This is a genomic window from Rhizobium sp. LEGMi-198b (assembly GCF_054114205.1).
The window spans coordinates 1-115,343 of the sequence record NZ_JBSYVH010000007.1; the positions used below are offsets into that span (position 1 = coordinate 1).

Genomic DNA, 115,343 nt, shown 5'->3' on the forward strand with positions numbered 1-115,343 from the left:
GTCGAGTTTTTGCTTGCCTCAATGCAACGATGATGGAATCTATCATATTCCATCAACCGCCCATCTCATTCATGATGGAATACCTCAGGACCATCCATGCGCAGACCAACCATCGCTGATCTCGCTAGAGCGTGATGGAGAGCGGCTGCGCCCAATGAGCAGCGGATCAGACATTTTTCCTTTTGAGGCCTCCTACTTGGGAAATATTCGAATGATAGAATTCTATCATTCAGACCGAAAATTCTTCCACGAAGAAGAACCAAAGCGCTCCTTCGCCCAAAAATCACCTGACCCCAAAAAGTCCGCGATTTTTTTGGGAACCTTTTTCTCTCAACTCTATCCAATGGCTAGTTCCGACACCGGACCAACGGACGAAGGACGCGTGACATTCAATGTTCGCTCGGGATTAACAACGAACGGGAGAGAAATCATGTTCAAGCACATTCTGACCGCGACATTCCTGGTCGGCTTCGCCAGCACCGCGGCAATCGCCGCGGATACGAAAATCTCCGATCCACAAATCGCCCATATCGCCTACACCGCCGGACAGATCGACGTCACGGCTGCCGAGCAGGCGGTGAAAAAAAGCAAGAATCCGGAGGTGGTCGAATTCGCCAAGACTATGGAGCGCGACCACAAATCCGTTAACGAGCAGGCGCTGGCGCTGGTCAAGAAACTCAAGGTCACGCCTGAGGACAATGACGTCAGCAAGTCGCTGAGTGCCCAAGCCAGCAAGGAACTGGCCAAGCTCGGCAAGTTGGACGGCAAGGCCTTCGACAAGGCCTATATCGACAATGAAGTGGCCTATCACAAGGCGGTCAACGACGCGCTTTCCAAGCAACTGATCCCATCGGCAAAGAATGCCGAACTCAAGTCACTGTTGGAGACCGGCCTTACACTCTTCCAGGAACATCAAACGCATGCGGAACATCTTGCCGCGGCGATGAAATGAACCGGCGATGGGCGCGATGAATACAAAGCGTCTATCGGTGATTGTCGTGGGGTTGCTGCTCATGACGGTCAGCACGGTGACGAAGTCGGCCGAATATCAAATCGCCATCGCGAATATGAAATTCGGCCTGCCGCCGGCCACGTTGCACGTCGGCGACGTGATCGTCTGGCGTAACGATGATATATTCCGCCACACGGCCACCGCGCGCGATGCCAGCTTCGACATCGACCTGCCGGCCAAGTCGCAAAAGAAAATGACCATCGAACGCACCGGCGACGTGAAATTTTACTGCCGCTTTCATCCGATGATGATCGGGGAACTGAATGTACAGCCGTAGGGAGAGAGAGGAGCCACGATGACTGCCGTCTCCGCCGCAGCCAAGCGACAACGGCCGGATCCTTCCACCTATTCGGAAGCCGAACTCATCGCTCGCGCCAAGGCTGGCGATGAGGATGCCATCCGGATCATTGTCCAGCGCAACAACCAGCGCTTGTTTCGAACGGCGCGCGCCATCGTCGGCAACGACGCTGAGGCGGAGGACGTTGTGCAAGCAACCTATGTGCAAGCGTTTATCAACCTCGCCGCCTTCCGCGGCAGTTCAAGCTTATCGACCTGGCTGACGAGGATTGCGCTCAACGAAGCGTTTGCCCGCATGCAGCGACGACGCGACTTTACCGGGCTTGAGGAGATCGACATGCAGAACAAGGCGTCAGGCGGCGGTTTGTTGCACTTCCCCTCCTCGCTCGCGCCAGCCGATCCCGAGGCTGAATTGGCGCGAAATCAGACGAGGCGTCTGCTGGAACATGCAGTGGATGCCCTGCCCTCAGAGTTCCGCACGGTCTTCATTCTGCGCGACGTGGAGGGCTTCAGCACGGAGGAGACGGCATCCCTCCTCAACATCAAGCCGGAGACCACCAAGACCCGGCTGCACCGTGCCCGCAAGATGATGCGGCTTTCGATAGAAAAGCAGTTTTCCGGGGCATTTTCCGCCCTCTTTCCCTTCGATGGTGCCCGCTGCGCCAATATGGCTGACCGGGTGATTACAGCGCTGCGCACAATACACGCGGGGAAAAGGGATTCCTCGATACCATCGCAGTAGAAGGGGTCGTATCAGGATTTGGGTGTCGCATGCTGCCTGCCGAGAAATGTCATTTCCTCGTGCTTCACCCTGTTCTCGTCATCGAGAATCGCGCGCCACATGCGGTTGCCTAGTCGCAAGGAAAGGCGTTTCGTTCCCGCGTGATCTTCCGTGCCCACCTCCACGGAAGAGGTGACGGAGCCGCGCTGCATGTAGCGGCGAAATTCTGCAAGCGAGAGACCAAACCGATCGGCGATTTCCGAAGAATCGACAATAAAATCCCCATTTTGCGCGCGCTCAACGAACATTGCTTCACCCCTTCCGCAGATATACACGCTCATATATCAAACCGAAATGAAGAACGACCACCGGCGGGAGAATCGTTCCCGCCTCCGATCAAACGCTTTGGCGTCTACGGCGTTCGCACCTTTGCGGAAAACGCAAATCTCGGCACGGTGGAGACAAGCTGGGCCGACAAAAGCGATATCACCGAAATCAGCACCAAAAAGCCTCCGATGTAGAGCCACGGCGACATGTGATCGCTGTGGACGAAGTGCTCATATATTTCGGTAAAGCCCCTGTGACACATATAGATCGGATAGGAGAGGTAGCCGAGAAATATGCCAATCGGCTGAATCTTCTCCGGAATTTCCAGATATGTGCCGGCAAGAACGATAAGCGGCGAGATGATGATGCAGAAGAGCAGGGCGAATTTCAGCGAATAGGTCGGCAGAAACAGCAGAGCGAAAATCAAGGAGATCGGCAGGAGCGCAAAATAGGTGGTGACGGGCCGCCTGTCTTTCTGAAGCCTGAATATGATCATGCCGACGACAAACGAGAAAAACACGCGAGCCAGTCCACCGTCGACCGATCGCCATTCCCAGCCAAGGTCGAGGGAGCGGTGCAAGGCGACGGATGCGAGCAGACAGCCAAGTGATGCCGCCGCGACAATAGCTAGATATTTCGTTCTCATCCTGAAAAGCATCAGGGCGAATACCAGATTGACGAGCAGCTCCCAGAACAGCGACCACGCAGGCCCGTTCAAAGGGTATAACGGCCACAAATCCGTTGCGGATCTCGTCAGAAAGCTCGGAGACGGCAGCATGAATGCGGTCGAAATCAAGCTTGCGAGCAAATCGCCGACACTGTCGGTCGACCAATTCCAATGGGCCAGCAATTGCACCAGTCCATAGAAGGTTCCGAGTATGAACAACGGATAGAGGCGCGCGTAGCGGGCTTTCATAAAGGCCGCCAGCGGCATGCCGCTGGCGAGCTTTTCGCTATATGCCCTTGCAATGACGAAGCCGCTCAGAACGAAAAAGAAGTCGACCGCGACATAGGCCAAATGCGCATAAGGTCGTTGAAGGTGATAGACAACGACCGCAAATGCCGCGAGCCCCCGCATCGCGTCGAGCGATGCATATCGATGGCTTGTCCGACCCGCCTGAAGCGAGCGTCGCTGCGGTGGAACAGGGATCGACCTAAGGTCTTCTCCCGTCGCTGAACTATCGGATGCTTTCACAACTGATCACCATTTCACGTTGTTGGCGCTGGCAGCACCGAAAAATTCGTTGCGCAGGCCGCGATCGAGCGGACGAACCCGCGTGAGATTGCGAAGAAGTTGGCGAGGGCGCCGAAGGGCGCGGGTATTGAAAAAATAGGTCGACAGCAGACTGGCGGACTTGCTGTGCGCACCGCTATGCCCAACCCGGTAAATGGCGCCGCGAAACGGCAGCGCCTCGAGGGGCGTGCCGCGCTCGGCCAATATGTTTGCGATACGCACATGACTGCCCAGCATCGACTTCACATAGTCGACATCGGCAACCGCAAGTGTCGCCGGAAGGTCGTAGAGACGCGATTGTACGATCAATGATGTGCCGCAGTAATTCGCGAAATCATCGTAATGCATGATCAACCGGCCGCCTTCGTTCCAGAGGTAGCCCTTGTCGATCTTCCAGCCGTTCGTGTCCGGATGCTGCGCAACGTAGCTGACGATATTGGCGCTGACGAAGTCATCATCGTCTACGATCATAAAAAACCGCGAATCCCGGGCTGAAAGCATACCGCTCATCACGCGGCGGCCCTTGTCCAGGCGGAACGCGTCGTAGACCTTTTCTCTGTCCGCGCTATCCAAATCGTGGAGCTGGTTCGGGGGAAACGTAACGCGTTCGACTGAAAATTGCGGCGGCAGATCGGGGAGATCCGCCCCCTCATTCGCAACGATGACGGCGCTCCAGTCGGGGTTCGATTGACCGGCAATCGACGCCACGGTTTGGGACAACCGTTCTTTCAGCGCCGGCCAATCCTTGGCATTGTCCTGGTGTCGAACCGGAATGATGAACGTAACGAGTGACATAATTCCCTCTTTTGCGATCGCATCGGCCCTGCATCCGACAGGGACATTGGAATAAACAATCGATTTCGATGCTCGGCCGCTGAGCCGAACGAAAGTTAGCGCCGCCGGAGCATTGTCTTTGCCAGGAAAAGAGCTCTCTCCCGGCAAAGGATGAAGATCAGGCTCGTATAGACGATCGCGCCGACGGATATTTCGATCGCCAGGCGCGAGGCCGGGCTCCAGTCCTGCAGCAATGCCGAAGCGCCGAGCACGGCGGCAAGCATTCCGACATAGGCAGCTATCGGCCTAAGGAACTGGGCGAAATAAGCTCCGACGCTGAGTGCAATCAAGCGCGAAACCATCCAGAGCGTTACCGGCCAAAGAAGCAGCACTTCGAGCATCAGCGCGAAGACGATGGTGGTCACGCCATATGGGTAAAGCAGCAGCACGGTGATGATCGTGACGATGTTTCGCACGAGCTGGTAGTAGAACCACCAGTCCGACTTGCCCTGGCTGGTAATCAAGGATGCCTGGACAACGCCGATGCCGCTCATCAATCCGATGACGCAGAAAAACCGCACCGGCCAGATCGCAGCCGCCCAGTGTTGCCCGAAGATCAACGGAATGGCGTCGTCTGCTACGGCGGCAAGACCCATGAAGGCCGGAAACGACACCAGCGAGCAGCCAAACGTTGCCATGAGGAATGCCTCACGGACCTTATTCTGATCATGCTGCAGCGACGACAGGAGAACGTGCGTGACCGAGGTCAGCCCCCCGGCAACAACGTTGTTGATCATTTCGAAAAGCCGCCGGGCGAAATTATAGATGCCGAGCGCGGCCGGGCTGACGAGCGTGCCTATGATGAGCTGATCGAGGCTCATGGACTGGAGGAAGCGATTGCCGGACGCGAAGACGCCGTAATGCAGGAGCTCGCGAAGACTGCTCCACTTGATCCGCACACCCGGAAGCCATCCCGCGCCCCAGAAGGCGGCTATGCATCCGGCGGCAGGTGCGGCGATCTGCGCGATCGCCAGTGCCCAGAGGCCGAAGCCGGCGAAAATCAAGGCCAGGCATACGAGGCCCGATACGACCGTGGCGATCGCCGTGCGGACGGCGGCGAGATGAAAGGACATCGTGCGGCCGATAAGGGCATTGGGAACGATGATCATCATGTCGAAGAAAATCTTCAAGCCGATAATCATCAGCAAGCCGACGATTTCGTCATGGCCCAGGGCATGCGCAATGTAGGAGGATCCCGCGAAAAGCACGAGGTAAAGGATCGCCGCCGACGCGAACGACAGCCAGAACACGGTATCGAGGTGGCTTTGGCGAATGGTCTTCTGCTGGATCAACGCTTCGCCGAACGCGGTCGGCCCAAGGCCGGCGGCAAAGCTCACGATACTGAAGGCCAGCGCCACAAGGCCAAAGTCCTGCGGCAGCAGATATCTCGACGTGACAATGAAAACGAGGCTGTTCAGCGCCGTCGGTATCAGCGTATCCAACGCCGACCAGACCGCCCCTTTCAGCGCCGCGCCGGACCGGTTCTCGCTCAAGTGTTCGAAGACGATCTCGTCCGACTCGAGAATCGCGCTTCCCGTTTCCCAGGAAGGCGGCGACCTCAAGCTTTCATCCGATTCATTAGCGATGTTACAACTCCATCTGGTTCCCGCCGAAGCAGCCGTGCAAGGTCACGAAATCGAAGGCTGGGGCTCAAATGGCGCCGAAATCGAAATGGTCAAGCGCCCGTCTTGCGCAGCGCAATGCATTTCATATCTTTTTTGCTGCAGCGCACAGTTAGTGGCGACGCTGAGCAATGATATTGCCCTCACGTTTCGTTATTGGCTGATCGCTTGGACATAAATGTGACGGCTATACCCAGAGGCATTGGCAGCCATGACGTGCCTCAAGCGTCGGCCAGCGCCGCCGCGTTGTTGTTTGACAAAAGCCGCGCCATGGCACCCAGAAGATCCGTCTGCGATATCAGGCCAAGGACACGGCGGTCGGTGTCCACGATAATCACCGCATGCGTGCGCCCGTCGGTCAGAACAGGCAACAGCGATAGTGCAGGATCGGCTGCGTCCGCCACGGCCGGCTTCGATATCGCGCCCGCGATGCTATCGATGCTGTCAGACAATTCACGCAGGCCAATCGTACCGATCAAGCGGCCTTCCCGATCCTTTACCGGCAGTGTGCGGATGTTGTGCTTCAACAGAAGATGCCGGGCATGATCCGGCTCGGTGCCCTCGCCGATGGCGACGACATCGCGTGACATGATGTCGGCGCAGCTTATGTTGCCGTGCGAACGGACCGCTGCCTGCAATTCGACTTGCCGCAGCAGGCGGCTGAGATCTGCCCGATCGATATCGAAGGTCTCATCGAGCGCGGCCAGAGCGGCATCGACGTCTTCTTCGCGGAAGCCTACACGCAGGACCGACGGCAGGTCACGCGTCTGATGGGTGTTCTCCGCCGGCTTTGCGACAACATGCGGATAGTTGCGCTTGGAAAACCTGTGAAACAGCAGGCCGAGGCCGACCAGTATGCAGGAATTCAGGGCCACGGGGATGAACGGAAAGAAGAAACCCCAACTTGCAACGACCGGGCCGCCGAGAACGGCGGTCAGAGCTGCCGCGCCGCCGGGTGGATGGAGGCATCGGGTGAAAGACATCGCGCCGATCGCAAGTGAGACGCCGACCCCGATTGCGATAATCGGATCATGAATGAAATAGCCTGCAATGATGCCCATCATGGCGGAAATGGTGTTGCCGCCGATAATCGACCAGGGCTGGGCAAGCGGACTGGACGGGACCGCGAAAAGAAGCACCGCCGATGCGCCCATCGGTGCGACGATGAGCGGTAGATGGGGTCCTTGCCCGAAGAGATAGCCGCTGATGACGCCGGTAAGGCCGATACCGATCAAGGCCCCAAGGCAAGCCATCAATCGTTCATGCAGGGTTGCCCCAGCGAGGATTGGCGAAAACAAGCGGAAACGGCTCGGCCCCACCTTAGGGGAGTCTGGGTGCTGCATGATGAAACCAGTTTAGGAAAGATTGTTTGTGAGTGGGCGGAGGCGCCGTTTAGTTCGTCACCAGGCGCGGATCCCGGCTCTTGGCCGCGCTGAGGACTTCGTGAAACGCTTTGAAGGCGGTTGGCCGATCATTCCTGCGATAGATGAGGATCGTGTCGATGGCTCCCAGTTGATGAGTTGGGGAACTCGTCGGCCAGTGCATGAGATCGAGAACCGATTTCGGCATGACACCTGCCGCGCTCCCGGTTGCCACGCTTGCCAGGATCGCGTGGTAGGAGCCAAGCTCTCTCGTCTGCAAGCCACTCGATTTTCGCGCCCAGCTTTCGGCAATCCTTCGATAGGTGCATCCGGGTTCCAGTGCGGCGAGCGATCCGACCCGCAAGTCGGCGGCGGATTGAATGGGCGGATGCCCGGACGGCAATACGAGCAATAAATCCTCGACAAAGATAGGTTCTACTTCAAGGCTCTCAAGCTCGGCATCAAAATCCGCATCTTCGTCAAGCATCGTTTTCGGCGGGCGGGCGATCAGCGCACAGTCCAATACGTCATCAAGAACGTCCCGGGTGAGATCGCGCGATGCACCCAATGTCAGATGAAGCGACACATCGGGCCACATCCGGTTGAATTGGGTGAGCGCTGCCGGCAATCGGCTTGCCGCCGTGCTCTCCATCGTCCCGACACGCAATGTCCCGGAAGGTTGCAGGGGCCTGACGGCCTGTCTCGCTTCCAGCGCCAAGGCGGCGAGGCGATTGGCATAGACCAGAAATGTCTCGCCTTCTCGCGTCAAAGTCATCTTTTTGCCGTCGCGGCTGAAGAGCAGGACGCCGAGATCATCTTCCAACTGCTGAATTCGGGTCGTCACATTCGACGGCGCGCGGCCGACGGCTTTGGCCGCCTTGGTCACGCTGCGGTCGCAAGCGACGGCGAGGAATATCTCGATCGATGAAAGGTCCAAAAAGATCTCGATTCAGGAATTAAATTACCATATCGTTCCCTATATAAAAATCATTGCCGCTGCTCAAGCGGGTTTTCGCCTCGAACCGTCAAGCGGGAGAGATCAAAGAGCGGATGACAAAATCAGATCGATCGGAGATGGACGAAGAAGCGCATGAATACGCGTCGCCCGCGTGCATGCTGCACGAAGTCGATCCCGCCTATAGCGGCATTTCGCCCGCCTTTGCCACGGACTCAGAGGTCTTTGCCTGGCGAAAGCCGGAACGGCAGAAGCTGATCGATGAACGCAGGGCCTTACCGGTAGCGCAGCGCAAGGACTATACGCGCGCCATCGCGAGCCATCTTGACCAGATTGTCACCAAGGTCTCCGGTAAACACATAAGCCTGTTTTGGCCGTTCCTCGGAGAACCCGATCTCCGAGGATGGATGGCCGCCTTGACTGCCCGTGGCGCCATTTGCCTGCTGCCCGTGGTCGTCGCCAAAGCCGAACCATTGATATTCCGGTCGTGGAAAATGGGTGACCGGCTTGAACGTGGCGTTTGGAATATCCCAGTGCCAGCGGAAGGTGTGCAAGCCGTTCCGGACATCGTCATAGCGCCCCTCGTCGGCTTCGATGCTGAATGCTTCCGGCTTGGTTATGGGGGCGGCTTTTTCGACAGAACACTGGCTAGTTTCGACCGCAAGCCCTTTACCATCGGCGTCGGCTTCGAGTCCCAGAAGATCGCCACCATTCATCCCCTTGCTGACGACATTCCCATGGATGTGGTCGTCACGCAAACCGAGTTGCGATACCGCTGAGCTCTCAGGCCTTAGCCGTAATGTCCAACTTGAATGCCGAAGAGAACGGCAAATCGACTTCCAAACAGGCAGCCAACCTTGTCGGCGTCCCGACTTGCCCTTGCGAAATCGCAGTTTCTCACCTTTGGCACATGGATTGCTTCTCTATGATCGACATCAGAAGAGACGATATTTCATGTGGCATGTTCTCCCCTCCTTGCTTCTAAGCATTTCTCTCGGGCTGAGCTGGAACAGGTTCCTGCTCACCTTCACAAGCCGAAGCGAGCCTCTTCAAAACCAGATGCCGGTGACGATGGTCGCCGCGGCCGTCTGCCTGTCCGCCCTCGCGCTCTCCGTTGCCGACAAAGGATTGTTACTGGGAGGAATGATCGTTCTGCTCGGCCTGGCACTTGCGACCATCAGCAAGGGCCTCGCCCATCCCGTCATCATTGTGGGACTTTCGGCCGCCAGCCTTGCCGCCTATCTGCAGTTCACGGTTCACGCTCTTTAGCGGCCGCCAGTACTTTCGCGCTGAATGAACAAAGAGCATGAGGTCGCGTTAATGGCGTAAGAGAGTCCGGTACGGAAGCAAAGCGCCGTGGGAAAAACATTCAAGGTTGGCGATCGCGTGAGCTGGAATTCCGAGGCGGGCCATGTCAGCGGCACGATCACAAAAATTCACACCCGCGATTTCGATTATAAAGGCCATACGCATCGCGCTTCGGCCGACGATCCGCAGTACGAAATCAAGAGCGACAAGACCGACCATATTGCAGCGCATAAGGGGAGCGCGCTTCAGAAGATCCAATGAGCCAGCGGAGCTCGCGCCAGCATGGCTTCCTCCTCAGCCTAGAGACCGTGCTGACGTCCCGCTGCCATAAGGCTGAGGACCGTCTTCCGATGAGGTGCCCCGACTTGCGAGGCGCCTGACGTTATCTGCTGAAGCAATCACCAGAATTTCACGCCGATACCGACGACAACGGCGTTCTGCTTCAGATCGACGTTCACGCCGTTGATATCCTTATCGCCGAAGTCGGTGTAGCGGTATTCCAAGCGTCCGAAGACCCGATTGGTGAAGGCATAATCAACGCCGGCGCCAACCGTCCAGCCGTTGAAGGTTTTGGTGTCTTTGCTGCCCGTGTCGACAAACCCACGCGTCGCTTCCCAGCCGCCTGTCGCATAGATCAGAGCGCGATCGAAAGCATAGCCGAGGCGGGCGCGGACCGAACCATCAATGTCCGTCCAAACATCGATGCCGGGTGCGATAGTATCTTTGTTCCAGTTATAATTGAGGTCGCCTTCGAGGCCGAGCACAACATTATTCTCAAATTGCCAATTGTAGCCGATGAAGCCACCGACGAGGCCGCCGCTCAAATCTTCAGACGCGCTTGCGCCGGGAATACTGAAATCTCCATTGACCCAATTGCCGCCGCCACGAATACCGGCATAGGCACCCGCCCAAGTGAAACCTGCCGGAGTTACAACGACAGGCGCTTCCGGCGCCTGGGTTACAACATCCGCGGCCGACGCCGCACTGAATCCAACGATACTGGCAATCGCGGTGGAGATGAGCAGCTTATGCATCGGTGTATCCTCGGTTGTTGTTATGGGTCGGGATATAGGTCGGCACCGTTCAAAGGCTGTCGTAAAACTATCACGTTTTGACCTGGAAGCCTATTTTCGCTTCAGGATTTGACGGATCGCGTCCATTAGGAGCGCTCCTCCGCACTGTCCTTTCAGCTCTGCCGCGCCTAGAGAAGCCAAGCTCCCGTTGCAGACCAGTCGCCAATCCGTTATACAGCCGACGTCGGAAAAGGCGGACTTGGTCTGGTAAGCCCAAGTCCTTTCGGTAACGAAAGCTCTGGTCTTTGGCTTCGTGCACGAGATCCCCACGACGAACATCGGACGCCGCCCGGGCGCCCAATCGTTCGTCCGTGTGGTACTCAAAATCGAGGAACGCTCCGGTCGAACATCGACACAGGAGTACTTCATGCCCAGCCACCACCCGATCCCCTATGATGTTGTGATTGCCGGAGCCGGCCCTGTCGGCTTGTTTCTCGCCTGCGAGCTGCAGCTCTTCGATCTTTCAGTGCTGGTGCTGGAGCAGGCCGAGGATCCACGCTCCCCCTTGAAGCGCCTGCCGTTCGGCATGCGCGGCCTTTCGTCTCCCACCATCGAAGCCTTCCACCGTCGCGGCCTTTTGGACGCCGTCGTCGCGGCGCAGCGCGAGAACGATATCTTGGGCGCAACGCGATCAGCCGCCCACTGGATGCAACAGCCGCGCCGGCCGGCCGGTCATTTCGCCGGCATCCAGTTCTACTATGACAACATCGACACATCGCAGTGGCCATATCGTCTGCCGAGCCCTGCCGGGACCAGCATGATGGTGGACATGGAGTCGCTCGAAAATGCCCTCGCCGCTCGGGCAGGCGCGATGGGTGTCGAGATCCGGCGCGGCTTCGGCGTCGAGACGTTCGATCAAGCGGACGAAGACGTGACCGTCCGCGCCGGCGGCGAGACCATCCTCGGACGCTGGCTTGTTGGATGTGATGGCGGCCGCAGCACTGTGCGCAAGGCTGGCGGCTTCGACTTTGTCGGTACGGATCCCGAGTTCACCGGCTATTCGGCCGAAGTCGAGTTGGCTGATCCGGACAAGCTCCGACCGGGCCGTACCTACACGCCAACGGGCATGTATAACTACGCGCCGCCAGGAACGATCGCGATGGTCGATTTCGACGGTGGCGCTTTCCATCGAACCCAGCCGATCACGCTTGACCATGTGCAGGCGGTATTGCGCCGTGTCTCCGGCGCCGAGGTCACAGTGACGGCCCTCGGGCTCGCTACGACCTGGACGGACCGCGCCTATCAAGCGACCACCTATCGAAAAGGACGAGTGCTGCTCGCCGGCGACGCCGCGCACATCCACTCGCCATTGGGTGGCCAAGGGCTCAATCTCGGGCTTGGCGACGCGATGAACCTTGGCTGGAAACTTGCTGCCATCATCCGCGGCGATGCCCCGACCGATCTGCTTGACAGCTACTGGCGTGAACGGCATCCAGTCGGAGCTCAGGTCCTCGACTGGTCGCGCGCCCAGGTCGCGCTCATGCGGCCGACCCAGAGTTCGCGCGCGCTCGAAGCCATCATCCGCGACCTCATCGACACGCACGACGGCGCGACATACTTCGCCGAGCGGGTGTGGGGCGTTTCACTCCGCTACGACCTTGCAAGCCTCCACCCGCTGATCGGCCGCAGCGTACCCGATTTCGAGTTGACCGACGGGACAACGCTCGGAGAACTTCTCAGGAAGGGGCAAGGCATCCTGCTGGACTTTGACCTGCGCTCTCCCCTGCGCGCGCTTGCAAGCCGCTGGCGTGGGCGGATAACTTATATCGCAAGTGATGTCAGGGATCGGCTGGGGTTAAGCGCTGTGCTCGTGCGCCCGGACGGCGTCGTCGCCTGGGCGGCTGACGCTGCCCCTAACCTTGAGCAGGCTGCTGAGGCCGCGTCGCGGTGGTTCAGCGAAGTCTCCTCATAGGTACCGCATTAAGTCCGTGATCGTATCAATCAAACGGAGCGGGCGCTCAAAACCGCCGCGCGATGTTGCGACGGCGTCTGCCCAAATGTGCGCTTGAATGTCCTCGTGAACTGCGACGTGTTTTCAAATCCGACATCCAGCGCGATCTCGATGAGAGGCGCCTTCGACCGGGCAAGAATCGACTTCGCCCGCTCCATGCGAACCCGGTTGTATGCCTTGGCAGGAGACATTCCCGTCTTTTCGATGAAAATTCTCTCCAGTTGCCGCCGTGACAGTCCAACCTTGGCAGCCAACTTGGGAATCGGCAGGCTGCCATCGACGAACTGTTCCATTGCGATCATTGCCGCCTTCACGCGGGCATCGTCATAGTCTTCGTACAGCGGACGACGGGGCTGGATGTCCGCGGTGGTTCGGGCCTTCTCGATCTGCAGGACCTCCAGCGCATTTCGCTCCGCGTCACGGCTGATGTATTTCCTGACCAGCAATGCCGCCAAGTCGGCGGCGCTGCTGCCGCCTGCGCACGATCCTCGCTGGCGATCGAGATTGAACAGTCGGTCGGAGCGGACCTTGAGCTCGGGGAAGCGCTCTCGAAACTTCTCGTAATGCAGCCAGCTTACACAGGATTCGTGCCGTTTCATGAGGCCCGCCGCAGCAAGAATGAATGACCCGGTGCACACGCCGATCAGTGGCACCTTCTTGGCGTCCGCCTGCTTGAGATATGCAATTGTCTCCTGGTCGACGGGGTTTTCGACGGTCAGAAGGCCGCCGACGACCGCGATGTAGTCGAACCGCGAGGGATCAACGAGATCCGACGTCGGAGCGACCTGGACGCCACAGCTCGAGGCTATGAGGTGCCTCGTGCTTCCAATCACCTGCCAGTCCGCAAGAACCCTTCCGGAACGATCCTGTTTGTCGCTTGCAAGCCGCAACGTATCCACGAAGAGCGCGAAGGCGGACAAAGTGAACGACCGCGCCAAGATGAACCCCACCTTGAGACGGCTGGCGGACGTGACGACGTCATCTTCCGGCCGATATTTCTCAAGCATCTCTTTATCTCCCTGCCGCTTCCAAAGACCGCAAAGACCTATTTTATCGGATCTGGAAGCCGTGCGCGAGTGGATCGCGTTCATCGACAAAAATCGTGTTGTGGCCGATGACGCGTGCCCAGCCTCCGATGCTCGGAAGGATGCCTTTATAAGCTCCGATACTAACCTCGGCTTCGAGCCGGCCTTCGAAGATGGTTCCGATCAAGCTTTCATGACGGTATGTCGATCCGACAGCCAGACGTCCCTTTGCATGCAATTGCGCCATCCGCGCTGATGTGCCGGTGCCGCCCGGCGACCGATCGATGGCCTTTTCACCATAAAACACCGCGCAACGGCCATCGGAGGCATCGTTGACCGGACGATCGCACCATATCGCATGGTGAACGCCACGAATGCGGGCATCATCCGGATGGATCGGATCACATATGCCGGCGAAAGCGGTCCTGAGCTTCTGACTGCAACCGACGATATCGGCCGCAGTCATGCCGTCGAGACCGCTCCAGTTTTCTTGCGGCTCCACCACCGCGTAGTAGTTGCCGCCATAGGCAATATCGACACGCAGACGTCCCATGCCAGGCACATTCACCTCAACATCCGCTGCGTGGAGATAACTCGGCACATTGAAGAGCCGGACGGAATCGACATGATCTCCGCTCGTCTCGAACGTGACATCCACCCTTCCAGCGGGGGTTTCTATCGAGAGCTTCCCGGGCTCGCGCGGCTGAACCAGACCTTCCTCGATCGCAGCGGTAACAAGCCCGATGGTGCCTGCCCCGCACATCGGCAGGCAACCGCTGACCTCGATGAACAGGACCGCTATGTCGCAATCATCGCGGTAGGCCGGATATATGATCGCGCCGGACATGATGTCGTGCCCCCTCGGCTCGAACATCAGCGCCTTGCGGACCCAATCATGATCCCGAAGAAATATCTCTCGCCGCTCGCCCATCGGTGCGTGCGGCAGAAGCGGACCGCCGCCTGCGACCAGCCGCACGGGATTTCCGCAGGTGTGCGCATCGATGCAGAAAAAGCTGTTTCTCATCGTGGGTGTCCTTGATGTCATTTCGACACTGGAAGCTTGTCACGGTCCAGCAGACCGCGGGACAGCCTGTCGAGGAGCAGCGCGACCGCCACGATTGCCAAACCAGCCCTGAGACCCAGACCCATCTCCATGCGTGTCAGACCGCGCGTGACCTCCGCGCCGAGGCCACCTGCGCCGACCAGACCGGCCAAGACCACCATCGCCAGAGAGAGAAGAATGCACTGATTGAGGCCGACCAGAAGGGTCCGCTTTGCCAAAGGAATTTCAATCTTCCAAAGGATGGCACGGGGATGCGCACCGATGGCACTGCCGAGCTCCTTGAACTCCCTCGGCACCTGGTTGAATGCGAGCGTGGTCAACCGGAGCATCGGCGGAATGCCATAGACAATGGTGGCTATGATTGCCGGCACCCGCCCAAGGCTGAAGATCATCACGGCCGGAATGAGGTAGACCCACGGCGGAACGGTCTGCATCACGTCCAGTATCGGCCGCACCGTCGCTTGCAGGGCCTTATAGCGGGAGCAGAGAACACCGATCGGAAACGCGATGAGAACGGATATCAGGACGGCGACTGTCACCAAGGCAACGGTCTGCATGGACGCCGTCCAGAGTCCGACGAGAAGGCAAAACCCAAGGCAAAGGCCCGACAGGATCGCGGCGCGGAGCCCCACGGCCACAAATGCCAGAACGACAACGATCGCGATCAGCGCATAGGACGGCACGAAGAGCAGAGCCGCCTCGATCCCTGAAAGGACTGCCTCGATGATAGTGCTGATCGCCGCGAACAGCGGATGAAGGTTGGTGTTCAGCCAGTCGACCGCCGGGGCAAGGAAGGCGCCTGGTGAAAACTGCAGGATCGAAGGGCTCATGGCTTCCTCCCCGTACCGAAGCTTGCGGCGCTCTGGGTGATCCGGTCAATCACCATCGTCAGAACCACGATGGCGATCGCACCGTTGATGGATGTTGCGATATCGAGCGTGCGGATCGCACCGTAGATCGTCTCTCCCAGCCCGCCGGAGCCGACGATACCCGCGATGACGACCATCCCGAATGCCATCATAAGGCTCTGGTTGATACCGGCCATGATGCTCGGAAGAGCAAACGGCAAGCGGATCTTGAAGAACATCTGGCTCGGCCTGATGCCGCTCGCCTCGCCGAGTTCGATGAACTCCTTCGGCGTCATCCGGATACCCAGCGACGTCAGTCTGATGGCCGGCGGCATCGCAACGACGATCGTGGCGATCAGCGCCGTCGCCGGCCCGTAGCCGAGCAGCGCGATCGCCGGCAGCAGGTAGATATATGGCGGAAGCGTCTGGATCAAATCGAGGCCGGGCTCCATGAAGCGATCCAGCGCGGTGAAGAACCCGGCGGCGATGCCGATCGGAATTCCAAGCGCTAGCGCGAGTACGGTCGCGGTGAGCACCAGAGCCAGAGTGCTCATCGTTTCCGGCCAAAGCCCCATGGAAAAGCAGAGGGCAAGCGCAACGCCGCTGAGCACGGCAAACCAGATATTGACCAGCCGCCAGCCGATAAGGGCGACGACAAGAGCAACCACATAGAATGGTGGGAGCTCGAGAAGCCATAGGATTGCACCGTAGAGCCCTTCGAGAACCCATCGAACATTGTCGAAAAGGGACTCGCCATTGTCGCTCACCCAGCCGAGGGCGGAGTCCGTCCATTCGTCAAAAACATCGGTAAAGCCTGAACTTTCCATGTCGCTGAACTCCAGTTAGGTGTCACGCCGCGGCGAGATTGCTGGTGGACGTTCCCTTGACGCCCATCAACAAGCTTCGCGGTGTGACGACGCCGATCACCTGACCATTGTCCACGACAGCAATGGCGTCGCGGTTCGACTGCATCGTCAATGTGATGAGCTCGTCGATATCTGCGTCCGGTGTCGTGCGTGCCAACGAAGAAATGTCGGAATTCGGCTGACTCTGCTGGAACTCGGCGACGCTGCGCATGACGGAATGCGCCTTGATCAGATGAAGGCGCGATATCCCGGCAACGAATTCTGCGACGTAGTCGTCAGCGGGATTGAGGATGATCTCCTCGGCGGTGCCGGTCTGGATGATCACGCCATCCTTCATGATTGCGATGCGGTCGCCGATCCGGATGGCCTCGTCGAGATCGTGGGTAATGAAGACAGCGGACTTCCCGAGAGCTTTGGTAAGCTGCCGGAATTCGTCCTGAAGCTGCCGCCGGATCAGAGGATCCAGCGCGCTGAACGGCTCGTCCATGAGAATGATTTCCGGATCGGCAGCTAGCGCGCGAGCAAGGCCGACGCGTTGCTGCATGCCGCCGGAAAGTTCCTGAGGATAGCGGTTCGTCCAATCAGCAAGGCCGACCTTCTCCAAGGCCGCGCGTGCCGTCTCGTTTCGCTCGGACTTTGGAATTCCCTGCACCTCGAGGCCGAAGGCCGCATTCTCCAGGACCGTCTTGTGCGGCAAGAGTGCGACGCTCTGAAAGACCATTCCGATATGCCGGGCGCGCATCTGCCGCAGATCGACGGGAGATAAGGCGGCCAGGTCCCGTCCCTTGACCAGAACCTTTCCGGCGCTGGGCGTAATCAGCTTGTTGAGGAGACGGATCAGCGTCGACTTACCGCTGCCCGACAGGCCCATGATGCAGAAGATTTCGCCGCGCCGAACCTCGATGCTCGCATCGGACACGCCGACGACACAGTTGAACTCCTGCAGGACCTGCTTTTTCCCGAGACCGCGCTCTCCGATGGACTTCATCGCGGCGGCGGACTTGTCTCCGAAGACTTTCCAGACGGATTGGCAGTCAATCAGAACTTCATTGGTATCGACATTTGTTTTCATAGCGATCCCCTTTGAGCCAATTGGTGCTGGCTTCTCTCGTTGGGCTTCAGGATGGCCGCCCGGCGAGCCGGACGGCCAGGATACGATTAGTTTTTCTTGATGTTTTCCCAGCGCTTGATCAGGTCGGCATGGGCTCCGATCCAATCCTGGACGGCCTGATCCATGGTCTTGCCATCGCTGACGGCGCCGTTCATCGCCGTGATATCAGCAAGCGGAACATAGACGCTGGCGATGACTTCGCGAGCATGTGGATTGTCAGCCGAAAAACCCTTCTTGCCGATCCAGTAGTAGCTCTGCGGAGGCGGGAACACGCCCTTCGGATCCTTGAGGAACTTGACCGGATACTTCTGCATCATCCAAGACGGTTCCCAGATCGTAACGGCAATCCATTCCTTGCGATCAATGGCCGATTTCAGAGCAGCGGTCATAGCTGCCGTGCTGCCTTCCACGAGTTGCAGCTTAAGACCGTATTCTTTGACGGCATTGGCCGCGTCACGCATCAGGCCCGAGCCCGGCTCGATGCCGACGATCTTGCCGCCGAACTTGTCGGCATTGTCGTTCAGCTGGTCCGTAGAGTCGATCGGAACGTAGTTGGGGACGGCGATGGCTTGGTAAAGGCCGTGGGAAACCGGCGAGATTTTCTCCAGACGGTTCTTGTTCTTGTCCCAATAGTCCTGAGCAACATAATCGGTCTGAGATGCAAGGATCTGAATGTCACCCTTGCTCAAGGCAGCGTAGGCGATACCCCATTCCGAAAAGGGCAGAACCTTGACCGTATAGCCCGAATCTTCGAGGACCTTTTTGGTGATGCCCGTGATAGGGGTCAGATCCTCCCAGGACATGGTGCCGATGGTGATGGTCTTTTCTTCAGCATGAGCAGGAAACATGCTCATTCCGATCATCGCAGCGGCGCAAAGCGCCTTCCACAAAGCCTTCATTGTTTTTACTCCTAGTTCTCGTTCCCATTCTTCTGAAGATCTGCGCTTGGCTCGATCCTCATTATTGCGCGGCGAGGGATCATCCCTCGCGGCCTGCACGCAACTCCTGCAGCCGGATGACCGAGTTCACGCCGAGCCACGCGATCGGCTCGGGCGGCAACTTGCTCGGCTCCGGTTGATTTCTGTATTGTTCGAGTTCAGGGCTACCCGCCCCTGTCGCCAGATCGGCAGCCATCATCCCCGCGAGTGTGCTCTTGACGGTGCCGAGGCCATTTTCGCAGCAGGCAGAAAAGAGCCCTTCTTCGACCTCACCAAATGCTGGCACATGGTTCCGGCTGAGGCACAGCGCACCGGCCCAGCTATATTCCAGGGGCAGGCCTTTCAGTCCGGGGAAACGGGCATCGAATGACCGGCGCTGCTCGGCAGCTATGCCGGCGACACGCCTATCCGACACCTGGAGGCTTGGATCGTATGTGAACCTCGTCCTTATGACGATACGGGACAGGCCGTTTGTGGTGATCTTGCGTACGGTCGCGCCCATGGGATCTGCGGGCAGAAGCGCCCAGCGGTCCGCTCCGGTAACACCGCCATATTCGTTCTGTGAGAAGGCGGTTGTCATCGATGCGTAGGTAAAGATGTGCATCAAGCGGCGGCGAAAGTGGCCGAAGCTTTCGATGTGGCCGTTCACACCCAGAATGACCTTCGGCGCAGACACGGATCCGCGGTTTGACTTGGCCTTCCAGAACCTGCCTTCGCGCGAAAGCTCCAGCACCGGTGAATGCTCGTAAAGATCGATTTTTGATCGCAATCCGCGCGCCAAGCCCCGGATATATTCCGCCGGCTGGATCAGCACGGCCCCTGGGGTATAGAGCCCTCCTCGATAATAGTGCGAGCCGGTCATTTCCCGCATCTGATCGGCATCGAGAACGCGATAATCTTCGCCGATCTTCTCGAGGGACTTTCTGTAATTCTCGTTGAGCCCCAGGCCCCTGTCCGACGCAGCGGCGTTCGTCTTGCCCGATGGATCGAATGTTTCCTTGGACAGGCCATACTCGGCCGCAACATCCGCGGCGAACGCGATTGCCAGGCGGTTCTGTCTGATCTCGTCCTTGGTGGACTGCTCGTCGGCAACCGAGTACTCGCCGGACGAGAGATTGTGCGGCACGTCGATCATGAAGCCGGAATTTCGTCCGGCCGGTCCTTTTGCGAGTTCACGAGCCTCAAGAATGACGATCTTGTCCTGCGGCCGCGATTGCGAGAGGCGCCGGGCCGCAGATAGCCCGGCAAATCCTGCGCCGATGATCAGCCAGTCCGCAGTAATGTCGTGGTCAAGCGCCGTCACGGGATAGGCGCGTTCGCTGATCGCCTCCCATCCCGAAACGCCGGTATCAATCGGTAGGCGCTTGATCACATGCCGGGTCATCGGATGGTCTCGTCGACGGAGCGATCGGAGATGTCGATCCAGATGGTCTTGAGTTCGCAATAGTTGTCGTGTGCGAAGATCGACTTGTCGCGACCGCCGAAGCCGGATTCCTTGTAGCCGCCGAACGGGGTCGTCGCGTCGCCTTCGCCGAAGCAGTTAACGGTGACGAGGCCGGCTCGGATGTCGCGCGACAGGCGGATCGCATGCTTCAGGCTGCCGGTATAGACCGATGCCGTCAGGCCATAATTGGTGTCGTTGGCAAGGGCGACGGCCTCGGCCAGCGTGTTGAACGTCGTCACCGACAGGATCGGCCCGAAGATTTCTTCCTTGAACAGCCGGCTGGAGGAGGTGACGCCGTCGACAACCGTCGGCTCGACGAAGATGCCGCCATGTGTTTCGCCGCCATGGGCGATCGTCAGCTTCTCGCTTTTGACGTCGTCGAGGAAGGAGGTGACCTTCTCATAGTGGTTCTTGCTGACGAGAGCACCGACGCGGTTTTCCGGATCGAGCGGATCGCCCGTCTTCCACTCGCGCATATAGGCACCGATGCGCTTCAAAAGCTCGTCCTTGATCTTGGCATGGACGATGAGGCGGGAACTGGCGCTGCAGTTTTCGCCCATGTTCCAGAAGGCGCCATTCACCACCTGCTCGGCGACGAGATCGAGATCCTCTGCATCCTCCAGCACCACGGCCGGGTTCTTGCCGCCGCATTCGAGCACGACCTTCTTCAGGTTGGAATCGGCGGAATAATGCAGGAAGCGCCGGCCGGTCGGCGTCGAGCCGGTGAAGGCCACCATGTCGACATCCATGTGCAGGCCGAGCGGCTCGCCGACCTCCCGGCCGCTGCCGGTGACGACATTGAAGACACCGGCCGGGATGCCGGCTTCATGCGCAAGTTCGGCAACCCGCAGCGTCGTCAGCGTCGTCTCCTGCGCCGGCTTGACGACGACCGAGCAACCGGCAGCCAATGCCGGGCCGATCTTCCAGGCGAGCATCAAAAGCGGGAAGTTCCAGGGCAGGACGCAGCCGACGACACCGATCGGCTCGCGCACCACCATCGCCAGCGCATTCGGGCCGACCGGATTGGTGTTGTCATAGAGCTTGTCGATTGCCTCGGCGTGCCAGCGAAGGGTGTGGATGGTATCGGGCACGTCGACGGTCTGGCATTCGCGAACCGGCTTGCCGCTGTCGAGGCTTTCCATCACCGCCAGTTCATGGCGGTTGTCTTCCAGGAGCTTGGCGAACTTGATCAGCGTCGCCTTGCGCTCGCCGGGCGACAGCTGACGCCAGCGGCCATCCTCGAACGCCTCTCTTGCCTTGAGGACGGCGTAATCGACATCGCTTTCATCACAGGCGGCAACGTCCGCCAGAAGTTCGCCGGTGGCCGGGTTCGTCGTCTTGAACGTCTTGCCGGAATTGGCCGGACGGAAGCTGCCATCGATGAAGGCATTGGTCGGGAACTGAAGGCCGGCGGCGATTGCCTTGTATTCGGCTGCGGTCAAGGGTTCATGCATGATTGGCTCCCGAGGTGATCTGGGCGACCGTGCGCTTCAAGGTGGACACAACGGTCTCAAGGGTTCTTTTCTCTTCGGAGTTCAGTCCGCGCAGCGGCGCGCGGACCGGACCGGCTTTCAGGCCGATGATCTCGCAGCCGTGCTTGATCGACTGCACGAATTTGCCGCATTCGAGGAAATCCATCAGCGGCAGCATCGCCGCCATGATCGCCCGGCCCTTGTCGAAGTTCTTCTCGATGACACAGGCCTCGTAGAGCGCCACGTGTTCGCGCGGTAGGAAGTTGGAGCCGGCGCAGACCCAGCTCCTGGCGCCCCAGGCGAAGAATTCGAGCGCCTGGTCATCCCAGCCGCAGGACAGCGCGATGTGCGGAAACTTGCGGGCGAGCCGATGCAGGTTGCCCATGTCGCCGGAGCTTTCCTTGATCGCCACCACGTTCTTGGATTTGCCGACGCGGGAGAAATACTCCTCGCCCATCATCACACCCATGCGGGCGGGATAGTTGTAGAGCATGATCGGCAGGTTGGCGGCGCGGTCGACGGTCAGCGCATGAACGGCGTTTTCGCGCTCGGTCGGCAGGGCATAAGGAGGCGACGACACCAGGATCGCATCGGCGCCGATGTCCTTCGCCGCCTTGGCATATTCGACCGAATCTTCGGTCCGCGTCGCGCCGGTGCCGATGATCAGCGGCAACCGGTTGCCGATCACCTCCTTGGCATAGGCGCCGAGCTCGAAACGCTCCTGGCTGCTCTGGGCATAATATTCGCCCGTCGATCCGCCGACGATGATGCCATGCACGCCGGCATCGATCAGGGATTCCAGGACCGCAGCAAACCCGGCCCGGTCGATCTGCCCGTCCGAGCTCAGCGGCGTGATCGCAGGCGTGTAGATACCTTCAAACTTCACGGCAGTTTCTCCAATGATTGCACGCTCGGACCGCCGATCATGGCGTCCGACTTAAGTCCTTGTGGCGCGATGAACATTTCCATGTTCTCGCGGGACAGTTCCCAATGCTCGAAGACCAGGTCGACGACGGCGTCTTCGTCGTGAGCGCTCAAGGCCTCGATGAAGCTGTCATGGTGCTCGACCGCCACCTGCAGGCGGCGCCGCATGTCCTGATTTCTCGGACGGAAGAAGGTGTGCCCGATGCGCGCATGGTCGATCAGGAGCCGGCCGAGGCTCGGCTGCAGATAGACGTTGGCCGACATCTCGCCGAAGATTTCGTGGAAACGATTGTTCTCGAGAACCATCGTAAACGCGTCCATGTCCACGCTGGCCTGGCGAAAGCGCTCCTGCGTCTCCTTCAGATCGGCAAGCTGGGCCGGCTTGAAGTTCTGTACCGCGAGGCGGCCGATCGCCGCGTAAATCATCGGCGCAACCAGAAAGAAGTTCCTGAGCGTCGCGTGGTTCATCGGAATGACCCGAGCTCCGCGGTTCTCGCGAATATCGATATAGCCCTCCCCCGCCAGCCGCCGGAAGATGTCGCGAACCGGGGTGCGCGAAAGGCCGTAGCGCACGCTGAGGCTCACCTCATCAAGATCGGCATCGGGATCCAGCTCCATCGTCAGGATCTGGCGCTTCAAGTCCTCATAGAGGCTGCTCTTAACGGTCTTCGCCATGGGAAAACTCCGCTTCTCTTTCCTGATGAGGGGATCATTGCACGCCTAGCCGCTCGTGTCAATAATTGTGTACTTGTTGTACACAATGAGTGTTTAGTAAGAATACAATTATGAAAGTGCAAGCCGCCGGGAAGCCATCTTCCCGAGAGTGAAGTCCGATGCGTCAGGCAAATTCATCCAGCAACCGCGTAGCAAAGGCAGGTATTCGGCCACTGCGAAGCCAAGGGAGCCGGATCCAATGATGGGCGAATTGAGGTCACGGAGAGGCCGGCGAGCAAGCCGCCAAAGTCTTCGGTGGCCCTTTGATGTCAGGACCTCTTAAGCGGCGTCGGTCTGGAGCGGCGCAATCGAAGGAACTCCATCTTGAGGGCCGCGTTAACTCGCCAGCATGCCTCTTGAAGAAGAAAGAGCCCATGGCGATCAGATATAGCAAGCCACAAATGAGCAGGACATCGGCGCAAGACGTTGAATGCATTGAGAGGTTTCCCAGTCGAAACGACATCTGAGCGCTTCGTCAAGCGAGCTAAATACCCCGCCTGCTAGCCCCTTCACTATCGACACTCGTTCGCGTCAGATTCTCGGCGGTGAGCAAGGCCCTCATGAGATCAATGAACCTCGGAAAGCGATACTCAGGTCCGATTTTGATCGGCCTGCTACTTTATGCAGGCATTGCGACATCGGCTTTCGCCGCGAACGGAGGCCATACCGCCGTGCCCTCCGAAGGACTTTTCCTTATTCAAATTGTTATCCTGGTTATCGTCGGGCGATTGCTCGGGGAACTTATGGTGCGCATCGGGCAACCATCGATCATGGGCCAAATCATCGGTGGGGTATTGCTTGGTCCGTCCGTTCTCGGCGCGATCCTGCCTGATTTTCAGACCATAGTGTTTCCCGCCGACGATGCGCAAAAAAGCATGATCAACTCGGTGGCGCAGCTAGGCATACTTTTTCTACTTCTGTTGGCGGGAATGGAGACCGACCTCGGCTTGGCGCGACGAATGCGGCGCGCGGCATTAGGTGTCTCGTTCACGGGCATCGTCGTCCCCTTCGCGGCGGGTTTTGCGCTTGGCGAATTCCTTCCGGCGGGCTTGCTTCCCGACCCCGAGAAAAGACTTGTGGCCTCGCTGTTCCTGGGCACGGCGCTTTCCATCTCGTCGGTGAAAATCGTCGCCTCCGTCGTTCGCGAGATGGACTTCATGAGGAGAAATATCGGTCAGTTGATCGTTGCCTCCGCCATCATCGACGACACGGTTGGCTGGGTCATCATCTCGGTTACCTTCTCCCTTGCGGAAAAAGGAGGAGTCGAGCTGCCGACGCTTGCGAAGAGCGTGATCGGCACGCTTCTGTTCATGGGAGTGAGTTTTACGATTGGACGGCGTGTCGTCTTCGAGATAATCCGTTGGACGAACGACCGCTTCAAAAGCGACCTTCCCGTCCTAAGTGCCATTGTCGCGATCATGGGCGTCATGGCGATCATCACCGATTTAATTGGCGTTCATACGGTCTTGGGCGCGTTTGTGGCAGGCATCCTCGTCGGACAATCGCCCATCCTGACACGTCAAATAGACACACAACTTCGAGCGCTGACGACGGCTCTGTTTATGCCGGTGTTCTTTGGTCTCACCGGGCTTCAGACAGATCTAACGGTGCTTCGGGATCCGGCAATCCTGTTGCTGGCAAGCGGCTTGATCGTCATCGCTAGCATCGGAAAGTTCGGCGGCGCATTTCTCGGTGGCCGTTTCGGGGGGTTCTCAAATTCGGAAGCCATTGCGCTCGGCTGCGGTATGAACGCGAGGGGTTCTACCGAGGTGATCGTTGCTTCCATCGGACTTTCCGTCGGCGTCCTGGATCAGCGGTTGTTTTCCATTATTGTAGCAATGGCCGTCGTCACAACAATGCTCATGCCGCCGACTTTGCGATGGGCGCTTACGCGGTTGCCGGTTCGGGCAGAGGAGCAGAACCGGCTGGAGAGCGAGGAGTTCGAAAAGGCGAGCTACCTCGGCAAATTTGAACGCATATTGCTGGCAGTCGATCTGTCTAAAAATGGCAACCTGGCCTCTAGAATCTCAGGGTTCCTGGCCGCGATCAGGCAGATGCCGGTGACGGTGCTGCGTATTGACGACGAGGCAAAGAGTGAGACGAGCGAGCAGCGGTCGGACGCAGACGGCGTCGCAACATTTGTAGATCGCGTCAAGGCAACCGCAACGAAATCGGTGGCGCAATCCGATGCCGATTTTGCCACACCCTCGGACGTCCACGTCACCGGCAGAAAGAAAGGCGGCGATCTGGAGCAAGCACTTTCCGAAAGCGCTGAGCAAGGACACGACCTGATGATAATCGGGGCCGAACCAGCCATCGCCGACGCCGGGGGGCTGGACGAGCGTTTTACAAAGATGACATCCTCGTTTCAGGGAACCGTGGCAATTACCTTCAGCAGAGGGCGGCTACCCGAAGAGGATAGTAGACTCCGCATCCTCGTTCCAGTCTCAGGGACGGAGCGCTCCACCCGCGCCGTCGAATTCGCTTCGGCAATCGCAAAAGCTGCCGGTTGTGAAATCGCCGTCGTATACGTCACCGATCCGCAGCAACTCCTTCGGCGGCCCCGCCTCAGCGATATGAGCGATCTTCATGAAGAAGCCTTCAAACGGGTCGACGAAATCGCGGCAAATTATGGCCTCGACATTCAGAAAACCGTTGAACGAGGGACATCGCCGGAGCTGGCTATATTACGAAACGCCAGGCGCCGCCGCGCAAATCTGATAGTGCTGGGCGTCAGCAGGCAAGCGGGCAAAAGGCTTTCCTACGGAGGAATTGCCAATTCACTGATCGACGCCGCTGACAGATCGATCGTCGTTATCGAAGCTGAAAAATAGCATCCGGATGGCCCGCGGGTACCGCGCGTCGTTCCGCACGGCGTCCGGCGCATCTTTTCGTCAGGTTAAGCGTTACCGCAAAGCGATGGGCTGTCTGATGGAGTAACCTGATGAGAAAGCGTGTCCGCCATGGTCGTCCACAAAGTACGGCTTCCCTATTTCAAACAACTAGTATTGCGATCCTCGCCTTGCTCGTGGCTCGTGCATTCGTGAAGCGAGAACATATCGAAGCCGGGCCTGCTAAGGCTGGAGACCACGCGCTCCATCAGGAACTCGGGCGATTTGCAGCCGTTCCGGAGCAAATACCGGCCCGCGGCTTGCGCGATGTGTTCTGGCGCGTCGTCCACGAGGTCAGTGACGATCGCATTACGCTCGTTGCCGCAGGCGTGACCTTTTATCTTCTGCTTGCGCTCTTTCCCGCACTTGCAGCACTCGTTTCGCTCTATGGCTTCGTTGCCGATCCCGCGAGCATCAGTGATCATCTCCGTTCACTTGCCCTTCTCCTTCCCCCCGGCTCCTTTGATATGATCGCCGATCGACTGAAGGATCTCGTGGAACGGCGGAGCGAGACGCTGAGCGTGGCGCTGTTTCTCGGTTTGGGGGTCGCCTTGTGGAGCACGCATAGCGGAACATTGGCACTCTTCGATGCGATGAATGTTGCTTATGAAGAAGCCGAAAAGCGCGGGCTAGTCCGCCTTAATCTCATCGCGCTCTGTTTTACGCTATGTGCAACATTGGTGGCCATATTGGTCATTGGATCGGTCGCCATCATGCCGCTGGCCTTGTCTTTGCTTTGGCTCGACCAGTGGAAGGAGAACCTCGTTCTGATCCTGCGCTGGCCAATTCTGTTGGTTCTCATGATCATTGCCGTGACGGCAATCTACCGGTTCGGCCCGAGCCGCGAACCCGCGAAGGTGCGATGGCTCACCTGGGGAGCCGCACTGGCGACCGCCGGCTGGATCGCCATGTCCCTGCTGTTCTCTATCTACCTCAAGAACTTTGCCAACTACGATGCCACCTATGGCACGCTTGGCGCTCTGATCGGCTTTCTGATCTGGATCTGGCTGTCCGTGGTGATCTTGCTGGTCGGGGCGGAAGTCAACGCGGAACTGGAGCACCAGACGGCGGTTGACACAACCATCGGCCCCGCCCTTCCCATGGGCAGTCGCGGCGCTCACGTTGCCGATACGATCGGGAAATCTTTCACCTGAGCGGCAGTGAAACATTCGATGATGTTGCGGTCAAAATGTCTGGCCGCTTGCCACTCGACGATCCTGGTCTTATATAGTCATTATAGTCACAATGGTCAGGAAGAAACGAGCAATGCGACCAACACCAAGCGAGCAAAATTGGACTGTCGCCAGCGCAAAGGCGAAACTTTCCGAGGTCATCGAATGCGCGCAATCCGCGCCGCAGACAATTACGCGAAACGGCAAGCCAAGTGTCGTCGTCGTCTCTGCCGAAGAGTGGCATCGGAAGACTGCGCGCAAAGGCACGCTTGCAGAGTTTCTGATGGGGTCACCCCTGCGCGGCGCCGATCTGGACCTCGAACGTCAGCGCGACGACCCGCGTGATCTTTCGCTGTGAGACTGCTGCTAGACACCAATGTCCTGTCTGAGGTGACAAGACCGCGCCCTGATGCGCATGTTTTGAAATGGCTAGATGGTCTCGACGAGGATCGCTCCTTCATCAGTGTCGTATCGATCGCGGAGATCCGGCGCGGGGTTGCACTGATGGATAGCGGGCGGAAGCGCGACGCGCTGACTGAATGGCTTGCCCAGGACCTGCCGCAACGCTTCGAGCATCGTGTCCTCCCTGTGAACGAACCGGTTGCCGTGGCCTGGGGCGATCTGATGGGCCTCGCAAAGCGGAACGGCCGCGGCCTGTCGTCCATGGACGGCCTGATCGCTGCCACGGCGATTGCCCATGATCTTGCCCTTGCAACGCGCAACATAAGAGATTTCGAAGGCTTTGGGATTGAGCTGGTCGATCCGTGGGTGGTATGACATCCATAGTGGACGGCAACGCTGGAAGCTCGCGCATGCCGGAATATGGCAAGCATGGCCGCCGCCTCGAATGCGCCAATTCAGATCGGCCGCAGAACCGCTAAGCTTCGGGCTTCGAGTTGCAGGCTTTGCTCGGCGATTGCTTCTACACCCCTCGCCATCGGATCCGAAGTGGTGAGCTCCAAAACCCAGCTTTTGTCATCGGGCAGGCTGAAGTCGACATTTTCATCCTGAGGATTGAACAGGAGCAGCACGTCGTCCCACCCTTCCTCGAAGGGGTGCTTGCGTGACAGACGCAGTCCGATGGTCGTGCTTGCCTCATCTTCCCAATGTTCTTCGGCATGCTCGCCACCGCCGGGATTGAGCCAGATGACGATCAAGCCATCGCGCCAATTCTCCCGCCTGAAGATCGAATGATCCTGTCGAAGCGCAATTAGACGTTTGGTGAAAGCGCGGAGTGTTTCGGCACTCTCATAGGGTGCCTCCCAGTGTAGCCAGCTAAACTCATTGTCCTGGCAATAGCCGTTATTGTTGCCCATCTGGCTGCGGCCGAACTCGTCGCCGGCGAGCAACATCGGCGTCCCATGCGACAGGAACAAGGTCGTCATGAAATTCCGCTTCTGACGATCTCGCGTCGTGTTGATGCCCTCGTCTTCCGTTGGCCCTTCGGCACCATAGTTGAAACTGCGGTTGTCGTTGTGGCCGTCCTCGTTGTCCTCGCCATTGGCCTCATTATGCTTGTCGTTGTAAGAGACGAGATCGTTGAGGGTAAAGCCGTCGTGGGCCGCAAAGAAGTTGACGCTCGCCCATGGTCGGCGCCCGCGCAGATCATAGACGTCGCCCGAGCCGAGGATGCGCGCGGCGAAATCTCTCGTCGTGCCCGGGGTGCCGTTCCAGTAGTCGCGGATCGTATCGCGATATTTGTCGTTCCATTCTGCCCAGCCCGGCGGAAAGCCGCCCACATGATACCCGCCGGGGCCGATATCCCACGGCTCGCCTACAAGCTTGATTTTGGAGAGCACCGGATCTTGGCCAACCGCATCAAAAAAGCCGCTGCGCTGGTCGAAGCCTTGCGGTTCCCGGCCGAGAATTGTGCCGAGATCGAAGCGGAAGCCATCAACCTCCATCTCCTCAGCCCAATAGCGAAGCGAGTCCGTCACCATCTGCAGTACGCGTGGGTGAGACGTATTGATGGTGTTACCGGTGCCCGTGTCGTTGATGTAGTAGCGTGGCGTGTCGGGCAGAGTGCGATAATAGGAAAAATTGTCGATGCCTTTGAACGAGAGGGTCGGGCCAAGCTCGTTGCCTTCGGCCGTATGATTATAGACGACGTCCAGAATCACCTCGATACCGCCGTCATGGAAGGCGCGCACCATTTCACGGAAGCCCGCGAAGCCTTTCGGACCGTAATAGCGGGAAGCCGGTGCAAAAAAGGCGAGCGTGTTGTAGCCCCAGTAGTTGCTGAGGCCATTGTCGAGTAGATGACCGTCATCCGGAAAAAAGTGGATCGGAAGCAGCTCGATCGAGGTGACGCCAAGGCTTTTGACATAGTCGACGATCGCTTTCTGGCCGAGCCCGTCAAACGTGCCGCGCAGTTCCCCTGGAATTGCCGGATGCAGCATCGTCAATCCCTTGACGTGAGATTCATAGAAAATCGTTTGCGACCATGGAACGGACGGCTTTGGGTAGGGAGTTTTATCTCTGCCATTGAGATCGATGACGCGGCACTTCGGCATGAAGGGCGCACTATCCGTCTCGTCGAAAGACAGATCTTTCAGCTCGTCGTCCAGAATGTAGCCGAATTGCGCTTGCGACCATTCGACATTGCCCACCAATTCGCGGGCGTAGGGGTCGATCAGCAGCTTGTTCGGGTTGAAGCGATGACCCCCATCCGGATCAAACGGCCCATGAACACGGTAACCGTATAGAGCGCCGGGTTTCAGGCCCGGAATATAGCCATGCCAGATCTCGTTGGTGAATTCGGGTAAAACAATCCGCTCGATCTCACGCATTCCGGTCTCGTCGAAAAGACAGAGTTCCACCTTTTCCGCATAGGCGCTGAAGAGCCCGAAGTTGACGCCCTGCCCATCGTAGTTCGCTCCAAGGCGCGTGAAATCGCCGGGCTCAATTGCATATCTCTTTCCGTCTTGTGTCATCCGGGCCTCTTCTTTGACGCACCCACAAACCCCGCAACGACACGTTTTGTTCCGGCACACCGACGGCTGTGGATTGGCCGACAAAAGAGTTAGTTGGATGTGACAAGGAAGGAGACGGGAAGTTCCTCAAACAATTGCGCCGCGGAAATATCGCCCGCAACCAGTAACTGACCAGTCAGCAGGTCACGCATTTGCCCGCCAAGTCGCGGCGGTATCGACACCGCCGTGTTCTCCCAGAAATCAGCTCCGGTACCGGCAGCATCCACCAGCCTCGGGACGATCGTGATTGCCGCCTCCTGGTGATGAACTCGGGCAAAAGCGACGAGGTTGTCCGACCGCTGTCCCTTGACCTCAAGGGGATGATAGCTACCCTCGAGAAAGAGTTGAGGATGATTGTTGCGATGGCGCAAGACGCTTCGGATGATCTGCCGTTTCAGGGATGTGGCCCACGGCTTTTCGAAGGGAGATAGGACTTGCGCCGCGCCGGCTGCACGATAATCGATTGGCCTTCGGTTATCCGGATCGACCATACTGAAATCGAGACCCTCAGCCCCCTGGTAGATGTCGGGGATGCCAGGTGCGGTGAGCTTGGTCAGCAACTGAGACAGGCCGTTCAAATAACCAAGCTTAATAAATGGTTGCAGTGTCTTTCTGAAGTCGCTCAGGAAGTCGGTGTTTTGAAGCGAAAGCAAAGCGGCGGCGTACTCCAAAACTGCCTTTTCATATTCGGGCCTTTCCTCCATCCAATCCGTTCGCAACTTCGCCTCGCGTATCGCCTTCAACACAAAGGCCGAAAACCGGTCTTTCAGCTCATCCGTATCGCTTTGCCCGATATCGTCAGGCCAGATTCCTGCCAGTGTCTGATACAACATCCATTCGATATTGGGCTCCGGCGCCGGCCCGTCCGCAAGATCGGTGCGAAAGGTTGCATTCAACGCGCGCCACCGCGCGACACCGTCGATCCAGACGTCAGGATGCAGTGAAAGGCTGTAGAGACGCGCACGCGCGTCTTCTCCGCGTTTCGTGTCATGCGTCGACGTCGCGGAAAGCCCATACGGCTGGCGCTGAAGTCGATCCGCCATCGCTTGGTGAAAGGCGGCAACGCCACGCGGCGGCTTTGCGGGTTCGCCACCGACCTCATTCATCGCGATCAGGCGATTGTACCGATAAAACAGCGTATCTTCGACGGCCTTTGCCATGACCGGACCGCTGAGTTGCTGAAATCTGGCTCGAAACTCCACAACCCGGTCATCCGCGATTTCTCCGCGCAACAGGCTGCCGATCGCGTCCAAAGCGTCCGCCGCCGGCAATCTGGCTCGCGCCTTTTCTATCGCCATACAAAGGACCGCATCATCCGCCGCAGACAGAGCTCTCCGGTAACCATAAGTACGATAGACCGGAAAGGCGACCAACAGCTCCCGAAGCGCCGACGACACTTCCGCTCCGCTGGCTCTAGGAAAAATCGACTTGCCCAACCTGGTCAGGCGCGCCATCTCGCCGGCGAAATTGCGCTCGACCATCAGCAGCTTCGCGTTGCGCAAACCAGTGGCAAAGTCGGAATGCTCATTGTCGACGGTCGCGTATGCTGCCTCGATTTTTTGTAAGCCCTCGTCTGCAACGAAGAGGTCCGCCATGGCGGAAATGAATTCGTACCCGGTGGTGCCCAACACGGGCCAGTCCGTCGGCAAGGTCTCGCCGCTACCAAGGATTTTCTCAACCACGATGAACGTGTCGGCACCGACCGCCCGCCGCAGGCGTTCAAGATAGGTTTTCGGATCCGCAAGCCCGTCGATATGATCGATGCGCAAACCCTGTACTTGACCGGACCGGACCAGTTCTATCGTCAGCCGATGCGTGTCTTCAAAGACCCGCTCGTCTTCCACCCTTATGCCGACCAAACCTGCGACCTCGAAGAAGCGGCGGTAGTTGAGGTGCCGAGCGGCATCTTTCCAATACAGCAATTGCCAGTGCTGTTCTTGGAGCAGCTCTTTCATTTTCGCGACATCCCGTGAGAAAGCCTGCAATCGCCCGGCGTCTCCGCCTGTCTGCGCCATCACAAATTGGGCGCTGCCTTCGGAGAGCGGAAAGCAATTGTCGAAATGAGCCAATTGCAAATGACCTACGGTGGGATCGTAACAGAGCTGAAGCTCGCCGGCCGCGAGGGCTTCTTCACGAGGCTTACCAAGCCACGGCAATGTCAACTTCTCGCTCCAATCGATGTCGAAATGGCCGGCATAAATGCTTTTCGGCCCATGTCGTAGCACGTCGCGCCACCAGCCGTTTTCGAGCGAGGCAGCCATATGGTTCGGAACGATATCGACGATGAGGCCGAGTCCGGCTCTTTGCAAACTTGCCGTCAGCATGTCGAACCCCTTGCGACCGCCTATCGCCGGGTCGATCCCGTTTGGATCGGTGATGTCGTAGCCATGCGTCGACCCTTTCGTAGCCGTGAAGATTGGCGAGAGGTAGAGGTGGCTGATGCCGAGGTCTTGCAGATAAGGAACAAGCTCGCACGCCCGGTCGAAAGTGACGTCGCCGCGACATTGCAGGCGGTAGGAGGAGGTCGGAACACGCATAGCTTCCCCTGCATAAGAATGGCTTCTATCAACGGAGCCAAACAAGATCTGTTCCGGGCTGAGGAACACTCGCCGACAGGATGCGTTGGAGGACGTGCAGAATTCAAAGCGACGACACGGGCGGAGAGGACATGCAAAACAGCTTCACATTCGGGCCTGATATCAAGGCGCATTCCGTCACGTTCCGCCTCTGGGCGCCGTTGCAGGACCGTGTGAAGGTCAGGATCGAGCAGGACGGGGAATGGGAGATGCGCCGGCAGCAGGACGGATGGCATATCGCCGATGTACCGCAGGCACGCCCGGGAGATCTTTACAAGCTCGTGCTCTCCGATGGTCTGGAAGTGCCGGATCCGGCATCGCGTTTCCAGCCAAACGATGTTCATGGCCCCAGCGAACTGATCGATCAGACGTTCGAGTGGCGCATGGAGCGTTGGAAAGGCCGGGCTTGGGAGGAAATCGTCATCTACGAACTGCATGTCGGAGCGTTTACGGAGGCCGGCACCTTCCTGTCCGCCATCGAAAAGCTCGATCATCTGCAGCGGCTCGGCATTACGGCGATCCAGCTCATGCCGCTCAGTGATTTTTCGGGGCGATATGGCTGGGGCTATGACGGCGTTCTGCCCTATGCGCCGGACAGCAGCTATGGGCGTCCCGAAGATCTGAAAATGCTCGTCGACGCGGCACATGAGCGTGGCATCTGCGTTTTCCTGGACGTCGTCTATAACCACTTCGGCCCGGACGGAAATTACCTGCCCACCTACGCACCGATCTTCAGCAACCGACACAAAAGCCCCTGGGGCAATGGTCTCAACTATGATGGCGAGGGCAGCCGCTTCGTGCGCGATTTTGTCATTCAAAACGCCATCTACTGGCTGAGCGTGTTTCGCATGGACGGTCTGCGGCTCGATGCCGTTCACGCAATCAAGGACGACAGCGATCCGCATGTCCTGAACGAGCTGGCCGACAGCGTCAGACAGGCGCTCCCCGATCGCCACATCCATCTCATCCTTGAGAATGAGGACAACAATTCAGGTCTTTTGGCTCGCGATCCTTATGGTAAGCCGTCTCACTTCACGGCCCAATGGAACGACGATATCCACCATGCCCTCCACGTGGCAGCGACTGGCGAGACCTTCGGCTACTACCGCGACTATGTCGATTGTCGATCGCATATAGGCCGGGCGCTTGCCGAGGGCTTCGTATTTCAAGGGGAACACATGGGGTATAGAGGGCGATCCCGAGGATCGCCCAGCGCCGGTCTGCCGCCAACGGCCTTTATTTCCTTCATGCAGAACCACGACCAGATCGGCAACAGGGCAATGGGCGACCGTATGGTCACTTCTCATTCAATTGAAGCCATAAAAGCAATCGCAGCCGTCTATCTGCTCTCGCCGCAAATCCCGATGCTGTTCATGGGCGAGGAATGGGGCGCCACCACACCTTTTCCCTTCTTTTGCGATTTCGACGAGGAACTGAACAGCAAGGTGAGGCTCGGCCGAAAGGAGGAACTATCACGGCTACCTGGCTTCGATGCAGAGGATGCGCCCGATCCGACCTCAGAGGCCACTTTTTGCAGCGCAAAGCTGCGTTGGGACGAGGCGGAGCAGGACAAGGCACTCAACGCCTATTACGAGCGGCTGATAACGCTCCGGCGCGAAAAGATCGTGCCACTTCTCCCACACGCCCAAGGTCACTCGGCCGTCCACGACAAAAGCGGCTCACTGGTGCGCGTCACCTGGCGACTGGGCCAGGCAAAGCTCGGTCTTATTGCCAATTTGTCGGACCAGGCCGTTGCCGCCACAATCCCTGCCGATGCACAGACGCTCTTTACATCGGGCTATATTGCAAGCGATCAAATCAGCCCTTGGGCAGTCGCTTGGGGCCTGTCGTCAGGCATCTCGGGTAGCCAATGGACCGGGCCGGAGCTTGCAATCGCTCAACTATAAAGCAGCATAGTCAATCAGTTAACCGCCAATCATCAGCTTGACGACCTCCTCATGCGTCGTTTCGCTGATCTTGCGCTCTCCGGCAACGATACCGCGGCGAAGGACGACGATGCGGTCGGAGACGGCGAAAATATCCTGTAGATTGTGCGAGATGAAAATGACGCCGCGGCCCTGTGCCTTCAGCGATTTGATCAAGGCCACCACCTTGCGCTGTTCCGGTACGCCAAGTGCTGCGGTCGGCTCGTCCATGATCAGGATGCGAGCGTTCCAGTAGACCGCGCGCCCGATCGCGACCGCCTGGCGCTGGCCGCCGGAGAAGTTGCTGACCGGCGCATCGAGCCGTTTCACATGGAAATCGAGCTGCGCCATCGTGGCCCGCGCGGCTTCCGCCATGGCCTTCCGGTCGATCACGGGTAGAAAGCCGAAGAGCTTCTTCATCGGTTCGCGCCCAAGGAAGATGTTGGAGCCGATCGTCAGATTGTCGGCAAGCGCCAAATCCTGATAGATCGTCTCGATGCCCTTTTCCCGCGCATCCTGTGGGGAGGAGAAGGTGACGGGCTTTCCTTGAATCAAGATCTCGCCGGCGGTCGGCGGATAAACGCCCGAGATCGTCTTGATCATCGTCGTTTTGCCCGCGCCATTGTCTCCCGCGAGCGCCACAACCTCGCCGGGGTGGACCACCATGGAGCAATTGTCCAAGGCCTGGACTGCGCCGAAGTAACGCGACAGGTTCCGGACTTCGAGAAGAGGCTCTGTGCTATTCATCCTGTTTTGCTCCGCTAAAGCGACGCTGCGCCTGGTCGATGAGCACCGAAATGATGATGACGATACCGACGGCGATGAACTGCCAGAACGGCTCTACATTCATGAAAACCAAGCCGTACTGAATGACGGCGATAACCAGCGCGCCGGCAATGGTACCGATGATCGTGCCCGAGCCGCCAAACAGGCTGGCGCCGCCGATGACGACCGCGGCCACGCTGTCGAGCAGCAGCGGCTCGCCGGCCTGGGCAGCACCGGCGGTGAAGCGGGCGGCATAGAGCGCGCCGCCGAGACCGGCACAGACCGCCGACAGCATGTAGAGCCGCAGGAGATGGGATTTTAGATCGATGCCGGCCCGCCTTGCTGCCTGCGCATTGGCGCCGATTGCGTAATTGTGCTGGCCAAAGCGGGTCTGGCTCAGCAGGTAATGCATGATCACCACGAAAATCAGCGTGACGATGACGAGATAGGGCACGCCATAGAAACGGCCGTTGCCGAGCTCGGCGAAATAGGAATTCTTAACCGGCACGGTCGTGCCGCCAGCGAGAAGAAATGCGGTACCGCGTGCGACGCCGAACATGCCGAGCGTGCCGATGAAGGGCGGAACCTTGAGCCGGGAAATCAACAGGCCGTTGATGCAGCCCGGCACTGTGGCCGCGAGCATTGCGACGAGTATTCCGAACACCATGGCCACCGGCAGCGGCATGTAAAGCCCGACCATATTGGTGACATGTGCGGCTACGACCGCAGCGAGACCCATGATGAAGCCCGTCGAAAGGTCGATACCACCAGATATGATGACGAAGGTCTGGCCGATGGCAAGCAGCAGCGGCGCCACGGCAAAAACGGCGACCGACTGCCAGTTGAAGGCTGAGCCGACAAAGGTGCCGCCGAAATCGACGCGCGCCCAAACCTCGAAAATCACGATCAGCGCGGCAAGGAAGAGCCATGCGCGCAACTGGGCGATGCGGTTGACGATGGTTTTTGCTTGATCGCCGTGGTCCGCCTCCGGCGCCACATGCTGGTCCGCCTGGCGGGCCTCGATGTTGTCGATGCTCATGAATCAACCCGAACTTGAGCGAGAACGCACAGAAGTCGTCACGCCAGTCCCTCTACTATGATCAAAGATGCGCCTCGCCCTTGAGCGAGGCGCCAGACTTCATCCGATCAATCGGAGTAGATAAATTTCGCGACGTTCTTATCGGCGACATTCGATTTGTCGATGACGGTGAAACCGGTACCGATAGCGGTCGGGATCGAGTTGCCGGTCAGATGCGCATAGGCTGCCATCACGCCGAAGTAGCCAATTTCGGCCGGATGCTGGGCAATCGCGAGATCAACGAGGCCGGAATTGATATTATCGACGATCGTCGTCGGGGCATCAAAGGCGACGACGCGGATTTTGCCTGTCTGGCCCGCCTGCTGCACGCCGTTTGCGGCGCCGAGAGCGGAGAAGAGGTTGGCACCGAAAACGCCGTCAAGATCCGAATTACGGGCATAGACGGCCTGGAGCTGCGATGCCGCCTTGTTCGCATCGTCGTCGTTGTATTGTGTTTCCAGAACAGTGATGTTTGGATATTTCTTCATCTCGTCCTTGAACCCCTGCTCGCGCTGGTCCGTCGTCGAGATACCTGGCTTGACGTTTGAAACGTAGACCTTGCCTTTTTCGCTGACGGCCTTTGCAAGTGCGCGCGCAGCAATGGCCCCACCGAGCAGGTTGTCCGAGGCAATGTAAGACAGCGGAAAATCGGCGTCGCCACTGCCCGTTTGATAAACCCCGGTACCGATGAACGTATCGACGGTGATGACCGGGATACCCGCATCGACAGCCTTCTTCAGCGGCTGGACCAACTGATCCTTGTCGGTCGGTGCAATCAGGATCGCATCCGGTTTCTTGGCAATGACGGCATCGAGAACCGGAACCTGTGTGACCGGATTGAAGTCGGATGCGCCCTGGAACATGAGCTGAGCACCCACCGCCTTGGCGGCAGCTTCAGCGCCCTTGCGCATGGTGATATAGAAGGCATCCGTCGTCAGGCCTGGAATAAGTGCAATCGTAAACTTCTTGTCTGCGGCTTTGGTGGTGCCGGCAACAGCCGAAACACCGGTGGCAAGCGTTGCCACAGCGGTGGCCTTAAGAAATGAACGGCGCTCCATAATTTCCTCCTCTTGAAACCAGACCTCCCCTGTCCGGCGCAATGGATAATCAGCGGCTTACAGCGGGCCGTCAAGTAATTTTTTTCTGTAACGAATTTCCACTATCTATTTGAAATAGCTAACCAATCAATGCGATTGGCAAAGCGACGCACCCTGCCGCCGACGGAGTGTCGCGCTGCGGTTTGAAGTCGGGATCTCGCTTTTGTCTGCCGCCTGGGAGGCGGGTATTTTCAAGCCCGGCCGAACACCGTCGAAATCCAGGCCGTTACTTCGTCCATGTCCGGTTCCTTTGTTTGGTCAACTGTCATCGATGGACCACATTCCATGGGTTCGGCACGATCGGCGAGCGCCACCAGTTCCGGGATATAGTCCGCTCCCGGATGGCCGGGCAGCCTGTCTCTCAAGCGATGGGCATAGCGTTCCCCGGCAACGACACCGGGCACCTTGCACCAAAGTTCTGCGACGCGATCGACGCCTGCATCTTTGATGTAGGCTTCGAGCGCGGTTTTTGGCTGAAAGCCGAACCACGCGTCCACGATGAACGTGGAGCCGGCCGGAGCCTCGCGAATGGCCGACCAAATCGCCTGGTAGCTCGCCTTTCCGAGTGTCCGATTGAACTCCCGGTCGACGCCGCCAATGTGCTCCAGGAACGGGTTCTTGATGCCGTCGAGGGAAAGGACCGGCCATCCCGTGCGTTGTGACAGCAATTTGGCGAGGCGGCTTTTTCCCGAGGCCGGCACGCCATTGACCAGCACGACACGCTTTTCGACACAGCGGAAGGCGTCTGAAAACGTCGCCAGGCCGGCACCGACTATCCCGGCGTCATCTCCGAGCTTGGCCGGCAGGATCGCCGGACGAAACCATGGCGCCACCGCGGGGAGATCTGCGAGAGCTCGCGCTGCATCGGAACCGAGGCCCCCTCCCAATATGATGATTTCCGGATCCATCGTTGCAGCGATGTTGTCGAGCGCTGTACGCAAAGGTGCCGCCCAGGCGTGTAACACCGCCCTAGCCGTCGCATCTCCGTTTGAGGCCATTTCAAAAACATCGGCAATGGATGCTGCCGATAGACCCGCTTCGTTTATGTGCCGGCGCAGCGCCGTTCCCGAGCTGAAGGTTTCCACGCAACCGCGTCTTCCGCACGCGCATTCCGGACCATCATGTCGGACGCAGATATGGCCCAACTGCCCGGCAGTTCTGTGGCCATGATAGATCCTGCCGTCGTGGGCAACTGCGCCGCCGATCCCCGTTCCGATGGTCAGCATGGCAACGCTTTGAAAACCTCTTGCAGCACCGATACTCATTTCGGCTATGAGCGCCATGCTGCAATCATTTTCGATGACGACCCGCTTGCCGAGACTTGCCTCCAGTTGATCGACGAGGTCCATGCCGGCCAAATTCAAGATGCCGCCGGATAGGACCGAACGATTTGCAATGTCGACACGGCCAGGAATGCCGACGCCGAGCCCAACAACACCAGCCGCACCGAGTTCTCTTGCCATCACCTTGACGCGCTCGAAGACCTGCCGGGGGTCGCTCGGTGTCCGCTCCGACAGCTTTTTGAGGATTTCGCCTCGTTTGGAGACGAGAGCCGCACGAATATTCGTGCCGCCAATGTCCACGCCAATGGCTAATTCAGACATCTGCTTTCTGTCCTTGGCCGAGACCTTCAGACTTGACGCCTTTGAAATGTGCCGCGATCACCGCTTGAATTTCGCGAAGCCGTGGAACAGCGACGGTTTCCAATCGGTCCTTCGTGACGGAACGGTCGAGCGAGATGCAGTCTTTCCATAGGGACCGGCCCGCGATGACACCGGACGCGCCGTTGCGCATGGCATCTTCGACCTGCCGCAGGAACGTCGAGTGGTCGACGCCGGCCGACAGCACCGCCCAGGGCACGTCCCCTGCCAGCCGCGTGACCTCCGCACATGCCTCAGCAGTGCCAGGATAGGGAATCTTTAGAACCTTCGATCCGCAGTCCAGGCAAATCTTGCTTCCTCCAACGACCAGCGACGGCAGCTTCGACTTGTAGTCCGCCTCATCTTCGTCCTCAAATCTGTATGTCAGGAATTCGACGACCAGCAGTAGGTCTTCGCGCGCGAAGTCCTCGATGCATTGGCGCAGGATGTCGATGTTGTGCCTGTTCGCTTCATCCCGGTCGGAGCGGAGATAGACCATGATCTTGCCGCCGGTGGCACCAAGCTGACGGACGCGACGGGCCGAAATGCCAGGCACCAGCTTGGAAAGGCGATATCCTTCCGGCGAGGTGTCCCAACCCGATGCGTCGAGGCCAATCAGAAGTGCGGTATCGCGCCTGATAATGCGGTCGTCCACCAATGCAGGAACAGCACAGATTGGATCGACGAGAACACAGGATGCCTTGCTTGCAAGAAACATGGCGATATCCGCCTTCGTGTCGCCGAGGGTCTTGTCGGAGATGGCGGCCTGCTCCTGCGGGTCGCTTGCAAGCAGACTGCGCATACCGCCGCGCTGATCGCAGGCGATAACCATCATGGCGCCGTCGTGACCGCAAATCTGCTGGTAACCTCGCATTTCGGCTGTCGTCAATCTCGACATTTGCTCCTCCCTTTAGCCCGTCCCAAACCGGATGCTGAAAGTGCGTCCACCCCAAATTTCCAAGGGATGGCCGACGAAACATTGAGAGCGCTCACGACTGCATAATCGTTGCGAAACCGGCCGTTTTGAGCGATAACTCCTCACATGTCGAATGTGTAACACATTGCAGAAAGGAATTTCAATCTGAATTCGTCTCAGTCGCAGGACTCTGCAACGAACCGTGCCTTGCTGCATACGGTTGCGAAGCTGCATTACCAATCCGATATGTCGCAGGTTGATATCGCTAAAAAGCTAGGATTATCAACGGCTACGGTCTCGCGGTTGCTTCAGAAGGCACGCTCGGCCGGGATCGTTCGGATCGAGGTGATCGATCTTTCCCCCTCGGAAGATTTGGGGGCGGCCTTGGTTGACGGCCTGAAACTGCGCAACGCCATCGTGATCGACACACCGTCGTCGAACGTTCTCAGCGCCCTCGCCCCTCCGGTCGGATCAATGTTGCAGCAAGCGGGACTGCGATCGGGCTCAACGCTCGGCATCGGCTGGGGACGGGCTGTTCGCGAAGTTACCTTTGCGGGGTTGCCGCAGTTGCCTGGCATCGCAACCATTGCTCTCAACGGGGGAATGCAGCAGGCGGCTCCGCATTTTCAAATCAACGAGTTTGTGCGGCAGGCCGCGGAGCAAATGGGGGGAATTCCGCATTTTCTGCACGCCCCCTACATTTCATCTTCGGAATTGCGCGATGCTTTCCTCGCCGATCCCACCGTTCAGCAGGTCACGTCGCTGTGGAACAAGCTGGATGCTGCGATCGTCGGCGTCGGCTTAACGCATGTCGCAAGTCCCTCAGAAGCGACCGCGGCTCTCCCGGGAGAAAAAGCCTTAAGTCATGCGGCAGGTGACGTTTTGCGCCATTACGTAACCGAGGCCGGCCAAATCCTTCATTGGGATGGCGAGGAACGCATGATCGCTGCCTCCCCACAGCAACTGCAACGAATTCCCTTGTGCATTGCGGTTGCTGCAACACCAGCCAAGGCGTCCGGCATCATCGGGGCGGCACGATCGGGCATGATCAATGCTCTCGTGACGGATGCCAATACGGCGCAGGCCATTCTCGATCGCTTGTCCGCCGCCGATAAATCTTGAGAAAAATCTCTTGTGGTGATCGACCAGGCAATTTTTGCGTCAATTAATAAAATTCACACACGTAACGTTCTGAGGTTACACAAGACCGGAAAAACTTGCTCGGAACTTACGTTTGCCCGTTGCGCCTCTTTTTGCGTCGACGCATCATGGACGGGCATAGCGGTTTGAAAACGGTCGACTTTCGATGGAAAAATTGACGCATAAGACAATGGAGGATTTTGCGAAATCCTGCGGCGTCTCCCGCCCAACCCTTTCCAAATATTTCGATGATCCGACGAGCGTGAAGCCGGCGACACGTGCGCTGATCGAAGCCGCACTTCGCGCATCGGACTACCAGCCAAATCTTTACGCACGGAACCTCAATCGAAAGAGGACCCGCAATGTCGGTATTCTCGTTCCGGCGCTGACGGACCCCTTTTATGCCGAAATGGTCAACCGCCTGGAACTGCGCCTGCGCGATGAAGGCTATTGGCCAATCGTGTTTTCCTCGCACGGTCTGCCGGAGCTGGAGGTCGAAGCCGTCAGCACGATGCTGTCATTGAAAGTGGCGGGCGCGATCGCCGCACCACTTGGGCAGAAATCCGATCCGCGCGCGTTTGAAAAACTCACGCAGAATGTTCCCCTCGTCTATTTCGATACCTACATCGAGGGCAACACGCCGTTCATCGGCAACAATAACTACCAGAGCGTAGCGACCATCGTGGAATATCTCTGCCGCTCTGGAGAGGCGCCGGTCTATCTCGACATTCCCCACGTCAATCACAATTCCCCGGAGAGATTGGCGAGCTATATTGCCACGATGGAGGCTTCGGGCCAGGAGCCCGTGGTGATCAAGACCATTGCCGCCTATACATGGGATTTCGAGCGCGTCGGCTACGAGCAGATGGACGCGATGCTCAAAGCCAAGAAGCTGTCATTCAAGACCCTCCTCTGCGCCAATGACCGTCTTGCCTTTGGTGTGATGGCTGCCGCTTTCGCGCATCGGCTAAAGGTCGGACGCAAGAAGGGCGACGACCTGCGCATAGCGGCCCATGACGACCATCCATTGAGCCGCTACACTTGCCCGCCACTGACGACGATGGCGCAGGATTTTGCCTCCATGACTGCAAACAGCGTCGACACGCTGCTGACGCTTCTCGGCGATACGGGTGCGCCGGCTCGCACGATCGCGGGCAAAGTTAGCCTCGATGGGACGTTGGTCATGCGCCAATCGGCATAAAACGGGTCGCAGTCTCGCTTAATCGGGAATTCCTTCAAAGCCGCGCCACGCCGCGACTGCGTCCTCCACCGCCTGCCGCGCGGCCGGTATGAATCTTCCCATCGAGACAAACCCGTGAATCTGCCCTGGCCAATCGCGCTGGACCACGTGAACTCCATCCTCCTGCAACCGCTTGGCATAGGCCATGCCTTCGTCAACGAGAATGTCGTGCCCGGCCGTGGCAATGAATGCCAGCGGTGCCCCTGCAACAGTTTCGGCCAGCGCGGGTGAGACCTTCCAATCCACGATATCGGCTGCGGTGCGAACATAATGGTCTCGAAACCATTTCATCGTCGCGGCGGTCAAACCGAAGCCTTCACCGTACCGGCGATAGCTGTCCGCCGTCTGCGTGGCGTCCGTGTTGGGGTAGATGAGCAGTTGAGCCGCAAGCCGCGGGGCGTCGCCTGAACGCGACATCAACGCCAGCACGGCCGCAAGATTGCCGCCGGCGCTGTCGCCGGCCACCGCAATTCGTTCGGGGTCGACGCCGATCTCCACGGCGGCCTGCGCCATGAATGCCAGCGTCGCGGCGCAATCCATCAGTCCGGCGGGAAACTTGTGTTCCGGCGCAAGGCGGTAATCCGGGCAGACCACCGTGCATTCGGCGAGGTTGGCAAACCATCGGCAAATCTCGTCGTGAGAGTCGAGATTGCCGATCACCCAGCCGCCGCCATGGAGATAGAGAAGACCCCGCCCCTCTTTGGAAGGCGCTCCGATGCCGCGATAGATGCGAAGGGTGATCGGGCCGTTGGGGCCGCTGATCCGGCGGTCCTCCACCGAAGCAACCGCCTCGCGAGCGCCCTGAAGCGCCGGGCTGCCAGCATTGTAGGCGATACGGGCCTCCAAGGGCGTGCCAGCTTCAAGCGGTCGCAGCTTCGCCGCCTTGCTGACATCGAGAACCCATTGCGCACCTTCGTCAAAGTATTCGGTCACGTCGCTTCTCCCCGTGCGGCGGTTTAGGCCAGAAAACTGCGCGCTTCGTCTTCGCCAAGAAGCGGCGGTCGCGCCAGGTCACCGGCGATGCTGACCGATTGCCCGCTCTGGCCGGAGGCGAGAATAGCCTCCATGATTTCGAGCACATGGAGAGCGAGTTCCCCCGATGCACGTGGCGGCCGGTTTTCCGCAAGTGCACGCGCTAGGTCGGCAACACCGAGCATACGGTAGTTCGCCCGATCCGGCGCGGCAAACGGCCAGTTTCGTTCGCCGTAGAGCTCCCCATCACTTTCGAAATTCCGCCACTCGGCACCCCGCTCGGACAGAGAGACCGTACCACCGAATGTATCGGGATCCGGCAGCCGCAGCGAGCCTTCGGTGCCGTGCAGCTCAATTGGGTGATTGGAATGGCGGAACACATCCCAGGACGCGCCGAAGTTGATGGTCGCACCGGATTGGAATTCGAGCAGCGACAGAACGTTGGTTGGCGTACCGACCTTGAACGTCGTATTCTTGAATGGCCCTTCCGCGGTGATGAGACGTTCGTCCTGACCTTTCGTCGCCATCGCCATGACGCGCACGACCGGACCGAGCAAATTCACCATCATGGTCAAGTAGTAGGGCCCCATATCGAAGACAGGGCCGCCGCCGGGCTGGTAGTAGAATTGAGGATTGGGGTGCCAGTGCTCCATGCCGCGTCCCATCATGAAGGCGGTGCCGCTGACGGGGCGCCCTATCGCGCCCTCCTCCATCAGGCGACGCGCCCGCCGGCCCGCAGCGCCAAGGAAGGTATCCGGCGCGGAGCCGAGCAGCAATCCTCGGCTCTTCGCCTCCGCCACCAAAATCCGACCGTCGGCAGCCGATGTTGCAAGCGGCTTTTCCGTGAAGACGTGTTTGCCGGCGGACAAGGCCGACATGGTGATCTCGAAATGAACCGCCGGCACGGTCAGGTTAAGAACGAGATCGACTTCGGGATCTGCAAGTAGCTGATCGGCGCTGACGCTACGAATGCCGAACTCCTTTCCGCGCAGAGCCGCCGCATCAGCCGAAATATCGGCACAGGCGTGCACCTCAATACCGGCAAACAGCGAGGCATTACGCAGATAGGTCATCGATATGTTGCCGCAGCCGATGATCCCGATGCCAAGCGTTCCCTTTGTTTTTTCAACCATATTTCTCAAACCTCCCCGGATTGGATAACCAACGCCTCCTCGACGGACGGCCTGAGCCGACGCGTTTCAAAGTGATTTAAAGCATCTTATTTCTTGACGCGCGACAATTTTTTATCGAACATATGCCAATGCTGGCGCGGAGATTTTTGGAGGACGCCAGTCTTTCCTGGGAGGGAAACATGACCGATTTCAAGAAAGCGCCGACCGCTTCGAATGTGGCTGCAGATTCCGCAATGCTTGACCGTCGTCACTTCCTGCTCGGAGCCGCGGGTGCGGCTACCCTCGGCATCGCATCGGGTCTTGGAATGCGCACAGCGCGCGCTGCCGATCGCACGGAGATCAGCTTTGCCAGTGCCAGTTTCTTCGGCAAGGAAGGTATCGGCGATCTCGTTAAGGCCTATAACGAGTCGCAGGACCGGATCATGGTCAAATTCATCGAACTTCCGCCGCCAAGTTCGTCGACCGAAGTCTATCAGGGCCTGATCCAGCAGCTCGCGCGCCGCAACGGAACGCCCGATGTCTTCAGCCAGGACGTGATCTGGATCGCCGGCTTTGCGGCGGCAGGCTGGGCGCTACCGCTCGATGAATATTTCCCGAAGGAGAAGCGCGCCGATTATTTCCCCGGAACGGTCGCCGCCTGCACTTACAACGAAAAGCTGACCGCGCTTCCTTGGTTCGTCGATTCCGGCATGTTCTACTACCGCAAGGATCTCATGGAAAAGCATGGCGACAAGGTTCCCGAAACCTGGGACAACATGGCAACCATGGCGGCTGCGGCCCAGAAGGCCGGCGACGCCAAATTCGGCTATCTCTGGCAAGGCAAGCAGGCCGAGGTGCTGATCTGCGATGCCGTGGAAGTCATCACCTCGAATGGCGGCTCCATCCTGGCAGCCGACGGCAAATCGTCTGTTATCGGCGAGAAGGCCGCGGTCGAGGCGATCCAGTTCCTCTACGACACGATCAACAAGACGAAGATCAGCCCGCAGAACGTTCTCTCTTGGGATGAAGAGCCTTCCCGTCAGCCCTTCACATCGGGCGAAGCGATGTTCATGCGCAACTGGTCCTATGTTTATCCGATCGCGCAGGATCCGAAAGCTTCGCACGTCGTCGACAAGGTTGCCGTTGCGCCGTTGCCGCATTTTGCCGGCGGGAAAAGTGCTGCGTGCCTCGGCGGCTATCAGCTTGGCGTCAACGCCAATTCCAAGAAGCGGGAAGCGGCGATCGAGTTCCTGACCTGGATGTCGTCTCCAGAAACCCAGACCCGTCTCGCCCTGAATTTCGGCCTCGCACCGTCACGCCCCGCAATCTTCGAAAATGCGAAGCTGAAGGCCGAGCAGCCGTTCATGGCAAGCCTGCAAAACGTCTTTACCGGCGCCACGCCCCGGCCGATCACGCCGCAATATGCCAAGGTGACGCTGGCGCTACAGTCGAGCATTTCCAAGGCCCTGGTCAGCGGCAACGTCCAGGCTGAGCTCAAGGCTGCCGCCGAACAGATCAACAAGATCGTTGCCTGATATGGTCGCTGCATTGACGGCCCCCGCCGACAGCAGGATGCAAAGGTCAATGGGGGCGCTTCCGAGCGCCCTCTGGCCCTGGCTCCTGCTGTTGCCGGCCTTCCTGTCACTTGCATCGGTTTCCTTCTATCCGATCATCAATGGCGTCTATCTTTCCTTCACCAACCGTTCCCTGATTACGCAGGACAACGATTTCGTCGGCTTTGCCAATTATCTGCAACTCTTGGCGGATCCGCCGTTCTGGAATGCCTGGTGGCATACGATCTGGTTCACCGCCGCCTCGACCGGGCTGGAGACCCTGATCGGCCTCGCCATGGCGCTGATCCTTTGCGAGACTTTCAGCGGTCGAGGCATGGTCCGCGCGGCGATGCTTGTGCCCTGGGCAATGCCAACCGTCGTCACCTCGAAAATGTTTGGATGGCTGTTCGACGGCCAGCACGGCATCATCAATTTCATCCTGCTCCAGCTCGGTTTGATCGATCAGAATGTGAACTGGTATGGATCGCCCACAACCGCACTGACGACGATTATCCTTGCCGATGTCTGGAAGACGACGCCGTTCATGGCGCTCCTCCTGCTGACCGGTCTTCAGACCGTTCCAAAATCGTTGATCGAGGCTGCCCGCATGGATGGCGCTGGAGCCTGGACGATCTTCTGGAATATCCGCCTGCCTCTGCTGCTGCCGACTCTGCTCATTGCCGGTCTTTTCAGGGCGCTGGACGCATTTCGCGTTTTCGATCTGGTCTATGTGCTCACCGGCGGCGGCCCGGCCGATTCCACCGAAACGCTTTCGACGCTGTCCTACAAGGTGCTCTTCTCAACGCTGCAGTTCGGTTACGGTTCGGCCGTTTCGACCGCGATGTTCATAACCGAAGGGGTGATCGCCCTGGTGTTCTGCCTCTTCCTCGTCAGACAACTGAGGAAGACGACATGAACGGCACCCGCTCCGTCTTTCAGAGCGTCATGATCTACGTTGGCGCGCTTCTCATTCTCGTCTGGTCCGCAGGCCCGTTTCTGTGGCAGTTCTCCACCTCCTTCCAGCTTGACAAGGCACTGACGGAAGGCACGCCGTCGCTCATCCCGAACCCATTCACGCTGGAGCATTATTACAATGCCTTCGTGGAAAAAGGCCTGCACCATTACGTCCTGAACTCGCTCATCGTATCGCTCGCGACCACGGCTCTCTGCCTGATCGTCGGTTCGCTTGCCGCCTTTGCGCTGTCACGCCTTGATGTGAAGGGGCGGTTTGGAATCCTCCTAGTTATCCTGTCGGTCTCGATGTTTCCGCAGATCGCGCTCGTCGGACCGCTCTACCTGATCGCGTCCGAGCTTGGACTTCTGGACACCTACAGAGCCTTGATCATCACCTATCTGGCGCTTGGGCTGCCGCTCGTGACCTGGGTTTTGTTCGGCTATTTCGAAACGCTCCCGCGCGAAATCGACGAAGCCGCGCGCATGGATGGCGTCGGGGTGATCGGCCTTCTTTGGCATATCATTCTGCCGATGTCGCTTCCAAGTCTCGTGACCACCGGCTTGCTTGCCTTCATCACCGCCTGGAATGAGTTTCTGTTCGCACTGGCATTCACGTCGGACAGTGACAGCCAGACGATCCCGGTGGGCATCGCCAATTTCACCAACCAATACTACGTGCCCTGGGGAGACATCGCCGCCGCTTCAGCGGTCGTCACCGTGCCGCTGATTGTTTTGGTCCTGTTTTTCCAACGCCACATTATCGAAGGCCTGACGCAAGGCGGAATCAAGGAATGATGACATGACTAGGGATTTGAAGGTCGGCTGCCAGACGTTCACATGGGAAATGCTCGGTGAAGCCTGGACAGGCACGCCGGACGACCTGCTCTCCGCGATTTCCGCCGGCGGTTATGCGGGCATCGAAATCACCGACACGATGATCGGCCGCTACGGCACAAAGCCCAGCGAATTCGCTAGGGCATTGCGGGATAACGGGTTGCAGCTCGTCTCCTTCGCCTTCGGCTCCAAAAGCGGTTTCACGGTCGCCGATGCGATGGAAAAGGATCTGGCCACGGCGCAGCGCTGGATCGACTACGCCGCAGAGTTTCCGGGCGCACTCATATCGATCGGCTCTGCAACCATCGTCTCGGAGGGGCCGCGGGAGGACAAGTTCGCAATCGCCGCAGAGTTCTACAATCGCGCCGGCGCGCTCGGCAAGGCATCGGGCGTCGAGGTCGCCGTACATCCGAGTTCGCATCACAATACCCTGTTGTTCAACCGAGCCGATTACGATCACATCTTCGCGCGGCTGGATCCCGAACTGGTCGGCTGGGTTCCGGATACGGGCCACATCCTGCGCGGACATGACGATATCCTGGACACGATGCGCACCTACCGGGATCGCATCCGCTATCTGCATCTGAAGGATGTCGACGCGCAGGACCGATGGGCGATGCTGGGCAAAGGCGTTCTCGATACGCCGGCGGTGATCGATCTCGTTTCACAGGCACCGCGCTTCAACGGGTGGCTGGTGCTGGAAGAAGAATCCGAGATGGCTGCGGCCGATTCGGCCGCAGCCATAAAGGCCAACCGCGAGACGATGCGCACCCACGGCATTTAAGGAAAAGACCATGATCGAAAAAGAAAATCGCCGTCTTCGCGTCGGTGTCCTGGGCTGCGGGCCGATCGCCCAGTTTGCGCATCTGGAATCCTGCGTGAAGGCTAGGAATGCCGATCTCTACGCGATCTGTGACGCAGCACCCGATCTGCTCGCACGCATGGGCGCCACCTATGAGCCGCGGAAAATGTTCAGCGACTACGACGCCATGCTGGCCGACCCCGATTTGGAGGCGGTCATCGTCGCCACCTCGGACGCCTATCATGTGCCGATGTCCATCAAGGCGCTTGAAGCCGGCAAACACGTACTGTGCGAAAAGCCCATCGGCGTTTCCGTCGAGGAAGGCGAGGAGCTGGCCGACGCCGTCAAACGCTCAGGCAAGATCCTGCAGGTCGGGCACATGAAGCGTTTTGATCCGGCGCTTCAGGCCGCGCGTGACTTCGTTCACAACGATATCGGCCAGATCCTTGCGCTGAAGGCATGGTATTGCGATTCAACCCACCGCTACACCAACACCGATGCCGTGCAGCCGCTTCCCATCACCAGCAAGCTTGCGCGCAAACCGGCCGGCAATCCGAAAGCCGATCTCAGGCAATATTTCATGCTCGCGCATGGTTCGCATCTGGTCGACACCGCCCGCTTCTTCTGCGGCGATATCGTCGCCGTGCGCGCACGCCTGCTGGAACGTGCCGGCGCCTATTGCTGGTTCGTGGAAACCGAATTCGCCAATGGCGCCCTCGGCCATCTGGACCTCACGGTTGCCGTTCGCATGGATTGGCACGAGGGTTTCCAGCTCTACGGTGAAAATGGCTCCGTCCTCGCAAAGACCTTTAATCCCTGGTACTTCCGCTCCAGCGAAGTCGAGATCTTTCATGAGAAAGACGCAACGAGCAGGAAACCGCTTGGTGCGGACGGGCACTTCTTCCGCAGGCAGCTCGAAAGTCTCGCCGATGCCGCCCTGAAGGGTGCTCCCATGCGCGGCGCCAATGTCGAGGATGGTATCGCCTCCATTCGGGCGATGGTGGCGATCGCGCGGTCGGTGGAGACTGGCGAGCGCGTCGAGCTCGCGGCCGTGACGGGAGCCGTCTGATGCAGGTCGGGATCTTCGCCAAGACCTTTCCCGGAACCGATGCTCTCAGCGTGCTGTCTGCGGTACGCGATAGCGGCTATGCGACCACGCAGTTCAATCTCGCCTGCTGCGGGCTGCCCTCCATGCCCGACACCGTTCCCGAGTCGGTCGTAACCGCGATCCGCGCCGCCTCGGAAACGGCGGGCGTCTCGCTTGCCGCCTTGTCGGGAACCTACAACATGGCGCATCCTGACATATCGATACGGCAAAAAGGCCTCAGCCAGCTCGCCGTCATCATCGAGACGGCGGCAGCACTTTCCATTCCGCTCGTCACGCTCTGTACCGGCACGCGTCATCCGAGCGATCAGTGGGCGCACCATCCAGAAAACCGCGATCCCACGGCCTGGGCCGACATGGCTGCGGAGATGTCGAAGGCGCTGGCGCTGGCGGAAGACCATGGTGTCGATCTCGGCATCGAACCCGAGCAGGCGAATATCGTAACCTCGGCAGCGGACGCCAAGCGGCTGATCGCGGAGATGAGATCGGAAAGGCTGCGTATCGTCCTCGACCCGGCCAATCTTTTCGAAAGCGCCACGCCATCGGAAGCACGCGCCATTGTCGAGCGCGCGGTCGAGACTGCGGCCGGGCACATTGCCATGGCACATGCCAAGGATCGCTATGCCGACGGACGTTTTGCCACGACCGGCCAGGGCATCGTGGATTTTCCCGATTTTATCGCGCGGCTGAAAGCCGTCGGCTTCCATGGTCCCCTCGTCACGCATGGACTTTCCGCAGCGGAGGCACCGCACGTTGCGGCCTTTCTCAAGGAATTGGTTTGATGGGAGCAAGCGCGGCGATCATGCATGGCGATGCCGGCTTGGCCGTTTTCGATAGCGGACAAGGGCTGCCGGTCCTCTTTCAGCACGGCTTGGGCGGCGATGAAGCACAGGTTGCGCAAACCTTTCCAATCGGAAAGGCGCGGCGCATCACCGTCGAATGTCGTGGACATGGAGCCTCACTGCTCGGCGACATCAGGCCTTTTTCACTACGAATGTTTGCCGAGGATGTGCTGGCCGCGGCGACAGATCGCGGGTTCGAACGCTTTGTCGCCGGCGGCATTTCCATGGGGGCGGCAATTGCCCTCCACCTCGCTCACCACTATCCGGATCGCGTCGCGGCCCTCGTTCTTGTTCGCCCCGCCTGGACCTTTAGCGCGGCGCCTGCCAATCTGGAGCCGGTCCGCACCGTCGCGGCCTTGCTCCGCTCGTATCCGGTCGCAGAAGCCAGGGAGCGCTTCGCCGGTTCGGAGATCGGCATGCGCATACGCGCGAACGCGCCCGATAATTTTGCCTCCCTGCTCGGCTATTTCGACCGGCCGAATGCGGTCGCTTTCGCATCCGTGCTGGCCGATATCGCGGCTGACGGCACGGGTGTGACTGAGGCAGAGACCGCTGCCCTCACAATTCCTACCCTCGTCATCGGCAACGAACAGGACGCGATCCATCCGCTCGCCTGCGCGCGAACGCTCGCTGACACCATCCCCGGCGCCAGCTTTGTCGAAGTCACCTCCAAGGCGGCCGACAAGGCACGGCATTTCGCTGAAGTTCAGGACGCTATCGCCACCTTCCTCGCATCCAAGACCATCCGGAGCCTCTTTCCATCATGACACGCAAAACTCTTTCTGGCCCCGCGGCCATAGCAGCGCTCCCCCGCAATCGGCTATTGGGCGAATTCTCGCTATGGTCGGCCGATCTTGCCAACATGGAGGCCGATCTCCGGCGCATTGAACCCTATGCCGACCTGCATCATATCGACGTCGCCGATGCGCGTTTTACGCCGGGATTCCTGTTCTTTCCGGATTTCGTCGCGCGCATCGCGAAGGCAACCGCCAGGCCGATCCATGTTCATCTTATGGTCGAGGCCGAAATCGTCGAGGAGCAAACGCGCCAATTCATTGAAGCGGGTGCGGATCTTATCAGCGTTCATGCCGAAAACGGCGAAGCGGGTTTACGCGCCATTGCGCTGGCAAAGAAACTGGGCGCCGAAGCCGGCGTCGTCCTGCGATTGGAGACCCCCGTTTCAGCGATCCGCCCGTTCATCGACCATGTCGCCTTCGTGACCCTGCTTGGCACATCGATCGGCGTCAAAGGCCAAAACCTCTCCGAGAAGGCCTGCGACCGGCTGATCGAGGCGCGCTCACTGCTGAAACAGTCCGGCCGGGAGGATCAGGTGATCTTGGCGGCCGATGGCGGCATTCGCGAGCAGACCGTACCGCTCCTGCGTGCCGCCGGAGCACAAACGGTCGTCCTCGGATCGCTGGCCTTCGGTGACAAGAACCTGGGCGACCGAATGGCTTGGCTCCATGGATTGGAGAGCCGTGTTTCGTGAAAAAGGTTGCTCTTGCATTTGATCTCGGTGGAACGGAGCTTCGCGCTGCGCTGGTGGATAGCGAGGGAAGCCTCCTGTCATTCTCCGCGGTGCCGACGCATGCGGCGGGAGGACCGGCCGCGGTCATCCAGCAGATCGAGCTACTGGCAGCCACGGCGCTGGCGGAAACGCCTGATCTCCTTCCCGTCGGGATCGGGATCGGCGCCCCCGGCCCTCTCGATCCGGAAGCCGGCATCGTCATTGCTCCGCCGACGCTCGCTGGGTGGTACGAGGTTCCACTAGCAGACATTCTCTCTAGCCGGTTTCAACTGCCGGTCCGGCTTGAAAATGATGCGAACGCGGCCGCACTTGGCGAATGGCGGTACGGCGCCGGACGCGGCGCGCGTTCGATGGTCTTCGTCACCGTGTCGACCGGCATCGGCGGCGGCGTGATCGTTGACGGGCGAACCTTGCATGGCAGGCGCGGCCTGGCGGGGGAAATCGGCCACATGACGATCACCAGCGAAGGGGAGCGGTGCTTTTGCGGTGCGATCGGTTGTTTTGAAGCCGTAGCCTCGGGGACGGCCCTTGGCAGGCGGGCAACGGCGCGGACCCGGCAATCCGACGGCTCGATGCTGCGCAAGCTATCGGCCGATGCTGAAGTGACCGGGCGCCACGTTGTTGACGCCGCGCGAAATGGCGACGCACTTGCGCTGGAACTGCTGAGTGCGGAGGCTCGCTGGCTGGGGATCGGTTTCACCAATCTGCTCCATCTCTACTCCCCCGACATTCTGGTGATGGGCGGCGGGATATCGCACGGTTTCGATCTCCTGCACGACACCATTGCGGCGACGGTTCACGATCGCGCCATGCCGGCCTATCGCGACGTGCCGATCGTCCCCGCGCAACTCGGGCGTCACGCAGGCCTGATCGGAGCGGCCAGCCTCATCCTGGGAGATGATGCGAAAACCGACCCTGCGCCATCGGCTAGCGAGAGCTGATCTCAAGCTCCGCGGTGCCTGCCTCGCCAGTCATCACAGATTTTTTCATGAGCCAATATGGCGCGCGCGATTCTGACTATACAACTAACATGTTAGTCGGTATGTACTGACAACACATCTGGAGGAATGGAACTTGTCTCGCAAATTCGGTCTGTCAGTCGCGCTTACGACGCCCTTCGACACCAACGGCGATATCGCGATCGGCCCCATGATCAAGCAGGCCGAGACAAGCCTTGCGTCGGGATGCTCGAGCGTCACGCTGTTCGGTACCACCGGCGAGGGCTCCTCCATCGGGACGCAGGAGCGCGAAGAGGTGCTCGACGCTTTCCTGGATGTGGGGATTGCGCCGAACCAGATTATCGTGGGCGTCATGGCGGATTCGGTCGAAAATGCCGCCGCGCAAGCATCATTTGCGCTCACGAAAGGCGTGCGCAATATCCTGCTAGCGCCACCTTTCTATTTCAAGAATGTCAGCGACGAAGGACTGTTTCGCTGGTTCTCGGCCGTATTCGCTCGGCTAGGCGACAGAGCGCGCGACATCATCGTCTACAACATTCCTTCCATTACCATGGTGCCGCTCTCGGTGGCGCTGATAGGCAGGCTGCGCAGCGCCTTTCCCGGCATTGTCGTTGGAGTCAAGGACTCCTCCGGCGATTGGCCGTTCACGGAGTCGCTATTGAAGGCGCATGGCGATCTCATCATCCTGATCGGCGACGAACGGCACCTCGCCAGGGGCGTTCGGTTGGGCGGCCAGGGGGCGATTTCCGGGATGGCAAATTTCGTGCCCCGTGAAATCCGGCTGATGGCTGAGGAGGGAAAGGATGATCCGCGCGTCGAGGATTTTGTTCCGGAGCTGCTGAAATTTCCGGTGACTGCGGCCGTCAAAGTTATGGTAGCACAACTCTCCGGGGATGAAATCTGGCTTGCTGTTCGCCCGCCGCTCGTTTCAATATCCGACGAGGGACAGAAACATCTTGCCGGCGCGTTCAATGCGCTTTTCAGATCCAAGGCGGCTTAAGCGGACCGGAGAGGGAGAGAGGAACGAATGGACGGCGTGAACGAGCAGCCGACCTTACGGGAAAAAGCCTATGCTAGCTTTACCCACCATCTGCTTGCTCGCGATGTGCGGCCGGGCGAATTCGTCTCGCAGCGCAGGCTCGTGGAACTCACAGGCTTACCGCTTGGCGCCATCCGTGAGCTGATCCCGCGGCTGGAAGCCGAAGGCTTGATCAAGACGGTGCCGCAACGCGGTCTCCAGATTGCCCATATCGATCTCAACCTGATCCGCGAGGCGTTTCAGCTACGCATCTTTCTGGAAAAGGAAGCGGTTGCACTCTTCACCCATACGGCTTCCGACGAAACGATTGCCAAACTCTTGAAACAGCATCGCGATATCGCCGCCGCCATCCAGTCTGGCGATGCCTCGCAGGAGCTTGAGGTCCATGCGCAATCGGTGGATTGGGGCATGCACGATGCTTTTATCGACGCACTCGGTAACACGATTATTTCGAATGCCTATCGCGTCAATTCGATCAAGATGCGCCTGATCAGTCAGGATCGTTTCCGGATCAACGGCCATGTCGGGCCGGTCATGAACGAGCACCTGCAGGTGCTGGAGGCGATCGAAAGACGATCCGCGGAGGATGCCGTCGCATCTCTCGTTTCGCACATCAACGGAGCAAGGGACCGCGCATTGAAGATTTGAATGAAACAGGCCGCAAATGAGGAGATTTCGGCCAAAGGAGGAGGAACAGCATGTCATCGTCATTCATCAATCCCACACGCCGCCGCTTCATGGCGGGCACGGCAGCATTGGGCGCGGCCAGCATGCTCGGCATGCGCACGGCATCGGCATCGGTGGACTGGAAGCGGTTTTCGGGAACCACGCTGGAAGTCAACCTGGTCAAGAGCCCGCGCAGCGAAACCATCCTAAAATATCTCAGCGAGTTCGAGGCGCTGACCGGCATCAAGGTGAACGCCGAGGCGACACCCGAGCAGCAGCAGCGTCAGAAGACGACGATTGAGCTCAGCTCCGGAAAGCCGAGCTTCGACGTCGTTCATCTGAGCTATCACGTGCAGAAGCGGCAGTTCGAAAAGGGCGGCTGGCTCGCCGACATCAGCGGTTTCCTGAAGGATCCGTCCTTGACGGACCCATCGCTGGTCGAAAGCGATTTTGCCGAGGCAGGCTTGAAGTTCGCCAAGGATTCCAATGGCGTCCTGCGCTCCCTGCCCTTCTCGGTGGATTACTGGATCGTCTATTGGAACAAGGCGCTCTTCGAGAAGAAGGGGCTTACCTATCCACAAACCTTTGACGACATGGCCAATGCCGCCGAAGCGCTCACGGATAAATCGACCAATACCTACGGCTTCGTCGCCCGCGGTCTCAAAAATGCCAACACGCCGGTCTGGACAGCCCTCATGCTCGGCTATGGCATGACGCCGCTTTCCCCCGACGGCAAATTGCGCACCACCTCGCCAGAAGCTGTCGAGGCTGCCAAGCTCTATCAGCGACTGATGACCAAGGCCGCACCTCCGGGCGTTTCCGGCTTCAACTGGGCCGAGTCTCAATCCGCGTTCCTGCAGGGCAAGATCGGCATGTGGCTCGACGGCGTCGGCTTTGCGCCGCCGATCGAAAATCCGGAAAAATCCCGCGTTGTCGGCCAGGTCGGCTATAGCGTTATTCCCAAGGGGCCTTCTGCACAAGCGGCCGCCACCTTTGGCGACGGTATCGGCGTGACGGCGGCGAGCCAGAAGAAGGAAGCCGCCTATCTCTTCTGCCAATGGGTGATCTCGCATGACATGGGCGCGCGGCTGCTACAGGCCGGCGCCGGCGTGCCCTTCCGCCAATCCGTCCTCGAGGATCAGAAGGTCCGTGAAGGCGTCAAGATGCCTGGGGCCTGGCTCGATGCCGTGGTCGGCTCCGGCAAAGTCTCCGCGCTCGGCCTGCCGGTTATCATCCCCGTCACCGAGTTCCGCGACATCTACGGCGTGGCGCTCACCAACATGATCGGCGGTGCGGATCCCGCAAGCGAGCTGAAGAACGCAACCGCGCAGTTCGAGCCGGTGCTGGCCCGAAGCGAGGGGTGATGGTGTCCGTGCGCATCGAAGATACCACGGCGAGCAGCGTCAAGGAGAAGAGCAAGCCGACAAATCGGCTTGCTCCCAACTATTGGCCCTTCGTCATTCCGGCCCTGGTGGTCATTGCCGCGGTTATTGTTTTTCCGTGGGTTTTCACCCTATGGATGAGCGTGAATAGCTGGACCCTTGGGCAATCCCAGACCTTTGCGGGCTTTGCCAACTACCTTCGCCTGGCGACCGACGCCCGCTTCTGGGAGGCGCTGTGGCACACGGTTCTCTATACAGGGCTCTCGGTCATCGCACCGGTTTTCCTGGGCACGCTCGCCGCCCTGATCTTCGATGCGCAATTCCCCTTCCGCGGCTTTCTGCGCGGCATTTTCGTCATGCCGATGATGGCGACGCCCGTCGCCATCGCGCTCGTCTGGACCATGATGTTTCATCCGCAGCTCGGAGTGCTCAACTATCTTTTGTCCTTCATAGGCATTGGTCCGCAGGAATGGATCTACAATCAATTCAGCGTCATCCCGTCGCTGGTCGTGGTGGAGACCTGGCAATGGACACCGCTCGTCATGCTGATCGTGCTCGGCGGCCTCGCCGCCGTTCCGCGCGAACCCTATGAAAGCGCAGAGATCGACGGCGCCAATGCGTGGCAGAAGTTCCGTTACCTTACCCTGCCGATGATCGCGCCCTTCCTGATGATCGCCGTGATTATTCGCAGCATCGATGCGATCAAGAGCTTCGACATCATCTATGCGATGACGCAGGGCGGACCGGGCACAGCCTCCGAGACGATCAACATCTATCTCTACAACACCGCCTTCTCCTACTATGACATCGGCTACGGCTCAGCCATGGCGGTTATCTTCTTCATCCTCATCGTCGTGCTCTCCTTCGTCCTGCTGATGGCGAGACAGCGCGCGAACTGGTCGGATAGGTAGACATTTCGATGAAACGCAAGACGCTCGACCGGATCGGTCTTCTCTTCGTGGCGCTGGTGATGATTTCGCCGGTGGTCCTATTCTTCCTGTGGATGATCTCGCTCTCGTTGAAATACGAAATCGATAACGGCGCCTATCCGCCGATCTTCATTCCCGAGCGCTTCGCCTGGTCGAACTACCTCAAGGTTTTCGAGGAAAACAACTTCTTACTCTATTTCTGGAACTCCATTCTGGTGACCGGATCCGCGACATTGCTCGCGCTGCTGATCGGCGTTCCAGCCGGCTACGGCATCGCACGCCTCAAGGCGGAGAAATCGGCGATCGTCATCATGATCGCGCGAATGACGCCCGGCCTTTCCTTCCTCATTCCGCTGTTTTTGCTCTTCCAATGGCTGAACCTTTTGGGAACGCTTTGGCCGCAGATCATTATACATCTGGTCGTGACGGTCCCGATCGTCGTCTGGATCATGATCGGCTATTTCGAGACGACGCCGATGGAGCTCGAGGAAGCGGCCGCTATCGACGGCGCAACACCGTGGCAGATCTTCCGGCTGGTGGCCCTGCCGATCGCCAAGCCGGGGATCGTCGTTGCCTTCATCCTCTCGGTCATCTTCTCATGGAACAATTTCGTCTTCGGCATCGTGCTCGCCAGCCGCGAGACACGCACCTTGCCGGTCGCCGTCTACAACATGTTGTCATTCGAGCAGGTGAGCTGGGGACCGCTTGCGGCGGCAGCGCTGATCGTGACGCTGCCGGTGCTCATTCTGACGATATTTGCCCAGAAGCAGATCGTTGCAGGCCTGACCGCTGGCGCCGTCAAGGGCGGTTGATTGCGGCACAATAAGTGCAGAGCCTCTATCCTGCCACAGCGGCCGGACGTCCTTTATGAACCGGGCCGGCGAAGCCGCTGTCCTCAAATTCTTATAGAATCATGCGCTAAGACGTTGAAGAGTTTCGGATGAATCTCAGATTAACGCCATCGTCAGGTGTCGTTCATTCCCCTCCAGTTATCTTTGAGCCAACGTCGTTAGGCAACGTTGTAACTTAGTAAAATGTAAACGGAGGAAACTCATGAACAGGTTCTTCATTGCGTCTGCAATCGCCCTCGCTTCCCTTGCAGCCACAAGTCTCCCATCCCAGGCAGCTTCGGTAGTCGTTACGACGGACGACGGCGGTCCCTATTATCATCATAGTCGGCACTACTACCAAGACCGCGACGACTGGTACTATCGCCATCATCGCCACCACTGCTTTACCAGGGTGGAAAAGGGATGGCACCACGGCCACCGAATTGTGACGAAAGAGCGTATCTGCCGCTAATCGCCTTAGTGCCGGCCCGGCCTTGCGCCGGGCCTGTGTAAACCTGAATCGGCTTCATTCCAGGGAACCTCTTCATCCGACCGGATGGCCAAAATCGAGCAATTTGCCAGCATCCACCAATGGCAAAACTCAACGCCCCTAAATCGAGGATCGCCGTTAGACGGCCCTTTTAGGTCGAAATCGTCGTCCAGCTCGACCCTGACGCTCGCGACCATGGCGGACGCAGATCAGCTCCGAATGCTGCCCCGCTGGTGCCCTTAAGAAGGCATCAGAACATGCACCATCAGCTATAGGGACCCACCAGCGACTTAACCAGGCTTACGACCTTAAGCCGCGTCCTTGCGTCCTTGATCTTGGCGAAGGCGCGGTTTAGCTCGACGCCCTCCCCCGAAGCCAGGAAGCCCGCTAAGTCACTGCCGGAGGTAAAAATTTCTTCTCCAGCACTTTCCGAAAGCTCAGAGACGCCCTCGAAAAAAAACGAAACCGGCACGTCGAGACAATCTGCGACGCTTTGCAGCCGGCTGGCGCCGACCCGGTTTTTACCTTTTTCATATTTCTGGACTTGCTGGAACGTCACATTCAGCCCTTCGGCGAGCGTCGTCTGACTCATGCCCAATATGCGGCGTCGCATTCGGATGCGTCTCCCGACCTCGACATCAATCGGGCTCGGATCCTTTTGGTTTGGCCCCTTATGCACGGTTCTCTCTTTCTGGCAGACAGTGCCTCGCGCTTAACGACCTAGCAATCTTCATGGGAAAATGACGGGTCGCACGAGCCGACCTGTTGAGTTCCCGCTTTACCGCCAACAATGTTGAAATTGTTGACTCCATCCCGGCGAAGCTTGCTCAATCGAAAGTCTGAATGGACAAAAAGACCGCCCATCGAACCTGGGGAGCCGATGGGCGGGGGGCTGCTCCGGAACCTACTCGCATCATGCTCGCAAGTCCCACCACCATGACTGCCGTGTCAAATCGCAAACTTCAATGCGTTAGCGTCATGCGATGAACGTACGTTCTGTTTTCCTGCGTATTCGGGATAATAGTTGCGTTATGCGAATATACCGCGTCAGCCAACACGCCGGATGTCAGTCGATATCCACAGGCACAGCCGATCGACGACCGTAGTGCCGCCGCCATGGCTTCGATTGCTGTCAAAACGGCTGCAGACGAATGCGTTTACTTGCCCTCGCCTCGGCGCAGTTTCGCTGCGTTGGACGGCATTTCGCCGAAGGATTGCTGATAGAGCGCTGCGAAACGTCCCATATGGGAGAATCCCCAGCTCCGCGCGACTTCGGCAACCGAGAGAGAGGTGGCCGGATCCGTCAGCGCTTTGCGCACGCCTTCCAGGCGGATTATCCGCAGATAGTTTAAAGGCGTCGTGTCCTTGAACTGCTGAAAAGCCGCCTGCAAGGCCCGCACGCTTGTGCCGGACGCCTCGGCGATATCGGCGATACTCATCGGAGACGAAACATTGGCATGCATATATTCGATCGCTCTCTTCAAGCGCTTTGGTATTGCAGGGGACGTCGGTTTTGCCAGCCGTGCGGAATAGTTATTCGGGACAGTTTCCAAAAGCGTGATCATCATCGCCTGCAACAGGCGCTCGACGAACGTCGACGAGGTCTGATGCTCATCTTCGACGTCCAGGCAATTCCAGATAAGATTTCCGAGTGTGGTTATCCGCGATCCTTTTACGGTTGCCAAATCGACGGTGTCAGCGAAATCGATGTCGCCGTCGACCGGCGCATCAAGCAGTTCACTCAGTTGACGGATCATTGCGGATTTTTCGAACGCGATGCCGATATGACTGCGGTCTTCGTGAAGGACCAGCTTGTCGAAGCGCGACATATCACCCAAGAGGCCTGCCGCCGGTTCCGATACGAGCTGCGTTCGACCCGAGTCGATTGCCATCACGCCGGAGGATGGCAGGTAAAGAGCGTACGCGTCAGGTCCGCTGGGAAGGGTGACCCTCATCCCGGAATGGCACCTTCCATTCCAGACATTGAAGCGCCCAACGGCGTAATGCCGGTCTTCCACCGAGATCAGCGAGCCTCGGTGAAGCGGCTCGACCGTCGCGGGCGATAAGGTCCTTGCATAATGTTCCGTCATTTCGTCGGCATCGGCATCAACGATCTTGAAGACGGAATGAGTGACGTACCTCATTATTTTCCCCAAATGAGCGATCCCGAGACGCTCCCAAGGGCCACCCAAATCCCAAGAAAGCAGACGTAGATCGTATTATTACCTACTAATACTGAGCAAACCGCAACGCGACTGCATCCCCTGCAGAAACACTATCCAAGACGCGCATTTTACTACTTAAAATAAGTAATATGCCGAACGACATCTGCGCGTCTCGGTTGCGCATGAAAACTCCACTTCCTGCGCGCATATCGCTGATTCCATTGAGTTTTATGAACATCCCTTAAGCGCTCTGAATCCTCTACTGAAGCGTCGCTCCCTTTCGTTGCATGAATATTCAGATAATGAAAGCTAGAAAGAAGTTAAATAATGTAAATGCCATGCGGCTCTCGCAAATGTATTTTAAGTATTAAATAATGCCGTTCATATCTGCGCTCCACTTAGCCGGGCATGACTTAGCTGTCCTGAATATGGCGGCTCGGCGCCATCCACAGCCCGAATCCGCGATGACAACGACGAGGCTCTTGACGGAATGTTATCGATAACATAGCCTCTTCTCACCTGAACTTTGGGAGGAGCAGGATGGACGACGGAAAGCTGCTCGAATTTTGCGACATCACCAAAGAATTTGGTGGAACGCGCGCATTGTCGAATGTCTCGCTGGATCTGAAACCGGGAGAAATTCTGGCTCTTCTTGGTGAGAACGGCGCGGGAAAGTCGACCCTCATCAAGACGCTGGCGGGCATCTACAGACCGGATGGCGGACAAATTCTGTTTCGCGGCAAACCATATCATCACCGCCCGCCGCGGCCAAACCAGCGCCAGCCGATCGCCTTCATTCATCAGGATCTCGGACTGATCGAATGGATGACGGTTGGCGAAAATGTTGGTCTCGCACAGGGCTATTCGCTGCGCGGCCGGCTGATCGACTGGCGCGCGACCGAACGCCGTACGGCGGAGGCCCTGAAGCTTGTGGGCTGCGATTTCGATCCGTCGACACGGATTCAAGAACTGACCCGAACCGAAAAGTCGCTTGTCGCGATAGCGCGTGCTCTCGCCGTCGAGGCAGACGTTCTCGTTCTCGACGAGCCGACGGCAAGCCTGCCCGCCGATGAAGTCGAAAAGCTGTTTGCCGCCATCCGCCCGCTCAAGGAACGTGGTGTTGCGATGATCTATGTCTCGCATCGGCTGGATGAGATCTTCAGGATCGCCGATCGCGTTGCGGTGCTCCGCGATGGCCAACTGGTCGGGCAAAAACCAGTTTCCGACACGTCGCCGGACGAGCTGATCCGAATGATCGTCGGACGCAAGGCCGACCAGCTCTTCGTCAAGGCCGAACGGACCGCAGGGCCTGCCATTGTTTCGGTCAGGGATCTTGCCTGCCGCGGCGCAGGACCGGTGTCCTTCGACATTCGCCAAGGAGAGCTTCTCGGTCTCGTCGGACTGAGAGGCGCGGGCCAGGAATTGATCGGACGCGCGCTCTTTGGTTGCGAGCCCGCCAGCGGAGCGGTCCTGCTGAACGGTGCGCGACCCGATCTTTCCAGCCCCGTCTCAGCCATGGCTTCCGGTATCGGCCTGATCGCCAGGGATCGCACCGAAGAATCCGTCGCCATGTCCCTCAGCCTGAGGGAAAACACCTTTCTCAATCCCGGCGCATCCGGACGGGGCTTGATGTCCTTCCTGCCGCCGCAGCGCGAGGCCGAAATGGCCTATTCGCTCGGCAGCCGCGTTGGCCTTAGACCCAATGATCAGAACCTGGCGATCGAAGCCCTATCCGGCGGAAACCAGCAGAAGGTGGTCGTGGGCCGGTGGCTCGCGACAGGCCGGAAGCTGTTGATCGCCGAAGACCCGACAGCCGGCGTGGATGTCGGCGCCAAAGCGGACATCTACAAGCTGATCGCCGAGGCCGTCGAGGAAGGGCTGGCCGTGCTCGTCGTCTCCACCGACTTCGAAGAAATCGCTCATATCTGCCATCGCGCCCTGGTGTTTTCTCGCGGTCAAATCGTGCGGGAACTGAGCGGCGCCGACTTAACAACACCGGCGGTCATCGCCGCAGCATCCGCATCCGAAGCGGCCTGATCCAGGGAGGAACCTCATGCAATCGATCGAATCCAATGCGCTCGAACCGACCAGCGCCGAGCTGGTGGGAATGAGCTTTGGCCAGAAAATCCAGCGCCTACTGCCGGTCTATGGCCTCGTTATTCTCACAGCCCTTCTGATCCTGCTGTTTTCCATTCTGCTGCCGCAGACCTTTCCGACGCTGCTCAATCTGCGTTCGATCATCTCTGACAAGACGATCATCGCCATTCTGTCGCTTGCCGCAATGATCCCGATGGCGGCAGGACGCATCGACCTGACGATCGGTTACGGCATCGTGCTCTGGCACGTTCTGGCGATTAGCTTGCAGACGATGTTCGGCCTGCCCTGGCCGGTGGCTGTGCTCATCGTCATCCTGCTCGGCGCGCTGACCGGCTTCCTGAACGGGCTGCTGGTGGAAATCGCCAAGATCGACAGCTTCATCGCGACGCTCGGCACGGGCACCGTGCTTTATGCCATTGCTCTTTGGCATACCGGCGGGCGACAGGTGGTCGGCATGCTTCCCCAGGGCTTTTATGCGCTCAACGGCACGATGGTCTTCGGGCTGCCGATCACAGGGATCTATGTGCTTGGCCTCGCCTTCGTCATGTGGATCGTGCTCGAATATCTGCCGATCGGCCGTTACATCTATGCCATCGGCGCCAATCCGAAGGCGGCCGCATTGAACGGCATCCCCGTCCGTCGCTTCGTCATCGGCGCCTTCGTGACGTCAGGCACCCTCGCCGCCATCGCAGGCGTACTGCTCGCCTCCAAGCTGCGCATCGGCCAGGCCAGCGTCGGGCTGGAATATCTTCTGCCGGCACTCGTCGGAGCCTTCCTTGGTTCCACGACCATCAAACCCGGCCGCGTCAATGTGTGGGGCACAATGATTGGCGTCATCATCCTGGCGGTCGGCATTGCAGGCATCCAGCAGTTCGGGGGCTCGTTCTACGTCGAGCCGCTTTTCAACGGCGTGACCCTGCTCGTCGCCATCGGGATCGCAGGTTATGCGCAGCGCCGGCGGAGCCATGCCGGACGCATGGCTCCAGTACAAAAGCCGCAGCTATCAGCTAAGGCGACCGACAACTGAAGATCATTTTGGTTTAATTTTCAAAGGGAGGAGAATGAAATGAAACGCAGATTTTTCCTGCAGGCGACCACAGGCTTGTTGATGCTGTGTGCAAGCCACGCCTATGCCGATCCGATGGCGGATGCAAAAGCCGTCGTCGACAAATATGCGACGCCGGTCACCAAATGGGACGGCCCGACCACCGGTCCGAAGGCACAGGCGGGCAAGACCATCGTCGTATTGGCCGGCGACCTTAAGAATGGCGGCATTCTCGGCGTCAGCAACGGTGTCGAGGAAGCAGCAAAGGCGATTGGCTGGCAGGTAAAGGTTCTCGATGGCGCGGGCTCCATCGGCGGACGCACGGCTGCCTTCGGTCAGGCCATAGCGCTGCAGCCTGCCGGCATCATCATCGATGGCTTCGATGCAGTCGAGCAGGCCCCGGCTCTGGAACAGGCAAAGGCCGCCAAGATCCCGTTGGTCGCCTGGCATGCCGGCCCGGTCATCGGTCCCGATGACAAGAACGGCCTCTTTGCCAATGTCAGCACCGATGCGATGGAAGTCTCGAAAGCGGCTGCCGACTGGGCCTTTGCCGATGCCAAGGGCAAGCCAGGCGTGATCATCTTCACGGACTCCACCTATGCGATCGCCATCGCCAAGGCGGACAGGATGAAGCAGGAGATCGAACGGCTAGGCGGCAAGGTGCTCGAATATGTCGATACGCCGATCGCCGAGACCTCGCAGCGCATGCCCCAGCTAACCACCTCGCTCCTGCAGAAATATGGCGATAGCTGGACCCATTCGCTTGCGATCAACGACCTCTATTTCGACTTCATGGGCCCGTCGCTCGCTTCCGCCGGCAAGAGCGGCACCGATGCGCCGATCAATGTCGCCGCCGGCGATGGCTCGCAATCGGCCTATGAACGCATCCGCGCCGGTCAATTCCAGAAGGTCACGGTGGCCGAACCGCTCAATCTCCAGGGCTGGCAATTGGTCGACGAACTCAATCGTGCTTTCGCCGGTGAAAAATGGTCCGGTTACCTCTCGCCGCTGCATGTGGTGACGGCCGACAATATCCAGTCCGACGGCGGTCCGAAGAATACGTTTGATCCGGATAACGGCTACAAGGATCAATACAAGAAGATCTGGGGCAAATAACTTTATTCCCTATCAAGCACCGCGCGGCCTCAAAGGGCCGCGCTTTGCGTTCGGGGCACAAACAACCGGTTTGATCATTCCGCCTCGACGGCTGCAGCTCATCAAGGCTGCGTCTTAAACACAGGAAGGTGCTGCCTGTGTAAAGTCAAACAGCCTTGACTAAGGTATGGGATCAGCCAACCGTCAAACAGAAGCCTGATCCCGACCGGTTTTTATAGAGCAACTTCAACTCATTCGAAAGAAGGCTTTCCGCGCGCTTACGCTCATCTATTGGCGCTGCGCGATTTGAATTTTCACGCATTGATTGTGACAATTCAAAGGGATACAGGCTCCTGTGGTGCAGAGTAAGGACGCGATGAGATCCGATTGCTTTTAAAGATTTTACTATGCCGTTGATTGCTCTTAAAAAACATCTGACTGAAATCATGCTCCCGGTTTGGCTTAAGATGGCTTTCGATGACAAGGCGGGTCAGTTTGTTGAAGCTCTGTCTCTCGATGGATCGCACACGCGTAGCACGGTAGTGCGAACACGCACTGCCGCGCGCCAGATTTATGTGTTTGCGAATGCTTCCTGCAGGAATGTTGCGCCTATAGGGGCGCTGGATAAGGCGCAAATTGCATTTGAGAACTTAAAACGTATTTGCTGGGTGCCTGGCGCGCAGCCTGGATTTGCGCGATCATACGATCTCGCGACCTCTTGCGTGGCCGACCCCGAGATAGATCTTTACGATCAATCCTGCGTTCTTCTTGCTCTTGCGTGGCTTTTCAAGGCGACAGGAAATAGCGTCTATAAGACCACTATCGATGAGACACTATGCGCAATCGATGAAACACTTGCAGCAGACTTCGGTGGATGGGCGGAGACTGCGAGTGGTGATTTACCTCGCCGACAAAATCCCCACATGCATTTTTTCGAGGCTTGTCTTGCGCTGTGGGAGACTGATGGGTCCCTCCGCTATATCGCGCACGCCCGTGAAATTTTCGCGCTGTTTCAGACGCAATTTTACGACAGGGAATTCGGTCTGCTCCGAGAGTTTTTTGGCCCAGCATGGGAAATCTCAAAGGAATATGGCTCAGATCGAATTGAGCCCGGCCACATGGCAGAATGGGTTTGGTTGATCCGGAGGTATGAAAAGCTGGCGAAGGGAGACTATACGCAGCTTTGCGGGAATCTCCTCGCTGCATCTCAGCGTTGTCGTAGTGGATCGTCCACCCCGTTTATTCTCGACGAGTTTTTCGATGACGGACGCATTTCCAAGAACACGAGGCGCCTATGGCCGCAGGTTGAGTTGCTCAAAGCTTATGTCGCTGAGTACACTGCGCAAAATGATCCCATCAATTTGATGAGAGCGCACCAACTCGCAACACAGATTATGGCAGAATATCTAAGCCATACTCCGCATGGCACGTGGAGAGACTGCTTCGACGGTTCTGGAAATTTTGTCGCGAACTCGATGCCAGGCAGCTCGCTCTATCATCTCTGGACAATTGTCGCCGATCTAGACCTTGAAGGCTTGGAGATCGAGCGAATGGATCACGACTTTGTCGGCCCCAGCGTCGACAGCAGAACCAACGGCTCTGCATACGACAAGAATTTCGAACCCCTTCGATGATCTCAGCCTTCGATGAAAATGAGCGCCGGTGTTTCGAGCAGTGTGCGGACGCGCTGCACGAAGGTCGCCGCATCCCAGCCGTCAATGATGCGATGATCGAAGCTGGATGAGAGATTCATCATCTTGCACGGCACGAACTGCGTGCCGTCCCAGACCGGCCGCGTGGCGATCTTGTTGACGCCGATAATCGCCACCTCCGGATGATTGATAATTGGCGTGGAGACGATCCCGCCGAGCGCGCCGAGCGAGCTGATGGTGATCGTCGAGCCGGAAAGCTCCTCACGCGTTGCAGTGCCCGAGCGCGCCGCCTCCGCCAGCCGGTTCATCTCAGCGGCGCAATCCCAGATGCCGCGTGCTTCCGCATGCCGCACGACAGGCACGGTCAAACCAGCCGGCGTCTGTGTTGCGATACCCATATGGACCGCGCCATAGCGCGTGACGATGCCGGCTTCGTCGTCAAAAGTGGCATTGACATTGGGCTGCTCGGAAATGGCCTTCACCACCGCCTGTACCAGGAAAGGCAGAACCGTGAGTTTCGGATGATCCGCCTTGCGGTCAGCGTTCATGATGGCACGCAACTCCTCGAGCGAGGTCATGTCCACCTCCTCCACATAGGTAATGTGAGGAATACGCGAGGCGGAAAGTGCCATTTTCTCGGCGATCCGGCGGCGCAGCCCGGTCAACTTGATCTCTTCGGTCGCAGTCTTCTGGGTAAGGCCGCCCATTGACATCGTGGGAGCGGCTCCGTGGTTCAAAAGTTGCTCGATATCCTCTCGCAGGATACGGCCCGCTGGTCCGGTCCCCTGCACCTGTGCGAGGTCGATGCCGCTTTCCTTGGCGAAGAGCCGCACCGGGGGTGCGGCAAGCGGCTTTTCGGTCCGCGGCGTCACAGGATCCGACACTGTTGGAGCAAGCTTCGGAAATTCCGCAGTCGACACTTCGGCGGTCGTCTCTGCGATCTCTTCGGACCGAGCCCCGCCGGCATCTCCGGTCGTTTCGATCCGCACCAGCGGAGCCCTCACCGCGATACGCTCTCCGACCTCACCGGCAAGCCAGGTGACGATGCCGTTGACGGGAGACGGGATTTCTACGGTGGCCTTGTCCGTCATGACGGCGACAATCACCATGTCCTCGCGAACGGGATCTCCTGGCTTCACGAACCACTCGACCAGCTCGGCCTCGGCGACTCCCTCCCCCACATCAGGCATCTCGATGACAAATTCGCTCATGGCTCAGGCTCCCATGACTTCGGCAAGCGCCAGTCCGACACGGGCAGGGCCTGGGAAATAATCCCACTCCTGCGCATGCGGATAGGGCGTGTCCCAACCGGCAACGCGCACGACTGGCGCCTCCAGATGGTAAAAGCAATATTCCTGCACCAGCGCGACGACCTCGGCGCCAAAGCCCGAAGTCAGCGTTGCCTCATGCACGACGACACATCGCCCTGTCTTCCGGACCGAATTGATGATCGTATCCAGATCAAGCGGCAGCAGACTTCGGAGGTCGATCACTTCGGCATCAATGCCGGTATCCTCGGCCGCGGCGAGCGCCACATGCACCATCGTACCATAGGCAATCACAGTCACCGCCGAGCCTGCGCGCCGGATCTCAGCCTTGCCGATAGGTATCGTATAGTGGCCGTCAGGCACCTCTCCGAGATCATGTTTAGACCAAGGCGTCACAGGCCGCTCGTGATGGCCGTCAAAGGGGCCGTTATAGAGCCGCTTCGGCTCTAGGAACATTACCGGATCCGGATCTTCGATCGCAGCAATCAGCAGGCCTTTGGCGTCATAGGGATTGGATGGCACGATCACCTTTAGCCCGGAGACATGGGTGAAGAGCGCCTCCGGGCTCTGACTGTGCGTCTGGCCGCCAAAGATGCCGCCGCCTGTCGGCATGCGCACGACGATCGGACAGGTAAAATCGCCGTTGGAACGGTAGCGGATACGAGCCGCCTCCTGGGTTAGCTGGTCATAGGCCGGATACATGTAATCGGCGAACTGGATCTCGACACAGGGCTTCAGGCCATAGGCGGCCATACCGATCGCCGTGCCGACGATGCCCGATTCGCTTATCGGCGTGTCGAAGCAGCGCGTCTTGCCATATTTTGCCTGAAGCCCCTGCGTGCATCGGAAAACGCCACCGAAATAGCCTACATCCTCGCCGAAAACGACGACATTGTCATCCTGCGCCATCGAAACGTCCATGGCGCTACGCACCGCCTCGATCATCGTCATCCTGGCCATTCTCAGTACCCTGCCTTCTGCCGCTGGCGCCGGATGTGCGGCGGCATCTCGGCATAGACGCCTTCGAAAATGTCCCGAACCGAAGGCTTGCCGCCGGCATGCAATGTGCCGTGCTGCTCCGCCTGGCGCTGCGCCTCCATTACCTCGTCCATGATTTCAGCTTCTGCCTGCACATGCCGCTCCTCAGACCATGTGCCCCGGACGATCAGATGTTTCTTCAACCTCAGCACGGGATCGCCAAGTGGCCAGGCCTCCGATTCCGTCTTCGGACGATAAGCATTCGGATCGTCCGAGGTCGAATGCGCCCCGACACGATACGTCACATATTCGATCAGCGTCGGCCCGAGATTGCGCCGGGCACGCTCAGCTGCCCAGCAGGCAACGGCATGGACGGCGAGATAGTCGTTTCCATCGACTCTCAGCGCGGGAATGCCGAAGCCGAGGCCGCGGGCGGCGAACGTTCCGGAGCCGCCGCGCGCGATGCCCTGAAAGGTAGAGATCGCCCACTGATTGTTGACGATGTTGAGAATGACGGGTGCCTTATAGGTCGAGGCGAAGACGAACGCTGAATGGAAATCGGATTCCGCCGTCGAGCCATCGCCGATCCAGCCCGCGGCGATGCGGCTGTCATTCTTGATTGCCGAGGCCATGGCCCAGCCCACGGCCTGCACATACTGAGTGGCGAGGTTGCCGGAGATGGTAAAGAATCCGTGCTCCTTGGAGGAATACATGATCGGTAGCTGCCGCCCGTGCAGGGGATCGCTCTCGTTCGAGTAGATCTGATTCATCATTTCGACCATCGGATAATCGTCGGCAATCAGAAGGCCTGCCTGACGATAGGTCGGAAAATTCATGTCTCCCTTCTTGAGCGCCTTGCGGAAAGCACAACTGACAGCCTCCTCGCCGAGATGCTGCATGTAGAAGGACGTCTTGCCCTGCCGCTGAGCCATCAGCATGCGGGCGTCGAATGCGCGCAGCTTCATCATGTTGCGAAGGCCGGTCAGCAACTCCTCATCGGAGAGCGTGCCAGCCCAGGGACCGACCGCCTCGCCCTCGCGGTTCAGCACGCGGATGATGGAATAGGCAAGATCACGGATCTCCTCGGATGCGACATCTACGTCCGGCCGCGGCACGGAACCGGCTTTGGCGATCTTGACGTTGGAAAAGTCTGGCTGGCCGCCCGGGCGGACGGCGGGTTCGGGGACATGCAGAGCCAATTGAGAAGAATCCACCATGTCTAGTCTTTCCTCCTGCGCCGGCCTTGCTCCTCTCCTCCAGAAGCGGGGGCCGCATGTGGTTCTCACAGATTGCGGGCGATCACCATGCGCTGCACGTCGCTCGTTCCTTCATAGATCTGACAGATGCGCACATCGCGATAGATGCGCTCGACCGGGTAATCGGCCATGTAGCCATAGCCGCCATGTATCTGGATGGCGTCGGAGCAGACGCGCTCCGCCATTTCCGAGGCAAAGAGCTTAGCCATCGAGGCTTCCGACAGGCAGGGCAGCCCGGCTTCCCTTAAGGAGGCGGCGTGAAAAACGAGTTGCCGGGCCGCCTCGATCCGCACCTTCATGTCGGCAAGGCGGAATGCGACAGCCTGATGTTCGATGATCGCCTTGCCGAAGGCCGTGCGCTCGCGAGCATAGTCGCGCGCCGCCTCAAAGGCCGCCCGCGCCATGCCGACTGCCTGAGCCGCAATGCCGATCCGACCGCCCTCGAGATTGGCGAGTGCTATGCGGTAGCCTTCGCCTTCTGAACCGAGCCTCAACTCGATCGGAACGTGTACGCCATTGAAGGCGATCTGGCAGGTGTCAGATGAATGCAGCCCAAGCTTTTCCTCTACGCGGATCACCTCATAGCCTGCGATGTCCGTTGGAACGATGAAGGCAGTGATGCCTTTTTTGCCGGCGCCAGGGTCGGTAACGGCAAAGACGATGATGACATGGCCGTTCTTGCCTGAGGTGATGAATTGCTTGGCCCCATCAAGTACATAATGATCGCCATCGCGCCTTGCCCTGGTCTTCAGGTTCGAGGCATCAGAGCCAGCCTGTGGCTCGGTGAGCGCGAAGCCGCCAATCCATTCGCCGCTCGCCAGTCTCGGCAGGAAGCGCTGCCGTTGCTCCTCGGTACCGAACTTCAAGATCGGCACGCAGCCGACCGAGCTATGCACGCTCATGATCGTGGAGCACGTGCCGTCACCTGCGGCAATCTCCTCAAGCGCCATGGCATAGGCGACGACACCCGCATCCGACCCGCCATAGGCTTCCGGTACCAGCATGCCAAGCAAACCCAGTTCGCCCATCTCCTTCAGTTCTTCGCGCGGGAAGAGATGCTCCCGATCACGCTTGGCTGCGCCTGGCGCCAGGCGCTCGCGGGCAAAGTCGCGGGCAAGATCGCGAATCTGCTGCTGGAGTTCGGAAAAGATCATCTGTTCCTTCCCTTTCCGCTCGCGCTGCTTGGTTGCGACAGCGGTCGCCTGTTGTAGCCGCCACGGGTCTTATCAAGGAGATAGGGCGCTTTCGTCGTGCTTTCCATGCCCCCGCAACGACAACCGAGGCGAACATTTCGTTGACCTTGGTGGCTCACGTGGATTGCCAAGAGTTCCGGAATCTTCCGGCGGGAGGGAGCAGTTCTTCCCCAAACGGATTGGGACCGCAATCGATTGCGTGCAATTCAACGGTTCCGCAATACCTTCAGGCGTTGCTCTTTTTCGGCGAGCCTATCAGCAAGAATTTATCGGCTGCTGTCGCGTACAATCAGTTCGGGCGAGATCCTGACATCGACGCCCTCGTTGCCATCAAGGATATCGAGGATCAAACGCGCGGTCTTTTCTCCGATTTCCCGTGCGAAGGCATTGATCGTGGTCAGCGTGGGTACGCAGACTTCGCCGATCTCGTAATTGCCGAACCCGCCAATCGCAAAACGTTCCGGGACGGGAACGCCCAAACGACGACACTCGGTCAGCGCGCCATAGGCCGCAAGGTCGGACACGCAGACGACCGCCTCAGTATCCGGATAGGTTTCGATCAATTTCGCCATAGCATTGGCGCCTTCGCGCATCGAAATGGGCGGCAGGCCGGCGGCGATCAGGCGCGATGCATCAAGCCCATGCGCTTGCATGGCGGCAGAGAAGCCGACCCGCCGCTCACTACCGCGCGTATCGCGCCCGACATCACCGCCGATGAAGGCGATGCGGCGATAGCCGGAGCGGACGAAGTGGTCCACCATGTCGCGAACGGCACCGGCGTTGGAAAATCCGACGTAATGGTCGATCGGTTCGGCGGGAATATCCCAGGTCTCGATCACGGGGATATTGATCGTTTCCAACAGACGTCGCCCGCGTTCCGTATGCTTGCCGCCGGTCACGACAATCGCCTGCGGCTTACGGCGCAAGAGCTGCTCGATGAGCCGCTCCTCCTCCTGCGTGTTGTAGTTCGTATAACCCAACAGGATCTGCATGTCGCGCGCGGCCAGCGTATCGGAAAGCCCGCCGACGGTATCGGCGAAATTGGCGTTGTTGATCGAAGGAATCGTAACCGCGACGAAACCGGACTTCTGTGAGCGCAGGTTGGAGGCCGTGCTGTCGAAAACGTAACCGAGATCCTCGGCAGCCTGGAGGATGGCCTCTCTTCTCTCCTTACTGATCAGACTGTCGGCCTTGAATGCACGCGACACCGTCATCGGGGAAACCCCCGTCACGCGGGCTACGTCTGCCATGGTCGGCGGTTTGCGATTTTTGCTCATCTATGGCCCGTGTTATCGTTACCATGAGAGTAATATGCCTTTACTTCGAATGGCAAGAGGAACCCTTCGCCATCCCGAAATGAAAATGCGGAGCCTTTCGGCTCCGCACCCAACATCGTCAGCGCAGAATGAGTTCAGAGCACGAATTCGTGGGCGACCGTGACATGGTGATGAATACGCCCTTCAAAGAAACGGGACAGGACGGCTTCCGTCGCCGCGCGGGCTTCCGCACGAACAGGGCTCGCGAGCGCGGCTTCCACCGTAGCCAAGTCCGGATAGTTGACCGCGAGAATCATCGGGTATTCCGGTGCACCTTCGTCTCGTGCTTCGGCGAAGGTCACCCGCACATCGAGAGCACCGGGAAATTGCTTCCATTTCGGCAGGATGGTCTCCATCACCGCGTCGCGAAATGCGGCCGCCTCTCCGTCCTTAACCTTGCCTTCGAATAATGCGTATCGGGTAATCATTCGGCGATCTCCTTGTTCGGCCCCTTGAAAAATTCCATCAATGCGGCCTGGTCCTCGCCGCCGAGGCCGGCTGCCGTCAGCATGCGGTGCACCTCGGCGCAGACGGCCGTTAGCGGCATGGCGGTGTTGGTGCGCCGGGCGAGATCTTGCGCACCGTTCAGATCCTTGACCATGTTGTCGATGCGGCCTGTGCGACGGTAGTCCTTGGCGACGTAACGCGGCATGTATTCCTGGAGAATGGCGCTGTCGGCTCGTCCCCCTTTCAGCGCCTGCGGGATCTTGGCAGCATCAACGCCGGCATCGAGCGCCAGTTGGGTTGCTTCCGCGACAGCGAGAAAGTTCAGCGCGCAGAGCACCTGATTGATCAGTTTCGTGGTCTGGCCGGCGCCGGGCGGGCCCATATGGGTATAGTTCGAGGCGACATGCCGAAGCACCTCATGCGCATCCTTGACGTCCTCATCGCGGCCGCCGGCCATCAGTGTCAATTCGCCGATCAGAGCCTTTGGCGCACCGCCGGAGAGCGGGCTATCCACCCATCGCAGACCCTTTTCTTGCGCGTCCGCGGCCAGCGCCTTGGTCGCATCGGGATCGATGGAGGACATGTCGATAATCAGCGTTCCGGGCTTGGCGCCCTCGGCAACGCCGCCGGGGCCGAAGACCGCCGCACGCACGATCCGCGGCGAGTTCAAGCTGAGAATGACGTAATCCGATATCGATGCGGCCATGGCAGCACTCATCGCCGCACTGGCTCCCTTGGCCGTCAGCGCGGCAACCTTTTCCTTGTCGAGATCGAAGACCGTCAGATGATTTCCCGTCTCCACAAGGCGCGCGCCGATGGCTCCGCCCATCGCGCCTGCGCCGATCAGCGCAATTTTGCTGCTCATAGCTCTTCCTCCTCCAACGCGGCGATAATAGCCGCTATGACCGCATCAAACGGTTGATCGATATCGACGGTGATTGCCTGCTCGGCCGGTCCAGGCGGCTCAAGTGCAGCAAGCTGGCTTTCAAGCAAGACGGCCGGCATAAAATGCCCCTGCCGCTCTTGCAGGCGAGCGGCAATCACTTCCTTTTTTCCAGCAAGATGAATGAAGCGCACAGGCCCTTCGACCGCCGCACGGATCTTGTCGCGATAAGTCTGCTTCAGTGCGGAACACCCAATCAGCACCGTTTCCTCCGCTTGCGCAAGACAGTCCCCGACACTGTTCAGCCAAGGCCATCGATCCGCATCGGTGAGCGGCACACCCGCGCTCATCTTGGCGACGTTTGCCGCCGGATGAAGGTCGTCGCCATCGATGTAGATGCCGGACAGACGATAGGCGAGCGCTGCGCCAACAGACGACTTGCCGCAGCCGGAAACTCCCATGATGACGAACCGTCGCGGCCGCACGGCCTCAGAGTGACGCTGTGATACCGCCGTCGACATAAAGCACGTGCCCGTTGACAAAAGAGGATGCTTCGGAGGCAAGGAAGGTACAGGCGCCGACCAGTTCTTCGACCCGTCCCCAGCGCCCGGCCGGCGTGCGCTTCTGAAGCCATGCTGAGAAATCGGCATCGGCGACCAGCGCCGCATTTAATGGCGTGTCGAAGTAGCCTGGTGCGATGGCATTGCATTGCAGTCCGTATTTCGCCCAATCCGTCGCCATGCCCTTGGTGAGATTGCCGACTGCGCCTTTGGTTGCCGTATAGGGCGCGATCGAGGGCCGCGCCAGCGCAGTCTGGACGCTGGCAATATTGATGATCTTGCCTGCGCCACGTTTGATCATATGGCGAGCGACGGCCTGACCGACGTTGAAAACGCTCGATATATTGGTTCGAAGAAGCCGTTCGAATGCATCTGCGGGAAAATCTTCGAGCGGCGTGCGGTACTGCATGCCTGCATTGTTGACCAATATGTCGATAGCGCCGGTTTTGGCTTCGAAATCATCTACGGCATGCCGCGCAGCCTCGTGATCCGTCGCGTCGAATGGCAGGATGTGGACTGTGCCGTCAAACAGAGCTGCGGCTTTCGTCAGCTTTTCCACGTCGCGGCCATTGAGCACCAGCTCGGCGCCCGCGGCCGCCAGTCCTTGGGCAAGAGCCAGGCCGATGCCTTGCGACGAACCCGTCACAAGCGCACGCCGCCCTTTTAGATCGAAGAGGCCAAGAGACACGATTTTCTCCTTTTTTCATCTCGACAAATGCCGGTATGCTTGTTTATGTTATCGATAACATCTGGTGTCAAGGCCAGTATCAAGGGAGGAAACGAAAAGATGGAAAAGCCCACTATCCTGCAGGTAGGCCCCTATCCGCAATGGGATCAGGAACCCCTCGACGCGGCGTTTCATGTCCACCGCTATTTCGCGGCCGAGGACAAAGCTGCGCTTCTGACGGAGGTCGGGCCATCGGTAAGGGCAATTGCCACGCGCGGCGAACTCGGCGCTAACAGGGCCATGATCGAAGCCTGCCCCAGCCTCGAACTGATTTCGGTCTATGGCGTCGGCTTCGATGCGGTCGATCTTGGGGCCTGCCGGGAACGAGGCATTCGCGTGACGAACACTCCCGATGTCTTGACCAACGATGTTGCCGATTTAGGTGTCGCCATGATGCTCTGCCAATCGCGCGGCATGCTCGGCGCCGAGACATGGGTGCGAGATGGAAGCTGGGTCGGCAAGGGCCTTTATCCGTTGAAGCGGCGTGTATGGGGACGGCGGGCCGGCGTTCTGGGCCTTGGCCGGATTGGCTTCGAGGTCGCCAAGCGGCTGAAAGGCTTCGACATGCAGATCGCCTACTCCGACGTCGAAGCGAAACCTTACGCAAACGACATGGAATTCGTCGCCGATCCGGTTAAACTTGCAGAGCAATCCGATTTTCTTTTCGTGACGCTGGCGGCCTCTGCCGCGACACGCCATATCGTGGGACGGCAGGTCATTGAAGCGCTCGGTCCGGAAGGCATGCTGATCAACATATCTCGCGCCTCCAACATCGATGAGGAAGCGTTGCTGGATGCTCTGGAGACGGGCAAGCTCGGTTCGGCGGCGCTCGATGTCTTCGAAGGCGAGCCGAAGCTCAATCCGCGTTTTCTGGCGCTGGACAATGTGCTTCTGCAGCCCCACCATGCCTCGGGCACGATCGAGACACGCAAGGCCATGGGCCAGCTTGTCCGCGATAATCTGACCGCCCATTTTGCCGGTCAGCCGCTGCCCACCCCCGTTCTTTGAGGAGAAAGACATGAAGGCCATCGTCGCTCACGCCGCCAAGGATTTGCGGATCGAGGAGTATCCGGACGAAGAGCCGGGTGCGGGCGAGGTCAAGCTGCGGCTCGCGACCGGCGGTATCTGCGGCAGTGACCTGCATTATTACAACCACGGCGGCTTCGGCACCGTGCGCCTGAAGCAGCCGATGATCCTGGGACATGAGGTCAGCGCTACGGTCCTGGCCCTTGGCGCCGGTGTTCAGGGGCTCGAAGTTGGCCAACTCGTCGCTGTTTCGCCGTCGCGCCCCTGCCGGACCTGCCGCTATTGCCAGCAAGGCTTGCACAATCAGTGCCTGAACATGCGCTTCTACGGCAGCGCCATGCCTTTCCCGCATATTCAGGGCGCATTCCGCGAAATATTGGTTGCCGATGCCATTCAATGCGTCCCCGCCGACGGCCTCACGGCCGGCGAAGCGGCGATGGCCGAACCGCTGGCCGTCACCCTGCACGCGACGAAGCGCGCCGGCGAAATGCTGGGCAAGCGGGTTCTCGTGACCGGCTGCGGACCGATCGGCGTTTTGTCCATCCTGGCCGCCCGCCGGGCCGGTGCAGCGGAAATCGTTGCAACCGATCTCTCAGACTTCACACTTTCGCTTGCCAAGGAGGCCGGCGCGGACCGGGTCATCAATACGAAGGAAGAACCGGAGGCGCTTAGCGCCTATTCGGCCGACAAAGGAACCTTCGATGTTCTCTATGAATGCTCGGGGGCTGCCGCCGCTCTTACCAGCGGGATTGCGGCGCTCAGACCTCGCGGGATCATCATACAACTGGGTCTTGGAGGCGACATGACGTTGCCGATGCAGACTATCACCGCCAAGGAACTGAATCTGCGCGGCTCATTCCGCTTCCATGAGGAATTTGCCACGGGCGTTGAATTGGTGCGCAAGCGCCTGATCGATGTCAGGCCGCTGATCACCCATTCCGTGCCGCTCGCGGACGCCATCGGCGCTTTCGAGATCGCCTCTGACCGCAGCCGGGCCATGAAGGCGCAGATCGTCTTTTCCTGAGCCAGGCACGGCTCGCCGGTCGATCGATGCCTTGATGCTGAATGATGAGAGGTAATGTAAGAGATGTCGTTTTTCGAAATCATCGATCCGGCTTTCGGCCGGTTCGTCCTCGGCAATGCTCCCGTCAAACAAATCGCCAGCGGCTTCGATTGGGTTGAGGGGCCCGTCTGGTTCGGCGACCTGAATTGCCTCCTTTTTTCCGACATTCCGAACAATCGCATTATGCGGTGGATCCCGGGTGTCGGCACGAGCGTCTTCCGCGAACCATCGAACTTCGCCAACGGCCACACGCGCGATCGGCAAGGCCGTCTCGTGAGCTGCCAGCACGGCAGCCGGAGCGTGACCCGCACGGAATTTGACGGCTCCATCACGGTGATCGCCGAGCGCTATCAGGGCAAGCGGCTGAATTCGCCGAACGACGTCATCGTGGCTTCCGACGGCGCCATCTGGTTTACCGACCCGCATTACGGCATCGCCACGGATTACGAAGGATACAAAAGCGAGCAGGAATTGCCTTGCAATGTCTATCGCGTCGATCCTTCAGGTTCGATCGCAGCCGTGCTCACCGATTTCAATTGCCCGAACGGGCTGGCGTTCAGCCCGGATGAAAAGAAGCTTTATGTTGCAGACACCGGCCGTATGCACACCGACGATCCACGTCATATTCGCGTCTTTGACGTCGCAGAAAATTGGCGCCTGACCGGCGGCGATGTCTTTCATGCAATCTCGCCAGGGTGTGCGGACGGGATGCGGATAGACAGCGACGGCAATCTTTGGTCCTCGGCCGGCGACGGCGTCCATTGCATCGCGCCGGACGGGCATCTCATGGGTAAGCTCCTGGTCCCCGAAACCGCCTCCAATCTTTGCTTTGGCGGACGCGGCAAACACAAGCTCTTCATCACGGCAACCACGAGCGTTTACGCGATTTCGCTCAACAGACGCGGAGCGTTTTGATTGAGACGCCCATGAGGGCGTGGGGAAGGCGGTCGAGGTGGAGGAATAGCAACTGCTCCTGACCATCCTTCCTGCTCGAAACAGCATTTAGAGAGTGTCGCGGACATCGAAGACACCGAGCGGCTTTGAACCAACGCCGAGCGCGGGGCACCGTTGGGCGGGCGAATGCGTGTCTGCTCCTTCATCCCAGCTCTTCCACACCAAATCTTCGCTGCGATCCGCTGAGGGTACAGCCTGCCCTGTCCTCAGGTGTAGCCTTCCCTCTCCCTTGACCCGATCGATTGCCAATTCGCTTCAACATAGAGTTCGCGACGTGGCTCGTAGCCGACACGTCTCGTTCACGCAAAATAGGAGCGCATCATGTCGCAGGCAGAAACAAAACCCCGCACGATTGGTCAGCAGGAAACAAAGATGAGATTGGATAACGCATCTCAACCCGTCAAATCGGGCCCCGATGATCTGGTTCCGTCGCGCTATGCGGTGCGGATCGGCGAGATTGACGTACTGGTGGTCAGCGACGGGGTGCTACCGCTCCCGACCACGATGCTGGGACATAATGCCGAGGCGGCCGACCGCGCGGCCTGGCTGAACGATATGTTCCTGCCGCCGGACGCTTTCGACTGGTCGCTGAACGTGGTCCTGGTACGCAGCGGTGGGAAGACCATCCTCATCGACGCCGGGCTCGGGTTGGACCCGAACTTGAACCTGCCGCGGGCCGGTCAGTTGATCAAGCGATTGGAGTCCGCCGGTATCGATCTTGCGTCCGTGACCGACGTGGTGCTGACCCATATGCACATGGACCACATTGGCGGCCTCCTCGTCGAGGGGGTGAAGGATCGCCTGCGTCCGGACCTGCGAATCCACGTGGCTGCCGCCGAGGTCAAGTTTTGGGAGGCGCCCGACTTCAGCCATGTCGCCATGCCGCCAGGCTTCCCGGACGCGCTTCGGGCGACCGCCAAGCGCTTTGCAGAAGAGTACCGCAGCCATTTCCGGCTGTTTGATGATGAATACGAGGTGGCACCAGGGGTGATCGTCCGTCGCACCGGCGGCCACACCCCCGGCCACAGTGTAGTCCGCCTGGCATCCGGCGGAGATCGGCTGACCTTTGCCGGCGACGCCGTGTTCGCGGTCGGCTTCGAACATCCCGACTGGTACAACGGCTTCGAACATGACCCCGAAGAGGCCGCCCGCGTCCGCGTCCGTCTTTTGACAGAGCTGGCGACGACCGGCGAACAGTTGGTCGCTACGCATTTGCCCTTCCCGTCCGTCGGCCGGGTGGCAATCGACGGCGATCACTTTCGCTGGGTACCGGTCTTCTGGGACTACTGACCCGCTTGCCGGGTTGGGGCCAAACTAGACGGCCGCATGCGTTTGAATATCCGGCGATCGCTGCCTCGCAGAGATCGCCGCCAGCTTCGGCTTCGGCGACCCAACAATTGGGTCGCCTTCGGAGAGCAAAGCGTACATTCAGCGAACCTCGCGTCAGCCGGCAGTTCTCGCCCAGAGCGCACGCACCTCCTGCATCAGAAGAAGAGATTCCTCCCATCGGTCCGTGGTGTCCTCGCCATCCCTTCCCGTGATCGCATAGGGCTTCGGTCCTAACTCGCAGGTGAAAGCGAGGACATCGTCGCTGCCTGCGCGTTTTCGCCAGCTTCTGAAGCCGTATTCCCACCAGCCGAGAAAGAGATCGACCCAGGGGCGGTGATGCGGAAAGGAGATTTCGATCTGGACCTGCTCACGCGAGGCGACCCGGCCGTGGAAGGCCCAGGAACTGTCGAGTATCCGGTGGATGAGCGCATGATTTTCGTCGGATACCGGCCAGGCGAATTCCCGGCCGACGAGAAAATGAGAGACATCCCCCAAAAGCCGCAAATCCGGAAAGCGATCGAGCAGATCGAGCATGAAGAATAGATCGGTCGTCATACGGTCGCGGTGTGTCTCGATGAGGACATCGATGCCGGCCTCCTCGCCCAGCCGCTGCCAGCCCTCAAGCAAGGGAAGGCAATCCTCCAGGCGCCGTAACCGCACGTCGGGCTGCAGGCAGAGGTGATGCACGTTGCATTCGGCGGCGATCTCAAGCACCGGCTTCAGATCGTCGACAGTCTTCGGAAAGCATTGTCCTTCGGCCTGCAGACCATGATGCCTGAGCAGGCCGGCAATTCGGCGCACTGCGTCACGGTCGGACCAATGGGCGCTGATGCCGTCGAAGCCAGCGGCGGCGATCTTGTCCAAATTCTCTTCGAGAGTGAGCTCCGGATATTTCGCGCTGCGTCGCTCCATGGCCCAAAGCGACTGGAATATGAGCATGTCCTGCATGGCGCCTCCCCTCCATGGGCTGCACAGATCACGAATTCCATGCCTTTGCGAGACCGTCCGGTGATGGGTTTTGATCATAGCGATATTTCATTGCAAAGCGGATGTGCTTGCGCGCGGCGAGCCGCGAGCCTTGAGGTTTTTTCATCAAAATACTCTCGGACGTTAACAGGCGCTGTCGGTAACTTTTTCCAGCGACTGATTGGGTCGTTGTTTCCTGGGAGGAGAACATGCTGAAATTTCTTGGCGCAAGTGCGCTGGTGCTCGTGCTGTCGTCGCAAGCCTATGCCGCCGATCGGATCGGCGTTTCGATGGGCTATCTGACGACCAATTTTCAAACCCTGATCGCCAACGGCATGCAGGACTACGCCAAGACCAAAGGCATCGATCTGCAGGTGGAAGACGCCGCCAACGACGTCAACAAGCAGTTGGATCAGGTGCGGAACTTCGCGGCTGGCGGCGTCTCGGCCATCATCGTTGATCCTGTGGATTCCGACGGTACACCGGCAATGAGCAAGATCGCAGAAGCGGCAGGCATTCCGCTGATCTATGTCAATATACAGCCGACCGATTTGACGAGCCTTGGCAAGAAGCAGGCCTTCGTGGGATCGAACGAAACAGAATCTGGAACGCTGCAGACCAAGGAAGTCTGTCGCATGCTGGGTGGAAAGGGCGACATCGTCATCATGATCGGCGACCTCACCAGCCAAGCAGCCCGACAGAGGACTGCGGACGTGCATGACGTCTTGAAGTCCGGTGAGTGCGGCGGCATCAAGGTCCTTCGCGAGCAGGTCGGCAACTGGAGCCGTGTCGACGGCGCCGACCTTGTTTCGAACTGGCTGACCAGCGGCCTGAAATTCGATGCCGTGATCGCCAACAATGACGAGATGGCGCTTGGCGCGATTGCCGCGATCAAGAACGCCGGCGGCTCAACGGACAAGACCCTCGTTGCGGGCATCGACGCCACGCCCGACGCTCTTCAGGCGATGAAGGCCGGCGACCTCAAGGTCACCGTGTTCCAGGATGCCAAGGCGCAGGGTCGAGGCGCTGTCGACACCGCGGTGAAGGCTATCAAGGGTGACCAGATCGACAGGGAAGTCTGGATCCCTTTCAAGCTGGTGACGAACCAGAACATGGTCCAGTTCGAGCATCTCAACTGAGCTGAACCTGACGACATTCTATCAGTGGCAACGCTAGGGTGACGCACATGGGGAGGCCGGCGGCCTCCCTTCTCACCCGCCGCCACCTGATAGAGCAAAGTCCTCACGGTTGGTCTGAGTAATTTTCATCAAAACTCTGCTGTCGTTTCGAACCGGCGTCGGTGAGACTGATCGCATGCATTCCGGAAATTGGGAGGAACACGATGGATGACACGCTCTACGGCACGCGCGACAAACGAGGGGACTGGAAGCCCAACAAGCTTCTCAAATATCCTCCTGTCTTCATCTGGCCGGCCCAGCCGGCCGCCTTCCTGAAATGGTTCTTTGGATATCCGGGGTATCTCATGCCTTGGAACGCCGTCTATGCTGTCGTCGCAACGCTACTGTGGTTCTATGCGACACCCTCGATGGAGACGATGAAGACCCTTGAGCCGGGCTGGATCGCCTATCTTCTCGCGCGCAATGCCACCCTCGTCTTCCTGTTCTTCGGTGCGTTTCATTTGCGGCTTTACATGCAGAAGAAGCAGGGCACGAGTTTCAAATATAACGGCAAGTGGCCGTCCAAAAACAATTCGGCATTTCTCTTCAGCAATCAGACCATCGACAATGTGATCTGGACATTCGCAAGCGCGGTCCCGCTTTGGACTGCCTTCGAAGTCCTGACCCTATGGGCTTTCGCGAACGGCATCATTCCCTATGTCGATTTCGCCGAACATCCGGTTTACTGCACTGTGATCATGCTTTTGATCCCGGCATTCCGCGACCTGCATTTCTATCTGGTCCATCGCCTCATTCACTGGCCGCCGCTCTATCATGCCGTTCACAAGCTGCATCATAACAATGTCAACCCCGGCCCGTGGTCTGGCCTTGCGATGCACCCCGTAGAGCATCTGCTGTATTTCTCGGGCGCGCTCATCCATTGGATCGTACCCTCCAATCCGATCCATGCCCTCTTCCATCTGACCCATGCAGCCCTCGCGCCAGCCCCTGGCCATGCGGGCTTCGATAAGATCGTGATCGCAGACGATGCCGCCATCGACACCCACGCCTACGACCACTACCTGCATCACAAGTTCTTCGAGTGCAATTACGCCGACGGTGTCATCCCGCTCGACAAGTGGTTCGGCACGTTCCATGACGGCTCGAAAGAGGCCGAAGACCGCATGAACAGACGCTTTATGGAGCGGGCACGAAAATACGCCGAAAAGCAAGCGCGCAGCTCTGAAACCCCGAGCTAGCTTAAGGCCCAAGCCCGCGTCCGGGCTTGCTGGCGCGCCATGCTTCATAGGCGCAATTTGGTTCTCCCCCCGCCCGAGCGGCCTGTTGACGGCGGGACATGCCGGAGCCTGCGATCCCTCCTTCGCAGGCTCCGCCTTGGCCGTTCAGGCTGGCGGCGAAAAATGCCCGATATTTTCCGTAGATAGCACCGCCACCAATCAGATTCACCCGCGTTCGGGTCGCCAGACGCACCATGGGCAGGGCGTTCACCCAAAGGTCCATCGATAATAACAGGTACTTTGTCGGCCCCGTTGTCGAGTAATTAAGTTACTATACTATGTGCTGGGCTGTGCGCCTGTTGGAAGGGCGCAGACAGTCTCCAGAAGCTCAACTGTCATTGCCTGCGCCTCTGCCGGAATCTCAGAGAAGCTCTCGCGGTACAGTAGCTTCTTCATGATGGCCTCCGCGAACTGCGGGTTCATCTGGCGAGCGACGTTCAGAGCCTTCTCGCATCCATCTCTAAAGGGTGACAGGGTCTTGACGACATAGTCTGTTCCGAGGGCCTTCACCACGCAGGCGAGATCGAACATGTCACGTGGCTGCATAGACGCCCCGCGATAATATATCTTCTTTGCGATAATTTCCGCGGGAGTTTCGAGCAGGACGTCTCGCCCGCGCACCCGTGCCTCTATCGTTGGGTTATCGGTCAAACTTGGGGCGCAGATAAAGTCGAGCTCGCCGACACCTTCGAAGACGATCTTTAATGCTCTCGATCCGTCGGATTCGTATCCGTCCGGGCTGATATCGAGTTCATATCCCTGTGTCTGCGGATTGAGATACGGCAAAAGTTGCGGATCTTGAACGAAGATGTCGACGTCAAAGCTTTCGCGGTGATCGATCTGGAGCATCAGCGCCGTACCGCCCCCAAAGGTCCAACTGTCGATTAAGTTGAATTCGCGGTTTGCTTGGTCGATGATGCTGGTGGCCTGGTCAAAGAGATCGGCCCATTTGCTTTCAGCGTATTTAATCAACTATGCCACCCGCGCCAGAGGCAGCGTATAACCAGCGAGTACCGAGAACTTCCGGGCAAGATCGGAGGCTATCACTCGATCGATATGCATTTCGTCCAGAAACAAGTTTTGCAGGCCCTCATCCACTTCTGAAAAGAAGGAGAAGGCCGACGGATCGAAATAGTCGGCGCTGGCAGGATCTGAAATCTTTGATGCCAACTGCTCAGCCGAAAGCGCCGTCCCATAAGGGGCGTTGACAGTGGATAGAACCTTTACTGCAACAATCGACATCTTCCACACTACCGAACTTCCCTCTAACGAATGTAGCGTCGTAGTGCTTGAGAAACAAGGATCGCTGGTGGACACGTAGGGGGAACGATTGAACTACATTCTCAACGAACCCTGCTGATAGCGTTTTCGGCTTTGTCAAAGAGAGCGGTAGTTCATCTTCCAGAGATCGTGACTTCAATCCTGGGCAGTGCGCGCTATTTGACTACGATATTTTCCGCCGTATACGTCAGGAACGGAACCGGATCCCGGCTAACAGGCACGTCGATGACACCCAATCTCGAAAGAACGGTGTCCAATGCGCGTCTCGCCTGGGTTTCCGGAGCTTGATCCAAAACAAGCGTCATCAGCCCTGAAACGATGAAGCGGCGCGTTTCGTCGTTGAGTTCATGTGTGATCCAGATGAACTCCCTCTTTTCCTGCTGCTGATAGCGCTGAAGAACCGATCCAACACCGAGATTGGCGCCGCCGGCATTGTAGATGCCGGCGATATCCGTCCCGCGACGTAACGCCTGTCTCAGCAATTCGGCGGATCTCACATCGTCATCCAGGCCGAATATAACCTCCGAAAACTGATGCGCCGGGTTGCCGTGGGCGGCGAGGTAATCGGAAAAACCGCGAATGCGCTCCTTATGAATTTGATAGGCCCAGCTATGACAGATGGCGACGATGCTTCCCGCCGCCGGTCGAAGCATTCGGGACATATAGAAGCCCGCGGTTCGTCCGGCCGCGTAATTATCGATGCCCACGAACACATCGTCCCTGCCGGACGTGTAGGAAACGATCTGGACGACTTCTATGCCGGCACTACGGGCGTGATCCAGGCTCTGCCTGATTTTCGGATGGTCGAGGCCGACAACAATCAGGGCATGGCGGCGGATGGCGCTGTTGGATATATGGGCGGCAAACTTCTCGGGATCGTTCTCCTCGACGAAGGTTCTGTGAACGGCAATCGAGCTGTCCAATGAGGCGGCAATCCGTTCAAATGCGCGATTGAGCCTGCTGAAGAACGGCGACTCAGGTCTCACAAGGATGACCTCGATGCGGATCGTTCCGCGATAGAGATTCGGGATCACCCCTTTATATCCCAGCCGCTTGGCGGCCAGCACCACCTTCTCTGCCGTCTGGGGCTTGACCCCTCCTCGCTCATTAAGAACGCGCTCGACGGTTGCAATGCCGACGCCTGCGGCGGCCGCAATATCGACCAAGCGAGCTTTCTTCATTCTGTTTCTCCCCTGATCAAAAATGATCATAATCGGCGTGGAATGTGAAGCGCTATTTCGCGCATGGTCGATGTTGCTCGGGGAGGAAAAGCTGAGCGAGATCAAGGCTCAGGGACAGCGCCCCTGAGTCCCAGCGCGACGCTCCTCCCGCAAGACAACATCTTTTGCGCTTGGTGGCGAGCCGCCGGCGGGCAATAGCGAGGAGACGATAAATGACGACATGGATCGACGCGTGTGCACCCGACGATATCGATCAGGAGGACGTCCTCCGGTTTGATCACGCCGGACGAACATTCGCGATCTACCGAAGCCCGGACGACGAATTTTTCGCAACCGACGGGCTGTGCACCCATGAAAAGATTCACCTGGCCGACGGGCTTGTCATGGATGACATTATCGAGTGTCCAAAACACAATGGACGCTTCAGCTACAAGACGGGAGAGGCTCGTGGTGCGCCGGTATGCATCAATCTGAGAACCTATCCGGTCAAGCTGGAAGGCGATCGCATCATGATCGAAATCGGCGCATGAGCGACGACGCCGGCATCATCATCGTCAGCGCGTGAACGCAGCGCCCGCGGCGCGCTAAGCTTGCGAGAACGGCTGCCGTCATCACATCACGGTCAGGCCGTGTATTGTTTTCGTATTGCTCGCGGGTCCCGATGGATGCTCGCGAAAACAGTGCCAAAACTATGATTGCGCTGTTGGAAACATCAAATTGAACTAGATGTTTTCTTGTATCTCGACGCTATCTTCGGTTGCCATCGCGGATCGCTTTTTCGGCTGGGCGATGAACGTCATCGTGGAGCGTGCAAGGCCGTCACTAATCCTTTTGCCCGAGGTGACGAGCCGATTCATTCTACTTTAGGTGAAATTGTTCTGCAGATTGTGAAGCATTAGCGTGCTGCGTTAGGTCCGCGCCTCCGCCTTCAATCAGGTGGCGATCGCGCCGAGGCCGATCCGCAGTGCCGCCAGGGGACGGAAAGGTGATTGCGGCTATTACCATAAGGACATTGCTCGAACGTTGGGGGCGAAAATGTTTGCGGGTCCAGAGGTGTTTCAGCACGGCTTTGACGTGTGCGTTGTGGGTGCAGGTCCGGTCGGTATTGCCGCTGCGCTCGAATTGAGCAGGCGCGGTATGCGAACGCTGCTTATCGAGGCCGGCCCGAAACAATCGAAACGACCCGAACGAAACGAAACAGGTTTCGATATAGACGACGACATCTATCACGCTGCGGACCAAGTTACCTCTGCCACCGGACTTGGCGGCACGTCCGAACGATGGGGTGGGCAATGCGTTGAGCTGGACGATATAGACTTCGAAGCAAGGGATTATGTCGCACACTCCGGCTGGCCTATTGCTCACGAAAAGATTTCGCCGTTCTACCAGCGCGCGCGGTCTCTTTTAAGTAGCAACGTCACCGGCGAGCGATCGGAGCCGGAATCGGAGACTGATTTTCCGGCGTCCCGGGAAAGCTGGACACGCATACGCAACACAGCGAAGGCTAACAGGGCTGAGCTCACCTCTTCGCAGAACCTCTTCGTCATCCTGGACGCGAGGGTCAAAGCTCTGGGGTTCGACCCCGTGCAAGGACGGCTACATTCCATATCGATTGGCTGCCGCGGTGGCTCCTACAAGGTATGTGCTGAGCATTATGTGCTGGCCTGCGGAGGCAGAGGCAATACCCGGCTGCTGCTGAACCTTCAGGTCGCGTATCCGCAATTGTTCGGCGGAAGCGACGGGCCGCTCGGGCGCTTCTACATGGGACACCTCGCCGGACAGATCGCGCAGATCGAATTCACTACCAAGGAGCATGCCGAACGGTATCTTTTTAAGCGCACATCCACCGGAACCTTCGTGTGTAACCGGTTTCAACCTGGCCCCAAATTGCAACGGACACTCAAGCTGCCAAATATTGCCTTTTGGCCGACGAACCGGAGGGCCGCTTTCGGTGAGGCCGACCCAGCGCTCTCGCTGCTATATCTCTGGAACAGTAAGAAGGCGGTCGTCCACAAAGCGACGTGGGGCGAGGCCGATCGATCCCGTTACTATAACGTGCTGCAGAATGTCCTGCGCCATCCGATTGGCGCGACCTTTTCCGCGTTGGAGTTGCTTCGCCAAAAATACGGCGTCGCTGAGCCATATCTTGTGCTCCGCAGACCTGACCTCAAATACGGGCTTCGCTACCACGGGGAGCAAATTCCAAGCAGTTCAAACCGCGCCTTCCTCAAGCCCGAGCAAGATGCGGATGGCCAGTTCAAGCTCGAGGTCTCGTTCCGATATTTACCTCAGGATATCAGCGGCACGCTCAACGCGCATCTTGCCCTCGATCGATGGCTCAAGGAGCGCAAAATAGGCAAGTTGATCTTCGACACAGCACCCGAACACCTTGAAGAGCATATCGATGCGCAAGCCAAGGATGGCTACCATCAGATCGGGTTGACCAAGATGGGCGTCGACCGCAAGCACGCCGTCGTCAATCACAACTGTCGCATCATCGACATCGTCAACCTCTACATCGCCGGAAGCTGCATTTTTCCCACGTCCGGACAAGCTAACCCCACGCTTCCAGCCGTCGCCTTCGCCGTCAGGCTCGCTGACCATCTCGTTACCGAGATCCGCTGTCAAAGCACGCCGGCGGCTTTGTCGATGAGCAGCCGCCTGGAGCCCAAAGTGGCATCGTCCCTAAGCGTCCCGCGAAGCATTTGCTGACAGGGCTGCCAAGGACATGAAGTTGAGCGAGATGCTGATCGCAAAGCCGATCACGCCGCCAATCGAGGTTTCGACCGCCGCACGAACCTGAAATCTCGAGCGCCAAAGAACCGTATAGCGGCTGCTATTCCTTAGTGATCAATCGCAGGTACGGCGCTCCGGTCCTGGAATGGGTCTTCTCCTCTCAGACCCGCTCGCAGTCGGTGAAAGCGGCTGATATGATCACCACCTCCTTGTTCGGTTACTGAGCCGGCTCGCGCGGCTAGCTGCAGCGAATCCCCCCTGATCTTCATCCAATTTTCGCACAAATATCCGGAATCGGCACAAAAGTGGAAGCATTCCGGAAGAGAGCCCGCCAGGAGACACGCCCCTCAAGCTCCCGTTAAGCTTTTAGAAGCTTGCTGGATCGCGTTTGACGCCGGCAAGCCGCTCAACAACCAGTCAGGATTGGTGACAGCCTAACTGGTTTGAGGTGGCCGTGGGTGTCCCACTTTCTTGCTCAACTACGGATGCGGGCAAACTGGATAGCAGAATGCAAAGTCTCACAACAAAGCTTCGCGCCACTATCGCCTTGCTGCTAGTCGCCCTCGCCCAGGCTGTCGCTCTCGCCCACCATCCCATCCCAAACTTCGAAGACGTCGCACTGATCGGTACGCTGGGTCTGGGCATCGCAGTGATCTTAGCAACGCTCGTCAACAGCACGCAATTATCTGAAAGCCCAACCCCTGTTCATCGTGCGGATGCGGGGGATCCTGCGTTAACGACAGCGATCATGTCTGAAGCGGGAACGGTAGCGGGAATGCCCCCACGGGCCGACAAGGAGGGAACGGATACCGCTTCATCCGTCAACGGAGAGAGCGCCTTTGCCGTTGACATTGAAACGTTGACCACGGCGGTTATTGAAGGTGACCTTACCGCTCGCATGGCTGAGGGTTACGACGATCCCAACCTCGACCGCGCAGCGATTGCCGTTAACAGAATGGTCTGGACGTTAGAAGAGGGCGTGCTTGAGATCAATCGAGTAACCGAGGCGCTGGCCAATGGCGATTTATCGGCATCCATGCGTGGCCAGTTTCGAGGTTCCATTGGACAAATTCAAAGAAACGTCAATCTCGCAATGGCAACGATCCGGTCCACGCTCAACGTATCCAGAGCAGCGCAATTCGAGCAAAGCGCCTCCCGAGCCGCAAGGATGATTGCTCGTTTCAAGCGGCGAACCGCGTTACCAAAGATTGCTGTTAGCGACGGCTCGTCAATGCCAGTAGCTTCGCCGGCGCGCGCACTCCGCCGCAAAGTCATGCGAGCTTTTGGGGAACCTGCGAACGCGGTCTTGCGCGCACCAAAAGACTCCTCGAAGCGGCTTAACGGACATTATGAGGTTGCGGATGTACTAGCTCATCCACGCAAAGCAACTGGCGCGCCCGATGAGATTTAACCGAGAAGCGCTCGTCTGAGGCCTGCGACCTGCGATCACCTTCTCAAGGATCTTGCCGACGATCTCGACAATCACCGGCCGCCTCGGCGCAACCGAGCCTTGTGAAGGACGGGAAAGCCTGCCAGTGGCGCCTATGACGCCACTGATAAGGACGGGTGTTTTATAACGATAGCTCCAGAGCTTACTTGCTCTGGATCAGGCGGCCTAGCGGCGCGAGCGGGCCGACGGGGATAAACTCAAAGGTCATCAGCCCGGTTTCGGTCAGGGGCAGTTTGATCTCGATCTACCTGCTCGCGGACATCCGCTCCTCGCAAGCGCCCTACATCATTCCCAATCATTTGGCGCAGGCCGATCCCCTTATCCTGCGCTTCGAGCGATGGGCGCGGGAGCATCTGCAGGACGGCTTCTCGTTGCGGGAAGCCGCCGCCGCGCTGGCGACAAGCCCTCGCTCCCTGCAGCGCCGTTGCCAGGAAGTGCTCGGCAAATCACCCTTATCTTACTTTCAGGACCTTCGGGTCGAACGAGCACAAAACCTGATCCATGGCAGCGGGCTCGACCTCGACGCCATCGCCGCTGAGGTGGGATACGTCGATGGGGCGACCTTGCGCACGCTCTTGCGCCAACGTCTCGGACGCGGCGTACGTGAACTTCGCGAAGACCTACTCTGAGAGGCGCAAGTCTTCTTCGGCCAGCCTATGGCGGACTGCGGGTTGACCAGCAAATCACGTCAACAGCATGTCGACAAAATCAAACGAAAAAACTACATTGCTGACATGATGCTTTTTTGACCCAATGCGGCATCTGCGAATGAAAGGTACCTAAGTGTCTGACGAGGCTGAAGTGAAACGAATCCGGGGAACCGGATGGAAGAGCGTCTACGATACGCTGCGAAGCGAGATTCTTTCTCTCACCTTGCCGCCGGGTCAGCTTCTCGATGAAATGACCTTGGCCGAGCGTTTTGACATGTCGCGCTCGCCGGTGCGCGAAGCCCTGATCCGCTTGGGTGGAGACGAACTCGTCGTCACGCTTTCCAACCGCAGCACGATCGTTGCGCCAATCGAAGTGGCGACCTTTCCGAAATACGTGGAGGCGCTCGACATCGCGCAGAGGATGAACACGCGCCTGGCTGCGGCACTGCGAACCGAAACCGACCTGAAGCTGATTGCCAAACGGGAAAGGGCATTTGCGGCCGCCGTCAAAACCGGAAATCATCTGGCGATGTCGGAGGCGAACAAAGAGTTCCACATGGCGATCGCCCATGCCGGCAAGAACCAGTATCTGGCATCCTTCTATCACAAGCTCCTGTCTCAGGGGCAGCGTATGCTGCACCTGCATTTCGAGTATCTCGAGCGTACCCACGAGGGATATCTCCTGACCGATGAGCATAGCCTGATGCTGGAGGCGATCCGGGATAAGAACGTCGATCTGGCGGATGAACTCGCCCATGCTCATACCCGACAGTTCCAGCACAACTTCATCAACTTCATGCGCGAGAACTACACGACCGATGTCCCGCTCGGACCCGCGCGGGCGGCGGAATAGGTGGCGAGGATGAAAGCAATCGGTTTCGTCGGAACCGGCGCGATCACGGAGGCCATGGTGCAGGGCCTACTGGCTGAGCCGGCGCATGTATCCAAAATCCATGTCTCACCTCGCAATGCGGAGATCGCAGCAAATCTTGCCGCGAAGTTCGACAGCGTAACTGTGGCGGCTGACAACCAGACGGTCGTCGATCACAGCGACATCGTCGTCCTTGCCATACGCCCGCAGATTGCCGAAGATGTTATACGTGAGCTTCGTTTCAAAGATGGGCAACGCGTTGTCAGCGTCGTGGCCACGGTGGAGCGCCAAAGTCTGCTCGACTGGATCCGCGCGGACATCGACCTTGTGCAGGCGATCCCTTTGCCATTCGTGGCAGATCGCCAAGGTGTGACGGCCATCTATCCTCCCGATCCCGAAATAGCCGGCCTCTTCGATGCCCTTGGCATCGCCGTTCAATGCGAATCCCGAAAAGAATATGACCTTCTTGCCGCTGCCAGCGCCATGATGTCGACCTTCTTCGGCATCATGGAGTTCACGACTGACTGGCTGGAAAAGAATGGGCTCGATCGATCGAAGGGCCAGGCCTATATCGCGCCACTATTTGCGAGTTTGGCGCAAAGGGCCAACGAACCGGGCGTCACGTCCTTCAGTTCTCTAAGCTCTGAATTCGCCACCAGGGGCGGCCTGAACGAACAGGTTTTCTCGGACTTCGAGAAGAAGGGCGGACGACAGGCGCTGACGGCCGCACTCGACCGGGTACTCGCTCGCATTGAGGGTCGCAGTAACTAATCAGAAGGTTGGCGGCGTGCAGGCGCTGATCACCTCGCAAGCTACCGGCCCGACACATCGGAACCGATGCGGGCGTCGACTTTCGAAATAATAGGCATCGCCCGGCCCGAGGATTCGCCGCTCGTCGTCAACCGTGACCTCGAGTCTTCCCGACAGGACGATCCCCCCTTCTTCTCCATCGTGGACGAGAGGTACCTTTCCAGTATCGGCGCCGGGCTGGTAGCGCTCCTTCAGGATCTGCAAACTGCGCCCGAACAGGTTCTCTCCAACCTGCCTATATGAGATAGCGCCCTTGCCGATCTCGACCAATTCTTCCGCGGCATAAAACGCCTTCTTTGGCCGAGCGGGCTCGAATGCGAAAAACTCCGCCAGGCCGATCGGGATGCCGTCCAGAATTCTCTTCAACGCGCCCACCGACGGGTTCGAGGCGTTCGACTCGATGAGAGAGATCGTCGAATTCGGCACGCCGGTGCGCTTGGCAAGCTCGCGCTGCGAAAGGTTGTGCGCAATGCGCAGATGGCGGAGACGATTGCCGATGTCGACGGACATGATGCGGTGGCGTTCCTGTTGTTCAGAATAGGCAAAAACCTATATGCTGCCGCCATAAATTTCAATTGGTTAGAGTCGTAAAGAAAAGGACTTGTTTGAAGAAGGGAAATCGTCGATCTGATTGCCATTCCAAAGAGGAGGCCAATCATGGATCAGGTCAGCAAGCCGAACACCCCCGTTCTCGATAATTTCTGGATGCCGTTTACGGCGAACCGGCAGTTCAAGGCAGCACCACGCCTATTGGCCGCTGCAGACGGTATGTACTACACCGATGTCGATGGGAACCAGGTTCTCGATGGCACCGCGGGCCTCTGGTGCGTGAATGCCGGTCACGGCCGCAAGAAGATTGCGGAGGCAGTCGAGCGACAGCTCGCCACCTTGGACTACGCGCCGACCTTTCAGATGGGCCACCCGATCGCTTTCGATTTCGCCACGAAGCTGGCCGCGAATGCGCCTGGTGGTGGCGAAGCCAAACTCGACCGCGTGTTCTTCACCGGTTCCGGCTCCGAATCCGTCGACACCGCTCTTAAGATCGCCATCGCCTACCAGCGTGCCATCGGCCAGGGCACCCGCACGCGGATCATTGGACGCGAAAAGGGCTACCACGGCGTCGGATTCGGCGGCATCTCGGTCGGCGGCCTCGTCAACAATCGCCGCGTCTTCCCGCAGATTCCGGCAGATCATATGCGCCATACGCTGGACATCGAGCGCAATGCTTTTTCGAAAGGGCTTCCGCAGCACGGCATTGAGCTTGCAGATGATCTGGAACGGCTCGTCGCGCTACATGGCGCCGAAACCATTGCAGCCGTCATCGTCGAACCGATGTCCGGATCAGCAGGCGTCGTCCTGCCTCCCAAGGGCTATCTGGAGAAATTGCGTGCTACGGCGGACAAGTACGGAATTCTGCTGATCTTCGACGAGGTCATTACTGGCTTTGGACGCCTCGGAACCCCCTTTGCCACCGACTATTTTGGGGTCGTGCCTGATCTCGTCACCACCGCCAAGGGCATTACCAACGGCACAATCCCGATGGGCGCCGTCTATGCCAGTCGCAAGGTCTATGATGGACTTATGGTCGGGCCGGAGAACACGATCGAATTATTCCACGGCTACACCTATTCCGGCCATCCCGTCGCCTGCGCCGCCGGCCTCGCCACTCTCGAGATCTACCAGGAAGAAGGACTGCTGACGCGAGCGGCCGATCTGGCGGAGCACTGGCAAGAAGCCCTCCATTCGCTCAAGGGTCTTCCGCATATCGTCGATATCCGAAACCTTGGGCTGGTCGGAGCGGTCGAGCTTGCTCCTCGCAAAGATGCCCCTGGAGCGCGGGCTTACGACGTGTTTGTGGACTGCTTCGAGAAGGGTCTGCTGATCCGCGTCACCGGGGACATCATAGCGCTTTCGCCACCACTGATTATCAGCAGGGCGGAGATCGACACGATTGTCTCCATGATATCCGATGCGCTGAAGCGCGCAGCCTAAGGTGCTTAGTGGGGGTGCCACTGGCTGGTTCAGTGGCACCGCGATGTCGCGGCCGCCAAGCAAATGATCATGCCTATATGCTGCGCAACGCCATTTATGGGTACTCATGCCGCCGACATCAGATGGCCGGCTCCTCATTGAACGAGAGCTGTAAGGGCGGGAAATCCCTGGCCCTTACGCATCTTCACTTTCCTCAAAACTCTTCCCAGCCGTCCTTGGACACTGCCGTCGCAGTTGCACCGCCTCCGTCGAAAGCGCCGACGATCTTGGCCCTGAGCGAGCGGGCCGGCGACGCGGCCGGCTGGTGACGTTCGCTCGCCACGGCCAGACGCGGTTGCCTATAGCCTTCCTCGACGTTGAACTGGCTAAGCAAACTGTTGAGCGATGCGACTTCCTTTGCAAGGCTATGGCTCGCTGCGTTCGACTGCTCGACCATCGCCGCATTCTGCTGCGTCCCCTGGTCGATTGCGTTCACGGCCGTGTTGATCTCGGCGAGCCCCGTTGCTTGCTCCCTTGCCCCCTCGACGATCGCCTTCACATTGGCATCGATCTCTTCGACTTCCTGGACAATCTGGCTTAGGGACTGGCCGGTCCGCGCCACGAGTTCGACGCCGTTGCGCACCTGATTGCTGGAAGTCGAGATCAGCGCCTTGATCTCCTTGGCGGCCTGTGCCGAGCGTTGCGCCAGTTCACGGACCTCCTGGGCAACGACCGCAAAGCCCTTGCCTGCCTCGCCAGCCCGCGCCGCCTCGACGCCGGCATTGAGAGCCAGCAGGTTCGTTTGGAAGGCGATTTCGTCGATAACGCCGATGATGTTCGTGATCTCGCTGGAAGACTTTTCGATACCCTCCATGGCGGCGACAGCCTCGCGCATCACGATACCCGACTTTTCGGCGCCTATACGGGCTTGCGCGACCAACTGGCCAGCCTCTTCGGCGCGCTTCGTGGAGTCTTTAACTGTCGTGGTGATCTGTTCGAGCGCCGCGGCGGTTTCCTCGACGGATGCTGCCTGCTGCTCCGTGCGCTTCGAAAGATCGTCGGCAGCCGAGCGGATTTCGTTGGCGCCGGCATCGATGCCGCGGGCATTGTCACCAACGGCTCGTAGCGCCTGCTGCATCTTTGTCATCGAGCCGTTGAAATCGCTGCGCAACTGGTCGAGATGGCTGACGAACGGCTTGTCGATGCGGTAGTTGAGATTGCCGTTTGACAGTGCCCCAAGGCCATCAGCCAGCGCCTTGACAGCAAATTCGGTTTCGGCTGCCTCCCTCGTCTTCTGTGCGTCCCGCTCCATACGTTCCCGATCAGAAAGGCTGCGGTTGGCATCCGCGTCGCGCTCCAGCCGGATGCGCTCGATCGCATTGTCGCGGAAGACAGCAACGGCTGCGGCCATCTGGCCGACCTCGTCCTTGCGCCCCAGGCCGATGACAGATGTCTCGGTTTCTCCACCTGCAAGAGACACCATGCGTTCCCGCAGTTTCTCGATCGGCGTGGTAATACCCTTGGCCGCGACAAACAGGCCGGCGAAGATTGCAGCGACGAAGACGATGCCGAGCGTCGTCAATGTATAGAGGATCGTGCCATTTGCCTGGCTGGTTAAAGTGTCGCTTTGCGTCCCGACGCTCTTGCTGGCGTTCTCTATCCAATGCCGGACACTCAGGATCTCGTCTTCAATCATCGGATCTGCTTGTTTCAGCAATCCTTTGGCGTTCTCGTTGTCGTCCTTCGCCCCGGCTTCGACGGCCTTATCCATGATGGCGGTCATTGCTCTGGCTTTGTCCGCCAGCACATCAACTGACGCTGCCTGTTCCGGGACCAGACGCTTTATGGAGTCAAACCAGTCCAACAAGGCTTTCTTGTTTTCGCCGTAGTCTTTGACAAACCCCGGCATCTCCGCATCCTTGGCGCTATAGGCAAGGATCTGATAGGCATTATAGCTGAGTGCGACCACTCGCTGGCTCGCTCGCGCCATCTGGATCGTAGCGGTCCCCTCGTTTGTAAGAAGACCCGCATAGGCATCATTTGTCGCTTTATAACTCTCCGACATCGCGATGATGCCGGCAATTCCAACAACGCAGATCGGGATGATGACGGAAAGAATCTTCGTGCGAATCTTGGTGTTCTGAAGAAACGACATGGGGGCTCATCGTGCAATTGTCAGGCAATCGCTCTGCCGCCAGATGAAATCATCGGCGCAAAATGCGCGTGCCGACCAGTGACCGGGCATCACAGACTCGGAGCATCATGCTCGACGCAAATGCGCTGTATTCGAATTTAAGCAAAACATGCTGACAAATCGGTTAATGGGTAAATTTCACGCTAACACGCAACCTTAAACTCGTTTTTCGTGAAATGGCGTATGCTTTGCTGACGGCATCGAATTTTAGACAAAATCGTCGTCGGAGGGACTTCGGAGAAGGGAAAGATTTGAATAGGGCTATTTCGCCGTAGTCTCCTGAAGTCTGAAGCGCAGATACTCGCTGGTTCGAAGTTGCCAAGCTTGCCATCGGTGCGCACCGGACGAGCAAGTCAAGTTTCAGCAAATGAAGCTGTGCGATAGCAAATCACTTTTGCAAGCGGTAGTATCTGCGTGAGATAATCAAAGTCCTTTATGTTCCCTGTAAGAACCGACGCACCCAGATTTTGTGCCTGAAGTAGAACTAGGGCGTCGTTCAAAAATCGACGCTCGTGCCCAGCGTTGCGGGGCATATTGGAAAGGCGAGCCGAGAGCCCCGCAAGAATACCTGCAGAGCCCCAGGCATGGATATCTGGAGCATGCAACCTATGAGAAGGTATATCGTTGATCACTTCATCGACGGTCTTAAGGACTGATTTTGTAGCATGATGGGCTGGGTCCAGGCGGCCGAAAACATGGGTAAGCTCCGAGAGACAAACCGCTGAATGGTAGCATAGCCGGTAGGTCAACAATCGATCGACCGCCTCGGGTGACTTGCCTTGAAGCACATCGAGATAGACGCTCGTGTCCAAAAGGATGGGTCCAGCGATGGACGGCTCCTTTTCCGCCCACGTGAGAAGGCTATCGTCTCTTCGACTAAGACCGTCTGCCTGTTTCTCCGGCTTGATTGAGCGGAGGGCAGCTCGCAGGTCAAAGGCCAAGATCAATATCCGACGACACAGACCCTTTGCGACGCACAAGCTTCGCGCCAAAATCATCCTCAAGCGCAAGGCGTGACAATGCGAGCTCGAGTAGTTCGGTGTCGGAACTTATATGTGCCCGTTGTTTAGCTGCCTCAACTAGTTCAGAAGGGACCCGGCCGGATAATCGGGTGTTCTTCGCGTTCCCGAGCAGGCCATTGGCTCGTGCCTCATCAAGGACCAACTTATTTCGCTTGTGAGCGATCTCTTCCGCCTCTTTAGGCTCCATAATAGCACGAACGACCATTGCCGCCTCCTTCGTTGAACATAATATAGAAAGTGTTCAACATAGCTCAAGCTCTTTGATCAAGTGTTCTGTGTCGTGGATTGCCTAAAACCGCCGTTTCCCAGATCCATGGCGCGATCCACGCAGGTCAATGCGCTTGAGTATTCTCGGGCTCGGTCGGCGCGATCTTTGGCCGACACTGCACGAGGATTATGGCACAGCGACTATCAGCCTTTTGAGCGACGCACAGATTCTCTCAATCTTCAACGCCGACAGGTCGGGCCAGCATGGCAACCCAAACGAACTACCGGCCAGGGTGTTGGTAACCGTCAGATCCGTACGCGGACACTCTGTGAAGGCAGCATGACGATGTAGACCACCACCCCACCAGCAGCGTGTGCCAATGCCATCAGCATGCAAGCCCTCGATTACGGACACGAGTCCGCGTTCACTATGAGTCAAACGTACAACTACCGTCGATGTCGCCCATGCTTCACCCTGGCCGGGTGCCATGTGAACCGACCTGTCCAATTGTCGGCGATACTCCTTCGCCACGTTCAGGTATCCATCTCGCGATGATTGCCATAGGTCCAGCCCAGCCAGACCGACCGCAGCGCTGTATTCGCTCAGTTTTGCGTTCACAGCCGGCACAATCGACTCGCGAGTGTTGTGGAAACCGAAATTTCCGCGCTGTACAATACGTTCGATCAGATGGCGGTCGCTGCAGGCAATGAAAGCCCCTTCCCCTATTCCCAGCACTTTTGTGGCGTGCAGGCTAACAACGCAGGGCGTTTCGGCCGGCCGCACCGTATCGAAGGCCGCGGCGGCATCTATGACCACTGCCAGTCCGGTTTCGTCCCTGAACACGTCCCAGCTGAGCATATCAGCCGGAGCGCCGAACGGCATGACGGGCATTACGGCGCCCACCTGTCCGGGCGCTTCGCGCAGAAAATCTCGGGCCATATCCGCTGTGAGTTGCTGACTTTCAGCGTTTACATCAACGATCCACGGCACAAGCCCGGCCAGATATATGGCGTGGGCGCTCGCGGCGAACGTCCAGGACGGCACCATGCAGAGGCTGCCAATAGGCGGCGACTGAGCTACGATCGTTAAGGCAAGGCCGATTGTGGCGTTGGCGCACAGTGTCACCGCTTCAACATTGAAATGCGTCCGCAGCCGCTCCTCGAATGTGCGGGTCAAAGATCCACCGTTGCTATAGACGCGATTGTCGTCGATCAGGCGAAGATACGGAAGCAACCGATCGGATGACGGCAAGCAGGGGCGCATCACGGGAATTTCAAACGACGCCGAGTGAACCTGCCAAAATAGAGTGGAAAGAACCAGGCTTTCGCCGATCATGCGGCAGGCCTCGCCTGACGAGGTAGGTAATTTTCGCTCCGATCGTCCCCCGATGCCAACGGCGCGGTGCTCACAATACCGAAGTCGGTTTTGCGGTCGCTGCGGGAGATCGTCATAAAATGCCAATGCTCGCAGCAGAGAACAACAAAGGTGGGAAACGGAATGGCCTCGGCGCCATTGTCGCGACGATTGCGCCGCCATTGCCGCAGATAGGCGCCACCAACACTGCGTAGGCTACTTGATCCGATGAGGGATCGCATAAGCTTCAAAACCATGACAGCACCCCCAGCTATTTCAGAAAGTCGTGCGGCAAGGGTCGGTTTGCGGCCAATGCGTACATCCATGGCCTTTCGTGCCGCGCGGAAAGCGGGCGACCCGCCATAACCCTCCAACAGACGGCTAAAATAGGCGTCCGGGTCGTAAAGCCGTCGCAGTAGATCGTCGTAGCCTGCCTTCAGAATCTCGCGCGTCATCTGCTTGGGGTGAAAAGCAACATCAGTGTGGTTGAGGTCCAACCGTCCCTCGGCCTTCAGCCGGTCGTACAACGGCGTCGTGGGAATGGGGCTCAATATGGCGACCATCGCCTGGGCTATGCCACTCCTCTGTATAAAGTCGAACTGCTCCTCGAAGATGGTTTTGTCATCGCTGTCGAAGCCTACGATAAACCCAGCCTTGATAACCAACCCCGCGTCACGGATACGCTGCAACTTGTCGAGCATCGTATCGCCACGAAGGTTTTGCACCTTACGTGTCTCTTCAAGCGAAGAGGCGCGCGGGGTTTCGATGCCGATGAACACCGAGCGGAAGTTTGCCCTTACCATCAGATCAAGAAGTTCGGCGTCATCCGCGAGGTTTATACTTGCCTCCGTGCTGAAGATGAGAGGATATCCATGCAGATCCTGCCATTCCACGACGGCCCGCAATAATTCCCTAGCCTTCTGCTTATTACCAATAAAATTGTCATCAACTAGGAAACAGTGACGCATACCCGCGGCGCGGACAACTTCAAATTCAGTGATCATTTGCTGCGGCGACTTTAAGCGCGGCCGCCGTCCGAAGACGGTGATGATGTCGCAGAACTCGCAGAGAAACGGACATCCTCGAGAGAACTGAAGCGATGCCACCATGTAGCGCCCGGTCTGCAGCAAGTCATAGCGAGGCGGCGGAAGCTTCTCCATGTCCGACCTTCCGGACTGTTCATATCGGCGTGCAACCGGTTCCCCGCGGGCATAAGCAGTAAGGAAGGCGGGCCAGGTTTCCTCGGCCTCTCCGACAAACCGCGTGTCACTCAGATCGGCAAATTCGGCATCGGAAACTGAACAATAGGGGCCGCCTACGATAATTGTGGCCGACGACTTGCGGAGGCGGTCCAGAATTTCATGCATGCGCTGCCTCTGCACGATCATACCGGTGACACCCACAATATCAAAACGTTCAAGAGCATCAAAGTCGATTTCTTGCACGTTTTCATCGATCAAGGTCACATCACAGTGTTTGGGCGCGAGAGCAGCGAGGGTCGGCAAGGCGCCGGTCACAGTCCAGTTGCGTTTGTTCCCAGGCATGTACGGCAGGATATGGTCCATACCCCAATAAGACGGCATGAATTTTGGATTGATGAGACATACCGACAGCCGCGGAAGGAGCCCACAATCTCCCACCCCCGAATGCTGCATTGCCGAGGGTTCGAGAACCGTCATCAAGATGTTTCCGTTAAATTGGCAAGAACAACGAATCGCATTGACCACCTATACTCATCGGAGCTATGTCTCTCTAGAGAAAGGTGGCGGCGTTTGCAATTACTGCCGTTACAACCGACATGCCTGAAACAGTATCGCCTTTTCACCTCCTCGCAGCGCATTATGAGAATTGTTTCAGGCGATACGGCGATACACCGCGTGGTGTCGACTGGCCCGATGCCGATAGTGCGCGCGTCAGATATAAGGTGATGGCGGGTGTGGCATATGATGGCGGCGGCTTCCTCGATTTCGGGTGCGGCGCGGGACACTTCCTTGAGTATCTTCAGCAGACCTATTCTCCCTGTCCAGCCTATCGAGGCCTGGATATTTCGCCAATCTTCGTCGATCTATGCCGGCACAAGTTTCCAGACATTATCTTCGACTGCGTAGATGTTATGGCCCCGGACGCGGTCATCCCGTCGACGGATTACGTGATCATGAACGGCGTTTTCACGGAAAAACGTGAGGTGCCGTATAACGTCTTTTTTGATGCGATGATGGCTGTCCTTGGCAAGGTGTTCGCCGCAGCGAAGCGAGGCATGGCCTTCAATCTGATGTCCAAATATGTCGATTGGGAACGTGACGATCTGTTTCATGTTCCCTATAATGACGTCGCCCGAGTCGCCATGAGTCTTTCGCGACATCACACAATCCGGGCGGACTACGGGCTGCGTGAATATACGGTCTATGTTTATAAATCAGCAATAGCATAGAGGGGCGCTTGCAGGACATTGTCATCTTCGGCACAGGCCAGATCGCCGATGTCGCAAAAGTTTATATAGACGTCTTTGGTCCGGGGCGGGTTGTAGGTTTCACCTTGGACGAAGACCATATGACAACCTATAACCATTGCGGCTTGCCTGTAGTTGCCTGGGAGCACTTAGAGGCACGTTTTCCGCCGGACAAGGTTAAACTGCTAGGGCCGCTCAGCTATCAAAGGCTGAACGATTTTCGCCGAGAACGCCACATTGAAGGGCGAGCGCGAGGCTATAGTTTCGCCTCATTCATCCATCCCTCGGTACAGAATCTCGCTGAATCGATAGGAGACAACGCGTTTATCCTGGAAAACTGCATCCTTCAGCCGTTCGTGCGAATCGGTGACGGTTGTATGCTTTGGACGGCCTGTCATATCGGTCACCACACGACGATCGATGACTATTGTTTTCTGTCCAGCCAGGTCGGCGTCGCTAGCGGCGTCCATATCGGCGCCGGTTGCCTGATCGGCGGACAAGTGGGGATCGACAATGCCTTGTCCGTAGGTGCAAGCTCATATATTCAGTCGCGCGCTATGATCCGCCGCAACCTTCCAGCGCAGAGCGTTGTGCGCCATGCTTTCGACAGCCCAGAGACGTATTCCAGCGCGCGCCTGAAGAAGATGAAATTCCTGTGACGAATGGCTGGGAAAGGCATGGGTTGCTCCTGTCCGTTAAAGCCGGTCATCCATGGTGGATGAGCCATGCACAAGCGCCCTGCGTTCTGCCCATCGCACCGCGTTTATGGCGTGTTTATTTCAGCGCGCGCAATGCAGCGAATAGAGCATCTCCGGTCGCCATCGACGTTGATCCGGGCGACAACATGCGCGTCCTCGCGGAATATATCGTCCCATTGTTGCGGCCGGGGCCCCCTGGAAGCTACGATCACACAGGGGTCGGATCAGCATGCGCTCTACAGATAGACGGAGAGGTTCACTTATACACAACCGGGGTCCACCTGCGGCCAGATGTGCGTTTTCATCTGAGCATCGGACTGGCGCTTAGTAACGATGGACTGTCATTCACCGCTGCATTCGATGGCCCTGTGCGGTCCACCGGGCCATTTGATCCTTTTTTTGTCTCCATGCCATGTGTCCGCCGGTACGAAGATGGCTACCGCATGTGGTACGTCAGTTGCACCGGCTGGACTACGGACGGAACACAACAGGAACCGCTTTACGATATCCGCACTTGCCGTTCCTCTGACGGCCGCCTATGGGAACCATATTCACGGCGTGCGTTGTCGAGCGCCGGGATGGGTGCCAGTGCCGCTGGCCGGCCATGGGTGACACAGGATGGTGAAGAACTGCGACTGTGGTATAGCCTTCGCGGTGCCGAATTTCGTCAGAATGGCGACGCGGCCTATCGCATCGTTTCGCAACCCTTGGGCCGCGATGGAGTGGCGTTGGGCACTCCCGAATTTGTAAGCTTCATCAACCCGCCTGCTGCTGGCGATTTCGATGACTGGATGCAGGCATATGCCTGCATCCAGAACTATGAAAACATTCAGATCATGCTCTATAATGGCAACGATTTCGGTCGCGCTGGGATTGGTTGGGCGACGCGGCCGAGGCCCGAAATATGACTTTTGAGTTTCGCATTCCCATTCTGCCTCGCCCCTCGTTCTTTTCCAATGTAAGGCTCGCGACCCTGTCGTTGGCCAAGCTGGGGAACGGGTACGCGGCAGCACCTATTCGCGTCTCCGTCGGTGACGGCGCCAACAGAGATAGCGTGATTGCCGCAAACACTTGGTCGCAAGCTTATCCGGTCGAATGGCGGATAATCTCGCGCGCGGTCGGGGACGCCCAATTTTCGTCCGGTCTCGACCGCTACGCCAACCCCGCCAGCAGCGATGTGATCATCCTTATCGACGCTGACGCCTGTCTGATGCGACCGATAGATGAACTGTTGGAGAAACTGAAAGGGGCTACTCGGCCTACGGTGGCTGCTATGCAGGCGCATTTTCCGCCATTCCTTGACTGGTCGACGAGCGAGGCGCAGTGGCGGGCCCTACTCGTCGAATCTGGATTCTCGGATGCCCGGCTCGAGCGCCGCTATTCCATATCTCCTCCAGAGGAGTCGGGCCGTTGCCCCCCATATTTCAATTATGGCTTCGTAGCTTTCAATGCCGCAGCGTTCGAAAGCATCCGGCCGCTGATGGCCGACCACACACAAAAATTGATTGCGCAGTTGGCAGGTACGCAACCGGTGTTCTTCACGGCGCAGCTTGCCTTGACCCTGGCTATTATCGAGACAGGTGTCGATGTGATGGAACTGAGGCCAGAATATAACTGCCCCAATTCAGATGAAATGCTAGCACACGGCTTGGGCGAAGCGGCAGATATTCGTGTGCTGCACTATCTGCGCAATAATGTTTTCGATCGCCATACCTTCTTGTGCGAGCGGAATGCGTTCGAAGCCTTTCGCAAAGCGGACTTTGCCTCACCCGTCGTGCAGGCTTTTCAGTCGCATGTACTGGATCTGCCGGGCGTGTTCTTCGATGAACCACTTCCATATGAGCAAGGTGTCTGATCTGTGCGCATTGCCGTAATGCAACCTTATCTCTATCCATATGCCGGATATTTCCGTCTGCTGGCGGCGAGCGACGTTTTCATTCTTTATGATGATGTGCAGTTTCCGCGACGCGGTCGCGTCCACCGCTGCGAAATGACTCCCCACCGCTGGCTGACACTACCTATAGAGCGTCAATCGCGTGACACATTGATCCGGGACCTCCAATGGCATGAGGCAGCGCGTGAAGAACTGGATGGGAGGTTGTCATCTTTTCATGTCCCCCGTACGGCTGAGCCGCCGGTTGCCGCTGCTGTCTGCCATCATCTCTATGGGCCGCTAAAGGAGGTTATCGATTTCCTAGAGACCGGCATTCGCCTGGTAGCTGATGCGGTCGGCATCCATACGCCGATTATGCGCAGTTCCGGATTAGCGATCGATCAGTCTCTGCGCGGCCAGGCACGGATCGTGGATATCGTGAGAGCACTCGGAGGGCGCAGCTACATCAATGCGCCCGGAGGACGTAGCCTTTACGATGCACGGCAGTTCGAGGCAGTGGGATTGAGGCTGGAGTTCCTAATGCCATATTCGGGCCAGTTCTTCCATATCATTCAACCATTGATGACGGGCAACGTGACTGCCCTTGCTGATGACATTCGCCGCACGTGCGCCATCGAAAACTGAGTGGCGCTTGCAGCGACCCTTGCCCGCTGGAACTACTAGTAACTGCGGGTTTAAATTCTCAGATCGCCGCGCGGCGCATCACACTGCTATCAAGTTGCTGCTCGGTCGGTTGGGAAACTACGCTGTAGAGACCGGCTGACGGCCTTCATCCCGTCCAAAACGGATGTAGTGAAGGAGCGGATTCATGCCGGATGCTTTAACATCTGGATTGGCGGTCACGTAATACTCCGTATTGAAGCCCGGTCCAGGATCACGTCCCTCGCGCCAGCCGTAGCGAATATAATGCCAAAGTGGATTCCGCCCTGCTCGACGTACGTCATCATAATAGGCGAGATACCAGCTGCTGTCGAATAGCGCGTTCGGTTGAAAGCCAAGGTAAGAACCGAATTCAATATAATGCAAAGCCGCGGCAAGTGCCTTCTGAGCCGATCGATTCGACGCTCGCGCTATAGCATCTGGGTAGCGCAAATGGTAGTATTCAGTATCGAATAACCCGCTATTCAGTACCATTTTAGCAAGCTTACGCCGATAATAGGAAATAGGAAGAATACGTGCGGCGACAGGACGTTCCGCCTCAAATTTAGAGCAATAGAATGCTGCCTCCGCATTAGTCAGTTCAATGCGAGCCGTTCGAAGAACTTCCTCATGATAGCGCTCGATCCCCTCAATAGTTTCGGCACACTCGCGATGTATTCTTAATATCGCTTCAGCTTGATTTGCTTGCAGAGCTGCTGCGGCTTCCAGCGATTGATCCTTAACGTGGTCTAGCTCCTGCGACGCTTGGGAAAGAGCAAATGACAATTCGTTCTTCTCAAATTCAATGCGCTGAACGATCGTTGCAAGGCTATCACGTTCTATTAGGACGCCCGACAAAGCTTCGGCCAGGTCATCTCTATTACGTGTTGCCTCCTCGATTTTGGCCTCTAAGCCGACGCAGCGGTCAGCAAGTATATCGCGATTTGCCAAGACAGTTGACAGCACTTCGCTGAGCTGGAATTTTTCCCGCTTCCGTTGGGAGAAATTCACCGAGACGCTATAAGGCTCTGCTCTGACACCTTCATTCGATTCCGATACGCTGACGTGTTCAACTGTCGCGAAGGACATGGTCTTGCCAGTTGCGACTTCCAAAATGGCGTTGCGGTCGACCCACGTCTCTAGCTCCCGACGCTGTACATCAAGTTCGCCGCGCGCTCCTTCAAGCTCAATCTCATAGTCGGCCAATAAGGGCCCAAATATCGTAGTTGCTTGATCTAGCAATAAGCGCACGTCATCAAGTTCGGCCTGAGCCAAATTTGAATTTGGATGGCAACTGAGTTCCACAAGTGCACTATACGCTCGTGATATCCATTCTAGTCTAACGTTTCCTTGCGCGTCGAAATGCACAAGTTCTGAAGCCAAGAAGGAATCGACCTCGTATGCAGAAATATCTGCAGGACGAGGCCAAGAAAGGCCTGTTTCAGAGGCAATACGATTGCTAACAGAACGCCAATCGTTTCGAAATTCTTTCCACGTGAAAATCGACCGGTCAGTAGAACGACTACTATATTCAGCATCCAGGACATGACGAAGCCAAAGAATCAAACCCTGTTGTAAAGGCATCGAATGGATTGCATGCAAGGAATGTGCCACCTCCATTGGGGCGCGTAGGGGCATAACAACGCGTGGCGCGGCCCCTAACTCCTTCAATACATCGAACCAAAAAGGCGCGAACCGGCACACGCGTGGATCCTTCAGTACTGGAAGCGCCCGATCACCAAACTCTTGGGCGAACAACTCTTTCGCACGTTGCCGGAACGTTGTGGCCACAGGCGACGAAAACCAACTAGAATCAAATGGGCGCCAATCGTTCCAAGATGAGCCAGCGGAGCACAATAGCTCGTCATGAAACGCCATAAGCGTTGTGGATTCAAAGTAGCCCCGCGCATTTCCGGGATTTGCGGGCATCAGGTTTTTCGGCGCAGCGCAACCAAGCCTCGTCAGAACGCCGGCCACGGAACTCGTGCCACTGCGATGCATTCCCAACACCATTACAACGTCAGTCACGATTATTTTAGTTTCCCCTTACAGCTTCACACTTTTAAATATTGCTTAGCTGCTATACTTACATCCTAGTCCAATTTTCAAAAATTGAACTGCTTGGTACAGGATTTCTGCAAGAAGGGTCAATGCTAGGTGTGTAAGGACACGAGATCATTATTGGGCACTCTTTAAAAGATGGCGGCTCGTCGAGTGAGGACAGAAAAGCTCAATCGCTTGTATTTCTGCTACACGCCCGGCTACGGCCTCCATCGGCTCATAGAGGCGCCAGGCGATGGTACATAGTGTCGTTCCATCGTTGTTTCGCCAGACAGCCAAGTGGCAGAGTGAAGACGAACATCGGAGACGTCTTTTAAGCTCACCGCGTCGGCGTTGCCGTTGACTTCGAGATCACAAACGAAGCCTACTACCGACGACGTGAAGCGGTGGGAGTTCATGGGCATTGGGCGCCCGGCACGACCAGCATCGCTGGCATGCCGCTCGCCGTCTCATTTGCCGATGCTTTAAAGCGCGTTGGCCCGACTGTTCTCCGGCAAAAGAAAGAGCATGCCGTTGAAACGCTCGGGACTGTTAAATCGGTAATCTCCTTTGAAGCCAAGTTGAGACTTCATTTGAAAGATTGAAACGAAAGACTGGGTTGCTTGCATTATCAAGATGAAATGTATGGTGGTAATGGATGGCAATCGGATCGACTCCAGACACTATTTCATCCGATAGGTAGCTCTCGATATGGATTGGCAAGTTATGTGAATTAGGCAACTCCTTGCATTCGAGGCTGCCCCCCAAATCGCCAAAGAAAGACATGCTTGGGAGCTTCCCCAATATTCCGCACCAACGCCCGTCACCAACCCGTGCCCGGTCAGAATCGCTAGTCCCCGGTCAGCGAATGGCCTCATATTACTTCTTACTGATTTTATGAAAAAGTCTTCGGTTCGCTGAAATATTGAAGCGGACGGTCGAACGACAACGAAGCCGCCATTATAATTAGCCTTCACTCGCACTTTATCTATTGTCGTCGTCGTATACGGAATCTTTTCGTAGTCCACGGAACACGTCGTACAGAGGCGCTGCCAGTATGCATCATGGACATCCTCAGCCCCTGTCGTGCACATGCCTTTAAGATCAACTGGCCTTGCCGCGGCGTCTGCATCGCCGAGGTCGAGCGAAGGCTCGCCACAAAAAATGATATCGCTGTCAAGAAAAACAAGTCGTTCTTCCCCGCAGTTGGCCTCTAAAAATGCTGAGGCGTGTATTCTAAAGCTTGTACCATATTCGGGAACGGCGCTCTTTATGTCTAGAAATAGGATTTCAACGCCAAGTGCTTCCAGTGACCTTACTGTCGTTTGAGTAGGCCGCCGGTCCGATCTGGGCGAAACTACGACAAGTCTAGACGAGCTGTAGCGGCCAGCAAATTGCCGGATGCTCTCACAAAGCAACGTTGCCTGTGCTTCCAAGGGACCTGCTTCCGCTATCATCCCAAAAACAATTTTAGACATCCGGTTCTCGCTAGTCGACAGCTACTACGAGTGCTCTCGGTAGAGAAGAAATCCATTGCCTTCAAGTGAGCACCCAAGGCTCATTTTTGGACCATGATCAAGAGTGGACCCCAGAGATGTTCCGGGCGTCAGGCACCCGGTCTGCTCGATTACGAGCCGGCGATAGCGTACAACAAGGCGGCCATGATCGGCGGACTACTGGCGCCGGCGGCTCGTGCAATTACTCCGCCGCAGCGCAGAAGTTTCCTGTCTAACGGATTGCCCAACGCCGTTAGCAGTAGGTACACAAAAAATGATCTCGTTCGCATTCACAACTTCAAATATTTGAGTAGTCTTCCAGAAAACGTTTAGAAATTTGCGATTCTGGGGAGGCATGTCAATTCGGAAGCGTTCAGGTAGTGGCGGGCCAGATAATGCTGCACGGTCCGTGGTATTGAGGATGGGCAGCAAATGGCTTTTTTGCATGAAAAACAAGGAATGCAACGGATGAGACGCCCTGCCCTACGATGTAATCCGGTTTTCCAGATCGCAAACGGACGTGCAGTTTGCCCTTGGCCGCGCTTCGGTACCACGAGTCTGAGGATTCCGGGCGGAAGGCGCGTCCGTTTCAAGAAGAGTTTTCAGCCAATATCTTTGGCAAAATGCGGGCGCGATAGCTGCAGGTTGCTGTTAATCGCAGCTCCCTAAAGGCGATATTAAGGATGCATATAAATCGGCTTGAGGCGGAAAGCATAACAATAATTCGGGAAGCCGTTGCCGAGGCTGACAGGCCCGTTCTTCTGTATTCAATCGGCAAAGATAGCTCAGTTCTGCTTCATCTTGTCAGGAAGGCATTCTTTCCAGCTAAGCCGCCATTGCCCCTATTGCATGTGGATACAAGATGGAAATTCCAGGACATGTACCGGTTTCGCGATCTTATCTCGCAGCAAACTGGAATGGATCTAGTGGTTCACGTCAATCCTGAAGCGATCGAAAAGGACATAAACCCCTTTGACCACGGCGCGGCGCTTCACACCAACATTACCAAAACGGAGGGGTTGAAGCAGGCACTCGATCATCATCGATTTGATATGATTTTCGGGGGAGCCCGACGCGATGAGGAGAAGTCCCGATCTAAGGAGCGGGTATTTTCCTTTCGCACACGCAATCATTATTGGGACCCGAAAAATCAGCGGCCAGAACTTTGGAATCTCTACAATACCCGCAAAGCCCCCGGTGAAAGCATACGAGTCTTTCCGCTCTCCAATTGGACGGAATTGGACGTTTGGCAGTATATTTTCCAGGAGAATATTCCGGTTGTCCCGTTGTATTTCGCCAAGGAGCGTCCAGTCGTTCTACGTGACGGTATGATCCTTGCCGTTGACGACAACCGCATGAAGTTATTGCCCGGCGAGGAAATCACTCGACGCAAAGTGCGTTTTCGAACGTTGGGTTGTTATCCACTGACGGGTGCCATCGAATCCGAGGCCGATACTGTTGAAGGAATAATTGCGGAACTCATCCAGGCGCCCGTGTCCGAGCGACAAGGCCGGCTGATCGACACCGGTTCGTCGGCGAGCATGGAAAAAAAGAAACTAGAGGGTTATTTCTGATGCGCAGCCTGGATCAGATGAGCAACCAAGATCTCTTATCATCCAAAGAAGTATTTGCGCGTTTTCAGTATCAGGAACAGGCTCGGGATATTTTGCGCCTTATCACATGCGGCAGCGTAGACGACGGCAAGAGCACCCTCATCGGCCGTCTTCTTTGGGAATCGCAGCATTTGCTGGATGACCAATTGGCGGCACTGAAAGCTGAATCGAAACGCTATGGCACGCAGGGCGATGAAATCGATCTCGCATTGCTGGTTGATGGCCTATCCGCCGAACGCGAACAAGGCATCACCATAGATGTCGCCTACCGCTATTTTTCCACGCCAAAGCGAAAGTTCATCCTCGCCGATTGCCCCGGCCATGAGCAATACACGCGCAACATGGCCACCGCAGCGTCTTCCGCCGACGTCGCAATCCTGCTCGTCGACGCTCGCAAGGGTGTTCTGACACAGACACGCCGACATGCCTATCTCGCCTCGCTGCTGGGCGTTCGGCACGTTGTCGCCGCTATCAATAAGATAGATTCGGTCGGATATGACGAGCAAATATTCGATCAGACATGCAAGGAAATCTCGAGTTTCAGCGCCACGCTTGGATTTGAGAGCATTACCCAGATCCCGATTAGCGCTCTTCACGGCGACAACATAGTCCGGCGCGCCGCACATACCCCATGGTATCTCGGTCCGACCTTGATGGAGTTCTTGGAGACCATCAAGATAACGCACGCGCCCTCCGACCGGCTTGTCATTCCGGTGCAATGGATCAATAGACCGAATGCGGATTTCCGAGGTGTCTCGGCCACGATCGTCGAGGGCAAGCTGGAGGTTGGGGATGAAGTACGCGTAACGGCTTCAGGTCAAGTCGCGCGCGTAGCTGAAATCGTCACGATGGATGGAACCACGAGGCGGGCCGACGAAGGGGCAGCCGTCACATTCAGACTCGATCGAGAGATCGACGTTTCCCGCGGCGACGTTCTGTCTCACGCGCAAAAGCCCTTGGAGATGTCCGATCACATCGAAGCGACCCTGATCTGGATGAGCGTAGAGGCCGGTCTGATTGGCCGTCAATACGATATCAAGCTCGCTACTCAATGGGCGTCGGCATCGATCACCAGCATTAAATATCATATCGATGTCGATACGTTTGCCCACACCGCCGGCCGAACCCTGGTGCTCAACGACATAGCTGTCTGCAACGTATCCCTGAGCCGCCCTCTTGTTTTCGACAGCTATTCAACCTCGAAAACGCTCGGCGCCTTCATTCTCGTGGACCGGCTGAGGAACGCCACCGTGGCGGCCGGCATGATCCGCCACAATCTTCGACGCGCTCAGAACGTGCACCGCCAGATGCTTTCGATCACCCGGCAAGATCGCGAGCGTTTAAACGAGCATCGGGGCAAAGTGATTTGGTTCACGGGTTTATCTGGCTCCGGGAAATCGACACTCGCCAATGCCCTCGAAATAGAGCTGCACAATCAAGGCAAGCGCACATATATCCTGGATGGCGACAACATCAGGCAAGGTCTCAACAAGGACTTGGGCTTTACCGATGCGGACCGTGTGGAGAATATCAGACGAATTGCCGAAGTGGCCAAGCTGATGATGGACGCAGGTCTCATCGTGCTCACCGCCTTCATTTCACCTTTCCGCCGAGAAAGAGAGATGGCGCGCGAACTGATCGGACCTGAGAATTTTCTGGAAGTTTTTGTCGATACTCCGCTCGATATCTGCGAACAGCGCGATCCCAAGGGGCTCTACCGGAAGGCGCGCGAGGGCAAGCTGCCGAATATGACAGGTGTTAATAGCCCATATGAGGCGCCGACGTCGCCCGACTTTGTGATTCAAGGCGTGAGCACACCACTTGCGGAAAGTGTCAAACGCTTGGTTGATTATATCACTTTCGTCTAGCCCAAGCGCCCAATCCGCTGCTGCTGGTTCAAGCACAGCGCGACACCGGCACTCACGGCACTGTCGAAAACGCCAAGACTTGGCGTTGTTGAATGGGATTGTCAACGCACGCAGCGAACGGCTTGCCACAGTTGACGATATCGGTCCGGCTCAGGAGCCAGCAGAAACCAGAAAAACCACCGAGGCTTGGTCAATATTATCTAATGCGCGCAATACTCTCTGATCGAGATGAAGTACAGAAGCAACCTTCGAATACACGTGGGCATTTATCATCAAGGAATATTTTCCAAAATAATGCCTTTTTTGTTTGATCCGCATGGAAGTCGATTTTTGCGAAATAAAATATCTAGCTATTAAGTTGAATTTTCCACGCCGTGACCACGAAATCACTTTAAGTCATAATAAACGCAGGGCCGCTTTGGCCGCCTATTTTCATGGGCCCGCAATGTGTCTATTAGCAACTGGCATGGCCCATATTCAATTGCACTTTACCTCCCTGATACGTCTGTTTGTCTTCAGCTCAACTGTCCATTAGAATCCTTCGCGAACATCTCTCGGCAACAAGGCCTACGAAGAGCGACGCAATCCCAAAACCCAGTAAATATTCCTTATCTACAAGCCGATCGCTGTAGTTCTCAAAATATGCGGTACGCATCCATTCAACACATTGGACGACAGGATTGTATGATAGCGGAATTGCGGCCTGATCAGGAAGGTCCACAGTAACAAAAAGGCATCCTGATGACATGTAAAAGATTATACTCATGAGGGCATATGCAGTTGCAAAAAATGGAATAAACGACGTGATAACACCAGCGATTGTACCAATTCCGACTGCAAGAAGAATGGTAGCCAAATACGCCAGGACGGCTTGGGCCGGGTCTGCTGGATAGGGGTTCAATCCCAATGCGGTGAATACGACCCACAAAAAAACAAGAGTTATACATCCCGCCATTATTTCCAGAAGCGCTCTCCCGAATAGTATATCTACCACTCTCACGACTGGAAAACTTAGCATATTCCTATTCATAAGCACCGAAAGCGACATAAATCTTGAAATATACAGGAATGTCAAAGTGGGTATTACCCCTACCCCGAAAAAGATTAGCGGACTTTCGCCATATGGTGCTGCACGCCCAGCATATGCGTTAATGAATATAATGACGACCATATGAGCAAGCGGCCATAGAGATTGCACAATGAACCCGAGACCGTGATTGAAGAATCTGCTCCGCATATCGCGCAGGATCACGGCACTCATTACATTTTGTCTCTGCCCCAGGAGCTCCGTAAAGGACATACACCTCCTCTTCTCACGGCGTTTTTCCATTGAGGTATCCCAAAATAGCAGCGACAAATCGTCCCCAAATTTTCTCAAAGCAATTATACCCATGATTGCCAGAAAGCTGAGAAACGCAAGGCACGAGCATTAAAAGTGGAAATGCCAATTTGCGTTCTGCCTCAACTCCGCGCTCCACCATTTTTCATTTTTCGATTGCCGTAGTCCACTCGCTATTCAAAAGGATGATATGGAAATATCGCGCCTTCGTGGAGATTCGGATTTCGTGACAAATACGTCACTTAGCACGTGTGCTGCAGGGCCAAATTTATGGACGTGAGAGTATTGCTCTCCCATTTCTCCTTGGTTAAACATTCTGCGAATCTCAATTTAAATCGTGGGTTGCGCTTGGTGACTCGGGTAGCGCCGCATGGCGAGTGATGATTTATCTGTTCGTTTAAGAAATTTGGATCGGTTGCAAATGGATATCGAGAACATCATAAGATTTTCGAGCGAAAATAGTCTCGATTCGATTGCGGATGAACTTCGATCAATCAATGGATCACTTAGCGCGCTTAATTTCGATGATCAAGGCTACCTCTATGCAAATCCCGACATTGCCGAAGCGCTGGGTGGGCGAAATAGTTCAGCGGCTTACACACATTGGTTAACTCACGGAAGAGTCGAGGGGCGCATTGGATCTGGACTCTCCCCTTTCGCTAAAAGACGTCCTCCGCGTCAGCATCCAAATAAAGCCGACGCCCACATCGCGTTTTACGGTCCGCTGTCAGCCAAAAGTGGTCTGGGAGAAGCAGCGCGAGGTTATGCTTCAGCGCTGCGATCTCTCAGCAATTCGGCGGATATTATCGATACCACGGCCGCCTTATACCCCGATAGGGAGTTTCCGCCTATCGCGAGACCGACGGCAAAGGCGGACATCGTTATCATTCATCAAAATTCGGACGCCCTCCAAAATTTTTTCCGAATGGTTTCGCCCGAAATCCTTGACGACGCTTATTCCATCGGGATCTGGGTATGGGAGCTCTCGGCGTTCAATGCGGAATGGATTGCAAACTTTGCGGCCTTTGATGAAATCTGGTCGCCCAGTCAGTTTTCCGCAGATGCGATTAAGTGCCTCGCGCCCCGATCGCTTCCGGTTGTCACCGTTCCGCACGTCGTCTCCCCTCCCCAGACCAAAGCGAACTTTGGGAGAGCTCATTTTGGAATTCCCGATGATGCGTTTGCCATTCTGTATGCGTTCGACGCAAGTAGTGGAATGGATCGAAAGAATCCGGAAGCTCTCATCGAGGCGTTTTCGTCGGCGTTTGGCAATGCCCCAGATGTTGTCCTAGTAATGAAATGTCATACTACCGGATATGCCACCAAGCGCTTGACTGATATCCGCAGGGCTGCGGATCGGGGCAACATTGTGCTTATCGACAGTCTTCTCGATGACGGAGAAAATCACTCACTTAAAGAGGTCTGCGACGCCTTTGTTTCTCCCCATCGCGCAGAGGGGTTCGGGCTCAATATTGCCGAGATGATGGTTCGCGGCAAGCCAGTCGTGGTTACCGGATACTCAGGGAACTTGGAATTTTGCAACGAGCGCAACTCCTTCCTTGTGGATTATGAATTAGTTGAAGTTTCAGATCCAGCCGGTCCTTATCCACTCGGATATGTTTGGGCCTCTCCCAAACACGATAGTCTAGTTTCCAAGCTGAGAGAAGTTCGTTCTGAATCCGCACGGGTGATGAAGATTGCCTCAATGGGACGGAAACATATCGAGACAAATCTCAGTGAAAAGAAGATCGCAGCGCTTATGGCAGAGCGATTGAGCCTGCCTAAAAGTGACGAACGGTCTCCACTTACCAACCAAGAAAAGAAAGCAAAATACGTTTGGAGGCATCCCCTTTCATTATCGCCCTGCAGAGAGCCGTCCATATCAGAGACTTCCAGATGGCCACTGATCAGCGTTATCGTCCCCGTCTATAATATCTCAAGGCAATATTTAGACGCCTGCGTAGCCTCTGTTATGAGCCAACGTTATCCCTATTGGGAGTTGTGTCTTTGTGACGACGCATCGACGCTCCCTGAGACGATTGATACCTTGGAGCGACTTCATGGAATTGATCACCGAATCAGGATTAAGCGCTTGCCTCAGAACGTGGGCATTTCACGCTGCAGCAATTCGGCCGCAGAAATCGCCACAGGCTCTTACCTGGCGTTTCTCGACAATGATGACACGATTTCTCCAAATGCGCTTCTTTCTTATGCAAAGGCGATACAGGCCAACCCTGAGGCGGCTCTGCTCTATTGCGATGAAGACAAGATTTCGACAACGGGCGAGTATGTTGATCATTATATGAAACCAGATTGGTCGCCGGAGCATCTGGAATCTACGATGTATGTACTTCACATGATTGTTGTAAGGAAATCTCGGTTTCTTGAACTTGGCGGCTATCGCGAAAGGTATACAGGGGCTCAGGATTATGATCTTGCGCTCAGAATCTCACTTGCGGGAGATAAGGTCGTACATGTTCCAGAAGTCCTGTACCATTGGCGGATGCTCGAAGGATCTGCCGCCGCGCAGGTCGATGCCAAGCCGACGGCACTACTTAATGCACGTGCAGCTTTGACCGAGTACGCGAAACAAAAATTCGGCCCAAGCGCGTCGGTGGAAGACGGAAAACTAACT

The 115,343-nt window shown here is 57.7% G+C and carries 102 protein-coding genes (1 of these 102 running past the window's edge); 53 read left to right on the top strand and 49 right to left on the bottom strand.

The features are described 5' to 3' along the window. The first annotated feature begins 430 nt into the window (after positions 1 to 430). From ACXHXG_RS23720 to ACXHXG_RS23730, 3 genes are all read left to right on the top strand, one after another. Entirely contained in the window at positions 431 to 952 is a 522-nt protein-coding gene (locus ACXHXG_RS23720; protein WP_457901158.1) for a DUF4142 domain-containing protein, read from the top strand. Positions 953 to 1,013: 61 nt separating this feature from the next. Beyond that, a complete protein-coding gene (locus ACXHXG_RS23725) occupies positions 1,014 to 1,289 on the top strand; it encodes a cupredoxin domain-containing protein (RefSeq protein WP_457901159.1) in 276 nt (91 codons plus the stop codon). Between the two features lie 18 nt (positions 1,290 to 1,307). After that, positions 1,308 to 2,051: an RNA polymerase sigma factor gene (locus ACXHXG_RS23730; protein ID WP_457900910.1), complete on the top strand. Its 744-nt coding sequence runs from the start codon at positions 1,308 to 1,310 to the stop codon at positions 2,049 to 2,051. A gap of 11 nt (positions 2,052 to 2,062) precedes the next feature. Here the strand turns inward: ACXHXG_RS23730 and ACXHXG_RS23735 are convergent, their stop codons facing one another. The 6 genes from ACXHXG_RS23735 to ACXHXG_RS23760 all read right to left on the bottom strand — a co-directional run bounded on the left by ACXHXG_RS23735 (position 2,063) and on the right by ACXHXG_RS23760 (position 8,345). Further along, positions 2,063 to 2,338 carry a DUF6522 family protein gene (locus ACXHXG_RS23735; RefSeq protein ID WP_457900911.1) on the bottom strand — a complete coding sequence of 92 codons (276 nt, stop codon included), beginning with the start codon at positions 2,336 to 2,338 and terminating at the stop codon, positions 2,063 to 2,065. 104 nt (positions 2,339 to 2,442) lie between these two features. Then, positions 2,443 to 3,552, bottom strand: a complete 1,110-nt coding sequence (locus ACXHXG_RS23740) for an acyltransferase family protein (RefSeq protein WP_457900912.1) — start codon at positions 3,550 to 3,552, stop codon at positions 2,443 to 2,445. A 6-nt stretch (positions 3,553 to 3,558) separates the two neighbouring features. Continuing rightward, positions 3,559 to 4,386 (bottom strand): galactosyl transferase, encoded by an 828-nt coding sequence (locus ACXHXG_RS23745; RefSeq protein WP_457900913.1) that lies wholly within the window; start codon positions 4,384 to 4,386, stop codon positions 3,559 to 3,561. Between the two features lie 95 nt (positions 4,387 to 4,481). Continuing rightward, the gene (locus tag ACXHXG_RS23750) at positions 4,482 to 5,987 is read right to left on the bottom strand and encodes a lipopolysaccharide biosynthesis protein (protein WP_457900914.1); all 1,506 of its coding nucleotides are present in this window, start codon (positions 5,985 to 5,987) and stop codon (positions 4,482 to 4,484) included. 281 nt (positions 5,988 to 6,268) lie between these two features. Beyond that, positions 6,269 to 7,390: an HPP family protein gene (locus ACXHXG_RS23755; protein ID WP_457900915.1), complete on the bottom strand. Its 1,122-nt coding sequence runs from the start codon at positions 7,388 to 7,390 to the stop codon at positions 6,269 to 6,271. Positions 7,391 to 7,439: 49 nt separating this feature from the next. Then, positions 7,440 to 8,345 carry a LysR substrate-binding domain-containing protein gene (locus ACXHXG_RS23760; RefSeq protein ID WP_457900916.1) on the bottom strand — a complete coding sequence of 302 codons (906 nt, stop codon included), beginning with the start codon at positions 8,343 to 8,345 and terminating at the stop codon, positions 7,440 to 7,442. 113 nt (positions 8,346 to 8,458) lie between these two features. On the opposite strand from ACXHXG_RS23760, the gene ACXHXG_RS23765 reads away from it, so the two are divergent. The 3 genes from ACXHXG_RS23765 (at position 8,459) to ACXHXG_RS23775 (ending at position 9,932) form a co-directional block, all read left to right on the top strand. Next, complete coding sequence (locus tag ACXHXG_RS23765; RefSeq protein ID WP_457900917.1) at positions 8,459 to 9,142, top strand: 5-formyltetrahydrofolate cyclo-ligase; 684 nt, start codon at positions 8,459 to 8,461, stop codon at positions 9,140 to 9,142. A gap of 175 nt (positions 9,143 to 9,317) precedes the next feature. Then, positions 9,318 to 9,632: a hypothetical protein gene (locus tag ACXHXG_RS23770; RefSeq protein ID WP_260305010.1), complete on the top strand. Its 315-nt coding sequence runs from the start codon at positions 9,318 to 9,320 to the stop codon at positions 9,630 to 9,632. An 87-nt stretch (positions 9,633 to 9,719) separates the two neighbouring features. Continuing rightward, the gene (locus ACXHXG_RS23775; RefSeq protein ID WP_457900918.1) at positions 9,720 to 9,932 is read left to right on the top strand and encodes a hypervirulence associated TUDOR domain-containing protein; all 213 of its coding nucleotides are present in this window, start codon (positions 9,720 to 9,722) and stop codon (positions 9,930 to 9,932) included. A gap of 137 nt (positions 9,933 to 10,069) precedes the next feature. Here the strand turns inward: ACXHXG_RS23775 and ACXHXG_RS23780 are convergent, their stop codons facing one another. Then, complete coding sequence (locus ACXHXG_RS23780; RefSeq protein WP_457900919.1) at positions 10,070 to 10,705, bottom strand: outer membrane protein; 636 nt, start codon at positions 10,703 to 10,705, stop codon at positions 10,070 to 10,072. A 406-nt stretch (positions 10,706 to 11,111) separates the two neighbouring features. Between ACXHXG_RS23780 and ACXHXG_RS23785 the strand changes: the two genes are divergently transcribed. Next, positions 11,112 to 12,656: an FAD-dependent monooxygenase gene (locus ACXHXG_RS23785; RefSeq protein WP_457900920.1), complete on the top strand. Its 1,545-nt coding sequence runs from the start codon at positions 11,112 to 11,114 to the stop codon at positions 12,654 to 12,656. 29 nt (positions 12,657 to 12,685) lie between these two features. Here ACXHXG_RS23785 and ACXHXG_RS23790 read toward each other — a convergent pair whose 3' ends face one another. The 10 genes from ACXHXG_RS23790 to ACXHXG_RS23835 form a co-directional block, all read right to left on the bottom strand. Further along, the gene (locus ACXHXG_RS23790; protein ID WP_260305006.1) at positions 12,686 to 13,702 is read right to left on the bottom strand and encodes a GlxA family transcriptional regulator; all 1,017 of its coding nucleotides are present in this window, start codon (positions 13,700 to 13,702) and stop codon (positions 12,686 to 12,688) included. Between the two features lie 43 nt (positions 13,703 to 13,745). Then, positions 13,746 to 14,744: a 4-hydroxyproline epimerase gene (locus tag ACXHXG_RS23795; RefSeq protein WP_457900921.1), complete on the bottom strand. Its 999-nt coding sequence runs from the start codon at positions 14,742 to 14,744 to the stop codon at positions 13,746 to 13,748. A 17-nt stretch (positions 14,745 to 14,761) separates the two neighbouring features. Then, on the bottom strand, positions 14,762 to 15,613 hold the full coding sequence (locus ACXHXG_RS23800) for an ABC transporter permease (protein ID WP_260305004.1): 852 nt from the start codon (positions 15,611 to 15,613) through the stop codon (positions 14,762 to 14,764). Continuing rightward, positions 15,610 to 16,458 (bottom strand): ABC transporter permease, encoded by an 849-nt coding sequence (locus ACXHXG_RS23805; protein ID WP_260305003.1) that lies wholly within the window; start codon positions 16,456 to 16,458, stop codon positions 15,610 to 15,612. The genes ACXHXG_RS23800 and ACXHXG_RS23805 overlap by 4 nt, the downstream gene beginning before the upstream one ends. Before the next feature lie 22 nt (positions 16,459 to 16,480). Further along, entirely contained in the window at positions 16,481 to 17,569 is a 1,089-nt protein-coding gene (locus ACXHXG_RS23810) for a quaternary amine ABC transporter ATP-binding protein (RefSeq protein WP_260305002.1), read from the bottom strand. 86 nt (positions 17,570 to 17,655) lie between these two features. Continuing rightward, on the bottom strand, positions 17,656 to 18,507 hold the full coding sequence (locus ACXHXG_RS23815) for a glycine betaine ABC transporter substrate-binding protein (RefSeq protein ID WP_104826589.1): 852 nt from the start codon (positions 18,505 to 18,507) through the stop codon (positions 17,656 to 17,658). 79 nt (positions 18,508 to 18,586) lie between these two features. Further along, the gene (locus tag ACXHXG_RS23820; protein WP_283054188.1) at positions 18,587 to 19,930 is read right to left on the bottom strand and encodes an NAD(P)/FAD-dependent oxidoreductase; all 1,344 of its coding nucleotides are present in this window, start codon (positions 19,928 to 19,930) and stop codon (positions 18,587 to 18,589) included. Beyond that, positions 19,927 to 21,444: an aldehyde dehydrogenase gene (locus ACXHXG_RS23825; protein WP_457900922.1), complete on the bottom strand. Its 1,518-nt coding sequence runs from the start codon at positions 21,442 to 21,444 to the stop codon at positions 19,927 to 19,929. Before ACXHXG_RS23825 ends, ACXHXG_RS23820 begins: the two co-directional genes overlap by 4 nt. Next, entirely contained in the window at positions 21,437 to 22,348 is a 912-nt protein-coding gene (locus ACXHXG_RS23830) for a dihydrodipicolinate synthase family protein (protein WP_285169109.1), read from the bottom strand. The genes ACXHXG_RS23825 and ACXHXG_RS23830 overlap by 8 nt, the downstream gene beginning before the upstream one ends. Next, entirely contained in the window at positions 22,345 to 23,061 is a 717-nt protein-coding gene (locus ACXHXG_RS23835) for a GntR family transcriptional regulator (protein ID WP_104826585.1), read from the bottom strand. The genes ACXHXG_RS23830 and ACXHXG_RS23835 overlap by 4 nt, the downstream gene beginning before the upstream one ends. Before the next feature lie 608 nt (positions 23,062 to 23,669). Between ACXHXG_RS23835 and ACXHXG_RS23840 the strand changes: the two genes are divergently transcribed. The 4 genes from ACXHXG_RS23840 (at position 23,670) to ACXHXG_RS23855 (ending at position 27,940) form a co-directional block, all read left to right on the top strand. Next, positions 23,670 to 25,934 (top strand): cation:proton antiporter domain-containing protein, encoded by a 2,265-nt coding sequence (locus tag ACXHXG_RS23840; protein ID WP_457900923.1) that lies wholly within the window; start codon positions 23,670 to 23,672, stop codon positions 25,932 to 25,934. Positions 25,935 to 26,044: 110 nt separating this feature from the next. Continuing rightward, the gene (locus ACXHXG_RS23845) at positions 26,045 to 27,145 is read left to right on the top strand and encodes a YihY/virulence factor BrkB family protein (protein ID WP_457900924.1); all 1,101 of its coding nucleotides are present in this window, start codon (positions 26,045 to 26,047) and stop codon (positions 27,143 to 27,145) included. A 112-nt stretch (positions 27,146 to 27,257) separates the two neighbouring features. Beyond that, complete coding sequence (locus ACXHXG_RS23850; protein ID WP_104826582.1) at positions 27,258 to 27,521, top strand: type II toxin-antitoxin system prevent-host-death family antitoxin; 264 nt, start codon at positions 27,258 to 27,260, stop codon at positions 27,519 to 27,521. Further along, on the top strand, positions 27,518 to 27,940 hold the full coding sequence (locus ACXHXG_RS23855; RefSeq protein WP_457900925.1) for a type II toxin-antitoxin system VapC family toxin: 423 nt from the start codon (positions 27,518 to 27,520) through the stop codon (positions 27,938 to 27,940). Before ACXHXG_RS23850 ends, ACXHXG_RS23855 begins: the two co-directional genes overlap by 4 nt. Before the next feature lie 80 nt (positions 27,941 to 28,020). On the opposite strand, the gene glgX is transcribed toward ACXHXG_RS23855, so the two are convergent. Continuing rightward, the gene (gene glgX, locus ACXHXG_RS23860) at positions 28,021 to 30,096 is read right to left on the bottom strand and encodes a glycogen debranching protein GlgX (protein ID WP_457900926.1); all 2,076 of its coding nucleotides are present in this window, start codon (positions 30,094 to 30,096) and stop codon (positions 28,021 to 28,023) included. An 89-nt stretch (positions 30,097 to 30,185) separates the two neighbouring features. Then, positions 30,186 to 32,672 carry a malto-oligosyltrehalose synthase gene (treY, locus tag ACXHXG_RS23865; RefSeq protein ID WP_457900927.1) on the bottom strand — a complete coding sequence of 829 codons (2,487 nt, stop codon included), beginning with the start codon at positions 32,670 to 32,672 and terminating at the stop codon, positions 30,186 to 30,188. Between the two features lie 131 nt (positions 32,673 to 32,803). Between treY and treZ the strand changes: the two genes are divergently transcribed. Continuing rightward, positions 32,804 to 34,618: a malto-oligosyltrehalose trehalohydrolase gene (treZ, locus tag ACXHXG_RS23870; RefSeq protein WP_457900928.1), complete on the top strand. Its 1,815-nt coding sequence runs from the start codon at positions 32,804 to 32,806 to the stop codon at positions 34,616 to 34,618. Positions 34,619 to 34,636: 18 nt separating this feature from the next. On the opposite strand, the gene ACXHXG_RS23875 is transcribed toward treZ, so the two are convergent. The 5 genes from ACXHXG_RS23875 to ACXHXG_RS23895 form a co-directional block, all read right to left on the bottom strand. Further along, positions 34,637 to 35,383, bottom strand: a complete 747-nt coding sequence (locus tag ACXHXG_RS23875) for an ATP-binding cassette domain-containing protein (RefSeq protein WP_457900929.1) — start codon at positions 35,381 to 35,383, stop codon at positions 34,637 to 34,639. Next, positions 35,376 to 36,440: an ABC transporter permease subunit gene (locus tag ACXHXG_RS23880; protein WP_457900930.1), complete on the bottom strand. Its 1,065-nt coding sequence runs from the start codon at positions 36,438 to 36,440 to the stop codon at positions 35,376 to 35,378. The genes ACXHXG_RS23875 and ACXHXG_RS23880 overlap by 8 nt, the downstream gene beginning before the upstream one ends. A gap of 107 nt (positions 36,441 to 36,547) precedes the next feature. Next, on the bottom strand, positions 36,548 to 37,537 hold the full coding sequence (locus tag ACXHXG_RS23885) for an ABC transporter substrate-binding protein (protein WP_285169971.1): 990 nt from the start codon (positions 37,535 to 37,537) through the stop codon (positions 36,548 to 36,550). Between the two features lie 230 nt (positions 37,538 to 37,767). After that, positions 37,768 to 39,180: an ROK family protein gene (locus ACXHXG_RS23890; RefSeq protein WP_457900931.1), complete on the bottom strand. Its 1,413-nt coding sequence runs from the start codon at positions 39,178 to 39,180 to the stop codon at positions 37,768 to 37,770. Next, on the bottom strand, positions 39,173 to 40,114 hold the full coding sequence (locus ACXHXG_RS23895; RefSeq protein ID WP_260304024.1) for a tagatose-bisphosphate aldolase: 942 nt from the start codon (positions 40,112 to 40,114) through the stop codon (positions 39,173 to 39,175). Before ACXHXG_RS23895 ends, ACXHXG_RS23890 begins: the two co-directional genes overlap by 8 nt. A 225-nt stretch (positions 40,115 to 40,339) precedes the next feature. Between ACXHXG_RS23895 and ACXHXG_RS23900 the strand changes: the two genes are divergently transcribed. Both ACXHXG_RS23900 and ACXHXG_RS23905 read left to right on the top strand, forming a co-directional pair. Then, positions 40,340 to 41,254, top strand: a complete 915-nt coding sequence (locus ACXHXG_RS23900) for a sugar-binding transcriptional regulator (RefSeq protein ID WP_457900932.1) — start codon at positions 40,340 to 40,342, stop codon at positions 41,252 to 41,254. Positions 41,255 to 41,438: 184 nt separating this feature from the next. Further along, on the top strand, positions 41,439 to 42,473 hold the full coding sequence (locus ACXHXG_RS23905) for a LacI family DNA-binding transcriptional regulator (RefSeq protein ID WP_457900933.1): 1,035 nt from the start codon (positions 41,439 to 41,441) through the stop codon (positions 42,471 to 42,473). An 18-nt stretch (positions 42,474 to 42,491) separates the two neighbouring features. Here the strand turns inward: ACXHXG_RS23905 and ACXHXG_RS23910 are convergent, their stop codons facing one another. Both ACXHXG_RS23910 and ACXHXG_RS23915 read right to left on the bottom strand, forming a co-directional pair. Next, positions 42,492 to 43,445 carry an alpha/beta hydrolase gene (locus ACXHXG_RS23910; protein ID WP_260304026.1) on the bottom strand — a complete coding sequence of 318 codons (954 nt, stop codon included), beginning with the start codon at positions 43,443 to 43,445 and terminating at the stop codon, positions 42,492 to 42,494. Positions 43,446 to 43,468: 23 nt separating this feature from the next. After that, positions 43,469 to 44,617, bottom strand: a complete 1,149-nt coding sequence (locus ACXHXG_RS23915; protein ID WP_457900934.1) for a Gfo/Idh/MocA family protein — start codon at positions 44,615 to 44,617, stop codon at positions 43,469 to 43,471. Positions 44,618 to 44,796: 179 nt separating this feature from the next. Between ACXHXG_RS23915 and ACXHXG_RS23920 the strand changes: the two genes are divergently transcribed. The 14 genes from ACXHXG_RS23920 to ACXHXG_RS23985 all read left to right on the top strand — a co-directional run bounded on the left by ACXHXG_RS23920 (position 44,797) and on the right by ACXHXG_RS23985 (position 58,001). Beyond that, positions 44,797 to 46,131 carry an ABC transporter substrate-binding protein gene (locus ACXHXG_RS23920; protein ID WP_457900935.1) on the top strand — a complete coding sequence of 445 codons (1,335 nt, stop codon included), beginning with the start codon at positions 44,797 to 44,799 and terminating at the stop codon, positions 46,129 to 46,131. 91 nt (positions 46,132 to 46,222) lie between these two features. Continuing rightward, positions 46,223 to 47,065 (top strand): carbohydrate ABC transporter permease, encoded by an 843-nt coding sequence (locus ACXHXG_RS23925; RefSeq protein ID WP_457901160.1) that lies wholly within the window; start codon positions 46,223 to 46,225, stop codon positions 47,063 to 47,065. Then, positions 47,062 to 47,898 carry a carbohydrate ABC transporter permease gene (locus ACXHXG_RS23930; protein ID WP_457900936.1) on the top strand — a complete coding sequence of 279 codons (837 nt, stop codon included), beginning with the start codon at positions 47,062 to 47,064 and terminating at the stop codon, positions 47,896 to 47,898. The genes ACXHXG_RS23925 and ACXHXG_RS23930 overlap by 4 nt, the downstream gene beginning before the upstream one ends. Before the next feature lie 4 nt (positions 47,899 to 47,902). Then, positions 47,903 to 48,721 (top strand): sugar phosphate isomerase/epimerase family protein, encoded by an 819-nt coding sequence (locus tag ACXHXG_RS23935; protein ID WP_457900937.1) that lies wholly within the window; start codon positions 47,903 to 47,905, stop codon positions 48,719 to 48,721. A gap of 10 nt (positions 48,722 to 48,731) precedes the next feature. Next, positions 48,732 to 49,808: a Gfo/Idh/MocA family protein gene (locus ACXHXG_RS23940; protein ID WP_457900938.1), complete on the top strand. Its 1,077-nt coding sequence runs from the start codon at positions 48,732 to 48,734 to the stop codon at positions 49,806 to 49,808. Then, complete coding sequence (locus tag ACXHXG_RS23945; protein WP_457900939.1) at positions 49,808 to 50,626, top strand: sugar phosphate isomerase/epimerase family protein; 819 nt, start codon at positions 49,808 to 49,810, stop codon at positions 50,624 to 50,626. Before ACXHXG_RS23940 ends, ACXHXG_RS23945 begins: the two co-directional genes overlap by 1 nt. Next, positions 50,626 to 51,453 (top strand): alpha/beta fold hydrolase, encoded by an 828-nt coding sequence (locus ACXHXG_RS23950; protein WP_457900940.1) that lies wholly within the window; start codon positions 50,626 to 50,628, stop codon positions 51,451 to 51,453. The genes ACXHXG_RS23945 and ACXHXG_RS23950 overlap by 1 nt, the downstream gene beginning before the upstream one ends. Further along, positions 51,450 to 52,175 carry a ribulose-phosphate 3-epimerase gene (locus ACXHXG_RS23955; protein ID WP_457900941.1) on the top strand — a complete coding sequence of 242 codons (726 nt, stop codon included), beginning with the start codon at positions 51,450 to 51,452 and terminating at the stop codon, positions 52,173 to 52,175. Before ACXHXG_RS23950 ends, ACXHXG_RS23955 begins: the two co-directional genes overlap by 4 nt. Further along, on the top strand, positions 52,172 to 53,155 hold the full coding sequence (locus ACXHXG_RS23960; RefSeq protein WP_457900942.1) for an ROK family protein: 984 nt from the start codon (positions 52,172 to 52,174) through the stop codon (positions 53,153 to 53,155). Before ACXHXG_RS23955 ends, ACXHXG_RS23960 begins: the two co-directional genes overlap by 4 nt. Before the next feature lie 133 nt (positions 53,156 to 53,288). Next, positions 53,289 to 54,173, top strand: coding sequence for a dihydrodipicolinate synthase family protein (locus tag ACXHXG_RS23965; protein ID WP_285169982.1), 885 nt, complete (start codon positions 53,289 to 53,291; stop codon positions 54,171 to 54,173). Between the two features lie 27 nt (positions 54,174 to 54,200). Continuing rightward, a complete protein-coding gene (locus ACXHXG_RS23970; RefSeq protein WP_457900943.1) occupies positions 54,201 to 54,860 on the top strand; it encodes a GntR family transcriptional regulator in 660 nt (219 codons plus the stop codon). A 50-nt stretch (positions 54,861 to 54,910) separates the two neighbouring features. Beyond that, a complete protein-coding gene (locus tag ACXHXG_RS23975; RefSeq protein WP_104826989.1) occupies positions 54,911 to 56,242 on the top strand; it encodes an ABC transporter substrate-binding protein in 1,332 nt (443 codons plus the stop codon). Next, positions 56,242 to 57,171 carry a carbohydrate ABC transporter permease gene (locus tag ACXHXG_RS23980; protein WP_260304039.1) on the top strand — a complete coding sequence of 310 codons (930 nt, stop codon included), beginning with the start codon at positions 56,242 to 56,244 and terminating at the stop codon, positions 57,169 to 57,171. The genes ACXHXG_RS23975 and ACXHXG_RS23980 overlap by 1 nt, the downstream gene beginning before the upstream one ends. A gap of 8 nt (positions 57,172 to 57,179) precedes the next feature. Further along, positions 57,180 to 58,001, top strand: a complete 822-nt coding sequence (locus ACXHXG_RS23985; RefSeq protein WP_457900944.1) for a carbohydrate ABC transporter permease — start codon at positions 57,180 to 57,182, stop codon at positions 57,999 to 58,001. 773 nt (positions 58,002 to 58,774) lie between these two features. On the opposite strand, the gene ACXHXG_RS23990 is transcribed toward ACXHXG_RS23985, so the two are convergent. After that, positions 58,775 to 59,122: a helix-turn-helix domain-containing protein gene (locus ACXHXG_RS23990; protein ID WP_457900945.1), complete on the bottom strand. Its 348-nt coding sequence runs from the start codon at positions 59,120 to 59,122 to the stop codon at positions 58,775 to 58,777. A gap of 544 nt (positions 59,123 to 59,666) precedes the next feature. After that, positions 59,667 to 60,653, bottom strand: a complete 987-nt coding sequence (locus ACXHXG_RS23995) for an AraC family transcriptional regulator (RefSeq protein ID WP_260304044.1) — start codon at positions 60,651 to 60,653, stop codon at positions 59,667 to 59,669. Positions 60,654 to 61,214: 561 nt separating this feature from the next. Between ACXHXG_RS23995 and ACXHXG_RS24000 the strand changes: the two genes are divergently transcribed. From ACXHXG_RS24000 to ACXHXG_RS24015, 4 genes are all read left to right on the top strand, one after another. Beyond that, complete coding sequence (locus ACXHXG_RS24000; protein WP_457900946.1) at positions 61,215 to 62,711, top strand: sugar ABC transporter ATP-binding protein; 1,497 nt, start codon at positions 61,215 to 61,217, stop codon at positions 62,709 to 62,711. Positions 62,712 to 62,727: 16 nt separating this feature from the next. Then, the gene (locus tag ACXHXG_RS24005; RefSeq protein ID WP_457900947.1) at positions 62,728 to 63,798 is read left to right on the top strand and encodes an ABC transporter permease; all 1,071 of its coding nucleotides are present in this window, start codon (positions 62,728 to 62,730) and stop codon (positions 63,796 to 63,798) included. 39 nt (positions 63,799 to 63,837) lie between these two features. After that, positions 63,838 to 64,932 (top strand): ABC transporter substrate-binding protein, encoded by a 1,095-nt coding sequence (locus tag ACXHXG_RS24010; protein ID WP_260304047.1) that lies wholly within the window; start codon positions 63,838 to 63,840, stop codon positions 64,930 to 64,932. Between the two features lie 386 nt (positions 64,933 to 65,318). Further along, the gene (locus ACXHXG_RS24015; protein ID WP_457900948.1) at positions 65,319 to 66,545 is read left to right on the top strand and encodes an AGE family epimerase/isomerase; all 1,227 of its coding nucleotides are present in this window, start codon (positions 65,319 to 65,321) and stop codon (positions 66,543 to 66,545) included. A 2-nt stretch (positions 66,546 to 66,547) separates the two neighbouring features. Here the strand turns inward: ACXHXG_RS24015 and ACXHXG_RS24020 are convergent, their stop codons facing one another. The 9 genes from ACXHXG_RS24020 to ACXHXG_RS24060 all read right to left on the bottom strand — a co-directional run bounded on the left by ACXHXG_RS24020 (position 66,548) and on the right by ACXHXG_RS24060 (position 75,152). Further along, positions 66,548 to 67,774 (bottom strand): dihydrolipoamide acetyltransferase family protein, encoded by a 1,227-nt coding sequence (locus ACXHXG_RS24020; protein WP_457900949.1) that lies wholly within the window; start codon positions 67,772 to 67,774, stop codon positions 66,548 to 66,550. A 3-nt stretch (positions 67,775 to 67,777) separates the two neighbouring features. Then, positions 67,778 to 68,791: an alpha-ketoacid dehydrogenase subunit beta gene (locus ACXHXG_RS24025; RefSeq protein ID WP_457900950.1), complete on the bottom strand. Its 1,014-nt coding sequence runs from the start codon at positions 68,789 to 68,791 to the stop codon at positions 67,778 to 67,780. Between the two features lie 2 nt (positions 68,792 to 68,793). Beyond that, the gene (locus tag ACXHXG_RS24030) at positions 68,794 to 70,026 is read right to left on the bottom strand and encodes a 3-methyl-2-oxobutanoate dehydrogenase (2-methylpropanoyl-transferring) subunit alpha (RefSeq protein WP_457900951.1); all 1,233 of its coding nucleotides are present in this window, start codon (positions 70,024 to 70,026) and stop codon (positions 68,794 to 68,796) included. 65 nt (positions 70,027 to 70,091) lie between these two features. After that, complete coding sequence (locus tag ACXHXG_RS24035) at positions 70,092 to 71,219, bottom strand: acyl-CoA dehydrogenase family protein (protein WP_457900952.1); 1,128 nt, start codon at positions 71,217 to 71,219, stop codon at positions 70,092 to 70,094. 305 nt (positions 71,220 to 71,524) lie between these two features. Then, positions 71,525 to 72,535 carry a LacI family DNA-binding transcriptional regulator gene (locus tag ACXHXG_RS24040; RefSeq protein ID WP_104827007.1) on the bottom strand — a complete coding sequence of 337 codons (1,011 nt, stop codon included), beginning with the start codon at positions 72,533 to 72,535 and terminating at the stop codon, positions 71,525 to 71,527. A gap of 134 nt (positions 72,536 to 72,669) precedes the next feature. Beyond that, a complete protein-coding gene (locus tag ACXHXG_RS24045; RefSeq protein WP_104827008.1) occupies positions 72,670 to 73,002 on the bottom strand; it encodes a hypothetical protein in 333 nt (110 codons plus the stop codon). Further along, the gene (locus tag ACXHXG_RS24050) at positions 72,999 to 73,886 is read right to left on the bottom strand and encodes an NAD(P)-dependent oxidoreductase (RefSeq protein ID WP_457900953.1); all 888 of its coding nucleotides are present in this window, start codon (positions 73,884 to 73,886) and stop codon (positions 72,999 to 73,001) included. The genes ACXHXG_RS24045 and ACXHXG_RS24050 overlap by 4 nt, the downstream gene beginning before the upstream one ends. Continuing rightward, entirely contained in the window at positions 73,883 to 74,365 is a 483-nt protein-coding gene (locus ACXHXG_RS24055; protein WP_457900954.1) for a gluconokinase, read from the bottom strand. Before ACXHXG_RS24055 ends, ACXHXG_RS24050 begins: the two co-directional genes overlap by 4 nt. Before the next feature lie 28 nt (positions 74,366 to 74,393). Continuing rightward, complete coding sequence (locus ACXHXG_RS24060) at positions 74,394 to 75,152, bottom strand: SDR family oxidoreductase (RefSeq protein WP_457900955.1); 759 nt, start codon at positions 75,150 to 75,152, stop codon at positions 74,394 to 74,396. A 99-nt stretch (positions 75,153 to 75,251) separates the two neighbouring features. Here ACXHXG_RS24060 and ACXHXG_RS24065 point away from each other — a divergent pair, with 99 nt between their 5' ends. From ACXHXG_RS24065 to ACXHXG_RS24080, 4 genes are all read left to right on the top strand, one after another. Further along, complete coding sequence (locus ACXHXG_RS24065; RefSeq protein ID WP_457900956.1) at positions 75,252 to 76,199, top strand: 2-hydroxyacid dehydrogenase; 948 nt, start codon at positions 75,252 to 75,254, stop codon at positions 76,197 to 76,199. Positions 76,200 to 76,209: 10 nt separating this feature from the next. Next, the gene (locus tag ACXHXG_RS24070) at positions 76,210 to 77,241 is read left to right on the top strand and encodes an L-idonate 5-dehydrogenase (RefSeq protein ID WP_457900957.1); all 1,032 of its coding nucleotides are present in this window, start codon (positions 76,210 to 76,212) and stop codon (positions 77,239 to 77,241) included. 63 nt (positions 77,242 to 77,304) lie between these two features. Further along, positions 77,305 to 78,195 (top strand): SMP-30/gluconolactonase/LRE family protein, encoded by an 891-nt coding sequence (locus ACXHXG_RS24075; protein WP_457900958.1) that lies wholly within the window; start codon positions 77,305 to 77,307, stop codon positions 78,193 to 78,195. A gap of 360 nt (positions 78,196 to 78,555) precedes the next feature. Further along, positions 78,556 to 79,524: an MBL fold metallo-hydrolase gene (locus ACXHXG_RS24080; RefSeq protein ID WP_283053809.1), complete on the top strand. Its 969-nt coding sequence runs from the start codon at positions 78,556 to 78,558 to the stop codon at positions 79,522 to 79,524. Between the two features lie 153 nt (positions 79,525 to 79,677). Here ACXHXG_RS24080 and ACXHXG_RS24085 read toward each other — a convergent pair whose 3' ends face one another. Next, positions 79,678 to 80,511, bottom strand: coding sequence for a sugar phosphate isomerase/epimerase family protein (locus ACXHXG_RS24085; RefSeq protein ID WP_457900959.1), 834 nt, complete (start codon positions 80,509 to 80,511; stop codon positions 79,678 to 79,680). Between the two features lie 227 nt (positions 80,512 to 80,738). Between ACXHXG_RS24085 and ACXHXG_RS24090 the strand changes: the two genes are divergently transcribed. Then, positions 80,739 to 81,668, top strand: coding sequence for a sugar ABC transporter substrate-binding protein (locus ACXHXG_RS24090; RefSeq protein WP_260304060.1), 930 nt, complete (start codon positions 80,739 to 80,741; stop codon positions 81,666 to 81,668). Between the two features lie 203 nt (positions 81,669 to 81,871). Then, complete coding sequence (locus ACXHXG_RS24095; RefSeq protein ID WP_285170001.1) at positions 81,872 to 82,906, top strand: sterol desaturase family protein; 1,035 nt, start codon at positions 81,872 to 81,874, stop codon at positions 82,904 to 82,906. 315 nt (positions 82,907 to 83,221) lie between these two features. Here ACXHXG_RS24095 and ACXHXG_RS24100 read toward each other — a convergent pair whose 3' ends face one another. The 3 genes from ACXHXG_RS24100 to ACXHXG_RS24110 all read right to left on the bottom strand — a co-directional run bounded on the left by ACXHXG_RS24100 (position 83,222) and on the right by ACXHXG_RS24110 (position 85,407). Continuing rightward, complete coding sequence (locus ACXHXG_RS24100) at positions 83,222 to 83,917, bottom strand: nucleotidyl transferase AbiEii/AbiGii toxin family protein (RefSeq protein WP_260304062.1); 696 nt, start codon at positions 83,915 to 83,917, stop codon at positions 83,222 to 83,224. Then, positions 83,918 to 84,187, bottom strand: coding sequence for a hypothetical protein (locus ACXHXG_RS24105; RefSeq protein ID WP_104827035.1), 270 nt, complete (start codon positions 84,185 to 84,187; stop codon positions 83,918 to 83,920). 194 nt (positions 84,188 to 84,381) lie between these two features. Beyond that, on the bottom strand, positions 84,382 to 85,407 hold the full coding sequence (locus ACXHXG_RS24110) for a LacI family DNA-binding transcriptional regulator (protein ID WP_104827036.1): 1,026 nt from the start codon (positions 85,405 to 85,407) through the stop codon (positions 84,382 to 84,384). A 212-nt stretch (positions 85,408 to 85,619) separates the two neighbouring features. Here ACXHXG_RS24110 and ACXHXG_RS24115 point away from each other — a divergent pair, with 212 nt between their 5' ends. The 6 genes from ACXHXG_RS24115 to ACXHXG_RS24140 all read left to right on the top strand — a co-directional run bounded on the left by ACXHXG_RS24115 (position 85,620) and on the right by ACXHXG_RS24140 (position 91,885). After that, the gene (locus ACXHXG_RS24115; protein WP_260304064.1) at positions 85,620 to 85,937 is read left to right on the top strand and encodes a MocE family 2Fe-2S type ferredoxin; all 318 of its coding nucleotides are present in this window, start codon (positions 85,620 to 85,622) and stop codon (positions 85,935 to 85,937) included. Positions 85,938 to 86,442: 505 nt separating this feature from the next. Next, positions 86,443 to 88,119 (top strand): FAD-dependent oxidoreductase, encoded by a 1,677-nt coding sequence (locus tag ACXHXG_RS24120; protein WP_457900960.1) that lies wholly within the window; start codon positions 86,443 to 86,445, stop codon positions 88,117 to 88,119. Positions 88,120 to 88,651: 532 nt separating this feature from the next. Further along, on the top strand, positions 88,652 to 89,554 hold the full coding sequence (locus ACXHXG_RS24125) for a methyl-accepting chemotaxis protein (RefSeq protein WP_457900961.1): 903 nt from the start codon (positions 88,652 to 88,654) through the stop codon (positions 89,552 to 89,554). Between the two features lie 272 nt (positions 89,555 to 89,826). After that, complete coding sequence (locus tag ACXHXG_RS24130; protein WP_457900962.1) at positions 89,827 to 90,222, top strand: helix-turn-helix domain-containing protein; 396 nt, start codon at positions 89,827 to 89,829, stop codon at positions 90,220 to 90,222. A gap of 154 nt (positions 90,223 to 90,376) precedes the next feature. Then, positions 90,377 to 91,096, top strand: a complete 720-nt coding sequence (locus ACXHXG_RS24135; protein ID WP_457900963.1) for a GntR family transcriptional regulator — start codon at positions 90,377 to 90,379, stop codon at positions 91,094 to 91,096. 9 nt (positions 91,097 to 91,105) lie between these two features. Then, a complete protein-coding gene (locus ACXHXG_RS24140; protein ID WP_457900964.1) occupies positions 91,106 to 91,885 on the top strand; it encodes a pyrroline-5-carboxylate reductase in 780 nt (259 codons plus the stop codon). On the opposite strand, the gene ACXHXG_RS24145 is transcribed toward ACXHXG_RS24140, so the two are convergent. Next, positions 91,886 to 92,434: a cupin domain-containing protein gene (locus tag ACXHXG_RS24145; protein ID WP_260304069.1), complete on the bottom strand. Its 549-nt coding sequence runs from the start codon at positions 92,432 to 92,434 to the stop codon at positions 91,886 to 91,888. Positions 92,435 to 92,581: 147 nt separating this feature from the next. Between ACXHXG_RS24145 and aptA the strand changes: the two genes are divergently transcribed. Beyond that, positions 92,582 to 93,916, top strand: a complete 1,335-nt coding sequence (gene aptA / locus ACXHXG_RS24150; protein WP_457900965.1) for an omega-aminotransferase AptA — start codon at positions 92,582 to 92,584, stop codon at positions 93,914 to 93,916. A 193-nt stretch (positions 93,917 to 94,109) separates the two neighbouring features. Here aptA and ACXHXG_RS24155 read toward each other — a convergent pair whose 3' ends face one another. The 5 genes from ACXHXG_RS24155 to ACXHXG_RS24175 form a co-directional block, all read right to left on the bottom strand. Next, positions 94,110 to 96,050 carry a methyl-accepting chemotaxis protein gene (locus tag ACXHXG_RS24155; protein ID WP_457900966.1) on the bottom strand — a complete coding sequence of 647 codons (1,941 nt, stop codon included), beginning with the start codon at positions 96,048 to 96,050 and terminating at the stop codon, positions 94,110 to 94,112. Between the two features lie 392 nt (positions 96,051 to 96,442). After that, positions 96,443 to 97,030, bottom strand: a complete 588-nt coding sequence (locus ACXHXG_RS24160; RefSeq protein ID WP_457900967.1) for a type II toxin-antitoxin system VapC family toxin — start codon at positions 97,028 to 97,030, stop codon at positions 96,443 to 96,445. After that, entirely contained in the window at positions 97,020 to 97,316 is a 297-nt protein-coding gene (locus ACXHXG_RS24165; protein ID WP_457900968.1) for a hypothetical protein, read from the bottom strand. The genes ACXHXG_RS24160 and ACXHXG_RS24165 overlap by 11 nt, the downstream gene beginning before the upstream one ends. A gap of 189 nt (positions 97,317 to 97,505) precedes the next feature. Then, on the bottom strand, positions 97,506 to 98,654 hold the full coding sequence (locus ACXHXG_RS24170) for a DegT/DnrJ/EryC1/StrS family aminotransferase (protein WP_457900969.1): 1,149 nt from the start codon (positions 98,652 to 98,654) through the stop codon (positions 97,506 to 97,508). After that, positions 98,651 to 100,351: a B12-binding domain-containing radical SAM protein gene (locus ACXHXG_RS24175; RefSeq protein WP_457900970.1), complete on the bottom strand. Its 1,701-nt coding sequence runs from the start codon at positions 100,349 to 100,351 to the stop codon at positions 98,651 to 98,653. Before ACXHXG_RS24175 ends, ACXHXG_RS24170 begins: the two co-directional genes overlap by 4 nt. A gap of 83 nt (positions 100,352 to 100,434) precedes the next feature. On the opposite strand from ACXHXG_RS24175, the gene ACXHXG_RS24180 reads away from it, so the two are divergent. From ACXHXG_RS24180 to ACXHXG_RS24200, 5 genes are all read left to right on the top strand, one after another. Continuing rightward, the gene (locus ACXHXG_RS24180; protein ID WP_457900971.1) at positions 100,435 to 101,103 is read left to right on the top strand and encodes a class I SAM-dependent methyltransferase; all 669 of its coding nucleotides are present in this window, start codon (positions 100,435 to 100,437) and stop codon (positions 101,101 to 101,103) included. 8 nt (positions 101,104 to 101,111) lie between these two features. Next, a complete protein-coding gene (locus tag ACXHXG_RS24185; RefSeq protein WP_457900972.1) occupies positions 101,112 to 101,780 on the top strand; it encodes an acetyltransferase in 669 nt (222 codons plus the stop codon). A 617-nt stretch (positions 101,781 to 102,397) separates the two neighbouring features. Beyond that, positions 102,398 to 102,727, top strand: coding sequence for a hypothetical protein (locus ACXHXG_RS24190; protein WP_457900973.1), 330 nt, complete (start codon positions 102,398 to 102,400; stop codon positions 102,725 to 102,727). Then, the gene (locus ACXHXG_RS24195) at positions 102,724 to 103,674 is read left to right on the top strand and encodes a hypothetical protein (protein ID WP_457900974.1); all 951 of its coding nucleotides are present in this window, start codon (positions 102,724 to 102,726) and stop codon (positions 103,672 to 103,674) included. The genes ACXHXG_RS24190 and ACXHXG_RS24195 overlap by 4 nt, the downstream gene beginning before the upstream one ends. Positions 103,675 to 103,677: 3 nt before the next feature. Further along, complete coding sequence (locus ACXHXG_RS24200; RefSeq protein WP_457900975.1) at positions 103,678 to 104,337, top strand: WbqC family protein; 660 nt, start codon at positions 103,678 to 103,680, stop codon at positions 104,335 to 104,337. A 117-nt stretch (positions 104,338 to 104,454) separates the two neighbouring features. Here the strand turns inward: ACXHXG_RS24200 and ACXHXG_RS24205 are convergent, their stop codons facing one another. Further along, positions 104,455 to 106,380 (bottom strand): sulfotransferase family protein, encoded by a 1,926-nt coding sequence (locus ACXHXG_RS24205; protein WP_457900976.1) that lies wholly within the window; start codon positions 106,378 to 106,380, stop codon positions 104,455 to 104,457. 2,191 nt (positions 106,381 to 108,571) lie between these two features. Here ACXHXG_RS24205 and cysD point away from each other — a divergent pair. Together cysD and cysN are read left to right on the top strand one after the other, a co-directional pair. Next, complete coding sequence (gene cysD, locus ACXHXG_RS24210) at positions 108,572 to 109,462, top strand: sulfate adenylyltransferase subunit CysD (RefSeq protein ID WP_457900977.1); 891 nt, start codon at positions 108,572 to 108,574, stop codon at positions 109,460 to 109,462. Next, positions 109,462 to 111,369 (top strand): sulfate adenylyltransferase subunit CysN, encoded by a 1,908-nt coding sequence (cysN, locus tag ACXHXG_RS24215; protein WP_457900978.1) that lies wholly within the window; start codon positions 109,462 to 109,464, stop codon positions 111,367 to 111,369. Before cysD ends, cysN begins: the two co-directional genes overlap by 1 nt. 520 nt (positions 111,370 to 111,889) lie before the next feature. Here cysN and ACXHXG_RS24220 read toward each other — a convergent pair. After that, positions 111,890 to 112,699 carry an ABC transporter permease gene (locus tag ACXHXG_RS24220; RefSeq protein ID WP_457900979.1) on the bottom strand — a complete coding sequence of 270 codons (810 nt, stop codon included), beginning with the start codon at positions 112,697 to 112,699 and terminating at the stop codon, positions 111,890 to 111,892. 379 nt (positions 112,700 to 113,078) lie between these two features. Between ACXHXG_RS24220 and ACXHXG_RS24225 the strand changes: the two genes are divergently transcribed. Beyond that, positions 113,079 to 115,343 carry the 5' portion of a glycosyltransferase gene (locus tag ACXHXG_RS24225; protein ID WP_457900980.1) on the top strand. 891 nt of this gene lie beyond the right edge of the window, so the window shows 2,265 of its 3,156 coding nt (coding positions 1-2,265); its start codon is at positions 113,079 to 113,081; its stop codon lies beyond the right edge, outside the window.

Coding starts and splice junctions, on each gene's coding strand:
- ACXHXG_RS23720 (WP_457901158.1), top strand. CDS start 431: ATGTTCAAGCACATTCTGACCGCGACATTCCTGGTCGGCTTCGCCAGC.
- ACXHXG_RS23725 (WP_457901159.1), top strand. CDS start 1,014: ATGACGGTCAGCACGGTGACGAAGTCGGCCGAATATCAAATCGCCATC.
- ACXHXG_RS23730 (WP_457900910.1), top strand. CDS start 1,308: ATGACTGCCGTCTCCGCCGCAGCCAAGCGACAACGGCCGGATCCTTCC.
- ACXHXG_RS23735 (WP_457900911.1), bottom strand. CDS start 2,338: ATGTTCGTTGAGCGCGCGCAAAATGGGGATTTTATTGTCGATTCTTCG.
- ACXHXG_RS23745 (WP_457900913.1), bottom strand. CDS start 4,386: ATGTCACTCGTTACGTTCATCATTCCGGTTCGACACCAGGACAATGCC.
- ACXHXG_RS23755 (WP_457900915.1), bottom strand. CDS start 7,390: ATGCAGCACCCAGACTCCCCTAAGGTGGGGCCGAGCCGTTTCCGCTTG.
- ACXHXG_RS23765 (WP_457900917.1), top strand. CDS start 8,459: ATGACAAAATCAGATCGATCGGAGATGGACGAAGAAGCGCATGAATAC.
- ACXHXG_RS23770 (WP_260305010.1), top strand. CDS start 9,318: ATGTGGCATGTTCTCCCCTCCTTGCTTCTAAGCATTTCTCTCGGGCTG.
- ACXHXG_RS23780 (WP_457900919.1), bottom strand. CDS start 10,705: ATGCATAAGCTGCTCATCTCCACCGCGATTGCCAGTATCGTTGGATTC.
- ACXHXG_RS23785 (WP_457900920.1), top strand. CDS start 11,112: ATGCCCAGCCACCACCCGATCCCCTATGATGTTGTGATTGCCGGAGCC.
- ACXHXG_RS23790 (WP_260305006.1), bottom strand. CDS start 13,702: ATGCTTGAGAAATATCGGCCGGAAGATGACGTCGTCACGTCCGCCAGC.
- ACXHXG_RS23795 (WP_457900921.1), bottom strand. CDS start 14,744: ATGAGAAACAGCTTTTTCTGCATCGATGCGCACACCTGCGGAAATCCC.
- ACXHXG_RS23800 (WP_260305004.1), bottom strand. CDS start 15,613: ATGAGCCCTTCGATCCTGCAGTTTTCACCAGGCGCCTTCCTTGCCCCG.
- ACXHXG_RS23805 (WP_260305003.1), bottom strand. CDS start 16,458: ATGGAAAGTTCAGGCTTTACCGATGTTTTTGACGAATGGACGGACTCC.
- ACXHXG_RS23810 (WP_260305002.1), bottom strand. CDS start 17,569: ATGAAAACAAATGTCGATACCAATGAAGTTCTGATTGACTGCCAATCC.
- ACXHXG_RS23815 (WP_104826589.1), bottom strand. CDS start 18,507: ATGAAGGCTTTGTGGAAGGCGCTTTGCGCCGCTGCGATGATCGGAATG.
- ACXHXG_RS23820 (WP_283054188.1), bottom strand. CDS start 19,930: ATGACCCGGCATGTGATCAAGCGCCTACCGATTGATACCGGCGTTTCG.
- ACXHXG_RS23825 (WP_457900922.1), bottom strand. CDS start 21,444: ATGCATGAACCCTTGACCGCAGCCGAATACAAGGCAATCGCCGCCGGC.
- ACXHXG_RS23835 (WP_104826585.1), bottom strand. CDS start 23,061: ATGGCGAAGACCGTTAAGAGCAGCCTCTATGAGGACTTGAAGCGCCAG.
- ACXHXG_RS23840 (WP_457900923.1), top strand. CDS start 23,670: ATGAACCTCGGAAAGCGATACTCAGGTCCGATTTTGATCGGCCTGCTA.
- ACXHXG_RS23845 (WP_457900924.1), top strand. CDS start 26,045: ATGAGAAAGCGTGTCCGCCATGGTCGTCCACAAAGTACGGCTTCCCTA.
- ACXHXG_RS23850 (WP_104826582.1), top strand. CDS start 27,258: ATGCGACCAACACCAAGCGAGCAAAATTGGACTGTCGCCAGCGCAAAG.
- glgX (WP_457900926.1), bottom strand. CDS start 30,096: ATGACACAAGACGGAAAGAGATATGCAATTGAGCCCGGCGATTTCACG.
- treY (WP_457900927.1), bottom strand. CDS start 32,672: ATGCGTGTTCCGACCTCCTCCTACCGCCTGCAATGTCGCGGCGACGTC.
- treZ (WP_457900928.1), top strand. CDS start 32,804: ATGCAAAACAGCTTCACATTCGGGCCTGATATCAAGGCGCATTCCGTC.
- ACXHXG_RS23875 (WP_457900929.1), bottom strand. CDS start 35,383: ATGAATAGCACAGAGCCTCTTCTCGAAGTCCGGAACCTGTCGCGTTAC.
- ACXHXG_RS23880 (WP_457900930.1), bottom strand. CDS start 36,440: ATGAGCATCGACAACATCGAGGCCCGCCAGGCGGACCAGCATGTGGCG.
- ACXHXG_RS23885 (WP_285169971.1), bottom strand. CDS start 37,537: ATGGAGCGCCGTTCATTTCTTAAGGCCACCGCTGTGGCAACGCTTGCC.
- ACXHXG_RS23890 (WP_457900931.1), bottom strand. CDS start 39,180: ATGTCTGAATTAGCCATTGGCGTGGACATTGGCGGCACGAATATTCGT.
- ACXHXG_RS23895 (WP_260304024.1), bottom strand. CDS start 40,114: ATGTCGAGATTGACGACAGCCGAAATGCGAGGTTACCAGCAGATTTGC.
- ACXHXG_RS23905 (WP_457900933.1), top strand. CDS start 41,439: ATGGAAAAATTGACGCATAAGACAATGGAGGATTTTGCGAAATCCTGC.
- ACXHXG_RS23915 (WP_457900934.1), bottom strand. CDS start 44,617: ATGGTTGAAAAAACAAAGGGAACGCTTGGCATCGGGATCATCGGCTGC.
- ACXHXG_RS23920 (WP_457900935.1), top strand. CDS start 44,797: ATGACCGATTTCAAGAAAGCGCCGACCGCTTCGAATGTGGCTGCAGAT.
- ACXHXG_RS23930 (WP_457900936.1), top strand. CDS start 47,062: ATGAACGGCACCCGCTCCGTCTTTCAGAGCGTCATGATCTACGTTGGC.
- ACXHXG_RS23935 (WP_457900937.1), top strand. CDS start 47,903: ATGACTAGGGATTTGAAGGTCGGCTGCCAGACGTTCACATGGGAAATG.
- ACXHXG_RS23940 (WP_457900938.1), top strand. CDS start 48,732: ATGATCGAAAAAGAAAATCGCCGTCTTCGCGTCGGTGTCCTGGGCTGC.
- ACXHXG_RS23945 (WP_457900939.1), top strand. CDS start 49,808: ATGCAGGTCGGGATCTTCGCCAAGACCTTTCCCGGAACCGATGCTCTC.
- ACXHXG_RS23950 (WP_457900940.1), top strand. CDS start 50,626: ATGGGAGCAAGCGCGGCGATCATGCATGGCGATGCCGGCTTGGCCGTT.
- ACXHXG_RS23955 (WP_457900941.1), top strand. CDS start 51,450: ATGACACGCAAAACTCTTTCTGGCCCCGCGGCCATAGCAGCGCTCCCC.
- ACXHXG_RS23970 (WP_457900943.1), top strand. CDS start 54,201: ATGGACGGCGTGAACGAGCAGCCGACCTTACGGGAAAAAGCCTATGCT.
- ACXHXG_RS23975 (WP_104826989.1), top strand. CDS start 54,911: ATGTCATCGTCATTCATCAATCCCACACGCCGCCGCTTCATGGCGGGC.
- ACXHXG_RS23980 (WP_260304039.1), top strand. CDS start 56,242: ATGGTGTCCGTGCGCATCGAAGATACCACGGCGAGCAGCGTCAAGGAG.
- ACXHXG_RS23985 (WP_457900944.1), top strand. CDS start 57,180: ATGAAACGCAAGACGCTCGACCGGATCGGTCTTCTCTTCGTGGCGCTG.
- ACXHXG_RS23990 (WP_457900945.1), bottom strand. CDS start 59,122: ATGCGACGCCGCATATTGGGCATGAGTCAGACGACGCTCGCCGAAGGG.
- ACXHXG_RS23995 (WP_260304044.1), bottom strand. CDS start 60,653: ATGAGGTACGTCACTCATTCCGTCTTCAAGATCGTTGATGCCGATGCC.
- ACXHXG_RS24000 (WP_457900946.1), top strand. CDS start 61,215: ATGGACGACGGAAAGCTGCTCGAATTTTGCGACATCACCAAAGAATTT.
- ACXHXG_RS24005 (WP_457900947.1), top strand. CDS start 62,728: ATGCAATCGATCGAATCCAATGCGCTCGAACCGACCAGCGCCGAGCTG.
- ACXHXG_RS24010 (WP_260304047.1), top strand. CDS start 63,838: ATGAAACGCAGATTTTTCCTGCAGGCGACCACAGGCTTGTTGATGCTG.
- ACXHXG_RS24015 (WP_457900948.1), top strand. CDS start 65,319: ATGCCGTTGATTGCTCTTAAAAAACATCTGACTGAAATCATGCTCCCG.
- ACXHXG_RS24020 (WP_457900949.1), bottom strand. CDS start 67,774: ATGAGCGAATTTGTCATCGAGATGCCTGATGTGGGGGAGGGAGTCGCC.
- ACXHXG_RS24025 (WP_457900950.1), bottom strand. CDS start 68,791: ATGGCCAGGATGACGATGATCGAGGCGGTGCGTAGCGCCATGGACGTT.
- ACXHXG_RS24030 (WP_457900951.1), bottom strand. CDS start 70,026: ATGGTGGATTCTTCTCAATTGGCTCTGCATGTCCCCGAACCCGCCGTC.
- ACXHXG_RS24035 (WP_457900952.1), bottom strand. CDS start 71,219: ATGATCTTTTCCGAACTCCAGCAGCAGATTCGCGATCTTGCCCGCGAC.
- ACXHXG_RS24040 (WP_104827007.1), bottom strand. CDS start 72,535: ATGAGCAAAAATCGCAAACCGCCGACCATGGCAGACGTAGCCCGCGTG.
- ACXHXG_RS24045 (WP_104827008.1), bottom strand. CDS start 73,002: ATGATTACCCGATACGCATTATTCGAAGGCAAGGTTAAGGACGGAGAG.
- ACXHXG_RS24050 (WP_457900953.1), bottom strand. CDS start 73,886: ATGAGCAGCAAAATTGCGCTGATCGGCGCAGGCGCGATGGGCGGAGCC.
- ACXHXG_RS24055 (WP_457900954.1), bottom strand. CDS start 74,365: ATGGGAGTTTCCGGCTGCGGCAAGTCGTCTGTTGGCGCAGCGCTCGCC.
- ACXHXG_RS24065 (WP_457900956.1), top strand. CDS start 75,252: ATGGAAAAGCCCACTATCCTGCAGGTAGGCCCCTATCCGCAATGGGAT.
- ACXHXG_RS24070 (WP_457900957.1), top strand. CDS start 76,210: ATGAAGGCCATCGTCGCTCACGCCGCCAAGGATTTGCGGATCGAGGAG.
- ACXHXG_RS24075 (WP_457900958.1), top strand. CDS start 77,305: ATGTCGTTTTTCGAAATCATCGATCCGGCTTTCGGCCGGTTCGTCCTC.
- ACXHXG_RS24080 (WP_283053809.1), top strand. CDS start 78,556: ATGTCGCAGGCAGAAACAAAACCCCGCACGATTGGTCAGCAGGAAACA.
- ACXHXG_RS24085 (WP_457900959.1), bottom strand. CDS start 80,511: ATGCAGGACATGCTCATATTCCAGTCGCTTTGGGCCATGGAGCGACGC.
- ACXHXG_RS24090 (WP_260304060.1), top strand. CDS start 80,739: ATGCTGAAATTTCTTGGCGCAAGTGCGCTGGTGCTCGTGCTGTCGTCG.
- ACXHXG_RS24095 (WP_285170001.1), top strand. CDS start 81,872: ATGGATGACACGCTCTACGGCACGCGCGACAAACGAGGGGACTGGAAG.
- ACXHXG_RS24105 (WP_104827035.1), bottom strand. CDS start 84,187: ATGTCGATTGTTGCAGTAAAGGTTCTATCCACTGTCAACGCCCCTTAT.
- ACXHXG_RS24110 (WP_104827036.1), bottom strand. CDS start 85,407: ATGAAGAAAGCTCGCTTGGTCGATATTGCGGCCGCCGCAGGCGTCGGC.
- ACXHXG_RS24115 (WP_260304064.1), top strand. CDS start 85,620: ATGACGACATGGATCGACGCGTGTGCACCCGACGATATCGATCAGGAG.
- ACXHXG_RS24120 (WP_457900960.1), top strand. CDS start 86,443: ATGTTTGCGGGTCCAGAGGTGTTTCAGCACGGCTTTGACGTGTGCGTT.
- ACXHXG_RS24125 (WP_457900961.1), top strand. CDS start 88,652: ATGCAAAGTCTCACAACAAAGCTTCGCGCCACTATCGCCTTGCTGCTA.
- ACXHXG_RS24140 (WP_457900964.1), top strand. CDS start 91,106: ATGAAAGCAATCGGTTTCGTCGGAACCGGCGCGATCACGGAGGCCATG.
- ACXHXG_RS24145 (WP_260304069.1), bottom strand. CDS start 92,434: ATGTCCGTCGACATCGGCAATCGTCTCCGCCATCTGCGCATTGCGCAC.
- aptA (WP_457900965.1), top strand. CDS start 92,582: ATGGATCAGGTCAGCAAGCCGAACACCCCCGTTCTCGATAATTTCTGG.
- ACXHXG_RS24155 (WP_457900966.1), bottom strand. CDS start 96,050: ATGTCGTTTCTTCAGAACACCAAGATTCGCACGAAGATTCTTTCCGTC.
- ACXHXG_RS24165 (WP_457900968.1), bottom strand. CDS start 97,316: ATGGTCGTTCGTGCTATTATGGAGCCTAAAGAGGCGGAAGAGATCGCT.
- ACXHXG_RS24170 (WP_457900969.1), bottom strand. CDS start 98,654: ATGATCGGCGAAAGCCTGGTTCTTTCCACTCTATTTTGGCAGGTTCAC.
- ACXHXG_RS24175 (WP_457900970.1), bottom strand. CDS start 100,351: ATGACGGTTCTCGAACCCTCGGCAATGCAGCATTCGGGGGTGGGAGAT.
- ACXHXG_RS24190 (WP_457900973.1), top strand. CDS start 102,398: ATGGGTGCCAGTGCCGCTGGCCGGCCATGGGTGACACAGGATGGTGAA.
- ACXHXG_RS24195 (WP_457900974.1), top strand. CDS start 102,724: ATGACTTTTGAGTTTCGCATTCCCATTCTGCCTCGCCCCTCGTTCTTT.
- cysD (WP_457900977.1), top strand. CDS start 108,572: ATGCATATAAATCGGCTTGAGGCGGAAAGCATAACAATAATTCGGGAA.
- cysN (WP_457900978.1), top strand. CDS start 109,462: ATGCGCAGCCTGGATCAGATGAGCAACCAAGATCTCTTATCATCCAAA.
- ACXHXG_RS24220 (WP_457900979.1), bottom strand. CDS start 112,699: ATGGAAAAACGCCGTGAGAAGAGGAGGTGTATGTCCTTTACGGAGCTC.